The following is a 115,343-nucleotide window of genomic DNA, read 5'->3' as shown; positions in this document are numbered from 1 at the left end:
GTGAGTACTTCACCGACCAGTTCCGGGTCGAGGGCCGAGGTGGGTTCATCGAACAAAATGGCTTGCGGGTTCATGGCCAGCGCGCGGGCAATCGCCACGCGCTGCTGCTGACCACCGGACAAGGCATCCGGGTAGGCGTCCATGCGGTGCGCCAAACCTACTTTTTCCAGCAGGGCTGTGGCCTGTTTGCGCGCCGCTTGCGGGTTTTGCCTGAGGACGTAAATCGGCCCTTCCATCACGTTTTCGAGCGCCGTGCGGTGCGGGAACAGATTGAAACGTTGAAACACCATGGCCACGCGTGTGCGCAACTGATGGATGCTTTTGTCGTTGCGATCCACCCGTTGGCCGCTGACCAGGATCTCGCCTCGGCTGTAGCTTTCCAGGCCGTTGATGCAACGCAGCAACGTCGACTTGCCCGACCCTGAAGGGCCGATCAGGCACACCACTTCGCCCTGCCCGACCTGCAAATCGACACCTTCAAGCACCGGCACGCTGCCGAAATTCTTGTACACACCCTTGAGTTCGATCATGACGTTCTCCGCGTCGCAAAGCGTGCTTCCAGGCGGCGCAAACCGAAGGACAAGGGCAAGCTCATGGACAGGTAAAGCAGGGCCACCAAGGTGTAAACCGTCATGTTTTCGAACGTGGAAGAGGCGATCAACTGACCCTGACGAGTCATCTCGGCCACGGTGATGGTGGACACCAATGAAGAGTCCTTGAGCATCATCACCAGCGTATTGCCGTAGGGTGGCAAGGCAATGCGGAACGCCTGGGGCAACACCACCCGGCGCATGATCATCATGCCGCGCATGCCGATGGATTCGGCGGCTTCGATCTGCCCGTGGTCAATGGCCTGAATGCCAGCCCGGAAGTTTTCAGCCTGATAGGCCGAGTACGCGATACCCAGACCAATCACCCCTGCCTGCATGGCGCTGAGCTGGATGCCAAAGTCGGGCAAGACGAAGTAGATGTAAAACAGCTGAACGATGATGGGCAGACCGCGAATCACGTTAACCACGCCAATGGCGAACAACGCCACCGCGCGGATTTTGGAAACCATCATCAAAGCGAATACAAGACCGATCAGCGAACTCAGCACGAACGATCCCGCAGTGACTTGCACAGTAACAACCGCCCCTTTCAACAACAGCGGGAGGAAGTCCAACGCGTCCTGGAGAAACATAAGTTACCTGCGAAACAACACATGAAACAGCCCGCTACGGTAAGCGGGCCGAGGAATCATCAGTTCAGTTTCCACTGCTCAATGATGCGGTCCAGCGAACCATCAGCCTTGATCGCGGCGATGCCCTTATTCACCTGCGCAAGCTTTTCGGGGTCGTTCTGGCGCATCACGATGCATACATCACCCACCACCGGTTGATAGGTTTGCGAGAGTTTCAACCCCCTGGTCTGCTTGGGGTTGGTTGCCATCTGGTAAGCAACGATGGGACGGTCGCCGAATGCAGCCTTGATACGGCCCAGTCGCAAGTCGCGCATCATGTCGGCTACAGAGTCGTAGCTGCGCACTTCCTTGAAACCGCCATGCTTGTTCAAGGCGTCAATAAAGACCGAGCCTACTTGGGCACCGACGATTTCCCCTTTCAGGTCAGCCATGCTGGTGTAGGTTTTAGGGTCTTTTTCCTGAAGGATCAGCCCTTCACCGTAGCTGTAAATCGGGTCGGAGTACTGCACAACCTTTTCGCGCTCAGGGGTTTTGAGCATCGCGGCCGAGATCAGGTCGATCTTGTTGGACGTCAGTGAAGGAATCAGGGCAGAAAAGACGCTTTGTTGAATATCGGTCTGGAAACCACCCGCCTTGCCGATGGCCTCAATCGCATCAACCATCATTCCGCGGGTATCTCCGCTCTTGATGTCAACGAAGGTAAACGGAATGCCTGTGGCGGTGGCCCCTACTTTGTAGGTCGGTGTAGCCAGTGCGCTGGCAGATCCCATCATGCCGGCGGCGATCGCACACACGAGTGTGAGCGCTTGAAATTTTTTCTGCATTGCGAATCTCCCTGTGGTCGCTTTTATTATCCTGATGGCGCCTTGAAACAGCCTCCGCACCCTCTGGTGTTAAAAGCCGGCTTCGACTATAAACAATTTACCTAAATCGTAAAGAGATTTATAAGTATCGAATATCGATATTTATAACGTACACAAACGCCAAGGAAGCGTCATGAGTGAACACATTAACCCCCTTTTCAATCAGTCGTTGGAGAAGGGTCTCGCGGTATTGCGCGGCTTTGGCGCAGCCCGGAGAACCATGAACCTGGCCGATATTGCTCAGGTAGCAGGCATTAGCAAAAGCTCTGCCCAGCGAATGGTGCACACGCTCGAGGAGCTGGGCTATATCCGCAAGCACCCGCAAAGCCGTCGCTTCCAGTTAACGCCCAAAGTTATGGAAATCGGCTACAACTATTTAGCCGCGGACACACTGGTTGACGTTGCAAATCCCTACTTGGCTGAACTTAATCAACTCACTGGCGAAACCGTCAACCTGACCGAGCCTGACGGCGTGTCCATGGTGTATGTCGCGCGTTTTGTGGCCCCCAAGTTCATTCCCATTCATATGCCGATTGGCAGCCGTATCCCCATGTACCTCAGTGGCGGCGGTCGAGCCTACCTGAGCGGACTGAGTGACGACGTCGTACACGCCGTCCTGCAAGCAAGCGATATCCGCCCGTTCACGCAGCACACGCTGACGGACCCGGACGCCATTTTCGAACGCATTCAAGCAGCACGCAGCAAGGGTTACGCCATCAACAAGGAAGAAATGTTCCTGGGGGACATGACCCTGGCCGCGCCCATCTTCGGCAGCAACGGCCTGCCTGTGGCGGCCGTGCATGTGGTAGCACCCAGCAGTCGCTGGAGCATGGAAGACGCCGAGCAAAAAATGGGCGCCGCCATCATTCAGTGCGCACGGTCGATCAGTAACTCAATCAGAACCCTGTAATCAAACGCCGCAGATCGCGCTCTACGGGCGCGGTCTGACAGACCTCACTGACAATTCAACCTCCGGATTGGCGTATGATGCGCCGCAATTTCCTCATGTCCGGTAACTGTTTATGTCCAGCGTCTCTTCAGTCAAACCTTCACGGGGCTGGTCATTCTGGTGCAAGCCCCTGCTGTTTCTGCTGATTGCAGGCATTGGCCTGTATTACGTCAAGTGGTCGCCTTACTACCTCAAAGCCTTTGTGGCGGCAGACAACCACAGCATTGGCGCCTCGATCCTCAACGACAACCAGGGTGAACCCATCGCTGCAGCGCTGGCTTACGCCCAGGTGTATTTTCTGGCGATCTGGAAAGCCGCCGTTTTGGCTGTGATTCTCGGCTCGCTGATTCAAGTACTGATCCCGCGCGACTGGTTGCTGCGCCTTTTCGGCAAGGCCGGTCTGGGCTCGACCCTGCGCGGCGGGCTGTTCGCCCTGCCGGGGATGATGTGCACCTGTTGCGCAGCCCCGGTCGCGGCTGGCATGCGCCGGCAAAACGTGTCGGTGGGCGCCGCCCTCGCCTTCTGGATTGCCAACCCGGTACTGAACCCGGCGACGCTGGTGTTCATGGGGTTTGTGCTGGGCTGGGGGTTCAGCGCGTTACGCCTGGTGGCCGGGTTGGTGCTGGTAATTGGCGTCTCAATGATTGCCCAACGCATTTCACGCCCGCAGAGCATTCCTGACGCGGCGCTGGACGCTGTTTCCGAGGCCACCCGTCAGGGCGATGAACCGCAATTCTTCGTGCGCTGGGGGCGCACGTTATGGCAATTGTTCTGGAATACCATCCCGGTGTATCTGCTGGCGGTGTTGCTGCTGGGCGCCGCCCGCGTATGGCTGTTCCCGCACGTCGATGGCGCCATGAGCGACAGCCTGCTATGGCTCGTGCCCCTGGCGATTGTCGGTACGCTGTTCGTGATCCCCACCGCCGCTGAAATACCGATTGTGCAAACCATGATGGCACTGGGCATGGGCACCGCGCCTGCTGTGGCCTTGCTGATGACCCTGCCAAGCGTGAGCCTGCCGTCACTGTTGATGCTGCGCAAGGATTTCGACACCCGGGTGCTGGTGACAGTGGCTGTCCTGACCATGCTGGTGGGCATCATCAGTGGATTAGTGGGCATGTGGTTGCTCTAAATCCGGCTTTATCCCTTTTGAACTCATGGGCGACTGCACGCCCATGAGCCTGCTTGCCCCCTTCCAATACTTGCTCATTGCCATTACGAAACCCTTGTTCCAGAGCGGTTAATTCAGTTTCAGTTAAGCTTTGAACGGTACTTTTTCACTCAAGTCGCTCACGACTTATTTCTGAAAATTTCAGAAATTTCTCTGTTACACCAAAAGAGGATGAATGATGAGTACCAAGGATAATCAGTCGCTGGCTGCAGCCCCTGCCACCCCCCAAGCAGCGCTGCAGCACATCGTCGAAGGTTTTTTACATTTTCATCACGACGTCTTTCCGCAACAGAAAGACCTGTTCAAAAAGCTCGCCACCGCCCAACGTCCCCGCGCCATGTTCATTGCCTGTGCCGATTCGCGCATCGTCCCCGAACTCATCACTCAAAGCGCTCCCGGCGATTTGTTTGTCACGCGCAACGTCGGCAATGTCGTCCCGCCCTATGGGCAAATGAACGGCGGTGTGTCCACGGCCATTGAATACGCCAATCTGGTGCTGGGTGTTCAGCACATCATCGTGTGCGGGCATTCCGACTGCGGGGCCATGCGCGGTGTACTCAACCCCGACAGCCTTGCAGCCATGCCCACCGTCAAAGCCTGGCTACGTCATGCCGAAGTGGCCAGAACCATGGTTCAGGAGAACTGCACCTGCGCCAGTGAAACCGACAGCATGCAGCGCCTGACTGAAGAAAACGTGATCGCCCAGTTGCACCACCTGCGCACGCACCCGTCCGTGGCTTCCCGCCTGGCAAATGGCCAATTATTTATCCATGGCTGGATCTACAACATCGAAACCAGCGAAATCAACGCCTACGACGCCGAACTAGCGGCTTTCAGGCCCTTGAACGACGTGCACAACATCCCTTCTGCGACGCCCAAAGCGCGCTTTTAACTGACATTGACGTTGCCATGCCGTGGCTGCCTGCAGCCAGGCCCCGTGGCGTCTTGAACCTGCTTTGGGAGCGTTTCCATGCGTGCTGAACACTTAAAAACAATCGTGCCCCGCGAACTGATGGCCTCAGTGGTGGTGTTTCTGGTCGCCCTGCCTTTGTGCATGGGCATTGCCATCGCCTCCGGCATGCCACCCGCCAAGGGGTTGATCACGGGCATCATCGGCGGGTTGGTGGTGGGCTGGCTGGCTGGCTCGCCGTTACAGGTCAGCGGCCCGGCCGCCGGGCTGGCGGTGCTGGTATTTGAAATCGTGCGCCAACACGGCATGGCCATGTTGGGGCCGATCCTGCTACTGGCGGGCCTGCTGCAATTGCTGGCCGGGCGCTTGCGTCTGGGCTGCTGGTTTCGCGTCACGGCCCCGGCCGTGGTGTACGGCATGCTGGCCGGGATCGGCGTGCTGATCGTGTTGTCCCAACTGCATGTGATGCTCGACGGCACGCCGCAGCCTTCAGGGCTGGCTAACCTCACGGGCTTCCCGCACGCGCTGCTGGCTGCCCTTCCGACGCTGGGCGGCGGGCTCGGCTGGCAAGCAGGGGCATTGGGCCTGGGCACCATCGGGGTGATGGCCTTGTGGGACAAGTGCCGACCGCAGCGCTTGCGGTTCGTCCCCGGTGCCTTGCTGGGTGTCGGCCTGACCACCGGGCTCAGCCTGCTGCTGGACCTGTCGGTCAAACGGGTCGACGTTCCCGACAACCTGGCCGATGCCATCGACTGGCTGCGCCCTGCCGATCTGCTGAATCTGGCCGACCCGGCCCTGTTGCTGGCCGCGTTCACCGTCGCCTTCATCGCCAGTGCCGAGACCTTGTTATCAGCAGCGGCGGTGGACCGCATGCACAACGGCCAGCGCTCGGATTTTGACAAAGAGCTCAGCGCTCAGGGTGTTGGCAATATGCTATGTGGCCTGCTCGGGGCATTACCGATGACCGGGGTGATCGTGCGCAGTTCGGCCAACGTTCAGGCCGGTGCCACCACGCGGCTGTCAGCGATATTGCACGGTGCATGGCTACTGGCGTTCGTGTTGTTGCTGTCCAGCATGCTGCAACAGATTCCGGTGGCGAGCCTCGCGGGTGTACTGGTTTACACCGGGATCAAGCTGGTGGACTTTAAGGCCTTTCGCGGCCTTGCCCGGTATGGACGCATGCCGATGTTTACCTATGCCGCGACGGCGCTGGCGATCATCTTCACCGACTTGCTGACAGGGGTGCTGGTGGGCTTTGCCCTGACACTGGCCAAACTGGCCTGGAAAGCGGCGCGCCTGAAAATCAGCCTCACTCCGCTCGCGGCCGCCCATGAGCTGGAACTGCGGCTGACAGGTGCGGCGACTTTTCTCAAAGTCCCGGCGTTGACCCGCATCCTTGCGCAGGTGCCTGCCGGTTCAACCCTGCACGTGCCCTTGACCAACCTCAGCTACATCGACCATGCCTGCCTCGAACTGCTTGAGGAGTGGGCGCGGGCCAATGCGGCCAGCGGTTCAAGACTGATCATCGAACCACGCGGGTTGAAACGCCGGCTGGAAGGACGAACCCGAACCACTGCCGGTCTCGGCTCGACCGCTACCTGATCGTGCTGCACAGGCCTGCCGCGGCCACCGTGGCAGGCCTGTTCAATTGACGCCCAGAATCAGGGTGCGGTAATGCCCCGGATTGGTCCCTGACCACTTGCGAAACGCTTTGTAGAACGAGCTGGTGTCGGCAAACCCCAGGTTGGATGCGATGTCGGCAAAACTCAATTCAGGCTCGGCCAGCCAACCAATGGCCAGCTCCTTGCGCACCCCGTCCTTGAGCCCCTGATACGTCTGCCCTTCTTCGGCCAGACGTCGGCGTAACGTTGAGGCTGACATGCACAGCGTGTGCGCCAGGCCTTCGGTCTCGGGCCACTGTGCAGCGGGCAACTGCCGCAAATCCTGCTTGATCTGACTGGCCAGGCTTTGCGGGTCACGGTACTTGACCAGAATATTGGCCGGTGCCTGCGCCAGAAACCGCTGTAATTCATCTTCATTGCGCTTGATCGGCGCATCCAGGCAATCGGCCGCGAAAATCATCCGTGTACGCGGGCGCCCGAAACGCAAATTCTCGGAAAACATCACCGCGTAATCATCGCCATGGGCAGGCTGCGCACAACGCAGCTCGATGGCCAGGATCGGAATACGCCGACCGACCAGCCAGCACGCCACCCCGTGCACCATCATCCAGTATGTAAAGTAGGTGAAGGCCCGCGCCGGATCTTCAGCAGGCTCCTGCAAGACGATTTCCGCCAGGCTCTGGCGACGCACCAATGTGGCGGGCAGGCGTTCCAGCATCAGCGACAAAAAGCCCAGCACCACTTCCAGCCCCTGCACCAGCGTGGGCTGTGCCATGGCCGCACGGCACATGAACGCCAGGCTCCCGGAGCGCAGCTTGCGCGGGTCCATGCCAAAAAACTCATCATCCAGACGGTGAGCCAGCAAGCGCCACATACGCGCATAGGTATGGGCAGGCACGCGACCTTCGGCGTCCTCCAGCAGCGCGGGATCCACCCCCACCGCGTGCAACACGTCCTGCATGGTTTGCGGCGAAGCACAGCTTTGCAACAGCGCTTCGCGCACCAAGTGAATGGAGATGGTGTCTTTGTTCAACATTGGCCCTGATCCAAGCCTGATGGTGATGAGCTGTCGGCCATCTTAAGCAGCGTGGATCAAAAAGCCAGTGTTGTTCAGCGATTATCCACCGTGGTGTACTCGCGGCACTCGGCCATGCTGGCGGGGACGCTGGCCTCATCGGTGAAGAACTGCTGATACCACTCGCGCAACTGGTACACCGGGCCGTCGCCTTCGGCCAGCACCGGGTTGTTGACGCGAATCTTGTGGGTCCAGATGTCCACGTCCTGATAGAACGAGTCGCGGTTGCGCTGCACGTAATCGATGGCCAGTGCTTCGTTTTGCGCATCACTCCAGCCCGGCACTTTTTTCACCATGCAACCGAAGCGCAATTCGAAACTGTTGGGGCCGATCGGTACGTGGCAGTTGAGCAGGATGGACTTGATCTCTTGACCGTCGAACATGGCACTCATGCGGGTGAAGTGCGTGGCCGGGCCGTAGTAGGCCGATTCGGCCACCAGGTCGCCGCCCAGGCGCTCGGAATCGCCGTGGAAAATTTGCTGGGCGATGTGGCCCTGAAAGACGTTGTGAAAGTACTTGGTCGGGGTGCCATGGACCGGACCGAAATGCTGCGCATCCACCAAGTTGTCGACCAGCTCGCGCGGTTGGGTGTTGATGATCAGTTTGTCCATGTGCCAACTGTGCAGCCACTCGTCACTGTCCATTTCGGGCAAGTACGGAATGACCACGTCTTCGGCGGGCGGTTTGCCTTCGGGGTTATTCCACACGAACAGCAACTTGTTGACTTCACAGGTTTGCCAGGCGCGGGTTTTGGCTTTGGGCGGGATGCGTTTGCAATAAGGGATTTCGACACACTTGCCGCTGGCGTCGTATTGCCAGTGGTGGAACGGGCACACAACACGGTCGTTCTCAATCGTGCCCTTGGACAAATCTGCGCCCATGTGCGGGCAATGCGCGTCAAGTACGCTGATCTCGCCGGTCGAAGTTGCAAAGGCCAATAGCCGGGAGCCAAAAACATTCAAGGTATGCAGCTTGCCATCACGGTACTCATCCGCTTCGCCCAAACAATGCCAGCCCCGGCCGAAGCGCGGCGACAATGCATTTTCGACGTGGATTTCTGCGAGTTTGGTCATTTTTATTATTCCTCCGGTTAACGGCCTCGAGACGTGCCCGATGATCTTCAACCAGGGTACGGGCGGGTTCATCGTTCAGATGGACTAGGCGCCGTGGGAAATGTACCTACCCTCGGTCAGGCGGCATTGAAAGCAGGACGTACAGCCCCTGGAGCGCCCCCTCCACACCTCACCCTTGAAAGAGGGGTGGAGGGAAGCCGATAAGCGTCTACCACTGCACAATCCCGTGCTCGCGCGCAAAAGGCTGGCAATGAATGGTCTTGCGTTGATGGTCCACCGCTGCTGCATCAGTGGCCAGCCAGAGCATTACGGCCGCTGGCACCTCGGGCGGTGCAGACCCCGCACGCAGGGCTATTACGCCTTTGTCGCCAATGGTGGCGCGCAAAGCGTCGGTGGTGACCACCCCCGGATTGAGCGTAAAAGCGCGAATACCCTGCTCACCCAACTCCACCGATAAAATCCCCGAGAGCCTGGAAACCGCAGCCTTGCCCGCGCCATAGGCATACCCCCAGCCACCTTTACCGGCTGCCACCGGTGGATCGGATTCGCCCGCACCGGACGTCACGTTGATCACCACCCCGCCGCCCTGTTCCAGCATGGCGCTGACCACGGCGCGGGTGAGCAGGAACGGCGTCATGACATACCCTTGAAACACGCGTTCAAGGGTGTCAGGGGCCAGTTCCATAAACGGTGCATTCAGGTCGCTGCCCTGGTAAATGGCGTTATTGACCAGCACATCGACCCGGCCGTATTCAGCCAGTACCGCCGTGCTGGCTGCCAGCACCGACCCGCTGTCGAGCAAGTCCATGGGCACCACCAACGCCTTGCGGCCCAGTGCGCGAATCGCCTGGGCCGTGCCATTCAAACTGCCGGGCAGCGGCGTGCCGTCGGGGTTAGATAAGCCGTGGCGATGGCTTTGGCCTTCTTCCACGCTGCGAGCACTGATGGCCAGGTCAAACCCGGCACGGGCAAACGCCAGTGCGGTCTCACGGCCAATACCACGGCTGGCACCGGTCACAAATGCCACTTTATTCATGGGAATTCCTTGGGCTCAAAATCGTTGGGGACGCGCCATGGCGTCCATCCCGCCGTCGACAAATAGCACACTGCCGGTGATGAAACTGGCCTGCGGCGATTGTAAAAAGGCCACCGCTTGGGCGATTTCAGCCGGTTCTCCGGCACGCCCCAACGGCGCTACAAACTCGCGCACGGCTTTGCCAAACCGGGCGTCGTCTTTGGCGGCTTGATGCAGCGGTGTTTCCACGGCGCCCGGAGCAATCACATTCAAGCGTATGCCCTGTGCGGCCCATCGCACGGCTTTGCGGCGCGCATCGCAGGTGACAGCATATTTGGAGCTGGCATAGGCAATGTGGGGCTGCGCCAAGGTGTTGGCCAGCTCCAGCGCTTGGGCTTCATCCCCAGCAAGCATGGCCGTGACCATGGGTTGCTGATCAGCGCCAGCATGGGTCGAGGCTACTGAGCCGATCACCAGCGCGGCCGGGTGAGCACCTTTGGACAATGCATCGGCCAGTCCCTCCAGCAATTCGCTGACGCCAAAGTAATTCACCGCCAACACCAGGCTGCTGGATGACGCAGTGACCCCCAGGCCGGCGCAACACACCAGCCCGTCCAGCACCCCGCCGCACTGTTCCAGGACCTGCGCTACCGCCTGTTGCCTGCCGGCTTTGCTGGACAAATCGGCAATCACGTCAGCCTGTGCGCGGTCGATCCCGATGATGCGATGCCCCGCTGCACGCAATGCCTCACACACGGCAGCCCCGATCCCGGACGCGGAGCCGCTGACAGCTGTCACTGGCATAAAATCTTCCTCGATAAGTACAGGCCCTTGGTGGCCCGATGGACGATCAACAGACGGCGGTTTCAACCTCTGCGTCTATTGGCTTAAGAAGCGTCAGGCGGTCTGTCGTACAGAACGTGCCAGTTGCGGAGCCGGGACCACCACTTTGTCAGGCGTTCGCAAGGCGCACTTGGGCTTTCCCAACGCGACCACGCTGTTCAGCAAAATCCTCACCAGTTCGGTCTGACGCCGCACGCCGGTTTTGGAGAAGATCGAGCGCAAGTGCGCCCGGGCCGTGTTGCGCCGAATATTGAGGTTTTCCGCGGCTTCTTCCAGCGACAAGCCATTGGCCAGCTCCATCGCCAGGGCGGTTTCGGCCTTGGTCAGGTTGAACAGCTGCTTGGTCACCACTTCGCTGGCCAGCGACTTGCCCACTGCGTCGCGGATGTACACCACGGCAGCGGGCTTGCTTTTACCCTCGGCCCACTCCAGCGACGGAATCGCTTCCACGACCACCCCGAGGCTGACCTGACCCGATGGCCGGGTGACGGACATGGCGTCCGCCGTCACGCCACCGTCGCGCACTTCGGCGCTGAAGGCGTGTTTGACCAGTCGCTGCAGCTCGCGGTTGTCACTGGGGTACGTCGCTTCCAGACGCCCGCCCACCAACTTCAGGCCGTCGGCGCTGCTGAGGATTTCTTCGGCAACCGGGTTCAGGCGCAAAACTTTGCCCGTCTCATCGAGCACGATGGTGGCCACCGACAGGCGACTGATGGCCTGGGAATACAGTTCGCTGATGGACTCACTGCGGTCCAACAGGTTGTGCATGTGCAGCGCGCGGCGTAAATGCGGTAGAAACATGCTGCACAGTGCCCGTTCAGACGCTGAAAACGCCGGTGAGGTTTTGGGTCGGGTAATGCGAAAGCGCAGTTTGCCGCCATCGGGCGTGGAAATATCGGCGCCCATCACGTGGTACACGTTCTGCGGCCCGCAGTAGGCCTTGAAATACGCTGAGGCGACCCAGTCGGCCTCGCTCATGATGTCTTCGACCGTGAACACCTGATCCAGCGCCTGCCCGGTAAACGGGGTATTGGTTTGCGGGTAGGTCTGGTAGGTCAGCTCGCCCTCGCCCTCAATGTCCCCCGCCACGATCATCAGGCCGAGGTCGGGCTGGTCCGGCACTCGTAAAATCAGCGTCGCGTAGTTGGCCTTGAACATCGTCCTGACGGCACACAAGGTGCGCCCCATGATTTTCGGGTCCAGCGCGCCGTCATAAAAGCTGCCGACCATGTGATCGTAATCAGTCAATTCAAGTCCCAGGCTGGCCAGGGTCTGATGGTTCAAGGTCACTGTATCCATGGACGTTTCCTCGCAATGGGCGCAGTTCAAGACCTGCCCTTTTTTATTGTTATTGTTGCCAGCCGACCGACGCCGCAGCGCCTGTCAGTTAATCCGTTACGCCGTGCAAAGCGGGCCCAGTGTGGCGTTAATCCTGAACGGATCGCAATCCCGGGCCGCCCTGTGTTTTACCGGTTTGTGATGTCCTTGGCAGCGACGCTGGGTTTAAGCGGGTAATGCCCGCACGCGCGCTCTTTGGCAGCGTTTTTGACCTTGACCAGCGGCCGTCCGAGATTGAACCAGGCCGCCAGCGCCGGCAGCAGAAAGATCGCGCCCAGCACGTTGACCAGGAACATGAACGACAGCAGCACGCCCATGTCGGCCTGGAATTTCAACGGGGCAAACGCCCAGGTGCAGACCCCGATGGACATGGTAAGCGCGGTAAATACCGCCGCAGTACCTCGCTGGCACATGGCTTCATAAAAAGCGGTGCGCAGGTCCTTGCCATCGGCCATTTCATGCTGGATGCGCTCATACAGGTAAATGCCGTAATCCACCCCGACCCCGACCCCCAATGCCATCACCGGCAACGTTGCGACTTTCAGGCCGATGCCCAGCGTGGCCATCAGCGCATTACACAGAATAGCGACAATCGCCAGCGGCACCAGAATGCACAGCACTGCGCGAAACGAGCCGAACGTCAGCCAGCAAAACAGCGCCACCGAGCCAAACAGGGCCGCCAGCATCACCACTTCGGCCTGCTTGACCGCATCGTTGGAGGCCGCCATGACCCCGACATTGCCCCCCGCCAGCAGGAACTCGACGTGTGGGCCCTGCACGCTGGCGATGATGCGCTTGGTTTCGTCGACCACGTGGCTTACCGTGGCGCCTTCGTGGTCGGTCAGAAACACCAGGATCTGCATGCGCTGGCAGCCTTCAGTCACCAGACCGTCGTCCGGCATGTAAGCGCGCGCGCCTTGGCTCAGACCGCGTTCAGAACCGGGGATCGCTGACCAGCGCGGGTTGCCTTCGTTGTTGCCGGCAATCACGTTTTTACTCATGCCGGCCACGCTCTGCACCGACTGCACACCGGGCACGCTGCGTATCTGGAAGTCAAACGACTCGACAGCGCGCATCACCTCAGGTGCCAGGCAACCTTCTTCAATGCCCTTGACCTGCACGAACACCGACATCACGTCCAGACCGATGGAGTAACTGTTGATGATCTTCTGATTGTCCTGGTTGTAGCGCGAATCCGCCCGCAGTTCCGGCGCGCCAAGGCCAATATCGCCGACCGCCAGATCCCGTGCTTTATAGGCGCCGATGCCGAGCAGCATCAAGCTCACCGCAAACACGGCCATCGCCGGGCGCGGCTCGGCCAGTGCTGAAAGGCGCCACCACAAGGCATGCCTGCCGCGGGCCTGCAAGCCTTGACGCAGGGCACTGCGCTCCAGGGTCAGGTACGACAGGATGATGGGCAGCATCAGTTTGTTGGTGATGATCATCAGCATCACCCCAATACAGGCTGTCACCCCCAACTCATGCACGATGGGAATGTCGATCAGCATGATCACGCCGAAGCCCAAGGCATTCATCAGCAATGCCAGCGAGCCGGGGATGAAAATCTTGCAAAACGCACTGTGCGCCGCCTGAACCGAGGAGCTGCCAGCCAGTACGTCCTGTTTCCAGGCGTTGGTCATCTGCACCGCATGGGACACGCCGATGGAGAAAATCAGGAACGGCACCAGAATCGACATCGGGTCGATGCCCAGACCCAGCAGGGGCAACAGGCCCAACAGCCAGACCACCGGCAGCAAGGCCACCACCAGCGCCACCAGCGTCAGGCGCCACGAGCGCGAATACAACCACAGCAACAGCCCGGTGATAACGAAGGCAATCACGAAGAAGCCGATAACCGTGTTCAGGCCCTCGACCACATCGCCCACCAGCTTGGCGAAACCGACAATATTGATTTCAATCTCGTCGTTGCTGTATTTGCTGCGAATGTCCTCAAGGCGCTGCGCGACCTCGGCATACGACACCGACTGGCCAGTCGTGGGGTCGAGGTCCTGCAAGTCGGCCCGTACCATCGACGACTTCAGGTCATTGGCCACCAGCCTGCCGATTTGCCCGGAACGCGCCACATTACTGCGCACTTGACTCAGGTCGTCGTCCGAGCCGGTAAAGCGAGGGGGCACCACAACATCCCCGAAAAAACCGTCTTCGGTGATTTCGATGTAACGCACGTTGGCCGTGAACAGTGACGTGACACTGGCGCGGCTGACGCCATTGATGAAGAACACGTCATCCGTGACTTTATTCAGGGTTTCGAGAAAGGTGCGGTTGTAAATATCGCCCTCGCCCTTCCAGCGCACGCTGACCAAAAAGCGGTTGGCGCCGGTGAAGTACTGGCTGAAATTGAGGAAGTTGACCATGTACTCGTTGCGCACCGGGATCTGCTTGTTAAAGCCCGGGTCGAGACGGGTGTGCGTGGCGCTGTAGCCCAGTGCCAGCGTCAGCAATACAAACAGCGCCAGCAGCGCCTTGCGCCAGTGGATCAACAGGTCGGCGGTGCGCTCGACCATGCGCGTGACAGTGGATTTAGCAACGTTCATTTAGCGCCTCTCATTGAGCTCGCGCAGCAACGCTGCTGTCCGTGCCCTGGAATACTCCGCGTTCACCGCCCACCAACAGGCGGTTGGCCCCCACCAGCACGGCCGAGGTCAATGTCCCCAGCCCCGACAGGCGCGTGGCACTGACCAGTTGGCCCTGGCCATCCAGGCGCACCATGGAACTGCCTGCGCCGACGATCAGCACACCCTCACCATTGGGCAACAGCGCATGGCCGTACAGCGGCAAGCTGTTGCCCACTGCCACCTGGTGCCAGGAATGACCGAAATCCTGCGTCACAAAAACATGGCCACGCATGCCGTAGGCCACCCAGCGCTGCGGGTTCAAGCGCACCACGCCAAACAGAGAACCGTTGTAGAACGGCGGCAGGGTTTCCCAGTGCTGGCCCGCGTCGTCGGTGCGCATCACCAACCCTTGTTCGCCCACCAGCATGCGCCGGCCGTCCGGCCCGCCGTCCATGCCGTTGAGGTGAGCGCTGTCCACGCTCAAGGCGGCGGTTTGCCAGGTGCGGCCATCATCGTCGGACTGATAGAACTTGCCGAAGCTGCCAAAGGCCAACACGTGCTTGCCGCCTGCGCTCCAGATCCCCAGCAGCGGTTCACCCAGCTCGCTGTCGTGACGCACCTCCTGCCACTGAGCGCCCCGGTCGGCGGAGCGCAGAATCCAGCCGTCATGGCCAACGGCCAATAAGCTGTCATCCGCCAACGCCACCACTGCTGTGAGGGTCAGGTCGCGCTGCGGCTGGACCGTCGCCGGCTGCCAGGACACGCCCTGATCATTGCTGAGCAAAATCGTCCCGCGCTCCCCCACCGCCACCACGCGCTGGTCGAGGTAGAGCATGCCGTTGATTTGCAGGCGATCCGGGCGCAGTGGCTCGGCGGCGACGTCCAGGGTTTTGCGGGGGGCGAAGGTAAAGCCGATGGTGGCCGCGACGATCAGGCACACCAGATAACCGATTATCGAGCGCATGGTCGAGACCTCGTCACACGAGGCAGTTGCAGGGCGAATTGCATGCGGCCAGTCCTCTTCTTTTTATAGTCGTGGGTGCTCTGGCGAACTCAGCGGCGAGGTCGCTGGAACCTGGCCCCGATCATCGGACTGGTCAGTCACAGGCACATCGTCCAAATGGCCTAGCTGTCTGGAAGGAGGGTTTGAATCAGCGCGGGTGGCCGTTACAGTCGGCAACGGCCACCCATCACGCGGCAGATCAGATCAGGCGCTGGATCTGTTTGTGACGCCACACCAGGCGGTAGTAGGCGGTTTGCAAGGCCAGCATGGTGAGGTACGTAATCGGGAAAGCCATCCACACCCCTTGCAGGCCAAACTGCGCGTCCAGCAGGTACGCGACTGGCAACTCCACGCCAAGCACGCAGAAAATCGTGATTCCCATGGGCACCAGCACGACACCGCTGGCGCGCATGATGCCGCCCACCACCGCCTGAAAGCCAAAAAACAAAATGCTCCAGAGCATGATGTGCAACAGGTGTTCTGCCCGCACCCGCGCATCGGTATCGGTAATGAACAAGCCGAGCAGCCAGTGCGACAGCGCATAGCCCACCACTACCAGAGCGCCAGTCAGCCACAGATTGATCAGCAGCCCGGTGCGCAGGATCGGCCCGATGCGCTCCAGACGGCCCGCACCAATGGCCTGTGCGCCGAGGATCGAGGCAGTAATGGCGATCGACAACGCCGGAAATTGCACATAGTTAACGATTTGCGTCACCGCACCGTAGGCGGCCGTGGCCTGCGAACCGTGACTGTTGACCAGCGCCAGAATCACCAGCTCCGACAGCGACAGCACCACCATCTGCACACCGGTCGGCAAACCGATGCGCAACACCTTGCCCAAGATGGCACGATCAAGGCGCAGTGCGGCCCACAGCTCACGGTCCGGCGCCATCACGCTGTTTTTGTAGCGCAAGCGCAGCCCGAGGAAGAGCATCGCCAGCACGTTACCCGCCAAACCGGCGTAGGCAGCACTTTGAATGCCCATGCGCGGCAAACCGGCCCAGCCGAGAATCAGTGCTGGGGTCAACAACAGCCCCACGGCCGTGGACACCATCAGCGCCAACAGCGGCGACACGGTGTCGCTGACACCGCGCAACAATTGAGTAAACAGGATAAACACCAGCAGCAGCGGCATGATCAACATCATGATGCGCGCATAGGCCACGGCATCGTCCAGCACATCGAGCGGCGTGCCCAAGCCTAGCAACGCGGGCCGCGCAAACAGACTGCCCACCACCGCCGCAAGCAAACCGATCACTAATCCCAGGGTCAGCGTGGCGCCGGTGATTTTCTTCACCATCGTCGTCTCGCTCGCGCCCCAGGCCTGCCCGATCAACACCGATGCCCCGGCGCCCAAGCCAATCACCAGGGCAATAAAGAAAAACACAATCGGAAACATGCCCGACACAGCCGCCAGCGCCTGAGTCCCCAGCATCTGCCCGATATAAATGCCATTGAGCGTGCCGGAGAAGCTTTGCAGGAAGTTAGACAGCACCATCGGTGCCAGAAAAATCAGGTAGATCTGCCACAGCGGCCGTTGTGACGGGGATCGCATAACCGGTTGACCTCAAAATAAAGCAATGAGGGGTTATACCGTAAATGGCGTGCTAATGGCGGGTTGTAGGCCATCTCGGCGGGCGCAGGCTGAGCGCCGGGCGGATGATCCTGACACCGCCCGGCCCGCACGTGAGGCTGTTTCAGGTGAGTTCAAACAACCCCGCCGCGCCCATCCCGCCGCCAATGCACATGGCCACTACGGCAAACCGGGCGCCGCGACGACGGCCTTCGAGTAAGGCATGCCCCACCATGCGAGCCCCCGACATGCCAAATGGATGCCCGATGGAAATAGCACCACCGTTGACGTTCAGGCGCTCGTTGGGAATGTGCAGAACGTCCCGGCAATGCACCACCTGACAGGCAAACGCCTCGTTGATTTCCCACAGGTCGATGTCCGAAACCGTCAGCCCGAAGCGCTTGAGCAGTTTGGGAATGGCGTACACCGGGCCGATGCCCATTTCTTCGGGCGCGCAGCCGCTCACGGCCATCCCGCGATACACGCCCAATGCTTCAATCCCGCGTTGCCGGGCTTCAGCGCGGCTCATCAAAAGGACTGCCGAGGCGCCGTCAGAAAATTGCGACGCATTGCCCGCAGTGATGAACGCTCCTTGTTGCACCCAGTTACCGTCTTTCCATACCGGTTTGAGCGCGGCCAAATCGGCCAGCGTGGTGGACGGGCGATTGCATTCGTCGCGGTCCGCCACTACGTCCTGGTGGCCAGCAGGCTTGCCTTCTTTATCAAACAGCAGCTTGCGCGCCGCCAGCGGCACGATTTCATCGGCAAACAGTCCTGCGGCCTGGGCTGCAGCCGTGCGTTGCTGGCTTTGCAGCGAATAGGCATCCTGCACCTCGCGGCTGATGCCGTAACGCGTGGATACAATCTCGGCGGTTTCCAGCATCGGAATATACGCCGTCGGCATGCACTCAAGCACTGCTTCGGACTGCGCCCGGTAGGTGTTTTTGTATTTGTTTTGCGTCAACGACAGCGACTCGACGCCCCCGGCCACGGCAATCGAAAGGTCGCCCGCCAGGATGCCGTTGGCCGCCAGGCCGATGCTCATCAACCCCGACGCGCACATGCGATCAATCGCCATGCCAGGCACCGTGTCGGGCAAGCCGCCGGTGTAGGCACACAAACGCCCGATGTTGTAGCCCTGGGTGCCCTGCTGCGCCGCCGCACCCATGATCACGTCCCCGACAGCGCCCGGTTCAATCCCCGCACGCTCGACCACGGCGCGTACCACATGGCCGCCGAGCACGGGCGCCTCGGTGTCATTGAATGAACCACGAAACGACTTGGTCAACGCCGTACGGGCAGTGGAAACGATCACGACATCATTGGCATTCATGCACAGGCTCACTGTTCAAGAGGGTTGAAGGTGTAACGGCTGATGGTGTCCACCACACAACCGGGGCGATCGCTACCCTCGATTTCGACACTGATGCGCACCACCGCTTGCAGTGTGTCGCCCAGTGTTTCAACACGCAGGATTTCTCCGTGGCCGCGCACCCGCGAGCCCACCTTGACGGGGGCCGGGAAGCGCAAGCGGTCGCTGCCGTAATTCACGCCCATGGCCAGGTTGGCGAACTGCATGAGCTGGGGCATAAACAGGTTGGCCAGCGCCAGGGTCAAGTAACCGTGGGCGATACAGGCCCCGAACGGTCCCGTTGCAGCGCGTTCGGGATCGACGTGAATCCATTGATGATCGCCGGTGGCTTCGGCAAACAGGTTGATGCGCTCCTGGGTCAGTAGCAGCCAGTCAGTGCGGCCCAAATCCTGCCCCTGTGCCGCCAGCAACTGCTGCGCACTGTTAAACAGCGTACTCATGCGCGGCTCCTCAGGCTTGTTGCGAACTGACCGGCAACACTTCACCGACCATGTACGAGGCGTAATCACTGGCCAGAAACACCATGACATTGGCCACTTCCCACACTTCGGCGGCACGGCCAAAGGCTTCGCGACTGGCCAGTTGTTCCAGCAGGTCATTGCTGGAGGCCTTCTTTAGAAAATCATGCAAGGCAATCGACGGCGCCACGGCGTTGATACGCACCCCGCTTTCGGCCGCTTCCAGGGCGCTGCAACGGGTCAGGGCCATGACCCCGGCCTTCGCGGCGGCGTAATGCGCCTGTTCTTTCTGCGCCCGCCAGCCCAGTACTGAAGCGTTGTTGACAATGGCCCCGGCGCCGCGTTTTTCCATGTACGGCAACATGGCGCGGGTCATGCGCATGGTGCCGGTCAAGGTGATATCCAGCACCGATGACCACTGTTGGTCGGTCATGTCCGTCAGGCGCACCTGCCCCCCGAGCCCGGCGTTGTTTATCAGCACATCGACACCACCCAGCGCGTCTTCGGCAGCAGCGACCAGTGCTTGCACCTCGGCTTCTACTGTGACGTTGCACAGTTGCCCGAACACCGCCTGCAACCCGGTTTCGGCCTTAAGGCGTTCAACGGCTTCTTCGAGGCGACGCGGATGAATGTCGGAAATCATCAACGCGCGACAACCTTCTTCAGCGCAACGCTTGGCGGCGGCATAGCCGATCCCTGCGCCTGCGGCGGCAGTAATCAGAATGGACTTGCCGGCCAGCAGTTGGTGGCCGGGAACATAGGGAGGCGCCTGTTTCATGGTTGTGACTCTCTTGTGTAAGGTTTCAACATTTCAGCTTCCCCACACCCGTTGCGGCCTGGGCGCTTCGACAAGGATCTGATCCAGCGCTTGCCCGACCTCTTCTGGCCGCCATTGCGCCCCTTTGTCCCGGGTCACCCCGGTACGCCAACCGTCGCCCAACGACAGGCGCCCGCCCTGACTCTCAATGACCTGCCCGGTGACGTGACCCGACAGCGCGCTGCCCAACCACACCACCAACGGCGCCACGTTTTCCGGCGCCCAGGCATCGAAGCCGCCGTCCTGGGGCTTTTTCACCACGTCCGGCATCGCACTTTCAGTCATGGACGTGCGTGCTGCCGGCGCCAACGCGTTGGCCGTCACACCGTAGCGCGCCAGTTCCGCGGCCTGCACCAGCGTCAACGCGGCAATCCCGCCCTTGGCTGCGCTGTAATTGGATTGCCCCACCGAGCCCTGTAAACCGGCGCCCGAGCTGGTGTTAATGATGCGTGCTGCCACTGGCTGACCGGCTTTAGCCTGATCCCGCCAGCGCTTGCCCAGAATATTGGCGAGGCAAAAGTGCCCCTTCAAATGCACCCGCATCACCGCGTCCCACTCCTCTTCACTGAGGCTGATAAACATGCGGTCGCGCAGGATGCCAGCGTTATTGACCAACACATGGACATCGCCAAACGCTGCCAGCGCGGCATCGACAATGCGCTGCGCAGTCGCAACCGTGGTGATGTCGTCAGCGTTGGCGATGGCCTGGCCGCCGCCCTCACGGATTTCTCCCGCCACCTGCTCGGCGGCTTCCTGACGAATGTCGTTGACCACCACATTCGCGCCTTCTTGCGCGAACGCCAGCGCATAAGCGCGCCCCAAGCCACCGCCCGCCCCCGTGATAATCACGGTACGTCCTTCACAAATCGCCATCTCTCTGCTCCTAAAGACGCTCAATAATCGTCACGTTGGCCTGTCCGCCGCCTTCGCACATGGTTTGCAAGCCATAACGGCCGCCCGTGCATTCCAGTTGATGGAGCAAGCTGGTCATCAGCCGCGCACCGCTGGCACCCAACGGGTGACCGAGGGCAATGGCACCGCCATTGGCATTGGTGCGTGCAGGGTCGTAATCGAGTTCGCGGGCCCACGCCATCACCACCGAGGCGAAGGCTTCGTTGATTTCCACCGCGTCGATCTCATCCATGCGCATGCCCGCTTTTTTCAACGCAGCGCGGGTGGCGGCAATCGGCGCAGTCAGGTGCCAGATCGGGTCATCGCCCATCACTGATAGATGATGAATACGCGCGCGCGGGGTGAGGTTGTAGCGTTTTAGCGCGGCTTCGGAGACCACCAACAGGGCGGCCGACGCATCACAGGTCTGACTGGAAACCGCAGCGGTAATGGAAGGAAACTCCGCAGCCACCGGTTCGAGCTCGGCCATTTTGGCCAGGCTGGTGTGACGTGGCGTTTCGTCGTCCACTAACCCTTCACAAGGCACGATTTGCGCTGCAAAACGGCCGCCGGCAATTGCCTCCAGCGCCCGACGATGACTTTCCAGCGCATAGGCTTCCATGTCCTGGCGGCTGATCTGCCAGTGATCGGCAATGCGCTGCGCAGCGTAAAACTGGTTCACGGGCTGATTGCCAAAACGCGCCTGCCAGCCCTTGCTGCCGGAAAACGGGTCGCTAAACCCCAGCGGCTGACCCGCCAGCATCGCGGAGGAGATCGGAATCTGGGTCATGGTTTGCACGCCGCCGACGGCAATCACGTCCTGCGTGCCGCTCATGACCGCCTGCGCCGCAAAGTGCAGGGCCTGTTGCGATGAACCGCATTGCCGGTCAATGGTGGTGCCCGGCACATTCAACGGCAGACCCGCCGCCAGCCAACTGGTGCGGGCAATGTCACCGGCTTGCGAGCCGATGGTGTCGACGCAGCCGAAGATCACATCATCGTATTCGTCGGCGGGTATCGCGTTGCGCGCTACCAGCGCCTTGAGTACATGGGCGCCGAGGTCGATGGCATGCACATGGGCCAGCGCGCCTTTGCGCTTGCCGGTCGGGCTGCGCAGCGCGTCAACAAGGTAGGCTTGGGGCATTGTTTAATCCTCGAAGGTATGGCCGGGGCCCAAGGGCGCGCCGCTCAGTACATGGGCTGCCACCCGGGCTTTATGCAAGGCGCGATCACCCCATGCGCTGTCGAGCGCCCATGCGCGCTTCATGAACATTTGCAGGTCGACTTCCCAGGTGTAGCCCATGGCGCCATGCACCTGAATGCCGTGACGGGCCGCCAGCCAGCTGGCTTCGCAACAGGCCAGACGCGCCTGAGAGACCCACACGGGTGCCGTGCTCTGGCCATGTGCCAGCGCATAAGCCGCGCGATAGAGCACGGGTTTGGCGAATTCCAGTTGCGTGGCCACATCGGCCAGATGATGTTTGACGGCCTGAAAACTGCCGATGGGTTTGCCGAATTGCTTGCGCTGGGCGGTGTAATCCACCGACAGGTCCAGCATGCGCTGGGCCAGCCCCAACAGTTGCCCCGCCACGGACAATGCGCCGCGGCTGAGTGTTTGCGCCCACAAGGTGCGACCCAATTCACCCTCGGCCACTAACGTGGCGGCACTCGGCTGCCAACTGACCTGCCCCAGACGTCGCGAGGCATCAATGCTGGTGTGGTGCTGCACATCGACCTGCGAGCGCGGTACGGCATGCACTTCGTCGTCATGGGCCAACAGCAACAAGTCAGCATGCCCGGCGTCGGCTACCCACGGGTTGACCGGGTGCCCGACGGCAACCCGCAAACTGCCGTCGGCGATACCCGCCAGCCATTCGCCTCGCTTGAACAAGCTGTCCGGCAACCCGGCAATCAGCGCGCAGGCCACGTAAGCCGTGTCGGCCAGCGAATCAGGAATCGCGTAGTAACCCAATTCCTGGGTCATCAGGGACCACGCCACATCGTCCATGTCCAACCCGCCAAACGCTTGCGGCACCGACAGCGCCGTGAGGCCCTGGTCGGCAATTTTGTTGCGCAGGTCCGGGGAGCGGCCGACGTCGGTCTCCCAGATTTCACGCAGCATTTCCGGCGCGGCTTCCGTCATCAGAAACCGGCTGATGGCTTCGCGGAAGGTGAGTTGGTCGTCGCTAAAGGTAAAGTCCATACCCGCCCTCACTTCGGCAGACCGAGCATGCGCTCGGCAATGATGTTGCGCTGGATCTCATTGGTTCCGGCGTAGATCGGCCCGGCCTGAGCGAACAGGAAGCCTTCAAGCCAGTCATGGCCATCGCTGGCAGGTCCTGTCAGCTCGCCTTGGGCGCCCAGAATGCGCAGGGCCGTTTCGTGCATGCGCAGGTCCAGCTCCGACCAGATGATTTTGTTGGTGCTCGACTCAGCGCCGATCTGTGCACCACGGCTCAGCCGTCCAACCGTGTGATAGGCCGACAAGGCATAGGCTTGCGCGTCCATCCAGGCTTTGCACACGGCCTCGCCGAGGCCCGGATCGCGGTCGGCGCTTTCGCGGTTGGCCTGGTACAGCTCCACCAGTTTTCGGGCGGTGTATTGAAAGCGGGCCGGGGAACGCAGCAACAAGCCCCGTTCGAATCCGGCGGTGGCCATTGCCACATGCCAACCCTGCCCTTCCTCGCCGATGCGGTTTTCCAGGGGGATGCGCACATCATCAAAAAACACTTCCGCGAACGCGTCTTTCCCGTTGAGTGCCTTGATCGGGCGCACCGTCACCCCCGGTGCATTGAGCGGCACCATGACAAATGACAGCCCGTGGTGACGGCTCGAAGTCGGGTCGCTGCGAAACAGTCCGAACAGCCAGTCAGCAAAGATGGCGCGGGTGGACCAGGTTTTTTGACCGTTGAGCACATACCCATCGCCATCGCGTGTGGCTTTGCTGGTAATGGCCGCCATGTCGGAACCGGCATTAGGTTCCGACCAGCCTTGCGCCCACATATCGACACTGGCTGCCATGCGAGGCAGAAACCGTTGCTTTTGCGCCTCGGTGCCGAACTCCATCAACGTCGGGCCCAACAGCAACTGGCCGTTCTGGTTGACGCGCATGGGCGCTCCGGCGCCGTAATACTCTTCTTCAAAAATCAGCCACTCGATCAGGTCACAGCCACGTCCACCCAACGCCGTGGGCCACATGACCATCGAAAGCCGGTTTTCAAACAGGGTGGCTTCCCATTGGCGGTGCTGCTCAAAACCTTCGCGGGTGTCATAGCTGGCCAATGGGGCCTTGGGCGCATTCGCGGCGAGCCAGTCGCGCACTTCCTGGCGAAAGGCGTTTTGTTGCGGGGAGTACGTCAGATCCATCGTCAGCACCTCAAAACGTAGCGTCGCGTTTTTCGACAAACGCACGGCGGGTTTCCGCGGAATCCGCACAGGTGTAGGCCTGCAACGTAAACCCCTGCTCCCAGCGGTATTTATCTTCCAGATTGCCGTCTTCGATGCCGTTGAGCGCCTCTTTGGCGATACGGATCATGGCGGGGCTTTTGCTCGCGATGGCGCGTGCGATCTGCAAGGCGGTTTCGCGCAGTTGTTCGCGAGGCACCACGCGCTCGATAAACCCGTACTGCTGCGCCTCGAGCGCGCCGATTTTGTCGCCCGTAAAAAACAGGTAACGCACTTTTTGCACCGGAAACAGACGCTGCAAATGCGCACCGCCGCCCATGGCGCCGCGGTCGACTTCTGGTAAGGCGAATGTGGCACATTCAGATGCCACCACAATGTCAGCGGCGCCGGTAATCCCGATGCCGCCGCCCAAGACAAAACCATGCACCGCGACGATCACCGGCACCGGGTTGCGGTGTACGGCTTTAAACGTGGCGTAATTGCCCGCGTTGACGTCAACGATCAGTTCCGGGTGCGCGTCCAGTTCCTTGATGTCGACACCCGCGCAAAACCCGCGCCCTTGTGCGCGGATCACGATGACTCGCACGTCGGGGTTTTGCCCAAGGGCATCGAGGGTGTTGGCCAGTTCCCGCCACTCGCGACTGTTGAGCGCGTTGACCGGCGGCCGGTCGATCACCAGTTCAGCGATTCCCGCGTCGATACTGGTGTGAAATGCGGTAGAGATTGCGCTGTTCACATGTGCTCCTGAGGTGGCGAAGGCATGGGAGCAGTATGGGAACGCAGACAGTGAGGATCATCGTCCGTTGAGACTAAACATACCCTCTGTACAGCGGCTTTCTGGCCACTGCCGCAGGCGCTCAGCGCGCGGGCACTCGCGCTGCGGCAGCAAATGATTACTGGCCGTCGACGATGGCTTTCGCCGCGTTGTTGAGCAGGTTATGCACCCTCTGAATCTCCTGAGGGCTCCAGCGACCATGATGGAGTTGCAGGGCATGGCGCACATTGTGAATTGCCTGATGAATCTCGGCTGGCCGGTCCTGGCCGCACAATGACCGGCGGCTGACATCCATACGCATCCTTACCCCATTGAGCGCCACCGTTTGCTGACTCAATGAAAAGCGCCCGGCATCGGTAATGCGGTAACACTTCTTGCCACCATGAACGCTGACATCAACGAGTTGCCCCGCCTCAAGATGGGCCAGTGTGGGGTAAATCACTCCGGGGCTGGGGCTGTAGGCCCCCTCAAACAACCCTTCTATTTGCAGGATCAGGTCATACCCGTGACAGGGCTGTTCAGCAATCATCGCCAGTATCAAAAGTTTTAAATCACCCGGAGCAAATACACGCGGACTTCGAATACCGCGCTCGCGAACCGCGCGCCTTTCAAATCCATCAGGGCTTTTCTCCCCTTGCCGCTCCTTATAATGACCGACCATAACTCCTCTCCCCTTGCGTTAAAAACGCCACATAAAACACACCTTAAAACACAACTCAAGCCACACTTGTAACGCCCATCCAAAAAACAGCTTACTTAACCTCGCCACGATATAACTTCCTTAAAGCTTTAAACTATTACACGGACTTTTCCACGCGATATAACGCAAATCAATCATTAAAAATACGCTCCCCACGCCCCATACAAGCTGAAGGACGCCATCACGAGCAATATCAATCAGAAATCATAAAGCCATCTCATTGATAAATAACAACTTTATTGCGTACAGAATCGAAATATCGTATTCAACCAGAAAGTTCATACAAACATAAAGGGATGCGCACTACGCAACGAAAAGAAAAAAACCACTCAAAGATTTATAGGCAACCTAACTAAGTTAGTTAATACTCTCGCCGCACTTTAAGTTCACCGCCCTTGACTACTTCAAAGTTGAGACTGTTGTTATACCCGCCGCCTACCTTACGGCCAATGGCGTGTGTTTAAACATGCGGTGACTTCGTGCACTTCACTTTTACTCATCACTGGATTTCAAACATGTTGAAGAAAATTGTGGCTGTCTCCCTGTTTGCCCTTACCGTTGGTTCCACCGTTGCCCAGGCTGCTGGTGAAGCCAGCAGCCTGATCAACATCAAGGCAACCATCCCGACTAAAACCTTCTTCGTCCTGCCGCACGACCCTCAGTTCGGTAAAGATGAAACCCTGCACTACAACCCCATCAACGGCACCTTGGGCAGCGTGAGCCAGCCATTCAACGTCAAAAATACCGACGGTTCCATTCACGCTTACATCGAAGGAGGCCCGGCCAACCTGTTCAACGGCAACCCGACCCAGAACATCGCCCTGAAGACAACGTTCAACGGCGTCACCCTGACGGCGTCGCCTCAAGAAGTGGTTGACGATGCGACCTCAACTCCCGGGGCCCGTGCAGACCTCGTCATCACAGCCGAAAAGCCCCAGGACGGCCAGGTCGGTGACTACACGGCGTCGTACACCGTGATCTTCGACAACGTCCCCCGCGTCGTCACGCAGTAACTACCGACTGCCCGTGGCATGACGGCGTTGCTCATGCCCTGCGCCCGGAGTCCATCCGGGCGCTGCGGGGCGCTTAAATTGCCTGCAATCAGAGTAATAAGTGAATGTTACCGATGACTCCCATCGCGGCGGCGCTTGCCTTGATTTTCGGCACGTCTGCGTTTGCTGCTCCTCCGGCAACCGGCACAACCCCACGTAGTCTGCTGGCTCAGGCCAAAGGCTTGCCTGCCGACTTCGAGGAACACTTATTTGATGTTCCGCTGGCCGTTCAAATCGAACGCGATCAACAACAGGTGGGAGAAGCAATGATCGTCCTGACACGCGATGATCGACTTACCCTGCTCGAATTCACCGAGCATGCAAGCAGCCCACTGTCCCTCGACGAACGTGAATTATGGGCCAATTACCTTAAACAGGGAGTGCAACTGGGCAACTGCACGGGCGAATGCCCGGAGCGACTGCTGGCCGTGCATTACGACCTTGAAAATTCACGCGTGTCTCTGCTAACCGAACGCGCAGAACGCGAGAGTCGAATCAGCCATTACTACAAACTGCCTGCCCAGGGAAGCCGGGGGCTGATTATGCGCAACCAGCTCAATCTCAGCGCAGGACAGGATGAACACCTCAACGGGCGGTTGGCAGTGGAAGCCAGCAGCAGCCTGGGCAATTGGTCCCAAGGCTTCAACTTGCAATTGTCCCGTCAAGGCGACCCTGAAGACAGCACGCTTTATCACGCTGTTTATGAAGCGTTTACGCAACGCGAGCTGGAAGGCAACTTTTTACGCCTGGGTTATTTCACCCCGAGCGCCGAAGGCCTGACTCGCCAGATCCGTACATTCGGCGCCACTCCGGACACCGCCCTGGGCGTGATGTATGGCAGCTCAGACAGCCTGGCTATTTCAATGCCCAAACCCAGCATTTATCCGGTCTACGTCACCGCTAACCGTCAGGCGTCAGTAGAGATCTACCGCAACGGCGTGCTGATTAACACCCAGATGGTCAACGCCGGGTTGCAAAGTCTGGACACCCGCCCACTCCCAGGGGGGATATATGAAGTGCAAGTGCGCCTGATCGAGGACGGACGCGTTACCAGCACCACCCCGGAACTCATCTACAAACCCAACAATTGGCGCAACCCCGACCAGCGCTGGCGGTACAACGTTTTCGCCGGGCGCGAGAGTACGCTGCTGAGTAATTGAGAGGAGCAAGCCAGCGGCGACATGACCGCCGGGGCCGCATTCAATTACCTGTTGCACCCTCGGCTTGTGGTCGGAGGGTCAGGGCGTCAGGTGAAACAAAATCTGCAACTGGGCACCTCCTTCGACTGGTCCATCGCGAACAACGCCAATCTGTACGCGAATGTGTACGAGACACAGAACTATGGCACCGGCATTGACCTGAACGGACTCTACAACTATGGCAACGGCAGCCTGGTGTTCAACCATACCCGCAGCTGGCTGGATACCCGCAGAACGTATGAAACCTTGCCCGACGGTACGCGCATTCGACAGCGCTCAGTGTTTGTTGGCCAAACCAGCAACTCATCCCTCGCACTGAACCACCGCTTTACCCCCAAAAGCAGCCTGAGTGCCCGGGTGTCCCACAGCCAGGGTTACACCGAAGGCATGGGCCTGGATGTGGGCTGGACACAAGTGGCTCATTGGTTTGGCAGCGACGGTAACTGGCGGTTTTCTTTATTTGACCGACCCGCCAGTGTGAGCTCCGGTGCAGCCCGCAATCGAGGATTTGACTTGACCTTCAGCCTGGCCCTCGGCGCTCCGGGCGAGCGCTGGTCTGCCAGCGTTGGCAGCCGCTCCGATCGTGACGGGGGACGCGACAACAATGCATCGGTCACCTACAGCAAGGACGTAAACGGCCACGTGCTGCAAAGTGTTTCGGCAACAGCGTCCGCCGATACCTACGGGGTGGGGTTGGCCGGCCGCGCCAGCTTTCAGACCGACACCCTGGATGCAGACGGATTTGTCCAACGCTCGTCCTACAAAGGCAACCTGACAGGTGGACTTAACCTGGACAGCACATTCGCTGCCGGGGGAGGCAAAACGGTCATCACCCGCCAGCATCAGGGTCAGGGCTCCGGCATGATTGTCGACGTGGTAAGCGATGTAGAAGACATCCTGTTGCGCGCGGATGACCTCAGCGGTAGCAGTACAACATTGCGTGCGGGGCGTAACTTCGTACCCCTGACTGCCTATAAAAACAGTTCATTAAGTTTCGACTTCGAAGGCAACCACGCTCCGGCGGCCACGATTGCACCTGCACGCACGCGCTATCACTTGAATAAAGGGGGGGTGGGCTATCAAACAATCAATGTGCTGCAAACCGTCACGGTACTTGGCCGTCTGATTGATCCCTCGGGCCATCCGCTTAAAGGTCATCACATCATTAATCACGCAAGCCGTGGCGTCAGTGAAGTGGATGGGTTCTTTTCCATGGAGTTGAATAAACAGGCCCCCACACTGGAGGTACGCAAGGGTGATCGTGTGCTGTGCATGTTCCGTATCAATACCAATAAACGGTCGTCATTAAATGATGTCGTGGAGATCGGCGACCTGCGCTGCCATCCCGATACGTTGGCGCAGCCTGTCAATAAAGGTGAGGTTACAGGGTGAAACCACAGACACATATAAATCACACAGGCCATACCCCTGGCCTACAGTCGTCCCTGACGCGGCCTATTAAAACCGTGCTCATTCGCTGCTTTATTTCGCTCAGCTGTTTACTGGCACTCATTCCGGCGGCGGCGCTTGAGATGAACATTAGTGCCCAATTCAAACCGGACCCGTCGAACCCTCAGCACAACGTATTTGAGAATTTAACGCCCAACAATGGTGGTTATTGCAAATGGTACCCGGCCGCCTGTGAGGCAAAGGGCATTAAAAGCTTAAAAATTAAAACATTCTTCAGTTCAATTAATCCCATCGCGGCCAATCATACAGACCCCCGACAAGGTGCAATGGTCAGCGCGCCTTCAGAGTGGCGTTCATTAACGGTTACCCATAACCAGACGGGGGAAGTAGAAACCGTCAAGGTCCGAATTAATGGCTTGGGTTCTTCGGTTCGAACTGCTGCTGTCATGTCACTGGTCGAGGGCAGCGCCGGGTCTCCCTGGCAGGCACACAATGTGCTTTGGAATGGCGGCAACTGGGGAAATGCGCCAGCGCCGTGTGCCCGCCTGATGAATGGCAGTTTATATACCGTTGACTCGTTTGATTTCTTTTGGCAGATGCCCAGTCAGGGTGGCAGCTGTGGCAAGTCGCCCAAATACCCTATTCCGTGGATGCGATTTAACTACATTGACTTCTCTTATGAACTGGTCACCCCGAATCCACTGAGTATGTCATCCGGCGACTACACCGGCAGCATTACCTATACCCTGGGGCCCCGTCAGGATTTTGATATGGGCGATAACTTCCTGCCCGACGACCCGATACTGACATTGAATTTTTCACTCAGTGTCAAACACGTCATGAAGATTGAACTTCCTCCCGGTGGCAACCAGATCGTTCTTGAACCCAAAGGAGGCTGGCAACTTTGGCGTGCGGGGCGCAGGCCCGAAACATTATTTCGCGATCAAACCTTCCTAGTGTACGCCAGTTCACGTTTCAAAATGCAATTGGCCTGCGAGCGTGTTATCGGCGATACCTGCGGCCTGAGTAACGGCTCGCAACATGCAGTGCCCGTCAATTTATTTGTGTCACTGCCCAACGGATTACGACACGCCAATGGCGCGTCTGTTAATCGCCAGCCGTTATTGTTGAGCGGTGTAGGCACCGAGATGTTTGAACCCACTCAATACGTGGATCGAAAACCGGGAACATTGCACTTCGAAATAGACAACGCCTACGTCGCCGAGATGTTATTTCAAGAAGGCACCTATAAAGGAAGCGTCACGGTCATTTGGGATTCTGAAGTTTAAAAACTCACGCCACACACTTTTTGAGAACAAGAGCATGATCAGAGCACTCACGGGCCTATTGAGTATTTGGCTCATTTCACTGAACACGTTGGCCGGTCCCAATATTAATGTGGGCATGGTGTATGACTATATGGACGGGGACAAAAGCACGTACTTGAAACGCGTATTCAATGGGGGTGATAGTACCGCCTTTATCCGGGTGTCAATCAAGGAGATCGTTTACAAAGCGGACGGTTCCCGCGAAGAAGTCGAGGTCAAGAGCCACACAGACAGACGTGCACGCAATGGTTTGATGTCCAGCCCTTCGCGTTTGATCGTGCCCCCCAACGGCACACAAGGCGCACGACTTTTGTTCATGGGGCCACGGGATCAGGAGCGCTACTTTCGCGTGCGCTTCATACCTGTTGTACCCGAAAAAGAAGACGAGTTCGCATTGTCTGCCGACCAGGCCAATGACTATAAAAAAAACCTGTCGGCAGGCGTGAATGTATTGGCCGGTTACGGCACCGTGTTTTTTGTCAGGCCTGAAAACACCCACTTTGATACGTACATTGAAAACACAGCGAAACACTACCTGCTGCGCAACCAAGGCAACAGCGTGATTGTGGTCGACGAATTCAAGGACTGCGCTGCGAACGACATGCTGCAATGCAACCCCACCACTAAGACCCACATTCTGCCGGGACGTACGCTGCGCTTCGACAAACAGTCAGGGCGGCATTACCGATTCACGCTGGTGGAAGGCCATGCGCAAAAAAATATCGAGGTCAAACGCTGATGCGCCAGCTCCGCTTACCGGCGGCGCTGCTCACCGCGGCAGCCCTGTCTATGTGCACATCCTTTGCTTATGCAGCCCGGGATGAACACCGGTTTGATATCAGCGTCACTATCCCGACCTTTGATTTCTATGCCATCCCGGCGGACCCCGAGTTTCTTCAGCATGAACAACGCATGCCCTGGAATCTCGCCACAGCGACGCTGGATCCCTTGCGGACACAGTTCGACATGATCAATTCATCAGACCCCATGACAGCCCGTTTGGGGTATGAACCCGTACTGTCTAATGGCCGTAGTACGTTTGGGCTAAAGGTCACGTTCAATAAGCAAGTCCTGACGTTATCCGACACCCTTGTCGTTTCTGCGGCGGATGCCTACCACGGCATACGCGTGCCGGTGCGCATTGACGCCCTGCCCCCTGCCGCGGGTTTTGAGCCGGGGGACTATTACGGCAGCGTGCAATTGATCTTTGACACAACGCCACCTTGATTGTGCTGGTTTGTCGGGTTCAAACGGACTAGTCCGGGTCAGGGTTTACGCGTGGATCACGCAACTTCATGCTGGCCGCCTCAATGCAATAATTAGGATAAGGAGCCGGTATGCAGCTTGCCCTGACAGATGAGCAGCGGATGATCCAACAGTCTGCGGAGCGCTTTCTGGCGCAGGTCGCCAGCTCCGATGCCGTACGCAGCGCCATGGCCAGTGAACGCGGTCAAGACCCACACACCTGGACGCAGATTGCGCAGGAACTCTATTGGCCAGCCCTGGCGATTCCAGAACTCTACGGTGGATTGGGATTAGGGTTTGCTGAGGTCTGTTTGTTGCAGGAACAACTGGGGCGCTGCCTGCTGCCCTCTGCGTTCTATGCCACTTGCTGCCTCGCGCTCCCCGCCTTGTTGCTGAGCCGTAACGAGGCACTCAAATCTCACTGGCTGCCGTTGATGGCAGCCGGCGAGATCACCGCCAGCCTGAGCTACACCAACACTCAACGCTGGGACGACAGCAGCATCGTGGTGTATGCCACGCCTCATAAAGGCGGCTACCAGCTCAGCGGCGAGTACCTGAATGTCATCGACGGCGCCGATTGCGACTTGTTGATCATTGCGGCCCGCACGCCGGGCAGCGTCGGGGAAGCCGGCATTCGCGTATTCGCCTTGCCTGCCGATACACCGGGGCTCATCAGAGAAACCTTGCCGACCCTGGATCAGACCCGTCGCCTGGCCCGCATCACCCTTGAAAACGTCGTATTAAGCGATGAGCAGCTACTCAGCGAACCCGGCCAGGGCTGGGCGCTGCTGCGCGACACCTTGCATTTTGCCTGCGTGGGCTTGGCGGCCGAACAAACCGGCGGCGCCCAACAGTCGCTCGACATGACGCTGGCGTACATCGCCGAACGTCAGCAATTCGGGCGAAGCATTGCCAGTTTTCAGGCCATCAAACACCGCTGCGCCGACCTGATGCTGGCCGTTGAATGCGCACGCTCGGCCAGTTACTACGCCGCGTGCATCGCTGATGCGTGCCTGAACATCGATGCAGACCCTCACGTGCGCGAGCAACTGGCTGAGGCCGCCGCCACGGCCAAAATTCACGCCAGCGAAGGTTTCTTTCAATGCGCGGGCGAGTCGATTCAATTGCATGGGGGGGTGGGATTCACATGGGAATACGACCCGCATTTGTACTTCAAGCGCGCGCGGGCCAGTGAACAATTGTGGGGATCACCCGCCTTCCATCGCGAGCAATTGGCCAGACAGATCTTCGGGGAGCAGGCATGAATATTGGCTTCAGCGCGAAAGACGAACAGTTTCGTCAACACGTGGCGCAGTGGATGCAACAGCACCTGAGCGGTGAATTCAGCATTCTGCGTTTTCGCGGCGGACCGGGCGATGAGGATTTTGCCCCGCAGTTGCGCAAACGCTGGGAGCAAGAGCTGGCCAAAGGCAGCTGGATTGGCGCCGGGTGGGCTACTGAACACGGCGGCCAGGGTTTGAGCATCAATCAGCAAGTGATCTTTTACGAAGAATATGCACGCGCTGGCGGCCCTGGGCGCATGGGGCATATCGGCGAAGGCCTGGTAGGGCCGACGCTGGCGGCCTTCGGCACAGCGGAGCAACAGCAGCGATTTTTACCACCGATTTTGGCCGGTCAACAGTTTTGGTGTCAGGGATACTCCGAGCCCGGCGCGGGCTCCGATCTGGCCAACATCAAGACCCGCGCCAGCTTCGACGCGCAGCGCAATGAATGGTTGATCAACGGGCAAAAAGTCTGGACATCGCTGGCCCATGAAGCCGACTGGTGTTTTGTGCTAGCGCGCACCGAGCCCGCCAGCCAGGGTCATCACGGTCTGTCGTTTTTGTTGGTGCCCATGGCCCAGACAGGCATCACGGTGCAACCCATCAAACAATTGACCGGCACCAGTGAATTCAACGAAGTGTTTTTTGATCAGGCGCACACGGGGGCAGACAACCTGATCGGTCAGCCCGGCGAAGGCTGGAAAATCGCCATGGCGCTATTGGGGTTCGAGCGCGGCGTCTCAACGCTGGGCCAGCAGATGCAGTTTCAAAATGAGTTGGACGAGGTGGTGCGCATTGCCAAGGCCAATGGTGCGGCGCAAGATCCGGTTCTGCGCCAGCGCATTGCGCAAGCCTGGAGCGGTTTGCGCGTGTTGCGCTACAACTCGTTGCGCATGTTGTCCGGCCCGCAGGACGGGAGCCTGCGCCCCGAAGCGACCATCTACAAATTGGCGTGGTCCACCTGGCACCTTGAACTGGGCAAGCTGGCCATGGACGTACTGGGGCCACAAGCCGAGCTGCTGGCTGGCGCGCCCTATGCGCTGACACGCCTGCAGTCGCTGTTTTTATTCACCCGCGCCGACACCATCTACGGCGGCAGCAACGAAATTCAGCGCAATATCATTGCCGAACGCGCCCTCGGGATGCCCAGGGAGCGACGCTGAACCTGCCAGTCAGGGTGCGTCCTGCAGCCGTGCCAGCTCGCGACGCACCATGCTTGCGTATTCTGCCGGGCGCAGCGTGTACAACTGCCCGGCGACCCACGTAAGCCAACCATTGCCCATCTCGGGCTGCCGGGCCAACAGTTCAACAGCCTTGGCCGTTGCCTGTTCTTGATGCTGGCGATGAAATTCGCCGCGTGGCACTGTCACTCTTTGCTGGCCTTGAAAGTCAATTCATCTTTGCGCCACTTCGCCACTTTGCCTATGACCAGCTTCAGGGGTTTGCTCAGGCCGGTGGCCGGTTTTTCATTGGCGGCGAACACCAGCATCACCCGCTGACCTTCCTTGAACACAATGCCTTCGCCTTGCGGCGAGCTGACATAGGCATAGTCGCCAATGCCATAAATGGTCATTTTGACATCGCGGAACTTGATCTCGAACTTCCCGCCTTCACGGCTGGCAAGTACCGCCGCAGTGAAATGATCGCCTACCTTCAACTTCAGGCCCGGTTTGTCATCGACGACCAATGCGGTTTCGGTATCGATTTCGGCCATGTAAAAAGTTTCAGCCGACTTCTCGGCGACATACACGAAACGGGATTGAAACAGTTTGACCAGACGCGCTCGCAGGTCACCCAACACAAACAACGCATGCATCTCTAGATTGCTGACTGCCAACGAAAAACCCTCGAAATATGAAGTTGTACTGCCAAAAAAGACAGGCAGCGAATAGCAAGCCTTAACTTGCCGATTTTGAAATCTGCGTTCAGCAAAACCTCCTGGACCACGGGTTCAGAAGTGACTGCAAGCCATCAGAGTGAAGGATTCCCGCCCCGACGCCACGCGCAATATGTACGGGCGTTTGTAGTACGTAGCCGCAGATTTAAACGACGAAACGGACTAGCGCAGTTAGGGGAGAAACCTGCTTTTAAAGACGTAATGTCTGACGCAGCGTTTTAAAAAAAAACCTTACAAATAGACGAACGCCGAAGGCCGACGTTTCAGTGCGTCCCAGCCTCGATACGAAAAACCTGTTGCTATGACAATTTAAACAAAGGAAGTCGTTCCATGGACAGATCAGATTTTCGTGCCTCACCCGTCAATGACGCTCATCGCACAGGCGACCCCGTTGACGGTGGGCCATTCTACCGGCTCCACACCGATTTTGGGTATACACAATCCCACCACTATCAAGTGATACCGATCAGTCACGGCTTTTTTCATGTGCGAGAAGCCCATACCGGCCAGATCAGGGGCTTTCGTTGCTCTCACCACGAAGCCTGCGCACTGGCAAGCCAGCTTGAAAGAACACAGCCCGGTTTACCGGGTTCAGCCCCTCTTTGAAAACATCGCTTTCGTCAGTTCAATGACTTAACTGCGCCACTGCCTGTCAACAACTGCCATACTCGCGCAACAATCGACCCGGCCCATGCCGCCGGGTCGACCTGGCTCCATTACCTCCAAGGGAAAGTGACACGTGACGGAATTTGATATTGGCGAATTTTTTATCCGCGGTGAAGCCAGAGAAGTTGATGGCGAGTTTCAGGCAGTGATTGTGATGCGTGCCAAACCCCCTCTCAAGACCATCACCTACCACCAGGTCGAGAAAGACCGCTGGTTCAAAACTGCCGATGTTGCTGAAGTCGCAGGCAAAGAAGCTGCAAAAGCCCTGAAGGAAGCCGTGGATGCGGGCGCCTTGAACGCCTGAGCCCCGCCCTTTCGCTCAAGAAGCGCAGCAGCAGGCCGATAGCCTGGGTGAGTAGTGTTTAAGGGCATCACTGATGATTAACTTGAATTCAGCCCCTCGCCTTGCTGACTATCGTGCGGTTCTGACGGAAGACTCCGTGGCACCTGCCGCAGCGCCCAGTCTGGTGCAGCACATGCTGCGTGCTGATACACAACGCCCGGATTCGTCCGGCGACAGCCCGATAGAAGCCTTGCAAAAGCGCATCAAACTGCTGAAGAAACGCCTTGAACAGCTTCAGCAGCAACTGCGCCAGGCCAATGCGCGGATGGCCGCTGTCAAAGCCGGGCGCTATCGCAATGATGAGGCACGCATGGCCGCCATCATGAAGGCGAAAAGCCAGGTAGTCTCGCTCAACAGTGCGGCCTCTGTTGCACTCAGCTCACTCTTCGAAGCCGAAAAAGCATTGATCGGCAGCGTTAATCTCGCCATTTGAAGCCATGGTCTACAGTGCTACACGCACATCGGGTCGAACTCTCAGGGTTCAACGGCCTCAGATACCGTGTACTCACTTAGTTGCCTCAGGAGATGAACATGGACGAGACACCCATCACGCTGGAAAACCTGTTCAACCAGCTCGGCCTGGATGCAGATAGAGCTTCCATCGAGCAATTCGTTGCAGACCATTTTTTGGCTGAAGACGTGAAGCTGGTCGAGGCGCCCTTCTGGTCAACGGCGCAAGCGAGTTTTCTGAAAGAGAAGCTGGATGAAGACGGTCCGTGGGCGCTAGCGGTCGACGAACTGAATGTACGCCTGCACGAATCGGTTCACGCCTGAAGGCGTATTCCCACAGGGTTGGCGCTTAACTGCGCCAACCAGGCTGACTGACACTCTTCGGCTTCAGCGCGCGTTGAAAACGCGGTCCCGCGTTGCTCTCCATTAACCAACACCACCCAGCAGGCTTTCTGTCCGGCGTCGCGCATGCCCTTGGGCACCCCGCTCCCAATCATTACGGCGATATCGACTTGATTACGCATGATGGCTACTCCACCTGATTAGTTAGTCTCCTAACGATGTCGGCCATCTTAGTGACTAAATGCCGCAGGAAAAAGCTATGCCACGCATAGCTGAATTGCATGAGCGGTAACAATACCGTCACACGCTCAGGCTAAAAGTGGATCGTGTTGATCGTAAACCAGACGCCCGCCGTCTTGAGGCAGGTTGAAAAATGCTTGATCGACTGCGCCAATCCCGTCACCAATTGCTGCATTCCAGTTCGCAGACTGGTGAATGTAGCGCTGGCGAAGCAACCGCTCGTCTTCATGGCTCAACGCTATGCGCCCGGTCATTACGTGCATCAGAAGCTTGTCTGCAATGGGCAGCAACGCTTCAGGCAATCGCGTATCGGACGTGTCTGACAGTGCCTTGAAAGGCACCCCTTGCTCACGGGCCAACGTGTGCATGACCCGTAAATACACCCGTGACAGATGCCCATACACACGCCGTCGCATATAAATCGCTGCCTGCACGCGCTGGAGCGGATCTTTGCGGGTGCCTAGCTGATGCGAGGCTGTGCGAATTTCCAGCAGGGCCTGAGGGTCCGTATCGTCCAGTAAATCCCGCGCCTGCCACAACGGCAACTCAGCTGCAGTGGCCTTCCAGGCCTGGGTGAGCATTGGCGAAGTGCCCGGGCTCACCAGGTTGGTTTTCCACCGCGTGAGTAAGACGTCTTCCAGCATCTCCAGGGGATAGCCTCCACCGACGTCCGCATGTACGCCCGGAACGGCGACGTCCATCGGCCACTGCGGGGCAATTCGACTGAGAGCAAAATTGCGCCGCACCTCATCCCGCGCACTGAGCTGCACCACGTGGCGAGCACTGTCCGGGCCCAGATACAGATTGAGCCCGGGGTTCACGTCATCACTGATATTGCCCACGTCTACCAGACCGCCCATGGCCGCCACTGTGTCAAATAGCCCGATGAAATTAATCTCGCAGGTGAATCCCGGGGCCAGTTCGAACAGCGTATCGAATCGGGTGGCATTCACCTCATTGGCAAAATGCCGCGCTGCCGCCGCCCCCCGGCTGAAGCCGAACAGATCCAGCTGCACACGCTGCAAGGCACGAGGCGGCAATACCTCAACAGCCTCCATCAGGCACTGCAACAGCCGTGCGTGCGCCTCTTTCGCCTTGCCCACTACACCGGTACTTCCACGGCCGTAGGTCTGCGCCGGAAAGCGTGTATCCGCCTTGCCGGTGGTGGTCCCGATACCGCTGATATAGAGCGACGTCATCCTGATGCCATCAGCCTCAAAGGCCGACTGCACGGGGTAGTGCCGGTAAAGAAGGGCAATATTGGTGGGGACGCTGGCATAGCTGCTAGTGGGGTCTACCGTCAGGCCTTGTGCCCGACGCGCCTGCCCCAACTCGCTGTTGTACTGGTTATTGGCCGTTCCATCAAAAAAGACACCGACCCGCAACACCCTTCCTGTGTTGCTGGAATGACTCATCACACCTGTGCCCCTCTAGTAAGTGGTCCTCGTGCACACTGCGCGAGCCAATATAAGGGTGCAAAAATGCGCCAGCCAGCTCAATGTTGGACGGATGTGTACGCAGGTGTCACAAGAAAATGCCGAGTGCCAGCCAGGACGGCTGCTTGGCCAATAGCGCTACCGGGGCCGCTTGGCGCGGCCCGGCGAGGTCAGGCTCAGGCCTGACGCTGATGCTTGTCGATTTGCTCGTGACGCTCTTGAGCTTCGATGCAGTACTTGGTGGTCGGGCTGATCAACAGGCGTTTGAGGCCAATGGCGTCACCGCTGTCGTCACACCAGCCAAAGCTGTCGTCCTTGATGCGCTCCAGCGCTTGTTCCAGCTGAGGCAGCATGCGCTGGTCACGGTCAATCGCGTTGACCAGCCAGGTACGCTCTTCTTCAACCGAAGCGGCGTCTGCAGGGTCGGCCGGGGTGTCCAGGCTCTCGATCGCGATGCGATTCTGCTCAATCCGCTCGTGGGTTTCGACCTTCATGTTTTGCAACAGCTCAGTGAAAAAAGCATGTTGCTCGGCATTCATGTAGTCATCCGCCGGCATGGCCAGCAACTTATCCTTTGTCATTGATTTCTCTATAAAAAATACGTGCATTAAGGCGAATTAGGGAGCGTCCTGACCGATCTTCATCCCAACCAGTTAGGTGCTATCTATTTCAAGCGCCACCCGGCACTCAATTTACGAGGGGCGGCAGTCTACGGCCGAGTTATCGACTCAGCAACTGAAATGACAGCAATTTGTCCAGCAAAACCTGGAAAAAGACGAAAAACATGTCACGCAGAGGCTAATGGAGTGCATTGACGGCAAGAAATTCAATGCACTCACTGAAATCGCCCCCTTTTAAAGCACAAAAACCTGACCCTCGCGTGCGTTATCGCCAACGAGGGTCAGGTTTAAGAGACGGCGATTGCCGGGGACGCTACACAGCCCTGTCAGCGCTTAAGTTTGCGCTTGTTGCGGTACTGGTCGATCACCACCGCCACGACGATGATTAAGCCCTTGATGATGTCCTGAATATAGGCATCGACCCCCACAAAGGTGAAGCCGCTGGCCATGACGCCCAAGATCAGCGCGCCAATCACGGTGCCGGTAATTCGCCCTACCCCGCCTGCCAGACTGGTGCCGCCAATCACGGCCGCCGCAATGGCGTCCAGCTCATAGGACATGCCCATGCCCGCCTGGCCCGTGGCCGCGCGTGCCGAGGCGACCACGCCCGCCAACCCCGCCAGCAACCCGGCAATGCTGTAGACGATGATCAAGTGACGCTTGACGTTGATACCCGAGGTGCGCGCCGCCTGCATGTTGCCGCCGATGGCATAGGTGTATTTGCCGTATTTGGTGTAACGCAGGGCAATGTGGAAGATCAGCGCCACCACCAGAAAGATGATCACCGGCATCGCGCCATGGCCGATGGCCGTGTAGGAATCAGACAGCATGCTGACCGGTTGGCCTTCGGTGTAATAGCGCGCCAGACCGCGGGCGGACACCATCATGCCCAAGGTTGCGATAAAGGGCGGTATGCCGGTAATGGCGATGATGCTGCCGTTAATGGCACCGGCCAGCAGCCCGACCCCGAGCCCGGCGACCACCGGGATCCACACAGGCAAGTCGGTCAGCGAAGGAAACACGGCCCGGCTGAAGTCCGAGGTTTGCGCCAGACTTGCGGCCACCATGGCCGACAAGGCCAGCACCGACCCCGAAGACAGGTCAATCCCGGTCGTGATGATGACTTGGGTCACGCCAATCGCCAGCAAACCAATCACTGACACTTGCAGGATCATCAGCACCAGGCGCTGGGAGTTCATCAAAAAGCTCTGGTCACGCACGATCCAGCCGAACAATTCGAATACCAGACCGATGCCGATCAGCACCAGGAAGATGCTCAGTTCAGTCGGAAAGCGGCGACGGGATTTACTGGGTGCCATGGCAGGTTTGTTATCAGTTATTGCGTTCATGGACATGTGCCCTCTCACTCTGCGGTACGACCGGCCCAGACGCGGCCGGCGTGCTGAAACGGTTAATGAATCGCCGTGATGCCGGAGGCCAGTTGCATGACACGCTCTTGAGTGGCGTCGGCCCGATCCAGCGTGCCCATTTGCTCACCTTCATGCATGACCATGACCCGGTCACTCATGCCCAGCACTTCAGGCAGCTCCGAAGAAATCATGATCACAGCCATGCCTTCACTGGCGAGCAATGAAATCAGCCGGTAAATCTCGACCTTGGCGCCTACGTCAATGCCACGGGTCGGTTCATCCAGAATCAACAGCCGCGGGTTGGTCATCAACCAGCGCGCCAGCAAGGCTTTTTGCTGGTTGCCTCCGGACAGGGTGTCGATGCACTGCTCAAGCGACGGGGTTTTGACCCGCAGCTTCTTGCACATGTCCTCGCACAACGCGCGCAGAGCTTTTTGCTGGATGAAACCGTTGCCGGCGTAATGCGGCAGGATCGCCATTTCCATGTTTTCCAACACGGAAAGGCAAGGAAACAGGCCCGTCAACTTACGGTCTTCGGTCAACAGCGCGAAGCCCTTTTCAATCGCCAGGTTGGGGCTGGTGATGCGCAGTGCCTGACCGTCAAGCTGAACCTCACCGCCATCACTCGGGGTGATACCAAACAGGGTTTCGGCGATGTTGGTGCGGCCCGAGCCCATCAGCCCGGCGATCCCCAGGATCTCCCCGGCATGCAGATCGAACGACACACCGTCAAACACCCCGTCCAGACGCAAGTCACGCACTGACAACAGCAACTCCCCCAGCGGGTTTTCCCGCACCGGGAACAATTGCGTCAGCTCGCGGCCTACCATCATTGAAATCAGGCTGTCGCTGTCCATGCTGTCGGCACGTTGCAGGCCGATGTAGGCGCCGTCACGGAACACCGCCACTTCATCGGCGATGGCGAACACTTCGTTCATTTTGTGGGTGATGTAAATGATGCCTTTGCCCTGCGCCTTGAGGTCGGCAATGATCGAAAACAGGTGGTCGACTTCTTTATCGGTAATGGCCGAGGTCGGTTCATCCATGATCAGAATGTCCGAGTCATAGGACACCGCCTTGGCGATTTCAACCATCTGGCGCTCGGCAATGCTCAGGTGGCCGACCAGCTCCTGCGGATCAAGGTTAATGCGCAAGCGCTCCAGCAGTTGCGCAGTGCAACGGTACATTTGGCGGTGATCGATCATGCGCAGACTGTTCAGCTGTTCGCGGCCGATCCAGATGTTTTCAGCGATGCTCATGTGCGGCATCAGGTTGAGCTCCTGATGAATCATGGCAATCCCGGCCTGCAAGGCCGCCAGCGGCCCATTGAAGGAGACGGGTTGGCCACGCAAGCGCAACTCCCCTGCGTCGGGCTGGTAGATACCGGCGATGATTTTCATTAGGGTGGACTTGCCGGCGCCGTTCTCGCCCATCAGCGCCAACACTGAGCCGGGGCGCACGCGCAGCTGCACGTCATCCAGGGCAATCACACCAGGGAAGCCCTTGCTGACACTCACCACTTCCAACAGGTAGGGCGCATCCTGCGCGGTGGCGTCAGGGGCAGACGCCACGGGCGGGGTCCTTGAAACAGTCGCTGACGCGAGCATAGCCAGTACTCCTCAGGCGCCCCGGTCTGTGCCGGGACAGCGGGCGAGGCCTGAGCCTCACCGCTTATTGTTGTTGTGGGGTTGAGTTGACGACTACTTTTTATACTGGTTGACGTTGTCTAGGGTGATCCGTTGGAACGGCACCCAGACCGCTTGCTCGTAGGGCTCCTTTTTGATCATTTTCAGCGCCGTCTCGACTGAGCCGTTGGCCTGCCCGGTGGCGTCCTGGAATACCGAGAGGGTTAAATTGCCCTTCTCGACCGCCCGCACACCGTCTTCAGTACCGTCGACGCCCGCAATCAAGACCTTGCCTTGCGCAACGCCTGCCTGCTTGAGCGCCATCGCGGCACCGATGGCCATTTCGTCATTGTTGGAGACTACGGCATCGAACGCCTGGCCCTGGGTGATCCAGTCATTGGTCAGGGTCATGGCTTTGTCCCGTAACCAGGCGCCGGTCTGCTCCTGAGCGATTTTGATATCGGGGTACTTGGTCAGTACCTCTTTCACACCCTTGGTGCGGTTAGTGGTGGAGTTGTTGGCCAGATCGCCGAGCAGAATCACAATATTGCCCTTGCCGCCCATCTTCTCGGCCAGGTACTGCATCTGCATGCGCCCGGCTTCAAGGTCATCGGAAGCCACTGTGGCTACGCCCTGCGGCAGGTCGGGGTTGTCGGGACGGCGGTTGACGTACACCAGCGGGATCCCTGCCGCGACGGCGGCGTTGGTAATACGGTTGGTAGTCGCCGTGTCCACCGGGTTGACGATGATCGCGTCGACCTTTTGGCTGATAAAGTTTTCGACCTGACTCAGTTGCTTGACCACGTCTGCACGGGCGTCTTCAAACTGCAACTTGACCCCTTCGGGGTAGGTTTTGGCTTTGTCGTTCATCGACTCGCGCAGGTACGTCAGGTAAGTGTCATCGAACTGCGACATGCTCACGCCAATGTTGACATCGGCCAGGGCCGCGCCGCTGGCGAAGAGGATCGAGAGGGCAAGGGATGCGATACGTAAGCTGGGTTTCATTTGGGGCAGTCTCCACATTCTTGTTGATTTTATAGATGCGGTACTTGGTGGCGCTAAGCTGAAATTGACTCTATTGGAAAATAATTTCTACATCAACTGATTTTAGAATTTATAGCGTTCTATTTTCTATTTTAACCCTCAGCCAACGTCACAACTTCGCCCAGCTGCGCACCGCGTCGCGCAGCATCCAGCACCTGCAACGCTTGCACGGCTTCCAGCGGTAACACCGGTACAGGCCCTTGCCCTTGTACGGCCGCGATCATTTGCCGATAGAACTGATCCCAGCCCCCATGCTCGGACGGCACCCTTTCCCGCTCCTCGCCCTGTTCAAACCACCCCCAGCGTCGATGTTCTTCAGCCCCCCAGTGATCCCCTTCGCTTTTGGGGGTGCGACCTGCGAGCAACGCCGCTTCTTGCCCGTCCAGTCCTTCAACGCTGTAACAACCCGAAGTACCGCTCACCCGAAAACGCGGGCGCGGGCTGTTTTGCAGGACGCTGGCGCCGAGGTGGGAAACCACGCCATTGCGATGGGTCAATGCCATAAAGAAGCTGTGGTCAACGTCCGGGGCTTGAGGGCTGCTCGCCATCTCGGCGTACACCGACCTCACCGGGCCAAACAGTTGCAGCGCTTGATCCACGAGATGACTGCCCAAATCGCGCAGCACACCGCCGCCGCTGGTAGTGCCTGCCGACGCAGGCGCATACCGCTCGATGAATGACTCCAGGCGCGTGACCGTCCCCAATGCCCCGGCATCAATCAGCTTGCGCACGGTCAGAAAGTCCGAATCCCAGCGCCGGTTTTGATACACACTCAGCAACACGTTTTGACGCTCTGCAGCGTCCATCAGCTGTTGCCCTTGCACAGTGTCGGCAGCGAATGGTTTGTCACTCACGACCGCAATGCCCAGCTCGATGGCTTGCATCACCACCTCGGCTCGCCCGTGCAGCGACGTGCTGATCACCAACAGGTCAACCCCGGCCTCTGCCAGTTGCGCCAGGCTGTCAAAGGGCCTGACTGCGGGGTAATCGTTGGCCAGTAATTGACGGCGCTCTGCTGAGCGCGTGACCACACCCGCGAAGGTCACGCCGGGCAGACTGGCGATCAACGGCGCATGAAAAAAGCGGCCACCCTGGCCAAATCCGACCAGTCCAATGCGCATGGCAATACTCCTTGATAGATCTGTGATCGGATTTGAGCAGCGCAAGGATGAGGGAAAGCTAGCAGCCTCACGCTACTCGGCAGCGACTACGCAGGGGGGGACAATAAAGAGGCGTCAGCCGTAAAAGCGCGGACGTTGCGGCAGTTCAACCTTTACGATTGCCCCGCTCTGCTGCGCTTCGATGCAGGCATCGGCTGCCACGGCGGCGGCAAAACCGTCCCATGCCGAAGGGCCACCAACGTGCCCGGCACGCACGCCGTCAATAAAGGCTTGCAGCTCGACGTCATAGGCCGCGATGAAGCGATCTTTCCAATCCATCAGAATCGCATTCGACAGTTTGGCCTCACTGCGCAGCTGCACTTGCGACGGCTCCGGGAGTTTGGCAATACCGGTTTCACCCACCACTTCGCATTGAATGTCATAGCCGTATTGGCAGTTCACGAATACTTCCACATCGATGCGCGTGCCTTTGGCGGTTTCCAGTAGCACCACTTGCGGGTCCCGCAGGTGCGCCAACGCTTTGCTGGTTTTGCGCGGGAAGACCACTTGTACCGACACATAATCGTCGTCGAGCAACCAGCGCAACACGTCCAGCTCATGGATCAAAGTATCCGTGATGGCCATGTCAGTTTTGTAGTTCTCACCCACTCGCGGGTTGCGGTGAGCACAATGGAGCATCAGCGGCTCGCCGATCTGGCCGCTGTCGATGACGGCCTTGAGCGCCTGATAACCCGCGTCGTACGGGCGCATGAAACCGACTTGCACCAACCGTGTGCCATGGGCGATTTCCGCGTCGACGATGTTGCGACAACCGGCCGCCGTTACTGCCAGCGGCTTTTCGCAAAACACCGGTTTGCCGGCCTGGATAGCCGCCAGCACATATTCTTCATGGCTCGGCCCCCAAGACGTGACCAGCACGGCCTGGACCTCAGCCGCCTGAATCAGCGCGTGCGCGTCCGGGTACACCTCGGCGCTTATGCCCAGCTCGGCAACCACCTGCGCCGCCTGTTGCAGGTTGATGTCCGTGACCGCCACCACCTGACTGCCGAGCAAGGTCTGGCTGCAACGACGAATATGATCACGGCCAATCGCGCCGGTCCCGATTACGCCCAACTTCAAGGCTTGAGTGTTCAACGACATGTGCAGACTCCTGTTGGATTTATAAGAGAGCGTTGCAATCAGTACTGCCGCACGTGGGCGAGCTGACGGTTTAGGTGCTTCGCGGCTTCGGCCGTGCGTGCGCTGGTGGACACTTGCGCCACGCCCACACGCCACCACGACAGGTAGCCGTGGATCATGGTTTTGGGAAGCACTTTGATATCAATGAGGGTGGACACCGTCTGCTGCCGGGCATCGGCCAGCGCCGCATGAAGTTGCTCAAGGGTGCTGACTTTATAGGTTTTGCAGCCGTAAGCCGCTGCACTCATGGCAAAGTCCACCGGTACCAGGCCGCCGTCCAGCTTGCCGGTCTCAGGGTTACGGAAACGGAACTCAGTGCCGAAGCTGTCCATGCCGTTGCCCATCTGCAAGTTGTTGATGCAGCCGAATGCCATGTTGTCGAGCAGCACCACGTTGATTTTCTGGCGCTCCTGAATCGAAGTGGCTAACTCGGAGTGCAGCATCATGTAGGAACCATCACCCACCAACGCATAGACCTCGCGCGCAGGCTCGGCCAGCTTGACCCCCAATGCGGCGTTGACTTCATAGCCCATGCACGAGTAGCCGTACTCCACGTGGTAAGTGTTCACGCCCTTGCTGCGCCAGGCCCGTTGTAGATCCCCGGGCAGGCTGCCTGCGGCCGCGACGATCACAGCGCTGTCGTCGAGGCTGTGATTGAGTACGCCCAACACCTGGCTTTGGGTCAGGCACGAACCGGTCAGCTCGATAAACTCACGCAGCACGGCGGGGTCCATGTGGTCACTGATTTCGGGCGTGAAGTCCGGCTGTTGGTAGTCGACCTGAAATACACGGTCCACTTCAGCCTCCAGTTGTGCCCTGGCCTGATGCGGTGCGTCACCCCATTGCGCGTGGTAGCCGCTGGCCGCCAAGCATTCACTCAGCCCTTGCAGCCCCGCCAGGGCATCGGCAACCAGTTGCACGCCATCAAGCTTGAGCGCGTCACAGGGGCTGACGTTGAGGTTCAGAAATTCGACTTCCGGGTGCTTGAACAACGATTTGGACGACGTGGTGAAATCGGTATAGCGGGTGCCGATGCCGATAATCAGGTCCGCCTGCGGCGCCAGTAGGTTGGCCGCCAAGCACCCGGTTTCACCGATACCGCCCATGTTCAGCGGGTGCGCTGACACGATGGCACTTTTACCAGCCTGCGTTTCTGCGAACGGAATCCCGAAGCGTTCGGCAAACGCCTGCAACGCGGCATTGGCGCCTGCGTATTTAACGCCGCCGCCACAGATGATCAGCGGCGTGCGCTTGCGCTGCACAATCGCCTGCGCATCGGCCAGCATCGCTACCGTCGGCACGCGTCGATCAATACGGTGCACGCGTTTTTGCAGAAAGTAATCCGGGTAATCGTAGGCTTCAGCCTGAACGTCCTGCGGCAGGGCCAGGGTCACGGCACCCGTCTCGGCGGGATCGGTCAGCACACGCATCGCATGGAGAGCGGCGCTCATCAACTGTTCCGGGCGGTTGATGCGGTCCCAGTATTTGCTCACGGCTTTAAAGGCATCGTTGGTGCTGATGCTCAAGTCATGGAACTGCTCGATCTGTTGTAAAACCGGGTCGGGCTGGCGACTGGCGTACACATCCCCCGGCAACAGCAACAGCGGGATACGGTTGGCAGTGGCCGTGGCGGCGGCCGTCAGCATGTTGGCCGCGCCGGGGCCGACCGACGCGGTGCAGGCGTAGATTTTGCGCCGCAGGTGTTGCTTGGCAAACCCGATGGCCGCGTGGGCCATGCCCTGTTCGTTACGGCCTTGATGCACCACCAGGCTGCCGCTGTCTTGTTCCAGCGCCTGCCCGAGGCCCAGCACGTTGCCGTGGCCAAAAATCGTAAACACCCCGGCCACAAATTTGCTCTCGACCCCGTCCACTTCGACGTACTGGTTATCGAGAAACTTGACCAGCGCCTGGGCCATGGTCAGTCGTGTTGTCGTCATGTCTGCACCCTTGAAATTGCACAGCAGCTGCGGCAACCGGCGGTCCGGTTGCGCAGCGTTGTGAGCGATGATTATTTGGCCGTTGGCATGCTGAATTCAGGGCCTTTGGCGATGCTGTCAGGCCAGCGTTGCATCACGCTTTTGTAACGGCTGTAGAAACGAATGCCTTCTTCGCCATACGCATGATGATCGCCAAACAGCGAGCGCTTCCAGCCGCCGAACGAGTGCCAGGCCATGGGCACCGGAATGGGCACGTTAATCCCCACCATGCCGACCTTGATCGTGCGTGCAAACGCCCGCGCCACGCCGCCATCGCTGGTAAAGCAGGACACACCGTTGCCAAACTCATGAGCATTGATCAACGCCACCGCACTCGCGAAGTCCGGTACGCGAACGATGCCGAGCACCGGGCCGAAAATTTCCTGCTGATAAATGCTCATGTCGGGCGTCACCTGGTCGAACAGCGTGGCGCCGACGAAAAAGCCCTGCTCGGCACCCGGCACCTTGAGCTCACGACCATCGACGATGAGCTGTGCGCCTTGGGCCACGCCCTGATCGATAAAGCCGATCACCTTGGCCCGGTGCTCCGCCGTCACCAGCGGGCCCATTTCGCTGTCGGGCTGAAGGCCGTTGCCGACTTTGAGCCGGTCGATGCGCGGCAACAGTTTCTCGATCAACTGATCGGCCACATCACCGACTGCGACGGCAATCGAGATCGCCATGCAGCGCTCCCCGGCCGAGCCATAGGCAGCTCCCATTAATGCGTCTGCCGCTTGATCGAGGTCGGCATCGGGCATCACGATCATGTGGTTTTTGGCCCCGCCCAGCGCTTGAACCCGCTTGCCGCGCGCTGTCCCTTGCTGATAGATGTACTCGGCAATGGGGGTTGAGCCGACAAAAGAAATGGCTTCAACGTCCGGGTGTTGCAACAGTGCATCGACTGCGGCTTTGTCCCCTTGCACAACGTTGAACACGCCGTCCGGCAGGCCGGCTTCGGTCAGCAGACGTGCCATCAACAGACTGGCGGACGGGTCGCGCTCCGAGGGCTTGAGGATAAAACAGTTGCCGGTCACCAATGCCAGCGGAATCATCCACAACGGCACCATCACCGGGAAGTTGAACGGCGTTACACCTGCACAGACGCCCAGTGGCTGGCGCAGGTTCCAGTTGTCGATACCGCCGCCGATGTTGTCGCTGAAATCGGTTTTGAGCAGTGTCGGCGCGCCACAGGCGTACTCGACGATTTCGATCCCGCGGGTGACTTCACCCTTGGCGTCGGAGAAGACTTTGCCGTGTTCACGGCAGATGATTTGCGCCAGTTCGTCGTGATGCTCGTCCAGCAGTTGCTTGAACTTGAACATCACCCGGGCGCGGCGCAGTGATGACTGTTCCGACCACGCCGGGAACGCCTTGAGGGCGGACGCGACAGCGTCATCGACGGTGCGCTGGGTGGCAAGGGCCACACGCGCCTGCACGCTGCCCGTCGCCGGGTTGAAGACATCACTGAAGCGTTCGCTGCCAGCATCCTGAACGTGGCCGTCAAGGTAGTGGCCAATCACCGGGGTCGTGCTCATGCGTAGTGTTCTCCTAAAAGTTAAAGGTCCATCAGCCAGCTGTGTTGCGGGTCATTGTGGAATTGCCAGACCCGCTTGGGCCCTGCCATCACGTTCAAGTAATACGACTCATAGCCATAAGGCACGCTGACCGGGTGATAGCCCTTGGGCACCACCACCAGGTCGCTGTTCTCTACGGCCATTGCCTGATCGAGGCTGCGGTCATCGGTGTAGACCCGTTGAAACACAAAGCCCTGCGGTGGATTGATCTGGTGGTAATAGGTTTCTTCGAGAAAGCTCTGGTGCGGCAAGTCGTCGGTGTCGTGCTTGTGCGGCGGGTAGCTGGAGGAGTGTCCGGACGGCGTGCGCACCTCCACCACCAGCAGCGAATGGGCAGGCTCGGTGTCGGGCAGGATGTCGCACACATAGCGGGTATTGGCGCCCTTGCCGCGCACACTGCGTTTCATGCTCTGCGGGGTAATCAGCCGAGGCCCAAGCCCGGCCGTGCTGGCACCGGGGGCGGCGCAGACGGCGATATGGACCTCGTTAAGCGCGTGCACCTGCGCCTGACTGCCGGGTGGTAGATAAACAGCAAAGGGCGATTTGTCCTCAAACACCGACTCACGATCGCCAATACCCTCCCACTGAAACACGCCCTGCCCGGGCGCTTCACCGGAAACGTTCGCCCGCCCGCTGAGCAACACCAGGCACAGCTCTTGCTGCCCGGCCGTCACCGGCAAGGTCTCGCCCGCGTGCAGCCGATAAGCACTGAACCCCACATACTCCAGCGCACCGGAGGGCAGCTGCACCAGGGGCTGGCCCGTTTTCTGGCGTTTAATCAGTAAATTCATGCCAGCACCCTCTCGTCCAGCAGCGCGCGCAAGGTTTGAAACCCTTTTTGCGCGTAGGCAAAACTGGGCGCCACGGCCGGGTCCTGTTCGGCTTCTACCACCAGCCAGCCGTGGTAGTCGGCGGCCAGCAGGACGTCCAACAACTCGCCAAAATCAATGTCGCCGTCCCCCGGCACCGTGAACGTGCCGTTGATGATGCAATCGGGGAAGCTCCACAGGTTGTTGCGCGCCAGTTGCACCACAGGCTTGCGCACGTCCTTGAAATGCACGTGGCAGACACGGTCAATGTGCGTGCGCAACACCTCGACCGGCTCACCGCCGCCCATGTAGCAGTGGCCGGCGTCGAACAGCAGGCCGACTTCAGGCCCGGTCAGGCGCATCAGGGTATCGATGTCCGCAGGGGACTCGACGTAAGCGCCCATATGATGGTGATACGCCAGGCGGATGCCGTGCGACAGGGTGTAGCGCGCCAGTTCATTGAGCTTGTCGGCATAGTCCTGCCAGGCCCGTTCGGTATAAAAACGCGGGCGTTCAACCAAGGGAATGCGCTGGCCCTGAATCGAGTCGGCCACTTCGCCGTACACCAGCACCTTGGCGCCGTTTTGCGCCAACAGCTGCACGTGGCTGGCAATGGCGTCGATTTCTTCGGCGGCCGAACGTTGTGCCAGACGGCTGGAGTACCAGCCCGACACCAGGGCCAGGTCGTAAGGGCGCAGGACATCAGCGACGCCCTGAGCACTCTTGGGGAACTTGCCGTTGAGTTCAAACCCTTCATAGCCGATCTGCTTGCCTTCACTCAGCGCGGTGCTGAGGGGTGTCTCACCGCCCAGCGAGGGCAGGTCATCGTTGCTCCATGAAATCGGGTTGATGCCAATACGGATAGCGGGCATGGCTGCACCTATTATTGTTTTGGAAGGTTTGCGGGGCGTCGCGGCCGGATCAGCTGCGGGCCGTTCGCCACGCGTCGATCAGTTGCACAAAAGTGCCCTGTACCTGCTCGATCAGCGTCGCGTCGTCGATTTCACCGGCCAGCCATGCGCGGCCCGGTTCCTGGAAAATCGTGCGCCCCACCGCGAAACCACGGCACGTGGTGCTCCGGGATGCCTGGCGAAAGCCTTCGGCCAGCGCACTGGCAGGCGCGTTCAGGCCCAGAAGCACAACACCGCGGCAATACGGATCACGCGCTTGGATCAAAGCATCCAGTTGCTGCCAGACCTCGGCCGGTTGGGCTTCGATTTTCCACCACGCCGGGTAAATGCCCAGGTTGTACAAGCGCTTGATGGCGCGGTAGAGCACATCCGGGTGGGTAGAAGGGTGATCCTTGGGCGGGATGATTTCCAGCAGCAGCTCATGGCCGCTGGCCAGCGAAGCCTGATACAACCCCTTGATTTGCGCTTCCTGTTCCAGCCGCAGCAAAGGCTCATCGTCCGGATGGAACTGCACCAGGCATTTGATGATTTGTTCGTGCGGCCAGGCGATGAGGTTGCTGCCAATGGAGCGCCCGTGTTCAAAAGCCAGCGGTCGCGAACCCTGCACCTCCACCGGACGGGCAATCCACCAGCCACGGCCGCTGGCGGCATTCAACGCGTCCTGGCCAAACCGTTGATCGGCCAGCAGGCCCACATCGGCTTCGATGCCCTGGCGCCGCAAATCGGTTTCAACACGCTCGACCGCCTGGATGAACAGCTGCTTCAAGGCGCATATGCTGTTCGGGTCACGGCCGTACTGCTGCGCTATTTCCAGCAGTTGCCAGCGATGATCGAAGGCAAACACAAACAGCTGTTTCCATTGCTTGCGAGGGACGCTGACTTGATGCAGACGTTGCAGCGCAGTGTCCTGATCCGGCCGGGTGATGGGCACCGGGCTGTTAAACAGGTAGTCGAGTTCAGCCCGGGTGGGCATGGCGGGCGCGCAAGCATGCCGTGACACCACCAGGCCTCCGCAGGCATTGGCTAACTGGCAGCAACGCTCGTCACTGGCGTCTTCCAGCCAACCACTGAGAAAGCCCGACATGAAGGCATCCCCTGCCCCGAGTACGTTGAGGACTTCAACGCGCACACCGGGGTAAATGGCGCCGTCTTCCAGGCGGGCCGGGATCTGGCCATGAATCACCGTGCAACCTTGCGGCCCCAGCTTGACCACCAACGTGGCGTCGGTCAGCGAACGCACCTTACGCAAGGCCGCCAGCAAATCCGTGCCGCCCCCCGCGATCAAAAATTCTTCTTCGGTGCCGACGATCAGGTCGAAACGCGGCAGGATCGATTGCACGTGGGCGCTGACTTTCTCGTCAGCGACAAAGCGCGTTTCCCCGTCAGCCTTGCCGGCCAGCCCCCACAACACCGGGCGATAGTCGATGTCCAGCACCCGTTTGACGTTGTGCTGCGCGGCGTAATCCAGGGCCTGAATGCTGGCCTGATACACGCCCTCGGTAGAAAAATGGGTCCCGGTAATCAGCAGCGCTTTGCTTGAGGCAATAAAGGCCGGGTCGATGTCGTCGGCGCGCAGTGCCATGTCGGCGCAGTTTTCGCGGTAGAACACCAGGGGAAAGGTTTCGCGGTCTTTCAGGCCCAGCAATACCAGCGCCGTCAGACGCTGCGGGTCAACCGTGATGCCGCTGACGTCACAGCCTTCACGGGCCAGCGACTCCAGCAGGAAACGCCCCATATGATCGTCCCCGACGCGGCTCAGCATGGCCGAACGCAAGCCCAGCCGTGCCGTACCGAACGCAATGTTGGCCGAAGAGCCGCCGAGGTATTTGGCAAAGCTGCTGACATCTTCCAGCCGCGCCCCGACTTGTTGCGAGTAAAGGTCGACGCCCAAACGGCCCAGGCAGATCACATCCAAATCACGGCCTGCGGCAAAACGAGTCTGTCCCATGGTGGCTCCTGTTATTTTTATCAGCCTGCACGTGGCACCCGTCAGGGCCCAAGCGCTGTAAGTGGGATGAAGACTAAAACGTCACAGCGCAATAAACAATATTTATTCCATAATTTTTTAATGTAGAATTTTTGTTCCATATTGCATGCGCCGCGATGATTTTCCCGCGTGCATCGATTCAGCCCACGCTGGATTGATCGGCTGGTCAGGATTTTATTTGCACCTACCCTGTAGACTGCGCAGCTAAAAAACCTGCCCCCGTGACCACCCAGCGCCATTGATAAGGACACCTCTATGTCATCCACCGATCAGCCGGCATCCGTCGAGCCAACGCCAGAGCGCGCATTGACCAGCCCGCCGGTGAGTGCCGAGCGCCTGTTGCAACTCATTACCGAGGAATACGAAAGCCTGCCGCGCCAGCTCAAGCGGATCGCCAGCTACATGAGCCAGCAAAGTGACCGCATCATGGTGGATCGCATCAGCGATATCGCCCGCGAGTGCGACGTGCACCCGTCGGCCATCGTGCGGTTTTCCCAACGCTTCGGGTTCAGTGGTTTCAGCGAAATGCAGGCCCTGTTCCGCGAGGCGTACACCCACAAAACCACCCCGGTGCAGAATTACCAGCAACGCATTCGCAACATGATTGCCAACAAGTCGCAGAAAGCCAGCGGCGGCGATCTGGCGCGCGAGTGCATCAATGCCACGCTGTCCGGCATCGAACGCCTGGGGCTGGAACTGGATGATCTGGCCTTCGACAAAGCCGTGGACCTTGTCGTTAATGCCGACAATATTTACGTGGTCGGCGTACGACGTTCCTTCGCAGTCGCTGACTACCTGGTCTACAACCTGCAACACACCAACAAGCGCATTCATCTGGTCTCAGGCCTGGGTGGCAGTTACCGCGAGCAAATGCGCAGCGTGCGCGCCAACGACCTGGTAATTGCCATCAGCTTCACTCCCTATGGCAAAGAGACCCAGCATTGCCTGCGCATTGCCCAGCTGCATCAGGCCAAGACCCTGATCATCACCGACAGCAACCTGTCACCGCTGGCCAAGCGCGCCAACAGTGTGTTGCTGGTCAATGAAGGCAGTTCCTTTGCGTTCCGTTCGCTCAGCGCGACGTTGTGCTTGTGTCAGGCATTGTTCATTGCAGTGGCGTATCGCCTTGAACTGAAGGTTGACGAGATCCATGAGCAGGTCGGGTTTGATGATTAATGCGATCCCGATGCAAAAGCCTGTAACCCAATAGGGCTGAGGGCGGTCGACTAGTGTTGTAAGGCTTTTGCATCAACAGGTGTCCAACCTTGGATCGAATAGCGTCAGTAAAGGGCAACCGAAAACCCTTTCTTCGATATTTGAAAGATCCTACGACTTTCTCCGTAAATCTTATCGTCAGCTACTCACTGCCTGACAACATGTCCCTCGCAAGCGGCCTTACAATCGCCCCTTTGGATCTAAGATCTCGGGCCGTGTAAACGCCGTTTGTGTCACCCGTTGTATCGCTGCCAGATCTGCCGCTGGCTGCTGCCACGCGATGTGTTCCCACCCTTAAACCGATTCGCTGAGCCCACCACCCCAGACCTGTTGTTTCAAGGGATTGCACACCTGTGTGCGGCCCTTGAATTGTCATCAAGGAAGCGCGCCCAAAGTCCCTGGATAAATGGAGTACAACATGACGAGTGAAGTTTTTTTGGCCAACGACCGTGACCTGCCCGAGCAATCCGCCCATGCACTCTGCCCCCCCGTGAAATCGTCCGGCCATTGGCCGACAGGCGAGAAATGATGCACACACCTGAACTAAGCAGGTTGGTTAAACTTCGCGATGCTTTGCTTGTACTCAAAGGTTCAATGAGCCCCAGCGTCGACCTGCATGAATTTCTGGAACATCAATTGTTGAGCAATGACGTTCATGACCGGGTGCTTGGCAAACTGGCAGAGACACGACCGGGCCTGGCCAGCTAAACCAAACATCAAAACTATTGCACTCAACCCTCATTATTATGAATTTGCGGATTGTATCGGCGCAGGTCAGACTACGCCGGTCCCTTCCCCCATGAAGGAACAGTTCAAGGGCTTGCCGGGTCCCCCGCCAAGCCCTTTTTTGACCTGCTGCCTGACTCTCCCGGACGTTCTCCACCATGCCAATCCGCTGGATCAGCCGCCTTTTGCCTGCGGCTACAAATACCCGCCCCATCGAATGGAGCCGCGCCGCCATTGGCGTCTCCCTGGGTACCCTGTTCAGTGTTTGGCTGTGCAGCCGTTTCTTCGGCCTGCCGGTCGCCCTGCACCTGATCGGACCGCTGGGTGCCTCCGCCATCCTGTTGTTTGCCGTCTCTTCCGGCGCCCTGGCACAGCCCTGGTCCATACTCGGCGGCTACCTGTGCGCCACAGTTGTGTCCTTGCTCGTTGCACATTATTTGGGCCGCGACCTGACCAGCGCTTGCCTGGCAGTCGGCCTCGCGCTGGTGGTGATGTGCCTGTTGCGCTGCCTGCATCCGCCCGCCGGTGCGCTGGCCTTGCTGGTGGTACTGGCCGACCCGGACAGCGCCCGCCTGGGCTGGGAGCTGCTGGCCCCGGTCATGCTCAGTGCCGTGTGCATGCTGCTGGCGGCGCTGGCCTACAACAACCTGACCCGGGTGCGCTACCCGAAAAAAACTGCCGAACCGGCGCCCAACGTGATCGCCCCTCCTGTCGACGGTGATCCGGGCATTACCGCCAAGGACCTGCAACAGGCATTGGCCGAGATGGACGCGTTTATCGACGTCACCCCGCAAGACCTCGAAACCCTGATCCGTACCAGTGAACACTATGCCCGCCGTCGCAGCGTGGGCGAGGTGCTTGCGCACGTCGATTGAGCACGCGCCTTTCTTTGGCCTGCCCCTGAACGATCCGCACGGCTAACCCTCCAACTCCTGCTAGGGTTATCGGTGCGTGGTCCGGGAGGCGTTGTCTTGGCCCCCTTGATGACTCGGACCCACGACCGCTGAACGCTCCCTTCAACGACCGTGATCAAGGCTTGCAATGCTCAAGACCCTGGAAAATGAAATCTCAAAGCACGCCGCGCCGCCCGCCTTGCAAGCTGAATTCGCTCAACACGACTTTGAAAAACTACGCACCTTTTGCCGTCTTACCTACATCTCCAGCATTGTCATCTGGCTGCTGTTTGATCTGATCGTCAGCTTTAAGGGGCTTCAGGGCTTTACCGCGCTCTCTATGCTTTTTTTCGGCACCATGGTGGTCTTGACCATCGTGCTCGGGTTTATCCGCAAGGCCCGTCACTTCGACGTTCTTAACCTGATTTATGTGCTGGTAATCACCACGGGCATCCGCCTGATCGTGTTTGGCTTGCCCAGTGACGCGCAGCCCATCTGGCTGATCCTCGCCACCTCCAGCCTGCTCTACAACGCTGCGGTGTTGCCGCTTAGCCGTTGGGGATTTTTCTCGGTCGTGGGCGTGACCTGGGTCGTACTCAACCCTTTTTGGATGACCGACGTCGAGTTCTTTGACCTGCGCGGCACGTTGATCCTGAGCTACTACGTGTTTCTCAGCGGCCTGACCATCTACAGTTTTTTCAAGCTGCGACGTATCAAACTCTACAACTACACGATGTCCAAACTGTTGCTGACCCAGGCCTACATCGACACCCTGACCGAGATTCCCAACCGACGCTCCTTCATGACCCGCGCCACTGAATTACTGACCCACACGCCGCGCGAACAGGATCATTATCTGGCGATGATCGACATCGACAATTTCAAAAAAGTGAATGACCTGTACGGGCATGACATCGGCGATGAGGTGCTCAAGCGCACCGCCGCCAGTATCAAGACCGTCATGCAGGGCTATGAATATGCGCGGTTGGGCGGCGAAGAGTTCGCGGTGTACTTGTCCGGTGTGCGGCGTGATGATGTCGAAATGTTGATGGCGGCGCTGTGCAGCCGGGTGCGTAACGACCCGGCAGCACATCCTGTGACCGTCAGCATCGGCCTGGTCAGGGTTGGGGACCTGGACACCCTTAATCAGGCGTTGGCCAAGGCCGACAAGGCGCTGTATGAATCAAAAAACGCGGGCAAGGACCGGTTTACGTTTCACCGTTAGCAGCCAATGGCGTTACGGCCTGTCAGCTTTTTCACGGGCGCTCAGATCGGTATTGCCGTCCCAGCCACCGCCCAGCGCGGCAATCAGTTTCACACTGGCGAGCAACCGATTCTGCTCCAGCGTGAGCATGGTGCGCTCCGCATTCAGGGCCGTGGCCTGAACCACCACCACATCCAGATAGGCAATCAGTCCGGCCTTGTACTGATTGCGGGTCAAACGCAACGACTCGCGGGCCGACTCCAGTGCCTGACGTTGCACCACCGCCTCGTCCTCCAGCACTTTTAGTTGCACCAGATAGTTTTCCACTTCGCGAAAACCATCGAGTACGGTCTGGCGGTATTTGGCGACCGTCTGGTCGTACACCGCTTCATTGCGATCCACCTCGGCGGATCGCTGGCCGCCATCGAATAACGGCAACGAAATTTTCGGCCCCACCGACCAGAAGCGGTTGGGCACGCTGATCCAGTCTTCGTAGGTGCTGCTGCTGTACCCACCTTGCAGGCTCAGGCTGAAATCCGGGTAATACGCAGCCTTGGCTACTCCGATATTGGCGTTGGCGGCGATGATCGCCCGCTCGGCCGACGCGATGTCAGGGCGTCGCTCCAGTAATTGCGAAGGCAGACTCAGCGGAATGCGCGGCAAGTCCGGCACGTTCTGTATTTCAGCCAGTTTGAAACCGGCTGGCGGTTGGCCGGTCAGCACAGCGATTGCGTTTTCAAACTGCGCCCGTTGCCAGATCAGGTCGATCAGGTTGGCCTGGGTATTGCGCAACTGGGTTTGCGCCTGCGCCACCGCATCTTTCCCGGAGATCCCGGCCCGGTATTGGTTTTCGCTCATTTTCAGTGAGCGCTCATAGGCCTGCACCGTGGCTTCAAGCAGACGCTTTTGCTCGTCGATTACCCGCAATTGCAGGTAGTTCTGCACCAGTTCCGACTGTTGGCTCAGGCGCATGGCGGCCAGGTCGGCCAGGCTGGCTTCGGCGCTGGCCTGGTTGGCCTCCAGCCCGCGGCGCAGTTTGCCCCACACGTCAGCCTCCCAGCTCACGCCGACTTGCGCGTTGAGGGTGTCGCGGATGCCGCTGCTGGAACTGGTCAGGCTGGAATTGGAACTGCCGGTTCCCTGGCTCGAACGGGTCTTGCCCACACTCAGGTCGGCGCTGGGAAAGAACGCACCACGCGCGCTGCGCACCAGGGCTTGAGCCTGACGGAACTGCGCTTCGGACTGCGCCACGCTCTGGTTGGAACGGTTCAGGGTTTCCACCAGCGCGTTAAGCTGCGGATCGCCGTATAACTCCCACCAAGCGCCCCTCTCCAATGCGTCACTGGGATTGGCCTGGCGCCAGCCCGCGGCTTCCTTAAAGGTCACGGGTGTGGCCGCTTCGGGTCGCTGATAGTCCGGGCCTATGGCACAGGCACTGAGCAACAGCCCGGACAACACCAGCCCCAGCAGGCGCGAGCCACGGGCCAGCGCCCAACGTTGTGGCGACAGGGCCGGAGCGAGGGTAAGCAAACGAGACGTCATAGCGGAGTTTCCAGGGCTGCATCAGTGCGCACGCCGCGCCATTGATTGAAGCGACGGCGTGCACGGTCGAGATAGAGGTAAACCACCGGAGTGGTGTAAAGGGTCAAAATCTGGCTGAAAATCAGGCCGCCGATAATGGTCAGGCCCAGCGGCTGCCGCATTTCAGCGCCTTCTGCATGGCTGAGCATCAGCGGCAAGGCGCCCAGCAACGCGGCAAGCGTGGTCATCAAAATCGGCCGCAAGCGTTGCAGGCACGCACTGCGGATCGACTCCTGCGGGTTCATGCCCGAATGGCGCTCCAGTTGTAACGCCAGGTCGATCATCAGGATGGCGTTTTTCTTGACCACGCCGATCAACAAGAACAGCCCCAACAGCGATATCAGGCTGAATTCCCCGCCGGTGATGTAGATGCTCAACAGCGCACCCACCCCGGCCGAGGGCAACGTCGACAGAATGGTCAGCGGGTGAATGTAGCTTTCGTACAAAATCCCCAGCACCAGATACACCGCCACCAACGCGCCGAGAATCATGAAGGGCTGACTCTTCTGCGTGGCGGCGAAGGCATCGCCGGTGCCGGCCATTTTGGCAATCACGTCTTCGGGTAAACCGAGTTTGGCAATGGCCCGCTCGATGGCCGCCGTGCCCTGTTCCAGCGACACGCCGTTGGCCAGATCGAAGGCTATGGTTTCAGAGGCAAACTGCCCTTCGTGTTCCACCCGGTCGTCTTGCAGGCTGTTTTCATAATGAGCGATGGTGGACAGCGGAATGCGCTGCCCGTCCGCCGTGATGACCTGCACCTGATTCAGGGTTTGCGGGTCCCGGGCGTATTTGGGATTGACCTCCATGACCACCCGGTATTGGTTCAGGCTGTCATAGATGGTCGATATTTGACGCTGGCTGTAGGCGTTATTGAGCACGGCCGTGACCATGTTCATGTCCACCCCGAGGCGCTTGGCCTGATCGCGGTCGACGACCAGGGTAACTTGCTGCGCACCGCGACCTTCGCGGGCATCAATCGCAGTCAGTTCGGGCAGCGCCTTGAGGGCTTCAACCACTTTCGGGTACCAGGTGCGCAGCTCACTGAGGTCGCCACTTTGCAAGATGTACGAATACTGCGAACTGGTTTGCTCGCGACCGCCACCAAACTGCAAATCCTGATCCGCCATTAACATCAGGCGCCCACCCGGGACTTTAGGCAGGGTTTCGCGCAGACGCTCAATGACCTTTTGCGCCGAAATCTTGCGCTCCGAAATCGGCTTGAGGCGCACGATCATGATTGCGTTGTTGGTGCCGCCGTTGCCGCCGATAAAGCCCGCGACGCTTTCAACCGCCGGGTCAGCCAGCACGGCTTTGCGGAAGGTCTCCATTTTTGGCTGCATCACGCTGAACGACAGACCGTCATCCCCGCGTACGAATCCGATCAACTGCCCGGTGTCCTGCTGCGGCATGAAGGTTTTGGGCACGACCACGTACAGCGCCACGTTCACCCCAATGGTGACCAGCAAACTGAACAGCGTCAGCCGCTTGTGCCGCAGCACCCAGTCCAGACTGCGGGCATAGCCGCTGACCATGCGCTCGTTGAGCCTGTTGCTCCAGCGCTGCATGGCATTTTCAGTGCCCGGCACATGGGGCTTGAGCCAGCGGGCACAGAGCATCGGGGTCAGGGTGAGCGACACCACCAGCGACACCACGATCGAGGCCGCCAGGGTGATGGAAAACTCGCGAAACAGGCTTTCAATGATGCCGCCCATGAACAGGATCGACAGGAACACCGCCACCAGCGACACGTTCATCGACAACAATGTGAACCCGACTTCCTTCGCTCCCAGGTACGCAGCCTTCATGGGCGCGATCCCGGCATCGATGTGGCGCGAGATGTTCTCCAGCACCACAATCGCATCGTCCACCACCAACCCGGTGGCCAGAATCAGCGCCATCAGCGACAGGTTGTTCAGCGAAAACCCGTAGAGGTACATGATGGCAAAGGTGCCAACCAGCGAAACCGGTACAGCCAGTGTAGGAATCAGTGACGCGCGGAAATTGCCGAGAAACAGAAACACCACCACAATCACCAGCGCCACGGCGATCAGCAAGGTCATTTCCGCCTCATGCAAGGTGGCCTTGATCACCGGGGAGCGGTCCATGGCCAGGTTCAGCTTCACGCTGGCCGGCAACACCGCTTGCAGCGCAGGCAACTGGGCCTTGATCGCGTTTACGGTCTCGATGATGTTGGCGCCCGCTTGCCGATTGACCACCAGCAACACGGCCGCGTCATTGTTGAAGAAACCACTGTTGTAGCGGTCTTCCACACTGTCCTGAACCTTGGCCACATGGCTCAGGCGCAGCGCTGCGCCATCCTGATAGCGGATGATCAGCGGCTCGTAATCCTTGGCCTTTTCCAGTTGATCGTTGGCCTGAATCTGCCAATTGCGTTCACCATCGGACACCGCGCCCTTGGGGCGTCGCACGTTAGCGTTGGCAATGGTGTTGCGCACCTCGTCCAGCGACACGCCGTACTGGTTGAGCAACTGCGGCTCCAGCTCGATACGCACGGCGGGCAGCGAACTGCCGCCGATCTGCACTTCGCCCACCCCCGGAACTTGCGACAAGCTTTGCGACAAGATGGTTGAGGCCAGGTCGTACAGCTCGCCCTTGGACAGCACATCCGAGGTCAGCGAGAGCACCATGATCGGGGCTTGCGACGGGTTGACCTTTTTGTAGGTCGGCATACTGCGCATGCCGCTGGGTAACAAGTTGCGTGACGCGTTGATCGCTGCTTGCACTTCACGGGCGGCGCCATTGATATCGCGGTCCTGATCAAATTGCAGAATCACCCGTGTCGAGCCCTGACTCGAACGGCTGCTCATGGTGTTAACCCCGGCAATCGCGCCGAAAGAACGCTCCAGCGGCGTGGCCACCGTGGATGCCATGACCTCGGGGCTTGCACCCGGCAAGCTGGCCGACACCACAATCACCGGGAAGTCTATCTGTGGCAGTGGCGAAACCGGCAACAACCCGAAACTCACCCCGCCCAGCAACATGATGGCGAGACTCAGCAGCATGGTGGCGACGGGCCGCCGGATGAAAGGGCCGGACAAATTCATAGCGGCGCCTGCTCAGGTTCGGCCGCGTCACCGCGCCAGCGGCGGCCCAGACGGTCGAAGTACAGGTAAATCACCGGCGTGGTGAACAGTGTCAATACCTGACTCACCAACAAACCGCCGACCATCACCAGGCCCAATGGCTGGCGCAATTCCGCACCCGAGCCAGTGGCCAGCATCAACGGCACAGCACCGAAAAGGGCCGCCAGCGTGGTCATCAGGATCGGCCTGAAACGCAGCAAGGCCGCCTGATAAATCGCCTGCTCCGGGGCCATGCCCTGATTACGCTCTGCGTCGAGGGCAAAGTCGATCATCATGATCGCGTTTTTCTTCACAATGCCGATCAGCAAGATGATGCCGATGATGGCGATCATTCCCAAGTCATTGCCACTGAGGATCAACGCTAGCAAAGCGCCGACCGCCGCCGACGGCAAGGTCGACAGAATGGTAATCGGGTGAATGTAACTCTCGTAGAGCACACCCAGCACGATGTACATGGTCACCACCGCCGCCAAAATCAGCAGCAAGGTGCTCGACAACGAGGCCTGAAACGCTTGCGCTGCGCCCTGGAACTGGGTCTGGACGCCCACCGGCATGCCGATGTCTTTCTGCACCTGATCAATCAGCTCAACCGCCTCCCCCAGTGCCACGCCGGGAGCAAGGTTGAAGGAGACCATAACGGACGGAAACTGGCCGATATGCGAGACCGCGAGTTGCGCCTGACGCTCTTCGACTTTAGCCAGGCTCGACAGGCGAACTTGCCCGCCGTCAGTGGTTTTGACATGGATCTGGTCCAACGCCTGCGGGCCGATTTTCTCGCCGTCCTGCGCTTGCAAGACCACACGGTATTGGCTGGCCTGGGTGTAGATGGTGGAAATCTGCCGCTGGCCAAATGCGTCATACAGCGCATCAGTAATGTTGGCCACCGTCACCCCGAGCCGCGAGGCGGCATCACGGTCAATCACCAGGTACACCTGCAAACCTTTGTCTTGCAGGTCGCTGGCAACGTCGGTCAATTGGGGCTGGTTGGACAGCGCGGTAACCAGCTTTTGGCTCCAGGTGCTCAGCAACTCGGCATCCGGGGATGACAGGCTGAATTGATACTGGGTACGGCTTACCCGGTCTTCAATGGTCAAGTCCTGCACCGGTTGCATGAACAACCGGATGCCCGCCAGTTTGTCGATCTGCGGCTGCAAGCGCGCAATCACGTCCGAGGCGCTGTCGCTGCGTTCGCTGTGGGGCTTGAGGTTGATCAGCATGCGGCCGCTGTTCAGCGTGGCGTTATCGCCGTCAACACCGATGTACGACGACAGGCTTTCTACGTCCGGGTCCTGCAGGATGATGGCGCCCAACGCCTGCTGACGCTGGCTCATGGCGCTGAACGAAATGGACTGCGGCGCTTCGGAAATACCCTGAATCACCCCGGTGTCCTGCACCGGGAAGAAGCCCTTGGGCACGATCAGGTACAGGAACACGGTCAGGGCCAGCGTGCCGATGGCCACCAGTAACGTCAGCGGCTGGTGTTTGAGCACCCACTGCAACATGCGGCCGTATTGCGCAATCATCCAGTCAATCGTGGCGCCGCTGGCCCGGTAGAAACGGCCCTGCTCTTCTTCCTTGGGTTCAGGTTTGAGCAAACGGGCGCACATCATCGGCGTGAGGGTCAACGACACCACCAGCGAGATCAGGATCGCCACCGCCAGGGTAATGGCGAACTCGCGAAACAGACGCCCGACCACGTCCGCCATGAACAGCAACGGAATCAACACGGCAATCAGCGACAGCGTCAGGGAAATCAGGGTAAAGCCAATCTGTTTGGCGCCCTTGAGCGCCGCCTGCATCGGGCTGTCGCCTTCCTCGATGTAACGCGAGATGTTTTCCAGCATGACGATGGCATCGTCCACCACGAACCCGGTGGCAATGGTGAGTGCCATCAAGGTCAGGTTGTTGATGGAAAACCCCGCCAGGTACATCACCCCAAAGGTGCCGATCAATGACAGCGGCACGGCAATCGACGGAATGAGGGTGGCGCTGGCACGCCGCAGAAACAGGAACGTCACCATCACCACCAGGGCAATGGCGATCAGCAGTTCGTGCTGCACGTCGCGCACCGAAGCGCGAATGGTTTGCGTGCGGTCGGTCAACACCGTGACATCAATACCCGCAGGCAAGTTGTCGGTAATGCTGGGCAGTAAGGCCTTGATGCGATCGACCACTTCAATGACGTTGGCGCCCGGCTGACGCTGGATATTGAGCAGGACCGCCTGGTTCTCGTTGGCCCAGGCCGCAAGGCGCTCGTTTTCGGCACCATCGACAATCTCGGCCACGTCCTTGAGTCGCAAAGGCGCGCCATTGTTGTAGGCGAGGATCAGCTCGGCATACTCCTGCGGTGTTTTGAGCTGGTCGTTGGCATCCAGCATCGATACACGGGTCGGGCCGTCAAAGTTGCCTTTGGGTTGGTTGACGTTGGAGGCACCGATCAGCGAACGCACGTCCGCCAGATTCAGGCCATTGGCCGCCAGCGCCTCGGGGTTGACCTTGATCCGTACTGCCTGACGCTGACCGCCCGCAATGCTGACCATGCCCACACCGCTGATCTGGGCGATCTTTTGCGCCATGCGCGTATCGACCAGGTCATTGAGCTTGGGCAAGAGCATGGTTTTGGATGTAATGGCCAAGGTCAGTACCGGCGTGTCGGCCGGGTTGACCTTGTTGTACACCGGCGGTGCTGGCAAATCGCTCGGCAACAGGTTGCTCGCGGCATTGATCGCGGCCTGCACCTGCTGCTCGGCCACGTCCATGTTGATGTCGAGGTTGAACCGCAACGTCAGCACCGAGGCGCCGCCAGAACTGGTGGACGCCATTTGCGTCAGCCCCGGCATCTGCCCGAACTGACGCTCCAGGGGTGCCGTCACCGCACTGGTCATCACATCCGGGCTGGCGCCGGGGTACAGCGTCATGACGCGGATGGTCGGGTAATCCACCTGGGGCAAGGCCGATACCGGCAACAGGCGGTAGGCGATGATCCCGGACAACACGATGGCCAGCATGCACAGCGTGGTTGCGACCGGGCGCAGGATAAACAGCCGCGACAGATTCATTCGTGGGCCTTGGTCTTGGCAGCGTCGGCAGCAGGCGTTGCCGCGTCACCCGCCGCCGCACCGCCTTGCAGGTGCGAAGCCGGGGTGGCGGGTACGTCGGCGCTGTCATTGACCACCTCTACCGCCCCGCCATCGCGCAGGCGGTCAGTGCCCTCAAGCACCACGCGATCGCCGGGCTCAAGCCCCTCCTCGATCACCGTCACATCACCGTCAGTGGCGCCCACTTTCACGCTACGAATCTTGACCTTATTGTCGCCGTCCATCGCATACACGAACGAGCCGTTGGTGCCGAACTGGATAGCCGCCGACGGGGCAAGGATCACATCTTTCAAGGTGTCTGCCAGCAAGCGCACGTTCACGAACTGATTGGGGAACAGCGTCTGGTCGCGGTTTTCGAACAGCGCCTTGAATTTCAAGGTGCCGGTGGTGATATCAATCTGGTTATCGATGCTGCTCAACACGCCCACTGCCAGCTCTTTGCGATCCCCGCGGTCCCACGCCTGAACCGGCAGCTTGGCACCCGAGCGATAGCGCGCAATCACCAGCGCCAGATCGTTCTCGGGCAAGGTGAAACTGATCACGATGGGCTCGGTCTGGGTGATGACCACCAGGGCCGTGGTGTCATTGGCCGCGACCAGGTTGCCGACGTCCAGTTGACGCAAGCCTACGCGGCCGCTGATGGGGGCACGGATCTTGGTGAATTCGAGGTTGAGCTTGGCATCGTTGACCGCTGCCTGATTGGTTTTCACCGTGCCCTGATATTGGCTGACCAGCGCTTCGGCCGTGTCCAGCGTCTGCTTGGCGATACTGTCTTCGGCATACAGGCCGCGATAGCGCTGCACATCGACCTGAGCATTCTTGAGTTGGGCCTGGTTCTGCAACAGCGTGCCTTCAGCCTGAAGCAAGGCGTTTTGATAGCTGCGCGGATCGATTTCAGCCAGTAACTCGCCGGCTTTAACCATCTGGCCTTCCTTGAAGTAAACCTTGACCAGTTCCCCCGCCACGCGGCTGCGCACATTGATGGTATTGAGTGCTGTCACGGTGCCCAGCGCCTTGTAGAACACCGGAAAATCCCCGCGCTTCACGTCAGACACCCGCACCGGCACAGGTTGGGTCGAACCGCCAAACCCCGGACGCATCATCCCCGACTTACTGGTACGGCCCTCAGGCTGGGCAGCCTGTTCTTTTTTCGACGAAGTCGGCCACAGCCACCAGCACAGACCGATGACGATTAACACGAGCAAAAGGCCAACCAGCCAACGACGGGATTTGTGTGAAACAGTGGATTGCATGGAATGATCAACCATTGGGCGCGAGGGCTTCTATTCAGGAAGGCTGAACGATAAGCAGTGTGGACCGTTAAGAAAAGGTTCTTTACCGGGTATTTACGTAAGCGGGACGTCTGGACGGGTTAACTGCTGCGTATTGAACGGCTTGCAGGGAGTGACGGCACCTGGCGGGACGCAAAAAAAACGGCCTGGCAGCGAGTGCCAGGCCGTTTTTTGCCGTGCAGGTTTGAACTTACTTCAGAACAGCCAGGGCTGCTTCGTAGTTCGGCTCATCAGCGATTTCTTTAACCAGCTCGCTGTGCAGCACGTTGTCGTTTTCGTCCAGCACGACAACGGCACGCGCCGTCAGGCCTTTGAGCGGGCCGTCAGCGATGGCCACGCCGTAGTTCTGGATGAACTCTGCGCCACGCAGGGTCGACAGGTTTTGAACGTTTTCCAGACCTTCCGCGCCGCAGAAACGCGCCTGCGCGAAGGGCAGGTCGGCAGAGATGCACAGCACGACCGTGTTAGCGATGTCATTGGCCTTGGCGTTGAACGTGCGCACCGAGGTCGCGCAGGTCGGGGTATCAACGCTTGGGAAGATGTTCAGCACTTTGCGCTTGCCGGCAAAGCTTGCCAGCGTTACATCGGACAAATTACCCGCTACCAGCGAAAACGCCGGTGCCTTGGAGCCTACTGCTGGCTGCTCGCCGTTAACCTGAACAGGATTGCCTTTAAGCGTCACTTGAGCCATGAACGATGTCCTTCTTGACGGTTTTTGGAGAGGCCGAAGTTAAACACGAAACCTACTCTCGACCTATGCCCTGCATGCAAATTGTCATGCAGCACTTCACAAAAAGACGAATCTTAATAGTCTGCGCATAATTGCCTACAAAACAGCCCGGCCAGGTTCAGGTGCATCGTTCAGCACCAGCCTGGCCGCACGTTCTGGACAAGGTACGTTACTTTTTAAGCTTCAAATACGATTGGTGCAGGTCGTCTGCCCAACCATCAATGACGTTTTTCACGTCGTCGGCCTTCATCACCTGGCTGTCGTTTTCCAGCGGCTTGCCGGTGCCTTTGCGCACCACCTGTGCAACCACAGCTTGCGATCCGCCGTCGATAAAGACCGCCTCGGTGGCCAGATCCGTTTCTTGATCGCGAATACCCGAGGCCGTGCTCACCGCTGCCGCGACAAACGCGACCGGGATGTACTCGTAAGGCTTAAGGCTTTGGGTCTGGCTGCTGACCGCGGTAATCGCCGGACGTACCACAATCACACCCGGGCCTGGGGCGCTGGCCAGCGGCAACGACTTGCCCAGCTCACGCTTGAGTGCCTGATCGTAATACTGGGTAATGGCCGTGAGGGTGCTTTGAGGGATCTTCGCACTGGGCTTGGGGGCCGGGTAGAACTGGCTTGGCTCGATATACACGCTGCGGTACTGACCCGCCTTCAAATGAGGATCAACCCAACGCATCACGTCCGCACCCGACGGCGATTTGGCTTGCTTGAGGCGACTGTAGTCCTTCAAAAAACCGGAGTACTCATCCGGTTGGGTCACATTGCTTGAACAACCGAGCAGCCCGATTGAGGCAAGGCACAACGTACCGATCATTAAGCCGAACTTCATGGTGAAACTCCTGTAGAAATCGCCACCGCATGCGCACGGTGTTTTAGGTATAGCCAACCCGCGCAAAACCGTCATTCATTCGTACGTATTTGCATGACAGCGGTCATCAGGCCTCCAAAAACCTGACCACGGCCTTGCCTGCGTCAATACAGCGCAGACGCAGGATAAAAACCGCCAAGTGCAAAAAAACAGATCAGATGCGCACTCAAGCCCAATAAAACGCCTTTTAATCTGATCCGTAATATTTAACTTTTTCTGGATCTGTTTTGTTCTGCGTCGGGTTCCTACAGTTCACCCTGCGCCAGACCACGGGGTCTGGCAGGACTTTGAACCGTGGAAGACTTGAGCATGAGCACAGCACTAAACGGGCAGGCCTATAACTATAAGGTCGTGCGCCAGTTCACCATCATGACCGTGGTGTGGGGCGTCATCGGCATGGCCATGGGCGTGTGGATCGCGTCGCAACTGGCCTGGCCCGCCATGAACCTCGACCTGCCCTGGACCACTTTCGGCCGCTTGCGACCGCTGCACACCAGCCTGGTGATTTTCGGCTTTGCCGGCAGCGCGCAGTTTGCCGCCAGTTACTACGCCGTGCAGCGCACCTGTCAGGTACGGCTGTTCTCCGACAAACTCGCGGCCTTCACGTTTTGGGGCTGGCAGTCGGTGATCGTGATCATGCTGGTCACCCTGCCGCTGGGTTACACCACGACCAAGGAGTATGCCGAGATCGAGTTCACCGGCGCGGTGTGGATGACGGTGGTGTGGGTGGCTTACGCCATCGTGTTTTTCACCACGGTAGTGCAGCGCAAAACCAAACATATTTATGTCGGCAACTGGTTCTTTGGCGCCTTCATCCTGGTGATCGCCATGCTGCACGTGGTCAACCACCTGGCCATCCCCGTGGACTGGTTCAAGTCTTACCCCGTGTATGCCGGTGCCACAGACGCCATGGTGCAGTGGTGGTATGGACATAACGCCGTAGGCTTCTTCCTGACAACCGGGTTCCTCGGGATGATGTACTACTTCGTTCCGAAACAGGTCGGGCGCCCTATCTACTCTTATCGCCTGTCTATCGTGCATTTCTGGGCACTGATTACGCTTTATATCTGGGCGGGCCCACACCACTTGCACTACACCGCCCTGCCGGACTGGGCTCAATCGCTGGGCATGGCGATGTCGATTATTCTGCTGGCTCCGAGCTGGGGCGGCATGATCAACGGCATGATGACCTTGTCGGGTGCCTGGCATAAATTGCGCACCGACCCGATCCTGCGTTTTCTGGTGCTGTCACTGGCGTTCTACGGCATGTCGACATTTGAGGGGCCGATGATGGCGATCAAGACCGTCAACGCCCTCTCTCACTACACTGACTGGACCATCGGCCACGTGCACGCCGGGGCCTTGGGCTGGGTGGCAATGATCACCTTTGGCGCGGTCTACCACATGATCCCCAAACTCTACGGCCGCGAGCAGATGCACAGCGTGGCGCTGATCAACCTGCACTTCTGGCTGGCCACCATCGGCACCGTGCTGTACATCGCCTCGATGTGGGTCAACGGCATTACCCAGGGGCTGATGTGGCGGGCAATCAACGATGACGGCACCTTGACCTACTCGTTTGTGGAGTCGCTGCAAGCCAGCCACCCGGGCTTCGTGGTGCGGCTGGTGGGCGGAATATTCTTCCTTACTGGGATGTTGCTGATGGCTTACAACGTGTGGCGCACCGTTCGTGTCCCTGACTTCAAAAAAGCCGAGCTCTCGGCACAAATCGCCTGACCTACGCAGCGCACACCTGCGGGTGTGCGCTGCACCAAGCACGGAGCGGTGACGATGATAGAAATAGCCCTGAACATGCTGGTGGTAACCGGCCTTTACTTCGCCATCAGCGGATGCCTGAAGCATCAGACTGAGCGTGATATCGACGACGCCAGCTTGATCCCGTTCGCCGACGACCCGGAGGTCGCGCGCCGGGTCGAACAGGCCACAGGCAAAACCATTCAGACGGTACAGGTCAGCGACGAATCAGCACGCCCACCAGGCTGGGGCACAATGAAGCTCTAAAACGGGGGGTTGCGAACACCTGTAAAGGCGCTTGAGCGCAGACATCGGTTGCATAACCCGGGTCATCGGCGGCATTCTGCCAGACCTGATGTTTTGCGAACTTTTGATCGACGACGCACTCAATCTGTACAGCCATTACACTTTTTCGGACAGAGCACGCTCATGACTTCCAAGCTGGAACAACTCAAGCAGTTCACCACCGTGGTCGCAGACACCGGCGACCTCGACGCGATTACCCGCCTTAAACCCGTAGACGCCACCACCAACCCGTCCCTGCTGCTCAAAGCAGCCGCGATGCCGGGCTATGCCGAACTCTTGCAAAACGCCGTCAGCTACGCCAAGGGTGATGTCGGCCTGGCCTGCGACCAGTTTTCGGTGTCTGTGGGTAGCGGTATCTTGAAAGTGATTCCGGGCCGTATTTCGACTGAAGTCGATGCCCGCCTGTCATTCGATGAACCTGCACTGCTGCAAAAAGCCAACCAGTTGATCGAGCTGTATGACAAGGCCGGTGTGAGCCGCGACCGCGTACTGATCAAGCTGGCATCGACATGGGAAGGCATCCGCGCCGCTGAAAAACTGGAGAAAGCCGGGATCCAAACCAACCTGACCCTGCTGTTCTCGTTCGCCCAGGCGGCAGCGTGTGCCGACGCGGGGGTGTTTCTGATCTCACCATTCGTGGGCCGGATCTATGACTGGTACAAAAAATCCACCGGCATCGACTACACCGGCGCCGAAGATCCGGGCGTTCAGTCCGTGACCCGCATCTACAACTACTACAAAGCCAATGATTACGACACCGTGGTCATGGGTGCCAGCTTCCGCAACCTGAACCAGATCGAACAATTGGCCGGTTGCGACCGTTTGACCATCAGCCCTGAGCTGATTGAAAAGCTTGCTCAGGAACACGGCACGCTGGAGCGCAAACTGAGCCCTGGTAACCCCGGCGAGCCGCGCCAGATCCTCAACGAAGCGCAATTCCGCTGGGCATCTAACGAAGACGCCATGGCCACCGAGAAACTGGCCGAGGGCATCCGTCAGTTCGCCCGCGATCAGGAAAAACTGGAAGCCCTGTTGTCGGGTAAATAACCCGCGGCTGCTCCCGCTCCCGCTCCCGGCGTGCGGCAGCGACGACTGACCCTGCACCTTAGGTGCACGCGCATGCAGTCGCTGTTCCGCAGCCCGGGGCAACCGGACGCTAGGGTGTCAGCAATGCCTGAACATAGCGGCCCACGCCCTCCTCCAGTCCCAGCATTGGCTCGCGGTATCCCGCCTCACGCAGTTGAATCAGGTCGGCGCAGGTGTACACCTGGTATTTGCCCTTCAAGCTGTCCGGGAATTCACAGTAATGAATCACCCCTTCCAGTAACGCCGCCTCCAACGTCAGCGGTGGACGGTCTTGTGCCGCCCGTACGCCATTAATGGTTGCTAGCGCCAACGCATTAAATGCCCTGGCCTGCCCTGTGCCCACATTGAAAATACCGCTGACATGCGGGTTATCCAGCCAGTGAAGATTGACCTTGACCACATCGTCCACAGACACAAAGTCACGCAAATGGCCGCCTGCCGGGTAGTCACCATACTCGCCGAACAACTCGACGTAGCCCCGCTCGCGGTACTGATTGAAGCAATGCCAGACCATCGACGCCATGCGGCCTTTATGCTGCTCGCGGGGGCCGTAGACATTGAAGTACCGCAACCCCACCACCTGACTGCGGACTTTGGGCAGTAACTGCCGCACGTTCTGGTCAAACAGGCTTTTGGACCACCCATAGACATTCAGTGGCCGCTCGCAGTCGCGCACTTCGCGAAAATCCCGATGGGCGCCATAGACTGCCGCCGATGACGCGTAGATCAACGGGATCGACTGGTCCTGACAGGCCTGCAATAACGCGCAGCTGTAGCGGTAATTGTTTTCAATCATGAAACGACCGTCATTTTCCACGGTGCTGGAGCACGCGCCCTGATGCAAAACGGCACGGATCTCGCCCAACTGGCGGTCCGCAAATCGTTGCACGAAATCACGTTTGTCGAAGTAGTCCGCAATATCACAGTCGGCCAGATTGCGGCACTTGTCGCCGTCAGTCAGGTCGTCTACCGCAATAATGTCGCGCTCGCCGCGATCATTGAGTGCCTTTACCAGGTTGCTGCCGATAAAACCCGCAGCCCCGGTCACGATAATGCTCATCCAGGACCTCCTGCCGATGCATGAAAGGTTTCAGCCTAGGCGTGTTTGCAGGTCAGATATTGATGCGGGTCAAGGCTCTTTCAAGCATTGAGACCCCGAGGGGATCGACGGCGCACTGAAGGCGCCGTCGCGGTGCACGAGGGGGTGTCACTGCACACCGGCGCAGTGACAACAGCGCCCGTCAGGCGAGGAAGGTTTGCGCCAGGGAATAGACCAGCGAGGAGATGGCCACCAGACCGATAACGGTCACAAATACGTTGGAGATCTTGCCCGAGTACTGACGCATGGCTGGCACGCGGCGGATGGCATACATCGGCATCAGGAACAGGATGGCCGCGATCACCGGGCCGCCCATGGTTTCGATCATGCCCAGGATGCTCGGGTTAAGGGTCGCCACCGCCCAGCACACGATCAGCATGAACGCTGCGGTCATGCGGTCCAGGGTTTTGGCCGCGGGACGCTTGCCGGTTTTCAGCACCAGGCCTTTCAAGCCTTCACTGGCACCGATGTAGTGCCCGAGGAACGACTTGGCAATGGCCACAAACGCAATCAACGGCGCAGCGAACGCAATGGTCGGGTTGCTGAAGTGATTGGCCAGGTACGACAGGATCGACAAGTTTTGCGCCTTGGCTTCGGCCAGTTGCGCCGGGGACAGGGTCAGCACGCAACTAAAGACAAAGAACAGCACCATGACCACCATCAGCAGGTGCGCACGGGACAGAATCTGCGAGCTGCGCGCATCGGCGTTGTCGCCGTAGCGGCGCTTCTGGTCGACGGCAAACGCCGAGATGATCGGTGAATGGTTAAACGAAAACACCATCACCGGAATCGCCAGCCACAGCGTGTGCAGGAACGCCGAAGGCTGCGGCACAGTGCTCGCCGTGGCGAGAATGCCTCCGTTCCAGTGCGGGATCAGGAACACCGCCAAAAACAGCAGCGCCACGATGAAGGGGTAGACCATCATGCTCATGGCCTTGACGATCACTTGCTCGCCGCAACGGACCACTACCAGCAGCCCGAGGATCAGCACCAGCGACAGAATCGCCCGTGGAGGCGGCGTGATAGACAGTTGATTGAGCATGAAACTGCCGACCGTGTTGGTCAGCGCCACGCTGTAGATGAGCAAAATGGGGAAGATGGCCAGAAAGTACAGCAGCGTAATCACTGCACCGGCCTTGAGACCGAAATGTTCCTCGACCACGTCAGTGATGTCAGAACCTTCGCGCCCGGAGAGGACGAAGCGGGTCAAGCCCCGGTGGGCGTAAAAGGTCATCGGGAATGCCAGCAACGCCAGAATCAACAACGGCCAGAAACCGCCCAGCCCGGCGTTGATCGGTAAAAACAGTGTTCCTGCGCCAATCGCTGTGCCGAACAGGCCCAGCATCCAGGTGGTGTCTTGGCGGTTCCAGCGAGTGAGCGTCGCGGGTGTCTCGTCGAAACGTACGTCGACGCTATTAGCCTGGTCATTCATCCGGTCGAATCTCCGCTAGCCGGTCGTTACCACGCGGCCGGGGCGGACAAAACACACCTTACAGACAACGCCCCAGCCATAAGAAGGGCGCGATTGTCCGGGATTAGACATAAGAAGCAAAGGTTTAGCTGAGCAAAGGTAAAAAACATTTGCTATGCCAACGCACTGTCCAGACACCTGTTGATACACTCTGGCGACCCAACATACGCCCATAAGGTGTGTCCATCATGACTGTCTCGCACCGCTGCACAGCACTGCTCGGACTCTTCTGCGCCCTCGCCCTGCCCGTAGCCCTGGCCGACGCAACGCTCATCACCTGGCCCGCCGGCTGGGAGATTCAAGACGTGCCGCCTGCCCCGGACGACAACGGCCAGCGCCAGCGCGCCGTGAAGAACGACGCCAACGGCGACCCGCTGATGGTGATGGAACTGACCCAGACCACATTGGCGCCCGAGCATCAGGTCAATATGGAGGCCGTTCTGCTGCAAATGCGCAAAACCTTGCAGCAAAATTTCGCTAAGGGCGGCTATCAAAGCGCTTGCAACAAGATCCACCCCAGCACGCTGGGGGGCCTGAACGCGCTCGAAACCACCTGCAAAATCACCCAGAACGGCAACCATGTCATCACCCAAACCCTGGTGGCCGCTACCCGGGAAGCGCACGCCTACGCGCTGTCTTACGCTGGGCCCGCCGAGGGCTATAAAGCCACCGAGCCAGAAGTGCGGGGGATTCGCGGCAGCTTGCGTTTCACTCAATAAACGCCCCACTGCACCTTGAATCCTTGGCAACCCTCCCCAACCTGACAAAACTGTCATCCAGCCATCAGTTGACTGACAGCAGGTGTCGGTCAGGCTGACATTTTCTCAAGGTTGCATGTGCGCCTTAATAAGCGAAGAGGACCCCAATGAAAACCCCACTGCGCGTTGCCGCACTCTCGGCCCTGTTACTGAGCGGCATGGCCCACGCCGCCGACCCTTTGACCATTGACGTTCACCGCGATGCCAATTGCGGCTGCTGCAAAACCTGGATTTCTCATTTGCAAGAACACGGGTTCAAGGTCAATGACCATGTCGAAGCAGACATGAGCAGCGTCAAGCAGCGCCTCGGCGTTCAGCCCCGCCTGGCTTCCTGCCACACCGGCGTGATTGATGGAAAATTCGTGGAAGGCCATGTGCCCGCAGACCAAGTGATTGCACTGACCAAACGCGACGATCTCAAAGGCATTGCCGTCCCGGGCATGCCCATAGGCTCTCCCGGTATGGAAATGGGTGATCGCAAAGACGCGTATCAGGTGATCGGCGTGAACCATCAAGGCCAGGATGTGATCGTGGCCGATTACCCGGCCAACTGACCTTCCTCACGCTAACCCGCTCCTGCCCGGGCATCTGAACCCGGCGGAGCGGTTAGCGCACCGGCTTAAACCGTCTGGTTATGAGCAATACCCAATCGTTCTAACCCGCGCTTGGCGTCGACCGACGATCCTTGCTAGAACGGCATCTATCGACAGTCGATAGGCGCATGGCTGTTACACGCTGCATGCATCGGCAGCGATCAGCCGCCATCGACCGGCATATACACGCTTAAACACCCCTTGAATGTCCGTTGGCCTGCACCTGCTTGCCTGAGGATTAGGGCTCGCCCTGTGCGCCAATAGTCGCGAGCCCGATTTTTGAGAGAAGTTTCGCACGCTGCATAAGGCAGTCATCCGCCCTATTTTCAGCTTCTCTCCTACACTCTGAGGTCGGTAATCCGTACAGGAGTGTCGCTTTTAAAAAAAACGAACCTTCTGCGATGCCGCTGGGTCAGCTTAAAAGTAGGGTCTTTGATTTCTGGATCATTCCTTGCAACGCCCTCCTCACCCTTTGCGCATTAACCCGCGATCAACAAAGCAGTGTTGTGCCTGCCCACAGGACGTGAGTAAGAGCCCGACAATGGGTCGGGCAGATCAATAAATACAACGGGAGAACACCATGATCAGTGCTGCTGCGACAAACCCACAGAATTGCCTGAATACGCTGGTCAATGAGGTCATAACCGGTGCTGGCCGGACACCGGCTGGCAATCTAGCAGTACCGATCGCACAAGCGCTCCCGAGTAATCCGAACAAAAAGAAAGTCTTGTTTGTGACCTCCGAGCTGGCCGACTTGGTCAAGACTGGAGGTCTGGGCGATGTTTCAGCGGCGCTCCCCCGCGCCATGCGCCACCTGCACGATGTACGGGTGTTGATTCCGGGCTACCCACAGGTGATGAACAGTGACAACCCGATCCACGTGATTGGCGAGCTGGGCGGCCATGCAGCCTTACCGCCCTGCAAGATCGGGCGCATGGACCTCAAGGACGGGCTGGTGATTTATGTCCTGATCTGCCCCGAACTCTATGAGCGCGAAGGCACCCCGTACGGCGCAAACAATGGCCGTGACTGGCCGGACAATCACATCCGATTTGCGCGCCTGGGACTGGCCGCTGCCGACATCGCTGCCAACCTGGCGCAGATCCACTGGCAACCCGACCTGGTGCATGCCCACGACTGGCCCGCCGGTCTGGCCCCGGCGTACATGCACTGGCGCGGCCAGCGTACCCCGACGCTGTTCACCATTCACAACCTCGCCTATCAGGGCGTGGTCAGCCTCGCTTGCGGCCCGGAACTGGGCATCCCGTCCCACGCCTTGCAACAGGAAGGCATGGAGTTCTATGGCAAGTTGTCGTTTCTCAAGGCCGGGATGGCCTATGCAAGCCACATCACCACGGTCAGCGCCACCTACGCCCAGGAAATCACCACCCCGGCCTTTGGCTGCGGGCTGGATGGCTTTCTGGACAGCAAAACCCAGCAAGGCCTGCTCAGCGGCATTCCCAATGGCATTGATGAAAGCTGGGAGTCGTCGACCGACCCGCACCTGATGGCGCCTTTCGCCATTGGCGAATGGCAAGGCAAAGCGACCAACGCCGATCACGTGCGCACACTCTTCGGCCTGAACCCTTCCAAAGGCCCTTTATTTGCCGTGGTCTCGCGACTGGTGTACCAAAAAGGCCTGGACCTCACCGAAGGCGTGGCGGCCTACATCGTGGCCAACGGTGGGCAAATCGCAATCATTGGCCGTGGCGAACCCGAAGAAGAGCAAGCCATGCGTGATCTGGCCCTGCGCTTCCCCGGCCAGATCGGCGTGCGCATCGGTTTCAATGAAACCGATGCGCGGCGCATGTTTGCCGGCAGTGACTTCCTGCTGATGCCTTCGCGCTACGAACCCTGCGGCCTGAGCCAAATGTATGCACAACGCTATGGCTCCTTGCCCGTGGCACGCAACACCGGCGGGTTGGCCGACACCATTGAAGATGGCATCACCGGCTTTCTGTTCAACGAATCCACTGTGCACAGCTACGAGCAGGCATTGAGCCGCGCGTTCAAAGTGTTCGCCTTCCCCGATCTGCTCAACGCCATGCGCTGCCGCGCCATGTCAGCGCCTTTCAACTGGTGCCAGGCCGTGGAACCCTATGCCCATCTTTATGAACAACTGGTGGTGAAATCCCTGAACAGAGCCGGCAGACCCTGAACCGAGGCTTGTACCGATGCCTTTAAAAACCGTGGAACACGGCTCCCATGGTGCTCAGCGACTGGACGCGCACCACACGCGCTTCACCCTGTGGGCGCCCGATGCTTTTTACGTCAGCCTGGAGCTGCGCGACGGACGCTCTTTGCCGTTGATTCCTCAGGCCGATGGTTGGTTCGCGCTGGAGGTTGCGTGCCCGGCTGGCACCCGCTACCGCTTCAACATAGATGGTGATATTGAGGTCCCCGACCCGGCCTCACGCGCCCAGGACGGCGGTTTGACGGGCTGGAGCGTGGTGGTCGATCCGCAGGCCTATCACTGGCGCCACCCTCACTGGAAAGGGCGCCCATGGCAGGAAGCCGTCATCTACGAGCTGCATGTCGGCGCCCTGGGCGGTTATGCCCACGTCGCCCGGCAACTGCCGCGACTGGCTGAAATGGGAATTACCGCCATTGAGTTAATGCCGCTCGCGCAATGCCAGGGCGAACGCAATTGGGGGTATGACGGCGCGCTGCTGTATGCGCCGCACGACACCTATGGCTCGCCGCAGGCGCTCAAGCAGCTAATTGACGAGGCACATGGCTTGGGGTTGATGGTGATTCTGGACGTGGTCTACAACCACTTCGGCCCTGAAGGCAATTTCCTGTCGCACTATGCCAGCTCTTTTTTTCGCAAGGACAGCCACACCCCGTGGGGCGCCAGCATTGATTATGAGCGCCCGGCCGTGCGCGAGTTCTTTATCGACAATGCGTTGATGTGGCTGCTCGAATACCGCGTTGATGGCTTGCGTCTGGATGCCGTACACGCCATTGGCGACCCGGACTTTCTGCATGAACTCGCGTATCAGGTGCGGCGCCACACAGCCCCCGATCGCCATGTATGGCTGACCCTTGAGAACGAATTCAACCAGGCCAGCCTGCTGGAAAAATCCTTTGACGCGCAGTGGAATGATGATGCCCATAACGCCTTGCACGTATTGTTGACTGGCGAAACCGACGCGTATTACGCCGAATTCGCTGACAACCCGACGCACAAGCTGGCGCGCTGCCTGAGTGAGGGTTTTGCGTTTCAGGGCGAGGCCAATCGACATGGCGCGGCGCGGGGCGAACCCAGCGCACATCTGCCGCCCAGCGCCTTTGTGCTGTTCCTGCAAAACCACGATCAGATCGGTAACCGTGCACACGGCGAACGCTTGCACCATTTATGTGCACCGCAAGCCCTGCGGGCCGCCACCGTTTTGCTGCTCTTGTCGCCGATGATCCCCTTGTTGTTCATGGGGGATGAAAGTGCCGCGCCCGAGCCGTTTCTGTTTTTCACCGATTACCGCGGCGAATTGGCCGATGCCGTGCGTGAAGGCAGGCGCAAGGAATTTGCCGAATTCAGCACCTTCAACGCGCAAGACGCGGACTCGCTGATTGCCGACCCAAATGACCCCGAGACCTTTGCCCGCTCGCGCCCGGACTTGCGTGTGCCCGAACGTGGCCCGCGCCGCGAGATGCTCACGCTGTACCAACACCTGCTCGCGGTGCGTCGCCAACAGATCATTGCGCGCCTGGAAGGTTCCCAGGCGTTGGGCTGCAAAGTGCTGGCCGACGGCGCCGTCACCGCCAGCTGGCGGCTGGGCGATGCCAGTGTCCTGCACATCACCCTGAACCTGAGCGGGCAGTACGTGCCCTTCGCGCCAGCCCCTGACCAACCTGTCCTGTTCCAGACCCCACCCGATATGACCCTCGACGTGCAGCAGCATCAGCGGCTGGCGCCTTACAGCGCGCTGGTCAGTCTGGTGCCGCCACCGACCCTTTCGCCCTTGATGGAGAGCGCTTATGAGTGACGCGCAACTGGAAATACTGGCGAGCCGTGCCGGACTGGCCGTGGACTGGGTGGATGCCAACGGCAACCCGCAGCGCGTGTCACCCCACGTGTTACAAGCCGTGCTCGCTGGGTTGGGCTTGCCCGCCGACAGCGACGAGGCCATCGAGACCAGCCTGCTGAACCTGCAACTGGAGCAACAAAACAAACGCCTGCCGCCCCTGCTGACCGCCGACGTGGGCAGAAGCCTGGACCTGACTCGCTATTTCTCCCCCCACAGTCAATGCATGGTTCACCTCGAAACCGGGGGTTCACTGGACATTGAACTGGATGCCGATGCTTACCTGCCCGGCATGATCCCGGTGGGCTATCACCGCGCCCACGTCGGCGAACAGCATTTCACACTGGCGGTCGCGCCTGCACGCTGCTTCAGCATGGCCGATGCGCTGGACAACGACACGCCGCGCACCTGGGGCTTAAGCGCGCAGCTGTACAGCCTGTTCCGCCCGGGCGACGGCGGGCTGGGAGACACGCAAGCGCTGGAAACTTTCGCCAAGGCCGCCGGGGAACGCGGGGCCGACGCTCTGGCCATCAGCCCGATGCACGCCATGTTCAGTTGCGACCCAGACCGCTACAGCCCGTATTCACCCTCCAGCCGTTTGTTCCTCAACTATTTATATGCCGCCCCGGCCAGCGTGCTGGGCGACAGCGTGGTGCAGCAGGCCATTGATGACAGCGGCCTGCGCGAGGAATGGCAGCGTCTGGAACAGTTGCCCCTGATCGACTGGCCCGCTGCCACCCGCGTGCGGCACACCTTGCTGCGCAACCTCTACGAAGATTTCGTGGTCGGCGAACAGCCGTTGCGAGAGGATTTCAACGAATTTTGCGACAACGGCGGCGAATCACTGGAAAACCATTGCCGGTTTGAAGCCTTGCAGGTTCAACGCCGCAACGAGCACTTAAGCCAGGACTGGCGTGACTGGCCTGAGCAGTGGCGTGACCCCAACAGTCCGGCACTGCTGCTGTTTGCTGAAGAACACCGCCACGACATCGGCTTTTACGCATTTTGCCAATGGTTGATCGCCCGCTGCCTGGCCAAGGCCCAAAAAGCTGCACGGGATGCAGGCATGGCCATTGGCCTGATCGCGGACCTGGCAGTCGGTGCCGACGGCGCGGGGAGCCAGGCCTGGTGCCGACAGGATGAGTTGCTGTCGCAGCTTACCGTCGGCGCGCCGCCCGACCTGCTCAACCGCAAAGGTCAAGGTTGGGGCATTTCGGCATTTTCACCGGATGGCCTCAAGCGCAATGGCTTTCGCGCATTCATCGAAATGCTACGCGCCAACTTTGCCCATGCGGGTGGCCTGCGCATCGACCACGTGATGGGCCTGCAACGGCTGTGGGTGATTCCGCGGGGTGCGTCACCCAGCGAAGGCGCCTATTTGTATTACCCGGTCGATGACCTGCTGCGCTTGCTGGCGCTCGAATCCCTGCGCCATCGCGCCATCGTCCTGGGTGAGGACTTGGGCACAGTGCCTGACGGGCTGCGCGACAAACTCAGCGAACGCGCCATCCTCGGTATGCGCATTCTGTTGTTCGAACAAGATTATGGCGCCCGCTTCAGGCCGGTGCTGGAGTGGCCCGACACGGCGCTGGCCACCACCAGTACCCACGACCTGCCCACCCTCAATGGCTGGTGGCAGGAACGCGATATCGACTGGAATGCACAGCTGGGGCTGGTGGACGCCGAAACCGAAGACCATTGGCGGGATAACCGCGCCCACGAGCGCAACGGCCTGCACCAGGCGCTGAGCCTGGATCCGCAAAATTTTCAGGAGGAAGCCACGGGCGCCGATCAAGTGCTCAACGCCAGTGCGCGCTTCCTCGGCCATACCCGCTCGCCCTTGGTGTTGCTGCCCGTGGAAGATGCGCTGGGGGTGGTCGAGCAGGCCAATCTGCCGGGCACCGTGAGCACCCACCCCAACTGGCGGCGACGTTTGCACATACCCTGCTCGACCCTGCTCGACCGTCCTGAAGTTGCCCGCCGCCTTGAGCTGCTGGCCTGTGCGCGCCTGCAAGCGCAGGAGCGTGATGAATGCAGACGTTGAGTTCCCCGGTTTTGCGCGCCACTCAGCGCCTGCAATTTCATGCGGGCTTCACCCTGGACGATGCGCGCGCGCAAGTACCTTACTTTGCCCGAATGGGCATCAGCCACCTGTACGCGTCGCCGCTGCTCACGGCCCGCGAAGGTTCGATGCACGGCTATGATGTGGTGGACCCCACACAAGTCAGCCCGGCGCTCGGCGGCGAGGCGGCCTTGCGGCGTCTGGTGGCCGACTTGCGCACCCATGGCATGGGCCTGATTCTGGATGTGGTGTCCAATCACATGGCCGTGGGCGGCGCTGATAACCCGTGGTGGCTCGACCTGCTGGCCTGGGGCCGCGCCAGCCCGTATGCCGAGTTTTTCGACATCCAGTGGCACTCGCCCGACCCGTTGCTCGAAGGGCAATTGCTGCTGCCCTTTTTAGGTAACGACTACGGCGCCACGTTAAAAGCCGGCGAGCTGCCCCTGCGCTTCGACGCGCAACAGGGTCGCTTCTACGCCGAGCACGGCCATCACCACTTCCCGATTTGCCCGCTGGATTACGGCTTTTTGTTGCAGATCAGCGGCCAGCCCGACCTGCAGTTTCTCGGTGAACGGTTCACAGCACTGCAACCCTTGGCCAACCCCCGGGAGCGGGCGGCGCCGCTGCATGCCGAGCTGGCCGTGCTCAGTGCCCAACCTGAAGTGCGGGCCGCCATCGAGCAGCAACTGGCGTGTTTCGACGCCCGCCAATCCAGCGGCCTAGAACGCCTGCATGCGCTGCTCGAACGTCAGTCCTATCGACTGGCCAGTTGGCGCACGGCAGCCGACGACATCAACTGGCGGCGGTTTTTCGATGTCAACGAATTGGCCGGGCTGCGTGTCGAGCGGGCCACCGTTTTTGAAGCCACCCATGAAAAAATCTTCGCGCTGATCCGCGACGGGCTGGTGGACGGGCTGCGCATCGACCACGTAGACGGTCTGGCCGATCCCAGGGGCTATTGCCGCAAGTTAAGACGCCGCGTGGACGCGCTCTCACCGGATCGCCACCTGCCGATTTATGTCGAAAAAATCCTTGGCCCGCACGAATCCCTGCCCGATGACTGGCGCGTAGACGGCACCACCGGCTACGAGTTCATGGATCAGGTGTCGCTGTTGCAACACGACCCCGCTGGCGCCGTGCCGCTGGCCAGCCTTTGGGCCGAGCACAGCGAACGGCCCGGTGACTTCCGCGAGCAAGCGCTGCTGGCCCGGCAACAAATTCTCAAGGGTTCGCTGGCGGGCGATTGCGACCGCGTCGCCCTGGCCCTGCGTGACGTGGCCCGTGATGACCTGATGACCCGCGACCTGACGCTGGGTGCCATTACCCGAGCGTTGCACGCGCTGGTGGTGCATTTCAGTGTGTACCGCACCTACATCAACGCCGCCGGGCGCAGTGCCGCAGATGACGAGGTGTTTCGCCGCGCCATGGAGGGCGCACGCAATGACCTGAGCGAAGCCGACTGGCCGGTGCTCGACTCCCTGCAACGCTGGTTGGGTGGCGATAACTGGCGCACCCGGCCCTACGGTCGCTCGCGCAAATTACTCAAGCGCGCCTGCATACGGTTTCAACAGCTCACCTCGCCTACGGCTGCCAAGGCGGTGGAAGACACAGCCTTCTACCGCTACGGGGCCCTGCTGTCGCGTAATGATGTGGGTTTCCACGCCGAACGCTTCAGCGCCCCGCCGCAGGTTTTTCATCAAGCCTGCGCAGATCGCTTGCAGCATTTCCCGGACAATCTGCTGGCCACGGCGACCCACGACCATAAGCGCGGCGAAGACTGCCGCGCACGATTGGCCGTCCTCAGCGAGCGCAGCGACGACTACGCGCAGTGCATTGCCCGCTGGCGCCCGCTGGCCCGTCAACTGCGCGGCCAACGCGAAGGGCCTTCAGCAGGCGATGAGCTGCTGCTGTATCAGATTGTGCTCTCCACCTGGCCGCTGGCGCTCACGCTCGACGATCAACCCGGGTTGGCGCGTTACAACGAACGCCTGTGGCAATGGCAGCTCAAGGCCCTGCGTGAGGCCAAACTCGACAGCCAGTGGGCCGCACCCAATGAAGCATACGAGCACGCAGTGCAGCATTTTATTGAGCAACTGCTGTTAGACCCCGCCGGTGCTGCCCTGCGGGCCGACATTCATGCAGCCAGTGAACGTCTGGCCCCGGCGGGCGCGTTGAACAGCCTGGCGCAATGCCTGCTCAAGCTCACCACACCGGGAGTGCCGGACATCTACCAGGGCACCGAGTTCTGGGACTTCAGCCTGGTGGACCCGGATAACCGACGCGCCGTGGACTTCGCCCTGCGTCAGCATTGCCTGGACGTCAACGCACAGGCACCTGCCCAGCTCAACGACTGGCGCAGCGGCTCGATCAAGCAGGCCCTCATCGCCAAAGCCCTGGCCCGGCGTGCCGAGCATCCCCTGCTGTTTGCACGCGGCAGCTATGAGCCGTTGAACGTGACGGGCGAGCTTGCCGGTCACGTGCTGGCCTTCGCACGCCGTTGGCAAGACCAATGGGCCGTGGTGGTGGTGCCCCGCTTAAGCGCAAAACTCACTCAAAAAAGTGGGCAGCCATTTATAGATCCACTCATATGGGCAGATACCCGCATCGAATTACCGTTCGACGGAACTCAGCGCAAATTAAATGGATTTTTTGCGCAGCCCGTAGTCATTACCAATAAGACGATAAGGGTCAGCGACGCTCTCGGCTCCTTCCCCGTCAACCTCATGATCACCACTTGATTCCAGGAGCTTTGCGATGAATAACGACGACAAACGCATTCGTGAATTTGCCTACCAGATCTGGGAATCCGAAGGCAAACCTGATGGCCAGGATGCCCGGCACTGGGAAATGGCCCACAAGCTGGCCCAGGCCGAAGCACTGGCGCCCCAAAAAGCCGCCGCGAGTAAAGCCAAACCCAAGGCAGCCGCAGCTGCAAGCGGTAAACCGGCTAGCAAAGAGCCCGCGGCGAAAAAACCCCGGGCACCCCGCAAACCCGCTTCTTGACACCCGGGTGCGTCACGCCCTGACGCACCGCACCGTAAACCGTTTTTAACAGGACAGTAATGCCTGACGGCCGCGCTTTGCCTGCCGTTTGTGAAGGCCTTCGATACAGCCAGGAGTCACCATGACCAAGCGCAAGTCAGCCCCACCCGTTACACCGGACGTTGAACCCTCGCGCCTGAGGGAGGGCCTGCCCTTCCCGCTCGGCGCCACTTGGGACGGGCTAGGTGTTAACTTCGCGATTTTTTCGGCCAACGCCACCAAAGTTGAGCTGTGCCTGTTTGATGAAACAGGTGACGTGGAGCTCGAACGCATCGAATTGCCCGAGTACACCGACGAGACGTACCACGGCTATTTGCCCGACGCGCACCCGGGGCAGATTTATGGCTATCGGGTTTATGGCCCGTATGACCCGCAAAACGGCCACCGTTTTAACCACAACAAATTGCTCATCGACCCGTACGCCAAACAATTGGTCGGTGAACTGAAGTGGTCCGAAGCCCTGTTCGGTTACACCATCGGCCACCCGGACGGCGATTTGAGCTTCGATGAACGCGACAGCGCCCCGTTCGTGCCCAAATGCAAGGTCATCGACCCTGCCCATACGTGGGGCCACGATCACCGCCTGATCGTGCCGTGGGACAAAACCATCTTTTATGAAACCCACGTACGCGGCATCAGCATGCGCCACCCCGACGTGCCGGAGGCCGTGCGCGGCACGTTTGCCGGGCTGATGGTGGACGAGGTCATCGAGCACATTCGCAAACTCGGGGTGACCAGTGTCGAGCTGCTGCCAGTGCATGCGTTCGTCAACGACCAGCACCTGCTGCAAAAAGGCATGACCAACTACTGGGGCTACAACAGCATTGCGTTCTTCGCCCCGGACCCGCGCTACCTGGCCAGCGGCAAGATCGCGGAGTTCAAGGAAATGGTCGCCCACCTGCACGAAGCCGGGCTGGAAGTGATTCTGGACGTGGTCTACAACCACACCGCCGAAGGCAATGAGCAAGGCCCGACGCTGTCCATGCGTGGCATCGACAACGCCTCCTACTACCGCCTGATGCCTGACGACAAGCGCTACTACATCAACGATTCAGGCACCGGCAACACGCTGGACCTGAGCCACCCCTGCGTGCTGCAAATGGTCACCGACTCGCTGCGCTATTGGGCCCACGAGATGCATGTCGACGGCTTCCGTTTCGACTTGGCCACCATTCTGGGCCGTTACCACGAAGGGTTTAACGAGCGCCACAGCTTCCTCGTGGCCTGCCGTCAGGACCCTCTGCTGCGCCAAGTGAAAATGATTGCCGAACCCTGGGACTGCGGCCCCGGCGGCTATCAGGTGGGGGGCTTCCCGCCGGGCTGGGCCGAGTGGAACGACCGGTTTCGCGACACCGTACGCGCTTTCTGGAAAGGCGATGACGGGCAACTGGCCGACTTTGCGGCGCGCATGACCGGCTCGGGCGAGCTGTACAACCAGCGCGGGCGGCGGCCTTATTCCTCAGTCAATTTCATTACCGCCCACGATGGCTTCACGTTGCACGACCTGGTGTCCTACAACGACAAGCACAATGAAGCCAACGACGAGAACAATCAGGACGGCAGCAACAACAACCTGTCGTGGAACCACGGCGTCGAAGGCCCGACCGACGACCCTCAAATCAATGCCCTGCGCTTGCGCCAGATGCGCAACTTCTTTGCCACCCTGCTGCTGGCTCAAGGCACGCCGATGATCGTCGCCGGGGATGAATTCGCCCGCACCCAGCACGGCAATAACAACGCCTACTGCCAGGACAGCGAAATCGGCTGGATCAACTGGGACCTGGACGAGGATGGCAAATCGCTGCTCAAGTTCGTCAAGCGCCTGATCAAACTGCGCAACAACTACCCGATCCTTCGGCGCGGGCGCTTCCTGGTGGGGCATTACAACGAGGAGCTGGGGGTCAAGGACGTGACCTGGCTGGCGCCTGATGGCAGCGAAATGTCCATCGAACAGTGGGAAGACCCGCAAAGCCGCAGTTTCGGCATGCTGCTTGACGGCCGGGCGCAGGTCTCCGGCGTGCAGCGTTCGGGCGCCGATGCCACCTTGCTGATTGCCTTCAACGCGCAGCATGACGGTGTGGACTTCATCCTGCCGCAAGTGCCCGAAGGCACTGGCTGGATCTGCAAGTTCGACACCTTCGATCCGGACTTCAAAAGCCCGCACACCTTGGCGTTTGGCAGCACCTACGGGGTGAATGGCCGCTCGGTGGCGCTGTTCGAACTGGAGCATCACAAGGACGCGGGCTAACCATGACTCTGCATGATTTTCTTGAAGACTGCGCATCGCCGGTGAACACGCCGCAGGCGCTGGGCCAGTGCTTGCAGCGCATGGTCGAAGCCGGGCTGGATCAATTGCCGTTGCCCGGCAGCGGGATGACCCTGCAACGGTGGCAACAATTGGCACTGGTGGCCGGGCATGACTTGGGGCTGTGCAAGGTGTACGAAGGCCACACCGATGCGCTGGCCACGATGCGCGAGCTGGGCGCCAAACCGGTCCCGCCGGGCAGTACTTGGGGCCTGTGGGCCGCCGAGCCGCCCAACGCCCGGGTTCTCCTGCGCGTTGTTGACGGCCGCTCGCTCATTAGCGGGCGCAAAGCCTGGTGTTCGGGTGCGGGCGTGGTCAGCCACGGGTTGCTCACGGCTTGGGATGAACAAGGCGGCCAGCAACTGGTGGCGGTCGACATGCAGCAGCCAGGGGTCAGCGTATCCCGTGAAGGCTGGGAAGCGGTGGGCATGGCCGCAACGGCCAGCGTCGACATTCTGTTTGAGCACGTACCATGCACCCGCGTGGGCCAACTCGGCGACTATTTGCGTCGCCCCGGTTTTTGGCAAGGCGCGATTGGCATTGCCGCGTGCTGGTATGGCGCTGCGTACCGGCTGGCCGAGTTCCTGCGACAGCAATGCGCAAAGCGCGCCGAACCCCATGCACTGGCGCATTTGGGGGCGGCGCAGGCTGCGCTGTTCGGGGCCCGCAATACCCTGATCGTCTGCGCAGGGCTGCTGGATGAAGCGCCCACTGCCGACCGCCAGGCACTGGCCCGACAAACCCGGGCCCAGATCGAAGAGTGCGCCGAACAGGTGCTTCGCCACGTAGGCCGCGCACTGGGCGCCGGGCCTTTTTGCAAAGACCCGCACTTTGCCCGCCTGAGCGCCGACCTGCCGGTTTATTTGCGCCAAAGTCATGCTGAACGCGACCTCGAAGCCTTGGGCGAATGGGCCGCGCAAACACCCGGGAGGCACTGGCCCCTATGAAAGAAAACCTGATTGTGGGCAGCGGCACCCCGCTGCAACACTGGCGCGACTCTCAACGGCTGGCAAACTTGCCGGCCGTGGACGTCACTGAGCTGCTGCCAGAAGGCTCACGTGCGGTCATCGTCGCCCCCCATCCGGACGACGAAGTCCTGGGTACCGGCGGCTTGCTGCAACTGATCAATACCCTTAATCGCCCGCTGTTGTTGATCTCTGTCACTGACGGCACCGCCAGCCACCCCGGCTCCAGCTTATGGCCAGCGTGCGATTTGGCGTATCAACGCGCCCTCGAATCTGAAGAGGCCCTGAGCCGACTCGGCCTGCCGGTGCCTGAGCTGCACTGGGTCAGGGGCGGTTTCCTCGACAGCCAGGTGGCTGCCGATGAAGCGCTACTCACGGCCTTCATCGAACAGCACCTCAAGCCCGGCGACGTGGTGTTCAGTACTTGGTGCCGCGATGGTCACTGCGATCACGACGCCGTCGGCCGCGCCAGCGTCAAGGCGGCTGCGAACGTGGGCGCCCGCATGCACGAACTGCCGATCTGGACGTGGCACTGGGCCCACGATGACGACCCGCGCGTGCCGTGGGCGCGCGCCCGGCGCATCGACCTCAGCGCCCAGGCGGTGGCACGCAAACGCTATGCAGCCAAGGCCTTCACCAGTCAGATCCATAACGACCCAAGCACGGGTGCCGAACCGGTGCTCAGCGAACACGCGCTGGAACGGTTGCTACAACCCTATGAAGTTGTTTTTGTACAGGGATGAATCATGAGTGTCTCGACTGCTTTTTTTGATCAGCTCTACGCCCACAACAACGATCCGTGGGCCTTTCGCGAACGCTGGTACGAACAGCGCAAACGGGCCATTACCCTGGCCAGCCTGCCGCGCCAGCATTACCCGGCGATTTTTGAAGTGGGCTGCGCCAATGGCGAATTAAGCGCCGGGCTCGCCCAGCGAACCGATTGGCTACTGGCCTGTGACACCTCAGCCAAGGCCGTGCAACTGGCACGCCAGCGGCTGAGCAACTGCGCCAACGTGGAGGTGCGGCAAAACCGCGTGCCGGAACAATGGCCCGAGCGTAGCTTCGACCTGATTGTCATCAGCGAGGTGGCTTATTACATGGACCCCAAAGCGCTGGAAGAAATGCTCGAACTGGCGCTGCTTAGCCTGGCCCCTGATGGCCAGTTGCTCGCGTGCCACTGGCGACCGGCTATCGAAGGCTGTGCCCTGACCGGCGACGAGGTGCACGCGCGGGTGCACGACACCTTGGGCTGGCCGCGTCTGGTACAGCACCTGGAAGACGATTTCATCCTTGAAGTGTGGGGCCGCGACCCTATTTCTGTAGCCAGCCTGGAGGGATTGCGATGATCGGCGTGCTGATTCCCGCACATAACGAAGAGGCGCTGATTGCCCACTGCCTGCATGCCGTGCTCAGCGCCAGCCGTCATCCGCAGCTTAAGGCAGAGCCGGTGCGCGTGCTGGTGGTGCTCGACAGTTGCGACGACCTGTCAGCCGACATTGCTGCGCAATACGACGTCGACGTGCTGGCGATCAATGCCCGCAACGTGGGCGCTGCCCGTGGCGCCGGGGCGCAATGGTTGCTGGAACGCGGGGCGCGCTGGATCTCGTGCACCGATGCCGACAGCCGCGTGGCCGAAGATTGGCTGGTGGCGCAATTGGCGTTGGGCAAAGACGCCGTGTGCGGCACGGTGACCGTCGATGACTGGGGCAACGGCATTGATGAAGCCGCCCGCTCCCGTTACCAGGCGGCCTACGAAGCACGGGACGGCCACCGGCATATCCACGGTGCCAACCTTGGCTTCAGCGCCAAAGCCTACCGCCGTGCCGGGGGCTTTCAGCCGCTGGCTTGCCACGAAGACGTGCACTTGGTGAAGCAACTGGAGGCCTGCGGCGCGTCTATCGCCTGGAGCCACCGCCCACAGGTCATCACCAGCGCCCGGCTCGACTGCCGCGCCTCTGGTGGCTTTGGTGATTACTTAAGGTCACTGCTTAGCGTGGCCGAACATGACCAACATCAAGGGGGATCACGCCCCGACGCGCTATAAAAAAGGCAGTGCCGATACTGAACGCGCTGTCTCGGCATGCGTCGAACCCACGTGACCCCACGCACAGGAGAGACCATGAGCCTCGATATAGCCGGTAACAATCTTAAGCCCCCTGCCCCGGTCGCCGCGCCCGCCGTGCACCGGATGAAGGTGCTGACTGTCAACACGCACAAGGGGTTCACCGCCTTCAATCGACGTTTCATTCTGCCGGAACTGCGCGAAGCGGTGCGCAGCACCGGGGCCGATCTGGTGTTTTTGCAGGAAGTGCTCGGTGAGCATGAAAAACACGCTTCGCGCTACGACAAGTGGCCGGCCATGTCGCAGTACGAGTTTTTGGCCGACAGCATGTGGAATGATTTTGCCTACGGCCGTAATGCGGTCTACCCGGACGGCCACCACGGCAATGCCGTGTTGTCCAAATACCCGATCAAATCGTGGCGCAACCTCGACGTTTCCATCACCGGCCCCGAGCGGCGCGGGCTGCTGCATTGTGTGCTGGACGTACCCGGTCATGAACAGGTGCATGCGATCTGCGTGCATTTGAGCCTGCTGGAAAGTCATCGCCAGCTACAGATCGTGTTGCTCAACCAATTGCTCAAATCCTTGCCGCCACAAGACCCGGTGATCATCGCCGGGGACTTCAACGACTGGAAACTGCAAGGCAACGCCGCCCTCAGGCAGCGCGATGACCTGCATGAGGCCTTCGAGCGCCATCACGGCAAGCTGGCGAAAACCTACCCGGCGCGCTGGCCATTGCTGAGGCTGGACCGGATCTATTTGCGCAATGCGAGCAGTCGCAACCCGAAAATCCTCGACGGCAAGCCCTGGACCCACCTCTCGGACCATTTGCCCTTAGCCGTCGATGTGCATTTGTAGTCACTGCCCAGGCGCACCCCGGCAGTGGCAGGTCAGTTCGGTTTAAGGATCAAAACCCCCAACGGCGGCAGGTTCAGCGCCAGTGAATGGGTTTGCCCGTGGCTGGGCAGCGGGTCGGTGTCCACGCCTCCGCCGTTGCCGTAATTGGAGCCCGCGTAGGTGTCGGCATCGCTGTTGAGCACCTCCTGCCAAGTGCCCGCAGACGGCACGCCAATCCGGTATCCCTCACGCGGAACGGGTGTAAAGTTGGCGACCACCAGCAGCGGTTGGCCGTCCTTGCTCCAGCGCAACCACGCGAACACGCTGTTGGTGGCGTCATCGCCGATCAGCCATTGAAAGCCTTGGGGTACATCATCCTGATCGTGCAAAGCCGGGTAATCGCGGTACAGGCGGTTCAGGTCGCCCACCAGCTTCTGCACGCCCTTGTGTTCCGGGTATTGGAGCAAGTACCAGTCCAACTGCTGATCGTGGTTCCACTCGCGCCATTGGCCAAACTCACAGCCCATGAACAGCAGCTTTTTGCCTGGATGGGTCCACATGAAGCTCAGGTAGGCCCGCAAGTTGGCAAATTTCTGCCAGCGATCGCCGGGCATTTTGTCGATCAGCGAGTGTTTGCCGTGCACCACTTCGTCGTGGGAAATCGGCAGGACAAAGCGCTCGGTCCATGCATAGACCAGCCCGAAACTCAGTTCGTTATGGTGGTGCGCCCGGTACACCGGGTCTTGCTGAATGTAATGCAGCGAATCATGCATCCAGCCCATGTTCCATTTGTAGGCAAAGCCCAACCCGCCTTCATCGGTGCGCTGGCTGACGCCTGGCCAGGCGGTGGACTCTTCGGCAATCATCAGCGCGCCAGGGGCTTGCAGTGCAACCACATCGTTGAGGTGGCGCAAAAAGTCGATGGCTTCGAGGTTCTCCCGCCCACCATGCCGGTTCGGAATCCACTCACCGGGTTGGCGCGAGTAATCGCGGTACAACATGGACGCCACCGCATCGACCCGCAGCCCGTCGATGTGGAAATCTTTGAGCCAGTGCAAGGCTGACGCCAGCATGAAACCGTGGACTTCTGTGCGGCCCAGGTTGTAGATCAGGGTATTCCAGTCTTTGTGGAAGCCTTCCAGCGGGTTGGCGTATTCATACAGCGCCGTGCCATCAAACTGGGCCAGACCGTGCTCGTCATTGGGGAAATGCGCAGGCACCCAGTCCAGAATGACGCCGATGTGCGCGACGTGACAGGCGTTAACAAACGCGGCGAAATCATCCGGCGAGCCATAGCGCGCACTCGGGGCGAATTGCGACAGCGGCTGATAGCCCCACGACCCCCCGAACGGGTGCTCCATGATCGGCATCAGTTCGATGTGGGTGAAGCCCATTTCTTTTACATAGGGGATGAGCCGTTGCGCCAGTTCCTGCCACGTGTATTGACGGGCCACTTCGCCCACCTCGTCCACTTCGCACTGCCACGACCCCACGTGCAACTCGTAGATCGACAGCGGCGCATCAGGGCGTTGCACGTGGCCGCGTTCCTGCATCCACTGCTGGTCCTGCCAGTCCACCGCCAGCGGCGAGGCCACTTTGGACGCGGTCAGCGGCGGCAGCTGCGTGGCCAGCGCCATGGGGTCGGCCTTAAGCGGCAAAATCCCGTGTTCACCGAGAATCTCGTACTTGTAGGCTTCACCCGCCTGTAGACGCGGAATGAAGATTTCCCACACCCCGCTCGGGTGGCGCAGGCGCATCGGGTGGCGGCGACCGTCCCAGATATTGAAATCGCCGACCACCGACACGCGTCGGGCATTGGGGGCCCACACGGCAAAGCGCACGCCGGGCACGCCGTCCACGCTCATCACCTGTGCGCCCAGGCAATGGCTGAGGTCTCGGTGATTGCCTTCGGCAAACAGGTACAGGTCCATTTCACCCAGTAGCGGACCAAAGCTATAGGGGTCTTCGCTGGTTTGCTCACCCCCGGCCCACTGGATGCGCAGTGCGTAGGCACGCGGCTCGGTAAAATGGCCGACGAACAACCCCGGTACGTCGGGACACGACAACGGCCCCAGCACATCGCCGGTGTCGCGTGCGATTACGCTGACGCTCAACGCCTGTGGCAGAAACGCCCGAATGTATTGCCCGCCCTGGCCGTCCGCATGGGGGCCCAACACCGAAAAGGGATCGCGGTGCTCGGCGTTAATCAACGCTTCAATGTCTTGCCGAGTGGGCAATAAACCACCACGTCCTTCACCCAGATCCTTGCCAGCACTCATTGTTTCTCTCCGTTCAAAGGCTTGGACATGCCCGGCACCTGACTGAGCAAGGTGCTCAGCCCGCGCAGTGGAACCTGTAACCAGGCAGGTCGGTTGGCCGCTTCATAGATCACTTCATAGGCCGCCTTTTCCAGACTGAAGAGGGTCAGTGCAGCCTGCGGGCCACTCTCCACTTCCCAGCCTGAAGCCAGCGTAGCCGTTGCATGGGAATACGCCTGCGTCAAGGCACCGCGGGCTTCCTCTAGGTAACGCTCCACCACACGTTGACGGGCCACATCGGCCTCGGGCGAATGGTCCGCCTGTTGCACCTGCGCCACCGCCATGGCTGCGGCGTAATCAAAGGAACGCAGCAGCCCGCTGAGGTCTTTGTAAGGGCTGTGGCGGCTGCGTCTCTCTTGCAAGGGCCGCGCCGGTTCTCCTTCGAAGTCGATGAAATAGGCATCGCCCTGTACCACCAGCACCTGCCCCAGGTGGAGGTCGCCATGCACGCGGATCCGTGGGCCGCCGAGGGTGCGGTCGGCCAGCGCCTTGATGTAAGCGCTGATGTCACGCCCGTGCTTGAGCCAGTGTTTGACCTGCGCCTGATCTTCAACCGACAACAGCGACAGGTGCCCGTGGAGTTGCTGCAACGCCGCGTTGACCTGCTGACTGATGACCGTCGACCAATGGCGCACGTCTTTCGCGCTGGTGATCTGCGGGGTGAAATCCGGGTTGTCGGTCTCGCTGGCCAGCACCTGATGCAGCTCACCCAGGCGGCGGCCCAGCACAGCGGCAAAGTCAGCCAGCTCACCCAGTGCGTTGTAGTGCTGATCGTGTTCGGACATGGCATCTGCCAGTTCGTCGCGAATGGCACGTTCCAGGTTGTTTTGAGTCCAGGTCCAGGCATCGCCCTGATTGCTCAGATAGCCTTGGGCAATCATCAGCAACGTGCTTTCGCCGTCGCTGCCATGACGCTCCACGGCGCCCAGCAAGGGGGAAATATTGGGGTAGCCCGCGGCCGTCAGGTAAGCGCCCATTTCCAGCTCGGGGTGGATGCCGCTGCTGAGCTGACGAATGAGTTTGAGCACCAAGGTGCCGCCGACCACCACCGAGCTGTTGGATTGCTCGGCCGACAGGTAACGAATCTCGCTGTTTTCATCCAGCCCCAGTTCGGCCAATTGCGCGGTCGGGGTGAAACGAATGGGCCCTGCGCTGCTGTCCAGCGCCGTGCCCGCGTGTAAGTGACCCAGCACAGCGCGCACAAAGGGTTCAAGGCTGAAGGCATCCGTGATAAAGCCCACCTGACGCACCCGTCGCGCCCGGCACAGTACCAATTGCTGAGCCAACGCGCTGACGGGCTGGTCTTCACCCACAACCCCGAGCGGTAGTTGGTAGCGGTACTGCTGGCCGCCTGCGGTGACCAGCACCTCCGTCAGCAACATCGGCGTATCGGCGTGCCCCAAGCGTGTGCCATACAGCCACTCCACCTGTTCGATCGGCGCGCCTTTTTGCCCGAACCAGCGCTGCTTGGGCAGCCAGGCCGGCAAGGTCACGCGCTCCAGTGTGGTGCGTGCGGGTCCGTGCAGCACATCTTCGAGGCTTTTTTTGATCACCAGCGTGACCAGCTCGGGCAAGCTTTGTACGGGCTCGGCGTGCCAACCCGGCATTTGGCTTTCAGGTGCCAGCAGGAACCAGTAGAAGCCATATGGCGCCAGCGTCAGCATGAACGGCAACTGGCCAACCGGCGGGAAGGCATTGCCGCCCAGCATTTCCACAGGCACCCGCCCACCGTACTCGGACAGGTCCAGCTCCACGGCCTGTGCGCTGCGCGACACGTTGGCCACGCAAAGAATGGTTTCGTTCTTACCTTCGCTGTCGGTGTAGTCGCGAATATAGGCCAGCACCCTGCGGTTGCTCGGTGACAGCATTTTCAGGCTACCGCGGCCGAACGCTTGTTGTTGCTTGCGCACGGCCAACAACCGGCGGGTCCAGTTGAGCAACGAATGCGGGTCACCGGACTGAGCCTCCACGTTGACGGACGGGTAGCCGTAGAGCGGGTCCATGATCGGCGGCAGCACCAGGCTGGCCGGGTTGGCACGTGAAAAACCGCCGTTGCGGTCAATCGACCACTGCATGGGGGTGCGCACGCCGTCGCGATCGCCCAGGTAGATGTTGTCACCCATGCCGATTTCGTCGCCGTAATACAACGTGGGCGTACCGGGCATCGACAGCAACAAACTGTTGAGCAGTTCAATGCGCCGACGGTCGCGTTCCATCAAGGGCGCCAGACGCCGACGAATGCCCAGGTTGATGCGCGCGCGGCGGTCCGCAGCGTAGTAATTCCACAGGTAATCACGCTCTTTGTCGGTGACCATTTCCAGGGTCAGCTCATCGTGGTTGCGCAAAAAAATCGCCCACTGGCAATTGGCCGGAATTTCTGGGGTCTGGCGAAGAATGTCGGTGATCGGGAAACGATCTTCCTGTGCCAACGCCATGTACATGCGCGGCATCAGGGGGAAATGAAACGCCATATGGCATTCGTCGCCATTGATGCCGTCGCTGTCACCGAAATACTGTTGGGTGTCTTCCGGCCATTGGTTGGCTTCGGCCAGCAGCATGCGGTCCGGGTAATGGGCGTCAATTTCGGCACGAATCTGTTTCAGTATCTGATGGGTTTCGGGCAGGTTTTCGTTGTTGGTGCCGTCGCGTTCGATCAAATACGGAATGGCATCCAGGCGCAGGCCGTCGATGCCCATGTCCAGCCAGTAGCGCATCACCGACAACACTTCTTTCATCACCTGCGGATTGTCGAAGTTGAGGTCGGGTTGATGGGAATAGAAACGGTGCCAGTAGTACTGACCAGCAACCGGGTCCCACGTCCAGTTGGAGCTTTCGGTGTCGAGAAAGATGATGCGCGTGCCATCGTACTTCTGATCGGTATCAGACCACACGTAATAATCCCGGGCCTTGGAGCCGGGTTTGGCGTGCCGCGCTTTTTGAAACCAGGGGTGTTGGTCGGACGTGTGGTTGATGACCAGCTCGGTGATGACCCGCAGGCCGCGTTTGTGGGCTTCGGCGATGAAGCGCTTCACATCGGCCAGGGTGCCGTAATCCGGGTGTACGCCGCGATAATCAGCGATGTCGTAGCCATCGTCGCGGCGGGGTGACGGGTAGAACGGCAAAAGCCACAGGGTATTGACCCCCAGCTCCGCGATGTAATCGAGCTTGCTGATCAGGCCCGGAAAATCCCCGATACCGTCATTGTTGGAGTCGAAAAACGATTTCACGTGGACCTGATAAATCACCGCGTCTTTGTACCAGAGCGGGTCGTTGATAAAACTTGCGGTTGCGGCGTTCTTTGCCATGGGTAATACCTGCTGATTCGCACGCGCGAGGCCGCCTGAGCAGCGGCTCAAGGCTCGGTTAAAGAGGTTTGATGCGCCAGATGCCGAAGGGCTGAACCTGAGGGTCGAGGCGGGTCCACTGGGTTTTCCCGTGCCAGGTCCAGCGGTGGCCACTCATCAGGTCTTCACCTGCGGTCGCGGCATCGTCGGGCAAGCCCAGTTCCCACAAGGGCAATTCAAAGTGGGCTTCCTGCACGTGGTGCGGGTCGAGATTGATCGCCACCAGCACAAAGTTGCTGCCATCGGCGCTGCGCTTGCCGAAATACAGAATGTTGTCGTTCCAGGCGTTGTAGAACGTCAGGCCCAAATGCGTGTGCAAGGCCGGGTTTTGGCGGCGGATGCGATTGAGTTGCGCGATCTCGGGCACGATGTTGTCGGGCGCCGTGAAATCCCGTGGTCGAATCTGATATTTCTCGGAGTCGAGATATTCCTCGCGCCCCGGCAAGGCCGCGGATTCGCACAATTCAAACCCCGAATACATGCCCCACAAACCCGAGCCCATGGTTGCCAGCGCGGCACGGATGAGGAACCCGGCGCGCCCTGACTCTTGTAAAAAGCGTGGGTTGATGTCCGGGGTGTTAACGAAAAAATTCGGGCGAAAGCACTCGCGCAACGGGCTCTGGTTGAGCTCGGTAAAGTACTGGGTCAGTTCGGCCTTGGTGTTGCGCCAGGTGAAATAGGTGTAGCTCTGGGAATAACCCACCTTGCCCAGCCGCGCCATCATCGCCGGGGTGGTAAAGGCTTCAGCCAGAAAAATCACGTCGGGGTGGGTGCTTCTGATGTCGGCAATCAGCCATTGCCAGAATGGCAGCGGCTTGGTGTGCGGGTTGTCCACACGGAACAGCTTGACCCCCTCTTCAACCCAGCCCAGCACGATGTCACGCAATGCCAGCCACAGTGACGGGATCGCATCCGGGGCATAAAAATCGACGTTGACGATGTCCTGGTATTTCTTCGGCGGGTTCTGCGCGTAGCGAATCGTGCCGTCGGGGCGCCAATTAAACCAGCCGGGATGCTGGGTAAGCCACGGATGGTCCTGCGAACACTGGATGGCGAAATCCAGCGCAATCTCCAGCCCGTGTGAAGCGGCGGCCTGCACCAGACGGCGAAAATCCTCACGCGTGCCCAATTGAGGGTGAATCGCATCGTGCCCGCCCTCTTCGCTGCCGATGGCATACGGACTGCCAGGGTCGTCGGGGCCGGCTTGCAGGGCATTGTTCGGCCCCTTGCGATGACGGCGGCCGATGGGGTGGATCGGCGGAAAATACAGCACGTCAAAGCCCATGTCGTGGATCATCGGCAGCCGATCAATCACGTCATTAAACGTTCCGTGCCGGGCGGGATCGTTGGTCATCGAACGCGGGAACAGTTCGTACCAGCTGGCAAACTCGGCCAACGGGCGCTCCACGTCCACCGGGTACTCAGGGCTGAGGCTGACGTAGGCATGGTATTGCGCCTGCGCCATGAGATGGGCGCTGCTTTCATGGAGGAACAGCGCCACTTGTTCGGTTTCAAGCAAGCCGGCGAGTTGAACCAATAAAGCCTGCAACTGCGCCTTAAGCGCATCCTGCGTGCGCTCGATCGCTTGTTGGACCAGCACCCGTCCTTCTTGCAGCTCAAGGCTGACGGGGACCCCGGCCTGATGCTTTTTCTCCAGTTCATGGCAAAAGCTGGCAAAGCGATCAATCCAGGCTTCAATGCAGAACACATAGCGCCCTTGCAATGGCACGCCGAACTGACCCCGCCAGCTATCATTGCCAAGAAATGTCATGGGCGTGGTTGACCACACGTCCTCTTCGACCCGACGCCAATGCAGCCTCACGGCCAGTTGATCGTGTCCATCGGTAAAGACGTTGGTGGTGACCTCAACCGTCCGCCCTTGGGTCGCCTTGACGGCGAACTGGCCGTTATCCAGCACCGGGGAGGTGCTTTCAATGACGATGCGCGGCAGCAACAACGCATGGGACAGAGGCAATACAGCGGTTGAATCTGAATCCGGGAAATCAGCAGTCATCGAGCATCACTCCTCACGCCCATGGACGCTAACGTGTGTCGTTTTGAAGCACTTTCCGGCATTGGCACCGGGCACTTAGCTTGGGAGGCAGCATCCGGTTTAAAAGTTCAGACTGTTTTGCGACGACCCGCTGGTCGTAATGCGGGAGTTTTTTACCGGGGTACGGGGTCAACCGTCTTGAAGACCTGCCGTTAAGCCGCGGCGCTAGCCAATCGAGAGGCCCACTGATGACGATTCCGATCCCTGCACACACACCGGACCCGAACATTGATGATCCGGTGATCCCACCCACTGATACACCGCCCATCCCCGAGCAGGATCCTTTGCCCGAGGCCCCAGAGCCAATGGGCGATCCACCCACTAAAGTCCCGCCAATTAAAGCGTCAGCCATCCTTTGACCTGCTGATTCAGGAGATTGACCCCATGAGCTTAGTTATTGACCGAACCCATAGCACCTGTGTCTTTACCTTGCCCGCCGGCACGCTGCAGGTAGACCTGCCCAAGGTCGTCATTATTAACAGTGACCCTTCTGGCCTGTCACAGGCGTTGGTGGGGGAAGAGAAAATTGCAGTTACCGAGGAACAAGCGGAGGAGTTGGTCAGCGCTGGCGCGATCGATCAACGAGAGATGCTGCATGCCACCACCGACGGCTCACCCATATAAGCCATGCGCACGGTGAGCGACGTTAAGGCGACGCTCACCGCAGCTGTCAACGGACTACGTACAGCGGGTATTCCGGGCTCAGGGTCAGGCAAGTGCGCAATTGGGTGTCACGCATCAGCGCTTTGGTGGTTTCACTCATTAACAACGTGATTTGCGCTGGCGGCGGCAAAAGGCTCAGTCGCTGGTGAAGTTCGATCAATGGTTGTTGCCGCGACGCGTCACAGTGTTCATACGCCCGAAAAATGTGAGCCAGCCCCAGGTCGATCAGCTCGGCGGGCGATGTGTCTGCCTGCATCGCTTTCTCCAGCGTCAGGCAATACCCGGCGTAACTGTCAATCCATGCGTCAATACAAAACACATGTGGCCCGGGTTGTGCGAACAGAATCTGCCCGTACCACACACGGTTACCCAGCGTATGCATGTACTGACTCTCGCCATCGCAGCTGTCAACGTGCCGCCATCGGACAATGACGGCCAATGGCCCGGAGGTGAGGCAATAGACGTTGCTCGTGACCTTGAACAATTGGCCGACAATCGCTTTGGCCGGCTTATGGCCGTAACTGACTACTGGCATAACCTTTTCAATCACGATTCGCGGTGTTTCCATGCCGAATGCGGATCTTTCAGCACCTGAATCTGGCTCAAACCTTGCCCCAGCGGCCATCTAAAGTAACCCCACTTCAATCATGTGTTTGCGCAAATGTCCGGTTGCAATCCGGACTCACTCATCAGGTGAGTCGCTGTTTCATTGATCCTTGTCAGCATCTGCCAAGACACAATGAGTTACAAGTCGCGACCCAATAAATACAACGGCGTTACCCGGTGCAGCAGGTTGTCGCAGGTGTTCGAAATATGGCATCTGATACGCTTTTAAAACAGATAGCTGAGCCTGTTATGCAAACAGTTCGCTGGTCATAGTGCACGGGCCTGATGGAGGCTGATGAGCGATAGACCATGAGCGAACATATTCCCGTCCAGATAATTGAATCCTTTGAGGCTTCTCGACCCAAAGCCGCAACAGTCAAATCCACACACCGTGATAACGCAATCCATACCCGCAGCTTTACCGGGCTGTTTCGAACCCTGCGATTAGTCGGCGCCGGTTTTCTGTTTCTACTGTTCTTCGGCACTGTCTGGCTCAGTTGGGACGGACGCCAAGCAGTGCTGTGGGACCTGTCTGAAAGCAAGTTTCACATTTTCGGCGCGACCTTTTGGCCTCAAGACTTCATTTTGCTGTCAGGGCTATTGATTATCGCCGCGTTCGGTTTGTTCACTATCACTGTGTTTGCCGGACGTGTGTGGTGCGGCTACACCTGCCCGCAAAGCACCTGGACGTGGCTTTTCATGTGGTGCGAAAAGGTCACCGAAGGCGACCGCAACCAGCGCATCAAGCTCAAAGCCGCGCCCTGGGGCATCAACAAAGTCGCGCGCCGCACCGCCAAACATGCGCTGTGGCTGGCTATCAGCGTGATGACAGCCTTGACCTTTGTCGGTTATTTCACGCCGATTCGTCCGCTGGCCACTGAACTGCTGACCCTCGAGATGGCTGGCGTCAGTTTGTTCTGGGTGCTGTTTTTCACCGGTGCCACTTACCTCAACGCCGGGTGGTTGCGTGAAGCCGTGTGCATGCACATGTGTCCGTATGCGCGGTTCCAGAGCGTGATGTTCGACAAGGACACACTGGCTATTTCCTATGACGTGGCCCGTGGCGAAGCCCGTGGACCGCGCAAACGCGGCGCCGATCCCAAACAGGCCGGGCTGGGCGATTGCATCGATTGCCACATGTGCGTGCAGGTGTGCCCGACGGGCATCGACATTCGCGACGGCTTGCAGATGGAATGTATTGGCTGTGCAGCCTGTATCGACGCCTGTGATTCGGTCATGGACAAAATGGGCTATGACCGCGGGCTGGTGCGCTATACCTCCGAACACGAGTTGCAGGGTGGCAAGACCCACCTGCTGCGCCCGCGCCTGATTGGCTATGCCGTGGTGCTGTTGGCGATGATCGGCGCGCTGGTGGTGGCGTTGAACCAACGCAGCATGGTGTCACTGGATGTGATCAAGGACCGGGGCCTGTTCCGTGAGAACAGTCAGGGCCAGATCGAAAACATCTACAGCCTGAAAATCATCAACAAAACCCAGGAGACCCAGCACTATCGGGTGTCGCTCAAGGACGGCGAGGGTTACCAGTTGCAAGGCAAAACCGAGTTGACGCTTGCTCCCGGGGAAATCACCGACCTGCCGGTGTCGGTGGCCCTGCTGGCCGATCGCCCGACCAGCAGCTCGCAAACCATAACGTTCGTGGTCACTGACACCGATCAGCCCAGCGTGCGTGGCGTCGCTGATAGCCGTTTCGTGGCGCCGCTCAATCGCTGAGTGCACACCGGCCCTGTTTGCGCTGCGATAACCGGCGGCGACAGGTAGAGTGTCGGCGCTGAAACTTTTTGAATAATGCCGGACCGAGCCTTGCCTAGATGAAACGTTACGAAAAATTTGCCGACGATATTGCCGAACTGATCCGCTCCGGGGTGCTCGGCCCCGGCCAACGGGTGCCTTCGGTGCGCTACGCCAGCCAGACGTACGGCGTGAGCCCGTCCACCGTGTTTCAAGCGTATTACCTGCTGGAGCGCCGCGGTTTGATTCGTGCCAAGCCGCGCTCCGGGTACTTTGTAAACGCCCATACACCCAGCCCGTTTTGTGAACCGGCGTTCAGCAGCCACGTCACCGAATCCACGGAAGTGGACGTCAGCGCACTGGTGTTTTCGGTGCTCGACTCGATCAAAGACCCGCACACCGTGCCCTTTGGCTCGGCGTTCCCGAGCCCGACGTTATTCCCCCTGCAGCGCCTGGCCCGTTCCATGGCCACTGCCAGCCGCGAAATGGACCCGCGCATGGTGGTAACCGACATGTCCCCCGGCAACCCGCAACTCAGGCGGCAAATTGCGCTGCGTTACATGGTGGGCGGGCTGATGCTGCCCATGGAGGAGTTGCTGATTACCAACGGTGCGCTGGAAGCCTTGAACCTGTGCCTGCAAGCGGTGACCGAACCCGGCGATCTGGTGGCCATTGAAGCGCCTGCGTTTTACGCCTGCCTGCAAGTGCTTGAGCGGCTCAAGCTCAAGGCCGTGGAAATCCCCGTGCACCCGCGCGAAGGCATTGACCTGGGCGTGCTGGCACAAACCCTGGAACGCCATCCGATCAAAGCAGTCTGGTGCATGACCACCTTCCAGAACCCGATTGGCGCGAGCATGCCGGATGCCAAGAAACAGGCACTGGTCGACCTGTTGCGCACCCATCAGGTGCCGTTAATCGAAGATGACGTGTATGCCGAACTGTATTACGGCCAACACGCCCCTAAACCGGCCAAAGCCTTCGATACCGAGGGGTTGGTGATGCACTGCGGCTCGTTTGCCAAAAGCCTGGCGCCCGGCTACCGGATCGGCTGGGTGGCAGCGGGCCGCTACGCGCAAAAAGTCGAACGCCTGAAACTGATGACCTCGTTGTGCGCTTCCATGCCAGCCCAGGCCGCCATCGCTGACTACCTGCAGCATGGCGGTTACGATCGCCACCTGCGCAAATTGCGTTACGCGCTGGAGGAACAGCAAAGCGCCATGCTGGCCGCGATTGGCCGTTACTTCCCGGCTCAAACCCGTGTCAGCCAGCCAACGGGCGGTTACTTCCTGTGGCTGGAACTGCCCGAACAAATGGACTCGCTCAAACTGTTCCAGATGGCGCTGGCGCAAGGCATCAGCATCGCACCGGGCCCGATCTTCTCAGCGACCCAGCGGTTCCGCAATTGCATCCGCCTCAACTATGGTAGCCCGTGGGATGAAGCGAGTGAAAAGGCCATGGAAACCTTGGGGAAAATCGTGCGCTCGTTTTAGCGCTCCCGCCAACCGAGGCGTCACGCTATCCCGGCATGCAAGTGAAGTCCGCCGTGTGTGCCACTTCCTTGCCCTGCCCATCCACCAGCCGGGCCTTGATGTGCGAGCCCAGGCTCGACTCGATCAGTTGGTAACGGGCGCCAGCCTCGAAGCCCTGGTAGCTGACGTCACCTTGGCAATCAATCTGATTTTGATCACCGCTTGCCCCTTCAAACAACGTGACGTCCAGCCGGTGCGCGCCCGGTGTCACCTCAAAAAAACGCCCATCACGGGTGTTCTTGCCATCCACACGTTCGGCCATCAGGTCGTTGCTGCCCTCTTCCTTGAGGCCAATCCATGCCTCGCTCGGGTCTTGTCTGGGCATTGGCCCGGCACAGGCCGACAGGAACAGGGCAAGGCTCAGGCCAGGAATCAACAGCAAGGGTTTGAAAATCATCGCAACGTGCCTCGCAAAACAGACCATCGAAATGACGGGGCTGACCTTCTCCCGTCGAACAGGCCTTCAGCTTGGCCGCCTTCGAACACAGCGCCAAATGAAGGTCAATGAAGGGATTTTCAGCCGTTACTTAAAGGATCCTTCATGTGCCTGAAAGCGCCGCGTTAGGTGCCAGCGGCAACACTGCCGGGGTTTGCAATTCCACTCCCCGGAGGTTCAGGCATGCTCGGGCTGGTAAAGACCGCACTGCACAAGCCCTACACGTTTATCGTGTTGGCGATTTTCATCTGCATCATTGGCCCTCTGGCTGCTGTGCGAACGCCCACGGATGTGTTCCCGGACATCGGTATTCCGGTGGTCGCCGTGGTGTGGCAATACACCGGGCTGGCACCCGCCGACATGGCGGGACGGGTGATTTACACCTATGAGCGCTCACTCAGCACGACCGTGAATGACATCGAACACATCGAGTCGCAGTCACTGCCGGGCATGGGCATTGTGAAAATTTTCTTCCAGCCCGGCGTCGATATTCGTACGGCCAATGCGCAAGTCACCGCAGTATCCCAGACCGTGCTCAAACAAATGCCGCCCGGCATTACGCCGCCGCTGATCCTTAACTACAGCGCCTCCACCGTGCCGATTTTGCAGTTGGCATTCTCCAGCCCCACGCTGTCCGAAGCGCACATTCGCGACCTGGTGCAGAACAGCATCCGCTTGCCCCTCAGCGCCCTGCCCGGTCTGGCCATGCCGACCCCCATGGGCGGCAAACAGCGCCAGATAACCCTCGACCTTGATCCGCAAGCGCTGGCCGCCAAAGGCCTGTCGGCACAGGACGTGGGCAATGCGCTGGCGGCACAAAATCAGATCATCCCCGTGGGCACGGCAAAGCTCGGCAGCTATGAATACACGGTGATGCTCAACAACAGCCCCAAGGCTATCGACGCACTCAACGACTTGCCGATCAAGACCGTGAACGGCGCGCTAATCACCATTGGCCAAGTGGCCCACGTGCGTGACGGATCGCCGCCGCAAACCAATATCGTGCGGGTCGATGGCCACCGTGCGGTGCTGATGCCAGCGCTGAAAAACGGCAACATTTCGACCCTTTCGATTGTCGACGGCATTCGCGCGATGTTGCCGCGCATCAATGAAACCCTGCCGCCGTCACTCAAAACCTCGTTGCTGGGCGACGCCTCGGTGTTCGTCAAACAGTCGGTGGGCAGCGTGGCGCAGGAAGGTGTGATTGCAGCCTTGCTGACCAGCGCCATGATTCTGCTGTTTCTCGGCAGTTGGCGTTCGACGCTGATCATTGCGGTATCCATCCCGCTGGCGGTGCTGTCGGCCATTGCCTTGCTGGCCCTGAGCGGGCAAACCCTGAACGTGATGACACTGGGTGGGCTGGCCCTTGCGGTGGGGATTCTGGTAGACGACGCCACGGTCACCATCGAGAACATCAACTGGCACCTTGAACAGGGCAAATCGGTGCGCGATGCGATTCTGGACGGTGCGAAACAGATCGTCGGCCCTGCGTTTGTTTCGCTGCTGTGCATCTGCATCGTGTTTGTGCCGATGTTCATGCTGCAAGGCATTGCCGGTTACCTGTTCCGCCCGATGGCGCTGGCGGTGATGTTCGCCATGGGCAGCTCCTTTCTTCTGTCGCGCACGCTGGTGCCGACGCTGGCGATGTTTCTGCTTAAACCCCACGTGCCTGAGCAAGGCCTCGGCCATCATCCCGAAGACCGCTACATCAATCATCACGAAGGCCAACAGCACGCGCAGCCACATTCGCCGCCCGTGCGGGCGTTGCTGCGTTTTCAGCAAGGGTTTGAGCGCCGCTTTTCTGCTGTGCGCGACGGCTACTACGGGTTGCTGACGCTGGCGCTGACGTGGCGCAAGCGATTCCTGCTGGTGTTTATGGGGGGTGTATTGGTCTCGTTCGCGTTGCTGCCCAGCCTTGGGCAAGACTTTTTCCCCGCTACCGATGCGGGCGCGCTGGCCTTGCACGTGCGCTTGCCGCTGGGCACACGCATTGAGGAAAGTGCTGCAGCGTTCGACCGCATCGAGTCGCGCATCCGCGAGGTGATCCCGGCAGATCAAGTCGACAGCATCATCGACAACATCGGCATTGCGCTGAGCGGGATCGACATGGCCTACAGCAGCAGCGGCACCATCGGGCCGCAGGACGGCGATATTCAGATCACCCTCAATGCCCGTCATGGGCCAACGGCGGGGTACGTGAAAACATTGCGCGAAACCCTGCCCGACAGTTTCCCCGGCAGCCAATTTGCGTTTATGCCCGCCGACATCAGCAGCCAGATCCTTAACTTTGGCGCCCCCGCGCCGCTGGACGTGAAGATTTCCGGGCGTGATGACACGGCCAATCGCGCCTATGCCCAGGTATTGATGCGCCGTTTGCAGCATGTGCCGGGCATCGCTGACCTGCGCATTCAGCAGTCGCAGGGGTATCCCTCTTTGCAAGTGAATGTGGACCGTCAACGCGCCAACGGGTTGGGAATTACCGAGCGCGATGTGACCAATAGCATGGTGGCATCCCTTGCGGGCAGTTCGCAGGTGGCGCCAACGTTCTGGCTTAACCCGCAGAACGGCGTCTCCTACGGGGTGGTCGCGGCCACGCCACAATACCGCCTGGACAGCCTGCCGGCTCTGCAAGCGCTGCCAGTAACAGGGAGTAACGGCCAGTCACACGTCCTTGGTGGCCTGGCGACTATCCGCCGCGTGCAAAGCCCGGCGGTGGTGACGCACTACAACATTCAGCCGACCCTGGACCTGTACGCCAACCTTCAGGGGCGCGATTTGGGCGCCGTGGCCAGCGACGTGCAAAAGGTTATTGATGGCGCCGCCGACCTGCGGCCCAAAGGCGCGGTTATCCGCCTGCACGGGCAGATCGACGCCTTGCATGAAGCCTTTAGCGGTTTGAGCTATGGATTGCTGGGCGCGGTGGTGCTGATTTACCTGCTGATCGTCGTCAACTTCCAGTCCTGGCTGGACCCGTTCGTCATCATCACCGCCCTGCCCGCGGCGCTGGCCGGGATCGTGTGGATGCTCTTCCTGAGCGGCACCTCATTGTCTGTACCCGCCCTGACCGGCGCCATCTTGTGCATGGGGGTGGCGACCGCCAACTCGATTCTGGTGGTGAGCTTCTGTCGCGAACGCCTGGCTGAGCATGGCGACGCGTTGAAGGCTGCGCTGGAAGCAGGCTACAGCCGATTCCGTCCTGTCTGCATGACGGCGCTGGCCATGATGTTCGGGATGCTGCCGCTGGCGCTCTCGGAAGAACAAAACGCGCCGCTGGGCCGCGCCGTGATTGGCGGCCTGATGTTGGCCACCGTTGCCACCCTGTTATTCGTGCCCGTGGTGTTTAGCCTGGTACACGGTCGTAACAACACTCGCGCTGCTGGAGAAACGCCCCATGTCGTCTGATCAAAACCCTTCGCGCAAGCGCTTGATGTACCTGGGCATCGGCGGCCTTGCGCTAGTCGCCCTGCTGGTAGCCAACGGGCTGGCGGCCCGCAGCCGGCATGAGCGCGCGGTCAGCCAGTGGACAGAAGCGGCTGCCCTGCCGGTAGTGAGCGTGTTGCAGCCCCAGCAAAACGCCCGGGGCGACACCCTGCGCTTGCCCGCCCACCTTGAGGCCTGGAGCAAGGCGCCCATTCATGCCCGCGTGAACGGCTACTTGAACAGTTGGCAAACCGATATCGGCAGCAAAGTGCAAGCCGGTCAGGTGCTGGCGCTGATCGACAGCCCCGACCTGGACCAGCAATTGGCCCAAACCCGCGCCCATATGCTGCAAGCGCACGCCAATGCCAGGCTGGCGGCGACTACCGCCGCGCGCTGGCAACACTTGCTGGCGTCGCATTCGGTCTCGCGTCAGGAAGCCGATGAAAAGCAATCGAATGCGGCCGCCGCCCAGGCCAATGCGCAAGCGGCCGAAGCTGATTTCGCACGGCTTTGCTCACTGGAGGCCTACAAGACCATTCGCGCGCCTTTCGCCGGGACCATCACTGCGCGCCATACGGACATTGGCCAGTTGATCAAGGCCGATACGGACAGCGACACCGAACTGTTTGACATCGCTGACACCCACCAACTACGCCTGTACGTACCGGTGCCGCAGAATTACGCCAGCGTGATCCGCCCCGGCATGCAAGCTCAACTTTCGGTGCCGGAACACCCGGGGCACACTTTCAGCGCGCGTCTGATTGGCAACTCAACCTCGGTTGACCCGCGCTCGGGCACGCTGCTGGCGCAATTTGTTGTACCCAATCTCAACGGCGCGCTGATGCCCGGCGACTATGCCGAAGCCGTTCTGGCAGTTGCGCCTGACACCCAGGGCGTCAGCATTCCCGCCAGCGCGCTGATTTTTCGCGCTCAAGGTACGCAAGTGGCGCTGCTGGATGCCACGCAGCACGTGCACTTGCGCACCATCCACATCGGCCTGGACCTGGGTGATAGGTTGGTGGTCGATCAAGGGTTGAAACGTACCGACGCTGTCATCGACAACCCACCGGACGCCTTGCGCGAGGGTGATGCCGTAAGGCTCGCGAACCAGGGGGCGTCCCATGCTGCCAAGGCTTAAGTTCGCGCTATTACTGGGGGTCCTGGTGTTGCAGGGCTGTTCGTTGGCACCCACCTACAGCGTGCCGACGATCGCACTGCCCGCACACTATCGAGAACAAAGCCGTGTTGGCCCCTGGCATCCTGCGCGCCCTGCAGATCAACGCCCGCGGCAGTGGTGGTGGGTGTATCAGGACGCACGCCTGAACGCCCTGCAACAACAATTATTGAACGCCAATCCCGATCTGGCAGCGGCGCTGGCGCATTTTGATGCGGCCCAGGCGTATGCCAGCCAACTGCACGCCGGACTGTTCCCACAACTCACGGCCAGCGCCCAACCGTTGCGTGAACGTCAATCAGAGAGCCGCCCGTTGCGGGGTGCGACTCAACCGTCGGTGTACAACAGCAATACGGCTGGCTTCGCGCTGAATGTCGACCTCGATTTGTGGGGCAAAATCCGCAATCAGGTGGCGGCCGGTGGTGCACAAGCGCAGGCGGCGGCCGATGATCTGGCGGTCGCGCGCTTGAGTTTGCAACGGCAGTTGACCGATTTGTATGTGCAGCTCGACGGTCTGGATGCACAACAGCGCATTTTGTCCCGCTCGCTGCAAGATTACAGCCAGGCCCTGCAACTGACCCGTGCCCGTTATCAGGGCCAGATTGCCTCAGAAGTTGACCTCACCCGCGCTCAGACCCAACTGGCCGAGGCACAGGCGCAACTGGATGAGGTGCGCGGGCAACGCAACCTGACTGAGCACGCCATTGGCGAACTGGTGGGCGAACCCGCCAGCACGTTTGAACTGGCCGCCCGCGAGCCGACCCTGTGCCTGCCGGAGCAACCCGACACCTTACCTGGCGCATTGCTGCAACGTCGCCCCGACATCGCCGCGGCGGAGCGCCGGGTATTTGCCGCCAATGCACAGATCGGCGTAGCGAAAGCGGCGTGGTACCCCGACTTCAGCTTGAGCGGATTGATCGGCGGGCAAACCCAGGGCGCTGGCAACCTGTTGGCGGCCAGCAACCGATTTTGGGCGCTAGGGCCGTTGGTCAACTTGCCCATTTTTGACGGCGGCCGTCTGGATGCTCAGGCGCGTCAGGCCAGGGCAGAATTCGAAGAAGCCAGCGCGTTGTACCGCAGCACGGTATTGCACGCTGTACGGGAGGTTGAAGACAACCTGGCTCAGTTGCGCGACCTGCGCCAGCAACAATTGGACGAACAGGCCGCTGCCAATGCGGCACAGAACACCCAGGCGCTGGCCGTGCACAGCTATGAAGCGGGGGCGGTCAGTTATCTGGATGTCGTCACCGCGCAAACCGCTGCGTTGCAAGCGCAACGTCAGGTACAGGCGCTGCGCACCCGCCAATTGCAGGCCAGCGTGGCGCTGTTGACATCATTGGGTGGAGGCTGGGGCAGGCGTTGACACAAGGCAAAACGCATAACGGCGCCGCTGCAAAAAAAATAATTGCACGGTGCCGTCCAAGTCCGCTGGTTGACGCTACGCTTAGGCAGCAAAGCAGCGCACTGATTCGTTAATGGGTGAGTTGATCGGCTGGCAACTCGATAACCTTGGCTTGCAGGTTGTCGAGTTTAGTGGTCAATCGGGTCAACATCGCCTGCGCCTCATCCCGGGTGTTGAAAGGTCCGAGCAGGACGCGCTGAACGCCATCAATGACCGCAATATAAGAGCTATAACCATGTTCCAACAGCCTGGCTGTCAGATCACTGAGCGCTTGAGTCTCGCCCAATTTGACCTCAACCGCCCATTGAGCCATCGGCGCCTGGACAGTCGATGTTTCAGAAGCTGCTTTAGCCCGTTGAATTTTATCGTTAGACTCCTGACCGCAAGCCGTCAGGGCCAATATTGCTGTCATTACGATGACTTTACGCACTGCGTATCCCCTATCTTTTTGAGTGGGTCGATTTTATCACTGGGACAGCGGCCTTTGCTCTCCTTGAACAAATCCAATCTGCCCTTATCTAAGACACATAGGCGAGAGCTTTCCTCGTACAGGGAATTGCCCCTCTGGCTATGACGTCTGTAATGAGCGGCGCATTTATATGCAGTTAGCAGTATTCTGTAGCCATGAACGAAGCCGCACCGTCTCAGAGACGTGCCATACAAAGCCATCAAGGAGAAAAAAATGCTGATACTCACCCGTAAAGTTGGTGAAAGCATAAACATCGGTGACGATATTACGATCACTATTTTAGGTGTCAGCGGCCAACAGGTCAGAATTGGCATCAATGCACCCAAAGACGTAGCCGTTCACCGTGAAGAAATTTACCAGCGTATCCAGGCAGGCCTGACAGCTTCGGACAAGAACGATCAGCAATAAATCTCCGAGGTATCAGCCCTTGGAGTAAGTGTCAGGGCTGCTCAGCCAGCCCTCCTCTTTCCTTTCTCACACACCTTGTTCACCCCTTCGTTAATCCCCTGCTGCGCCCTCCTGCGACAACCTGAACGGTGTATCGACTTGACGGTTTCGAGGTCTGCGACCACGCTCATTGCTCGCAGCTGCTGATGAACTGCTGCATCGCTGCGTAACAAGGTGTTAACCGTGTAGCCACGCCTTGAGGCATACCTCTTGATTCAGCCCCCTCCGGGTTGGAACTGTACAGTCAAGGAATGAAAGACATGTCTGATTTAATCGTAGTGGGATTTGACGATACTGAAAAAGCTGACCGCGCCTTGACCAAAATGGTGTCGTTGAGCAAAGAGCATCTGGTGGAACTGGAAGATGCGGTCATTGTTGTGCGCAACAACGAGGGCAAGGTACACATCAAGCAGAGCGTCAATCTCACCGCCCTTGGCGCGACTTCCGGTCTGGTCACAGGCGGTTTGTGGGGCGCTCTGGTTGGGCTGTTGTTTCTCAACCCGCTGGCAGGCTTTGCCATCGGCGGCGCGCTCGGTGCGGGCACAGGCGCGCTATCGGGATCGTTGAGTGATTACGGTATTGATGACGACTTCATCAAGTCGCTGAGCGAAACCATTCCCAATAACTCTTCAGCCTTGTTCGTGCTGTTGCGTAAGTTCCAGCCAGAGAAAGTGTTGAAGGAACTTGAAGATTCAAACTTCAAGGGCAAAGTATTACGCACTTCTCTTTCGCCCGAACAAGAAGAAAAGCTTCAGGCTGCACTCTCTCAAACCAGCCTGACGAAGTCGTAAAGCCAGCCAGCCGCTCAATCGACCGCCTCACAGGGCGGTCGATCGGTTTGGGCCCATCTCAATCGGTGGGGTTGTTGTCCGCAAACGATTTATTGAGCAGCTTTTTAATCGTTTCATCCGGCATGCCCAGAAACTGCTGATCAAACTCTTCAGCGTTTTCGGCGCGAACTGAGAGCAAACCCCACGCCTGTTTACCATCGGGACTAAACACCACATTCAACTGATTGGCTGCACAATCGTGGGGTTTACACATCTGGCCGACGGTGTAGGTTTTGCCGTCCATGACCACCTTCTCTACGGGGGCCGCTGTGCCCTGACCGATTGTCACCCACTGCGGGTAAGCCAGCATGGCCTGATATGCCTTTTTATAAGGCGCTTGTGTTGTCAGCTCAGGCAGACGGCTTTCAGCGCAGACGCCCGTTGCAATACCCGCCGCAACTAAGCCCAACAACACACGGTTTAAAAATCCAGTCATCCGGTAGCTCCTTCTTATTCCCAAAACCTTACGGCGTGATAAGTGCCACAGGTTTAGCGCAGTTTCAGTTCAAGCGCACGGCAGTACCGGTAGCAAATACCACCAGCATCCCCCCGCGACCTGACGGCATACTGATTTCAAAATTCAATCCCACAATCGCATCGGCCCGCAGCACGCCCGCACGCTCACGAATTTCGTCCGTGACTTCTGCCCGGGCTTCTTTCAATGCACGTTCCAGGGTCTGCGAATGCCCGCCGAAAAAATCCCGCATACCGGTAAAAAAATCCCGCACCACGTTGATACCGTGTACGGACTCCGCACTGACTACACCCAGATACTCCGTAATTTGACGGCCTTCAATTCGGTGAGTGGTGGTAATGATCATTAAAACTTCCTTAGGGCATGTGAGGTCGTACAGCAGGCCTCATCGAAGGACAGGTTACCTCAGACCATGAGGACACAACCGGGTTCATCATCACTCCCCTGCAGCTCTGGTCTTATGAGCAAGCAGTGTTACTGTAGAGGCCGACTGAAAAACAGCCGGCATGAAAAAGGACATGCACCCCGCGCTGGTAGGTTTGAAGGTAAAAACTGCGTCAGGTAATTTTTTGACCCGCTCAAGGAAGTTCTCAATGGTCCAAAGACACGTCATCAATGCTTCGGTCAGCCCCAAAGGCAGCCTGGAGACGTTATCGCAACGTGAAGTGCAGCAACTGAGCGAAGTGGGCTCAGGCACCAGTTACACCCTGTTCCGCCAATGTGTGTTGGCCATTCTCAACACCGGCGCTCATGTCGACAATGCCAAAACCATCCTTGAAGCTTATAAAGACTTCGAAGTCCGTATTCATCAGCAAGACCGTGGTGTTCGCCTTGAGCTGTTGAACGCTCCGGCAGATGCGTTCGTGGATGGCGAAATGATCGCCAGCACGCGTGAAATGCTGTTCAGCGCCCTGCGTGACATCGTGTACACCCAAAGTGGTCTCGACAGCCCGCGCATGGACCTGAGCACCTCCGCAGGCATTACCGACTATGTGTTCCACCTGCTGCGCAATGCGCGCACTTTGCGCCCCGGCGTAGAGCCCAAAATCGTGGTGTGCTGGGGCGGCCACTCGATCAATACCGAAGAGTACAAATACACCAAGAAAGTCGGTCACGAATTGGGTTTGCGGCTGCTGGACATCTGCACCGGTTGCGGTCCTGGCGTCATGAAAGGCCCAATGAAAGGGGCCACGATTTCCCACGCCAAACAACGCCTTACGGGCGGCCGGTATCTCGGGCTGACCGAGCCCGGGATCATTGCTGCCGAAGCACCCAACCCGATCGTTAACGAACTGGTGATCTTGCCGGACATCGAAAAACGCCTTGAAGCCTTTGTGCGCGTAGGCCACGGCATCATCATCTTCCCGGGTGGCGCAGGCACGGCAGAAGAATTCCTTTATTTGCTCGGCATTCTGATGCATCCGGACAACAGCGACGTACCGTTCCCGGTGATTTTGACCGGTCCTAAAGAAGCCGAACCTTACCTGCAACAACTCCACGAGTTTGTGGGCGCCACACTGGGCGAAGCGGCGCAAAAGCACTACCAGATCATCATCGATAACCCGGCCGAAGTGGCTCGCCAGATGACGGCCGGTCTCAAAGAGGTCAAACAGTTCCGTCGCGAACGCAACGACGCGTTCCACTTCAACTGGCTACTGAAGATTGATGAGGGTTTTCAGCGCCCGTTTGATCCGACCCATGCCAACATGGCCAGCCTGCAATTGCGCAAGGACCTGCCACCCCACGAATTGGCCATCAACCTGCGGCAGGCTTTTTCAGGCATTGTGGCCGGTAACGTGAAAGAAAAAGGCATTCATCTGATTGAGCAACATGGCCCTTACGAGATTCATGGCGATGCGGCCGTGATGAAGCCGCTGGACAAATTGTTGCAGGCTTTCGTAGAGCAACACCGCATGAAACTCCCCGGTGGCGCAGCGTATGTGCCGTGTTATCGCGTGGTGAGCTAACCCACGGCGTCATGGCTGGCCGGGCTAAAGGTGCACACGGCGGCACCCATGGCCTGGCTGGCCTTACTGTCTTATTTCAACGGCGTGAACGTTTTAACCTGCTCGATCCACGCAGGGTCCAATCGCGTTTGCTCAGTGTCGATGCTCAACGCTTCAAGCCGCGCCTTATGCAGGTCAATCTCCCGCACCATCTGGCTCAACGCACTGGAATTAGCATCCAGCTGATACATCTGGGTGATCCCCAAGTGATAGAAGCGCAACAGTTTGAGCGCGCTGACATCCCCGGCCATGACACCCGCCGTCACGTGATGCATGGCGTTTGTGACCCGCATGAGGCTGCGTTTGAGTTGCCACCCGTATACCGCAGCCGCCATCCAGGGTTGTGACCAGAACACGTAACGTACCAGCATGAAGGTGACGATCAGTGCGGCGATTACCCCGGCCAGATTCAACCTGAAGTTATCCCCGCCCGGTACGCCTGCCAGCATCACCGCCAGGCCAGAAATCACCAGCGCCAACAGAGCAAACAGTAATGCGATATAAAGCGTGCTGCGCCGGGTTTGCTGACGATAAGCCTCGGGACTCATCGGCTTGATTTCAAACATCACGGTTTAAATACCCCTGCATGGCTGGAAAACAGGCGCGCATTATGGCACCTAACCCGGCCGAGCTGAGCGTTCGCCCCTTTTATAACTCACGTGAACGTCCGGGGGCCTGACTCATCAGGTCCAGGGCTTGTTCATATAACGCTACGCGCTGAGCGTGCCCGTTAAGTCCCCCATTAATAGCGCGTGTCACACGCTCAAAATCATCGCCATCTGCCAGCTCATTGAGGTGTCGAGAACTCCAATACCAACCTGCCGACTCTACTGCCCAGCGCCATTGTTCTAGCAATTGTGGCGTGGTCAGTAAACGTTCATCCCCAAACAGGCCCAAGCTGCATCGTTGATAGTTACTCTTGCCGGTCATTTGAATCAGCCCCCTGCCGCGGTAAAGCCAACCCTCTCCTGACGCCTCATCCCCATTACCCAGACGATTGCTGTATACCCGGTTTGCAATGGCTTCAGGCTTGCGATGCAACGTCTGCGCCTCACTATTGGGAACACGTCGTAAACGACCACCCTCCATGACCGTTACGTACGCGCCCTCGGCATTTTTCTCGGCAAAACGTGAACCCCACGTTGCGGCCAAACCACCCGCACTGTAATTAAGGTTCTCAACCAACACCGTAAAACCTCCACTCTCATGACCCACCTGGGACAAAAAAGCCGCCATACGGCGCGGGGTGTTGATCTCACGCTGCTCCGCCACCCGTAGTAAAAATGGCAGGTAGTCATTCAGGAAGGGGACGCTTTTGGGGAATAACGTCGTCATTAATGCTGGCGTCAACATAGTAAACTCTTTTAGCTATTAAAAATAAAAGCTAAGCATCCGCCTGATACTCACGCACACGACCACCTTATAAATAGATACGCCTTACCATACACAGTACATTTACCGACAATATTCAACCAAACCTAACGAACCAGCTCGTGACCCCTTATGTAATGTACCTGCTTAAGCGGAGTGAACACCGGTGTGTTACACCATATAAACTTCAGCCCACACGTCTGAAAAACTCACCATACTCCAACTAACAAACACCTCATCACTGCCTAACCCACAACAACAGGAGTTCACTCTATGAACAGGCACCCTGACGATACGATGTCTATACACATGCGCTTCATAAACAAAACGGGCTACCGACTGGACTTGGTGTCAGCTCACCACACGGCCCTAGAAGGTGCCTTTCCTCCCGAGTTATCTGACAGCAACCTTGCTGTGCGCGTGGATGCCATTCAATTCATAACCCTACCCAAACTGAGGGGGGATATTCTGATTGACTATGACGTCAAAAAATCTATATTCGAGTCGCGTGCGTCTTATGCCTTCGACAATAAAACCGTTATTTTCGAAAGCAGTTTTTTATATGCTTATGAGAAAAGGCTTAATCATCGCGCGCCCAAAATCCAGTTTTACTGGACGCATCGCATTACTTGCCCCGACCACCCCGACGTGGCCTGCCAATCGCAACTCGTCAAATGCAACACCTCTAGACCCTTTAGCTACAGCGTTGACTTCTATCTCGGGTAACAACCTTATTAAAGTGCCAAGGGCATCTTGCGCAGCGGCTTTACTGACTTGAAAGAGAAACTTGAATAGATTTCCTTTACCGCCGGTAAAGTTTGGAGTACTTCACGCGCAAACTCACCAAACGACTCAAGGTCTTTAGCCACCACTTCGAGCAAAAAATCATAACGGCCCGAGATGTTATGGCATGCCACGATCTCAGGAATATCCAGTAGGCATTGCTCGAACTTTCTGGCAGTTTCCTGAGAATGGGAAGCCATCATGACACTCACAAACGCCGTAACGCCGTAGCCCAAATGCTTGGGCGACAGGATGGCTTGATAGCCGGTAATCAGCCCTTGCTCTTCGAGGATTTTGACCCGTCTCCAACAGGGTGAGGTGGTCAGCGATACCTTTTCCGCCAGTTCGGCAACTGTTAATCGCGCATTGTTTTGCAAGGCTGCTAAGGATGCTCCGATCAACTTGCTGCGCGGCGGCGGCAAGTCGTAATTTGCACGGCACGCAGCGCTATTTGCTCAAAACG

98 protein-coding genes and 1 pseudogene (1 of these 99 running past the window's edge) are annotated in these 115,343 nt (G+C 59.3%); 44 read left to right on the top strand and 55 right to left on the bottom strand.

The genetic code is table 11. The features are described from left to right. The 3 genes in view from CJF39_RS10715 to CJF39_RS10705 are tightly spaced (at most 59 nt apart) and all read right to left on the bottom strand, a layout consistent with a single transcriptional unit that may run on beyond the window. On the bottom strand, positions 1–530 hold the 5' portion of the coding sequence (locus CJF39_RS10715; RefSeq protein WP_094993398.1) for an amino acid ABC transporter ATP-binding protein. 217 nt of this gene lie to the left of the window's left edge; the window shows 530 of its 747 coding nt (coding positions 1–530); it begins with the start codon at positions 528–530; the stop codon falls past the left edge of the window. Next, complete coding sequence (locus CJF39_RS10710; RefSeq protein ID WP_047274771.1) at positions 527–1,183, bottom strand: amino acid ABC transporter permease; 657 nt, start codon at positions 1,181–1,183, stop codon at positions 527–529. The genes CJF39_RS10715 and CJF39_RS10710 overlap by 4 nt, the downstream gene beginning before the upstream one ends. Before the next feature lie 59 nt (positions 1,184–1,242). Continuing rightward, on the bottom strand, positions 1,243–2,007 hold the full coding sequence (locus CJF39_RS10705) for an ABC transporter substrate-binding protein (RefSeq protein WP_094993397.1): 765 nt from the start codon (positions 2,005–2,007) through the stop codon (positions 1,243–1,245). Positions 2,008–2,179: 172 nt separating this feature from the next. On the opposite strand from CJF39_RS10705, the gene CJF39_RS10700 reads away from it, so the two are divergent. The 4 genes from CJF39_RS10700 (at position 2,180) to CJF39_RS10685 (ending at position 6,678) form a co-directional block, all read left to right on the top strand. Next, positions 2,180–2,956, top strand: coding sequence for an IclR family transcriptional regulator (locus CJF39_RS10700; RefSeq protein WP_094993396.1), 777 nt, complete (start codon positions 2,180–2,182; stop codon positions 2,954–2,956). Between the two features lie 112 nt (positions 2,957–3,068). Next, the gene (locus CJF39_RS10695) at positions 3,069–4,127 is read left to right on the top strand and encodes a permease (protein ID WP_094993395.1); all 1,059 of its coding nucleotides are present in this window, start codon (positions 3,069–3,071) and stop codon (positions 4,125–4,127) included. Between the two features lie 217 nt (positions 4,128–4,344). Then, a complete protein-coding gene (locus CJF39_RS10690) occupies positions 4,345–5,058 on the top strand; it encodes a carbonic anhydrase (RefSeq protein ID WP_094993407.1) in 714 nt (237 codons plus the stop codon). A gap of 78 nt (positions 5,059–5,136) precedes the next feature. Continuing rightward, positions 5,137–6,678: a SulP family inorganic anion transporter gene (locus CJF39_RS10685; protein WP_094993394.1), complete on the top strand. Its 1,542-nt coding sequence runs from the start codon at positions 5,137–5,139 to the stop codon at positions 6,676–6,678. A gap of 42 nt (positions 6,679–6,720) precedes the next feature. On the opposite strand, the gene CJF39_RS10680 is transcribed toward CJF39_RS10685, so the two are convergent. The 17 genes from CJF39_RS10680 to CJF39_RS10600 form a co-directional block, all read right to left on the bottom strand. After that, a complete protein-coding gene (locus CJF39_RS10680) occupies positions 6,721–7,734 on the bottom strand; it encodes an AraC family transcriptional regulator (RefSeq protein WP_094993393.1) in 1,014 nt (337 codons plus the stop codon). A 74-nt stretch (positions 7,735–7,808) separates the two neighbouring features. Then, positions 7,809–8,846, bottom strand: coding sequence for a Rieske 2Fe-2S domain-containing protein (locus CJF39_RS10675; RefSeq protein ID WP_094993392.1), 1,038 nt, complete (start codon positions 8,844–8,846; stop codon positions 7,809–7,811). Positions 8,847–9,054: 208 nt separating this feature from the next. Continuing rightward, positions 9,055–9,882, bottom strand: a complete 828-nt coding sequence (locus CJF39_RS10670) for an SDR family NAD(P)-dependent oxidoreductase (RefSeq protein WP_094993391.1) — start codon at positions 9,880–9,882, stop codon at positions 9,055–9,057. A gap of 15 nt (positions 9,883–9,897) precedes the next feature. Further along, positions 9,898–10,665: an SDR family oxidoreductase gene (locus CJF39_RS10665; protein ID WP_094993390.1), complete on the bottom strand. Its 768-nt coding sequence runs from the start codon at positions 10,663–10,665 to the stop codon at positions 9,898–9,900. 93 nt (positions 10,666–10,758) lie between these two features. Continuing rightward, positions 10,759–12,003: a helix-turn-helix transcriptional regulator gene (locus tag CJF39_RS10660; protein WP_094993389.1), complete on the bottom strand. Its 1,245-nt coding sequence runs from the start codon at positions 12,001–12,003 to the stop codon at positions 10,759–10,761. A 167-nt stretch (positions 12,004–12,170) separates the two neighbouring features. After that, positions 12,171–14,597: an efflux RND transporter permease subunit gene (locus tag CJF39_RS10655; protein ID WP_094993388.1), complete on the bottom strand. Its 2,427-nt coding sequence runs from the start codon at positions 14,595–14,597 to the stop codon at positions 12,171–12,173. A 10-nt stretch (positions 14,598–14,607) separates the two neighbouring features. Then, positions 14,608–15,582 (bottom strand): WD40/YVTN/BNR-like repeat-containing protein, encoded by a 975-nt coding sequence (locus tag CJF39_RS10650; RefSeq protein WP_094993387.1) that lies wholly within the window; start codon positions 15,580–15,582, stop codon positions 14,608–14,610. 238 nt (positions 15,583–15,820) lie between these two features. Further along, positions 15,821–17,176, bottom strand: a complete 1,356-nt coding sequence (locus tag CJF39_RS10645; RefSeq protein ID WP_094993386.1) for an MATE family efflux transporter — start codon at positions 17,174–17,176, stop codon at positions 15,821–15,823. Positions 17,177–17,318: 142 nt separating this feature from the next. Then, the gene (locus CJF39_RS10640; protein WP_094993385.1) at positions 17,319–18,527 is read right to left on the bottom strand and encodes an acetyl-CoA C-acyltransferase; all 1,209 of its coding nucleotides are present in this window, start codon (positions 18,525–18,527) and stop codon (positions 17,319–17,321) included. An 8-nt stretch (positions 18,528–18,535) separates the two neighbouring features. After that, a complete protein-coding gene (locus CJF39_RS10635) occupies positions 18,536–19,006 on the bottom strand; it encodes a MaoC family dehydratase (protein ID WP_094993384.1) in 471 nt (156 codons plus the stop codon). Positions 19,007–19,016: 10 nt separating this feature from the next. Continuing rightward, the gene (locus CJF39_RS10630) at positions 19,017–19,802 is read right to left on the bottom strand and encodes an SDR family oxidoreductase (protein WP_094993383.1); all 786 of its coding nucleotides are present in this window, start codon (positions 19,800–19,802) and stop codon (positions 19,017–19,019) included. A gap of 33 nt (positions 19,803–19,835) precedes the next feature. Next, positions 19,836–20,714, bottom strand: coding sequence for an SDR family oxidoreductase (locus CJF39_RS10625; RefSeq protein ID WP_094993382.1), 879 nt, complete (start codon positions 20,712–20,714; stop codon positions 19,836–19,838). Between the two features lie 10 nt (positions 20,715–20,724). Next, the gene (locus tag CJF39_RS10620) at positions 20,725–21,876 is read right to left on the bottom strand and encodes an acetyl-CoA C-acetyltransferase (protein ID WP_094993381.1); all 1,152 of its coding nucleotides are present in this window, start codon (positions 21,874–21,876) and stop codon (positions 20,725–20,727) included. Between the two features lie 3 nt (positions 21,877–21,879). Further along, positions 21,880–22,935: an acyl-CoA dehydrogenase family protein gene (locus CJF39_RS10615; protein WP_094993380.1), complete on the bottom strand. Its 1,056-nt coding sequence runs from the start codon at positions 22,933–22,935 to the stop codon at positions 21,880–21,882. 8 nt (positions 22,936–22,943) lie between these two features. Beyond that, positions 22,944–24,098, bottom strand: a complete 1,155-nt coding sequence (locus tag CJF39_RS10610) for an acyl-CoA dehydrogenase family protein (protein WP_094993379.1) — start codon at positions 24,096–24,098, stop codon at positions 22,944–22,946. A 10-nt stretch (positions 24,099–24,108) separates the two neighbouring features. Then, positions 24,109–24,861, bottom strand: coding sequence for an enoyl-CoA hydratase family protein (locus CJF39_RS10605; RefSeq protein ID WP_094993406.1), 753 nt, complete (start codon positions 24,859–24,861; stop codon positions 24,109–24,111). Between the two features lie 169 nt (positions 24,862–25,030). Further along, positions 25,031–25,573 (bottom strand): PadR family transcriptional regulator, encoded by a 543-nt coding sequence (locus tag CJF39_RS10600; RefSeq protein ID WP_094993378.1) that lies wholly within the window; start codon positions 25,571–25,573, stop codon positions 25,031–25,033. Positions 25,574–26,127: 554 nt separating this feature from the next. Here CJF39_RS10600 and CJF39_RS10595 point away from each other — a divergent pair. The 7 genes and pseudogenes from CJF39_RS10595 (at position 26,128) to CJF39_RS10565 (ending at position 34,292) form a co-directional block, all read left to right on the top strand. Beyond that, the gene (locus tag CJF39_RS10595) at positions 26,128–26,625 is read left to right on the top strand and encodes a CS1 type fimbrial major subunit (protein ID WP_094993377.1); all 498 of its coding nucleotides are present in this window, start codon (positions 26,128–26,130) and stop codon (positions 26,623–26,625) included. A 104-nt stretch (positions 26,626–26,729) separates the two neighbouring features. Then, positions 26,730–29,255, top strand: a pseudogene (locus tag CJF39_RS10590) (TcfC E-set like domain-containing protein). A gap of 140 nt (positions 29,256–29,395) precedes the next feature. Next, on the top strand, positions 29,396–30,562 hold the full coding sequence (locus CJF39_RS10585; RefSeq protein WP_249275347.1) for a hypothetical protein: 1,167 nt from the start codon (positions 29,396–29,398) through the stop codon (positions 30,560–30,562). Between the two features lie 37 nt (positions 30,563–30,599). Then, positions 30,600–31,340 (top strand): molecular chaperone, encoded by a 741-nt coding sequence (locus CJF39_RS10580; protein ID WP_432760239.1) that lies wholly within the window; start codon positions 30,600–30,602, stop codon positions 31,338–31,340. Continuing rightward, entirely contained in the window at positions 31,340–31,828 is a 489-nt protein-coding gene (locus CJF39_RS10575) for a hypothetical protein (protein WP_094993374.1), read from the top strand. The genes CJF39_RS10580 and CJF39_RS10575 overlap by 1 nt, the downstream gene beginning before the upstream one ends. Before the next feature lie 110 nt (positions 31,829–31,938). Continuing rightward, complete coding sequence (locus CJF39_RS10570; RefSeq protein ID WP_094993373.1) at positions 31,939–33,111, top strand: acyl-CoA dehydrogenase family protein; 1,173 nt, start codon at positions 31,939–31,941, stop codon at positions 33,109–33,111. Continuing rightward, positions 33,108–34,292 (top strand): acyl-CoA dehydrogenase family protein, encoded by a 1,185-nt coding sequence (locus CJF39_RS10565; RefSeq protein WP_094993372.1) that lies wholly within the window; start codon positions 33,108–33,110, stop codon positions 34,290–34,292. The genes CJF39_RS10570 and CJF39_RS10565 overlap by 4 nt, the downstream gene beginning before the upstream one ends. 9 nt (positions 34,293–34,301) lie before the next feature. Here the strand turns inward: CJF39_RS10565 and CJF39_RS10560 are convergent, their stop codons facing one another. The 3 genes from CJF39_RS10560 to CJF39_RS22825 form a co-directional block, all read right to left on the bottom strand. Continuing rightward, on the bottom strand, positions 34,302–34,499 hold the full coding sequence (locus tag CJF39_RS10560; protein WP_094993371.1) for a hypothetical protein: 198 nt from the start codon (positions 34,497–34,499) through the stop codon (positions 34,302–34,304). Beyond that, entirely contained in the window at positions 34,496–34,966 is a 471-nt protein-coding gene (locus tag CJF39_RS10555; protein ID WP_170942670.1) for a hypothetical protein, read from the bottom strand. Before CJF39_RS10555 ends, CJF39_RS10560 begins: the two co-directional genes overlap by 4 nt. A gap of 414 nt (positions 34,967–35,380) precedes the next feature. Beyond that, positions 35,381–35,560, bottom strand: a complete 180-nt coding sequence (locus tag CJF39_RS22825; protein ID WP_141232180.1) for a hypothetical protein — start codon at positions 35,558–35,560, stop codon at positions 35,381–35,383. Between the two features lie 205 nt (positions 35,561–35,765). On the opposite strand from CJF39_RS22825, the gene CJF39_RS10550 reads away from it, so the two are divergent. The 3 genes from CJF39_RS10550 to CJF39_RS10540 all read left to right on the top strand — a co-directional run bounded on the left by CJF39_RS10550 (position 35,766) and on the right by CJF39_RS10540 (position 36,809). Beyond that, positions 35,766–35,996, top strand: a complete 231-nt coding sequence (locus CJF39_RS10550; protein ID WP_047274826.1) for a hypothetical protein — start codon at positions 35,766–35,768, stop codon at positions 35,994–35,996. Between the two features lie 73 nt (positions 35,997–36,069). Beyond that, positions 36,070–36,468 (top strand): hypothetical protein, encoded by a 399-nt coding sequence (locus tag CJF39_RS10545; RefSeq protein ID WP_094993369.1) that lies wholly within the window; start codon positions 36,070–36,072, stop codon positions 36,466–36,468. 98 nt (positions 36,469–36,566) lie between these two features. Continuing rightward, positions 36,567–36,809: a DUF2789 domain-containing protein gene (locus CJF39_RS10540; protein WP_094993368.1), complete on the top strand. Its 243-nt coding sequence runs from the start codon at positions 36,567–36,569 to the stop codon at positions 36,807–36,809. Here the strand turns inward: CJF39_RS10540 and CJF39_RS10535 are convergent. The 13 genes from CJF39_RS10535 to CJF39_RS10475 all read right to left on the bottom strand — a co-directional run bounded on the left by CJF39_RS10535 (position 36,800) and on the right by CJF39_RS10475 (position 52,680). Next, positions 36,800–37,009, bottom strand: coding sequence for a hypothetical protein (locus tag CJF39_RS10535; RefSeq protein WP_094993367.1), 210 nt, complete (start codon positions 37,007–37,009; stop codon positions 36,800–36,802). The two genes, CJF39_RS10540 and CJF39_RS10535, sit on opposite strands and share 10 nt — an antisense overlap. 126 nt (positions 37,010–37,135) lie before the next feature. Next, positions 37,136–38,482, bottom strand: a complete 1,347-nt coding sequence (locus CJF39_RS10530) for a phospholipase effector Tle1 domain-containing protein (protein WP_094993366.1) — start codon at positions 38,480–38,482, stop codon at positions 37,136–37,138. Between the two features lie 197 nt (positions 38,483–38,679). Further along, entirely contained in the window at positions 38,680–39,084 is a 405-nt protein-coding gene (locus tag CJF39_RS10525) for a TraR/DksA family transcriptional regulator (protein ID WP_047274833.1), read from the bottom strand. Positions 39,085–39,449: 365 nt separating this feature from the next. Next, a complete protein-coding gene (locus CJF39_RS10520) occupies positions 39,450–40,472 on the bottom strand; it encodes an ABC transporter permease (RefSeq protein WP_047274971.1) in 1,023 nt (340 codons plus the stop codon). A gap of 62 nt (positions 40,473–40,534) precedes the next feature. Continuing rightward, positions 40,535–42,100: a sugar ABC transporter ATP-binding protein gene (locus CJF39_RS10515; protein ID WP_094993365.1), complete on the bottom strand. Its 1,566-nt coding sequence runs from the start codon at positions 42,098–42,100 to the stop codon at positions 40,535–40,537. Positions 42,101–42,193: 93 nt separating this feature from the next. Beyond that, a complete protein-coding gene (locus CJF39_RS10510) occupies positions 42,194–43,123 on the bottom strand; it encodes a sugar ABC transporter substrate-binding protein (RefSeq protein WP_094993364.1) in 930 nt (309 codons plus the stop codon). Positions 43,124–43,254: 131 nt separating this feature from the next. Beyond that, on the bottom strand, positions 43,255–44,283 hold the full coding sequence (locus tag CJF39_RS10505) for a Gfo/Idh/MocA family protein (RefSeq protein ID WP_094993363.1): 1,029 nt from the start codon (positions 44,281–44,283) through the stop codon (positions 43,255–43,257). Positions 44,284–44,397: 114 nt separating this feature from the next. Next, a complete protein-coding gene (locus CJF39_RS10500) occupies positions 44,398–45,423 on the bottom strand; it encodes a Gfo/Idh/MocA family oxidoreductase (protein ID WP_094993362.1) in 1,026 nt (341 codons plus the stop codon). A 38-nt stretch (positions 45,424–45,461) separates the two neighbouring features. After that, the gene (iolD, locus tag CJF39_RS10495; protein ID WP_094993405.1) at positions 45,462–47,399 is read right to left on the bottom strand and encodes a 3D-(3,5/4)-trihydroxycyclohexane-1,2-dione acylhydrolase (decyclizing); all 1,938 of its coding nucleotides are present in this window, start codon (positions 47,397–47,399) and stop codon (positions 45,462–45,464) included. Between the two features lie 71 nt (positions 47,400–47,470). Next, a complete protein-coding gene (locus tag CJF39_RS10490) occupies positions 47,471–48,973 on the bottom strand; it encodes a CoA-acylating methylmalonate-semialdehyde dehydrogenase (RefSeq protein ID WP_094993361.1) in 1,503 nt (500 codons plus the stop codon). A gap of 20 nt (positions 48,974–48,993) precedes the next feature. Next, complete coding sequence (iolB, locus tag CJF39_RS10485) at positions 48,994–49,803, bottom strand: 5-deoxy-glucuronate isomerase (RefSeq protein ID WP_094993360.1); 810 nt, start codon at positions 49,801–49,803, stop codon at positions 48,994–48,996. After that, positions 49,800–50,693, bottom strand: a complete 894-nt coding sequence (iolE, locus tag CJF39_RS10480) for a myo-inosose-2 dehydratase (RefSeq protein WP_094993359.1) — start codon at positions 50,691–50,693, stop codon at positions 49,800–49,802. Before iolE ends, iolB begins: the two co-directional genes overlap by 4 nt. A gap of 49 nt (positions 50,694–50,742) precedes the next feature. Beyond that, complete coding sequence (locus CJF39_RS10475) at positions 50,743–52,680, bottom strand: bifunctional 5-dehydro-2-deoxygluconokinase/5-dehydro-2-deoxyphosphogluconate aldolase (RefSeq protein WP_094993358.1); 1,938 nt, start codon at positions 52,678–52,680, stop codon at positions 50,743–50,745. Positions 52,681–52,974: 294 nt separating this feature from the next. On the opposite strand from CJF39_RS10475, the gene CJF39_RS10470 reads away from it, so the two are divergent. The 3 genes from CJF39_RS10470 to CJF39_RS10455 all read left to right on the top strand — a co-directional run bounded on the left by CJF39_RS10470 (position 52,975) and on the right by CJF39_RS10455 (position 56,778). Then, positions 52,975–53,895, top strand: coding sequence for a MurR/RpiR family transcriptional regulator (locus CJF39_RS10470; RefSeq protein ID WP_094993357.1), 921 nt, complete (start codon positions 52,975–52,977; stop codon positions 53,893–53,895). Positions 53,896–54,818: 923 nt separating this feature from the next. Next, complete coding sequence (locus CJF39_RS10460; protein ID WP_094993355.1) at positions 54,819–55,535, top strand: HPP family protein; 717 nt, start codon at positions 54,819–54,821, stop codon at positions 55,533–55,535. A 166-nt stretch (positions 55,536–55,701) separates the two neighbouring features. Beyond that, a complete protein-coding gene (locus tag CJF39_RS10455; protein WP_094993354.1) occupies positions 55,702–56,778 on the top strand; it encodes a GGDEF domain-containing protein in 1,077 nt (358 codons plus the stop codon). Between the two features lie 12 nt (positions 56,779–56,790). Here the strand turns inward: CJF39_RS10455 and CJF39_RS10450 are convergent, their stop codons facing one another. The 6 genes from CJF39_RS10450 to CJF39_RS10425 all read right to left on the bottom strand — a co-directional run bounded on the left by CJF39_RS10450 (position 56,791) and on the right by CJF39_RS10425 (position 67,400). After that, complete coding sequence (locus CJF39_RS10450) at positions 56,791–58,299, bottom strand: efflux transporter outer membrane subunit (protein WP_170942669.1); 1,509 nt, start codon at positions 58,297–58,299, stop codon at positions 56,791–56,793. Continuing rightward, positions 58,296–61,403 (bottom strand): efflux RND transporter permease subunit, encoded by a 3,108-nt coding sequence (locus CJF39_RS10445; RefSeq protein ID WP_094993353.1) that lies wholly within the window; start codon positions 61,401–61,403, stop codon positions 58,296–58,298. Before CJF39_RS10445 ends, CJF39_RS10450 begins: the two co-directional genes overlap by 4 nt. Next, positions 61,400–64,501 (bottom strand): MdtB/MuxB family multidrug efflux RND transporter permease subunit, encoded by a 3,102-nt coding sequence (locus CJF39_RS10440; protein ID WP_094993352.1) that lies wholly within the window; start codon positions 64,499–64,501, stop codon positions 61,400–61,402. The genes CJF39_RS10445 and CJF39_RS10440 overlap by 4 nt, the downstream gene beginning before the upstream one ends. Next, positions 64,498–65,808, bottom strand: a complete 1,311-nt coding sequence (locus CJF39_RS10435) for an MdtA/MuxA family multidrug efflux RND transporter periplasmic adaptor subunit (RefSeq protein WP_094993351.1) — start codon at positions 65,806–65,808, stop codon at positions 64,498–64,500. Before CJF39_RS10435 ends, CJF39_RS10440 begins: the two co-directional genes overlap by 4 nt. 214 nt (positions 65,809–66,022) lie before the next feature. Continuing rightward, positions 66,023–66,523, bottom strand: a complete 501-nt coding sequence (tpx, locus tag CJF39_RS10430; RefSeq protein WP_094993350.1) for a thiol peroxidase — start codon at positions 66,521–66,523, stop codon at positions 66,023–66,025. Between the two features lie 208 nt (positions 66,524–66,731). After that, positions 66,732–67,400 (bottom strand): DUF3313 domain-containing protein, encoded by a 669-nt coding sequence (locus tag CJF39_RS10425; protein ID WP_094993349.1) that lies wholly within the window; start codon positions 67,398–67,400, stop codon positions 66,732–66,734. Positions 67,401–67,748: 348 nt separating this feature from the next. Between CJF39_RS10425 and ccoN the strand changes: the two genes are divergently transcribed. The 3 genes from ccoN to tal all read left to right on the top strand — a co-directional run bounded on the left by ccoN (position 67,749) and on the right by tal (position 70,547). After that, the gene (gene ccoN / locus CJF39_RS10420; protein WP_048376191.1) at positions 67,749–69,176 is read left to right on the top strand and encodes a cytochrome-c oxidase, cbb3-type subunit I; all 1,428 of its coding nucleotides are present in this window, start codon (positions 67,749–67,751) and stop codon (positions 69,174–69,176) included. Positions 69,177–69,230: 54 nt separating this feature from the next. Further along, a complete protein-coding gene (locus tag CJF39_RS10415; protein WP_094993348.1) occupies positions 69,231–69,461 on the top strand; it encodes a hypothetical protein in 231 nt (76 codons plus the stop codon). Positions 69,462–69,623: 162 nt separating this feature from the next. Further along, positions 69,624–70,547 (top strand): transaldolase, encoded by a 924-nt coding sequence (tal, locus tag CJF39_RS10410; RefSeq protein WP_094993347.1) that lies wholly within the window; start codon positions 69,624–69,626, stop codon positions 70,545–70,547. Between the two features lie 109 nt (positions 70,548–70,656). Here the strand turns inward: tal and rfaD are convergent, their stop codons facing one another. Together rfaD and CJF39_RS10400 are read right to left on the bottom strand one after the other, a co-directional pair. Beyond that, on the bottom strand, positions 70,657–71,646 hold the full coding sequence (rfaD, locus tag CJF39_RS10405; RefSeq protein ID WP_094993346.1) for an ADP-glyceromanno-heptose 6-epimerase: 990 nt from the start codon (positions 71,644–71,646) through the stop codon (positions 70,657–70,659). Positions 71,647–71,827: 181 nt separating this feature from the next. Beyond that, positions 71,828–73,117, bottom strand: coding sequence for a serine/threonine transporter (locus CJF39_RS10400; protein ID WP_094993345.1), 1,290 nt, complete (start codon positions 73,115–73,117; stop codon positions 71,828–71,830). 227 nt (positions 73,118–73,344) lie between these two features. Here CJF39_RS10400 and CJF39_RS10395 point away from each other — a divergent pair, with 227 nt between their 5' ends. The 13 genes from CJF39_RS10395 to CJF39_RS10335 all read left to right on the top strand — a co-directional run bounded on the left by CJF39_RS10395 (position 73,345) and on the right by CJF39_RS10335 (position 89,826). Next, entirely contained in the window at positions 73,345–73,875 is a 531-nt protein-coding gene (locus CJF39_RS10395; protein ID WP_094993344.1) for a DUF4946 domain-containing protein, read from the top strand. A 146-nt stretch (positions 73,876–74,021) separates the two neighbouring features. Next, positions 74,022–74,468, top strand: a complete 447-nt coding sequence (locus CJF39_RS10390) for a DUF411 domain-containing protein (RefSeq protein WP_094993343.1) — start codon at positions 74,022–74,024, stop codon at positions 74,466–74,468. A gap of 619 nt (positions 74,469–75,087) precedes the next feature. Further along, on the top strand, positions 75,088–76,665 hold the full coding sequence (gene glgA / locus CJF39_RS10385) for a glycogen synthase GlgA (protein WP_094993342.1): 1,578 nt from the start codon (positions 75,088–75,090) through the stop codon (positions 76,663–76,665). Between the two features lie 16 nt (positions 76,666–76,681). After that, entirely contained in the window at positions 76,682–78,493 is a 1,812-nt protein-coding gene (gene treZ, locus CJF39_RS10380; RefSeq protein WP_094993341.1) for a malto-oligosyltrehalose trehalohydrolase, read from the top strand. Further along, positions 78,486–80,576, top strand: a complete 2,091-nt coding sequence (malQ, locus tag CJF39_RS10375; RefSeq protein ID WP_094993340.1) for a 4-alpha-glucanotransferase — start codon at positions 78,486–78,488, stop codon at positions 80,574–80,576. The genes treZ and malQ overlap by 8 nt, the downstream gene beginning before the upstream one ends. After that, entirely contained in the window at positions 80,564–83,332 is a 2,769-nt protein-coding gene (locus tag CJF39_RS10370) for a malto-oligosyltrehalose synthase (RefSeq protein ID WP_094993339.1), read from the top strand. Before malQ ends, CJF39_RS10370 begins: the two co-directional genes overlap by 13 nt. Before the next feature lie 16 nt (positions 83,333–83,348). Next, entirely contained in the window at positions 83,349–83,597 is a 249-nt protein-coding gene (locus CJF39_RS10365; protein WP_094993338.1) for a DUF2934 domain-containing protein, read from the top strand. Between the two features lie 121 nt (positions 83,598–83,718). After that, positions 83,719–85,884 carry a glycogen debranching protein GlgX gene (gene glgX, locus CJF39_RS10360; RefSeq protein WP_094993337.1) on the top strand — a complete coding sequence of 722 codons (2,166 nt, stop codon included), beginning with the start codon at positions 83,719–83,721 and terminating at the stop codon, positions 85,882–85,884. A 2-nt stretch (positions 85,885–85,886) separates the two neighbouring features. Then, the gene (locus CJF39_RS10355; RefSeq protein ID WP_094993336.1) at positions 85,887–86,888 is read left to right on the top strand and encodes an acyl-CoA dehydrogenase family protein; all 1,002 of its coding nucleotides are present in this window, start codon (positions 85,887–85,889) and stop codon (positions 86,886–86,888) included. Then, positions 86,885–87,649, top strand: a complete 765-nt coding sequence (locus tag CJF39_RS10350; protein WP_094993335.1) for a PIG-L deacetylase family protein — start codon at positions 86,885–86,887, stop codon at positions 87,647–87,649. The genes CJF39_RS10355 and CJF39_RS10350 overlap by 4 nt, the downstream gene beginning before the upstream one ends. A gap of 3 nt (positions 87,650–87,652) precedes the next feature. Beyond that, on the top strand, positions 87,653–88,252 hold the full coding sequence (locus CJF39_RS10345; protein ID WP_094993334.1) for a class I SAM-dependent methyltransferase: 600 nt from the start codon (positions 87,653–87,655) through the stop codon (positions 88,250–88,252). Continuing rightward, positions 88,249–88,950, top strand: coding sequence for a glycosyltransferase (locus CJF39_RS10340; RefSeq protein ID WP_094993333.1), 702 nt, complete (start codon positions 88,249–88,251; stop codon positions 88,948–88,950). The genes CJF39_RS10345 and CJF39_RS10340 overlap by 4 nt, the downstream gene beginning before the upstream one ends. Before the next feature lie 75 nt (positions 88,951–89,025). Next, complete coding sequence (locus CJF39_RS10335) at positions 89,026–89,826, top strand: endonuclease/exonuclease/phosphatase family protein (protein WP_094993332.1); 801 nt, start codon at positions 89,026–89,028, stop codon at positions 89,824–89,826. Positions 89,827–89,858: 32 nt separating this feature from the next. Here CJF39_RS10335 and glgB read toward each other — a convergent pair whose 3' ends face one another. Genes glgB through CJF39_RS10320 form a run of 3 tightly spaced genes read right to left on the bottom strand, consistent with a single transcriptional unit; the run spans position 89,859 to position 97,481 of the window. Then, entirely contained in the window at positions 89,859–92,084 is a 2,226-nt protein-coding gene (gene glgB, locus CJF39_RS10330) for a 1,4-alpha-glucan branching protein GlgB (RefSeq protein ID WP_094993331.1), read from the bottom strand. After that, positions 92,081–95,428 carry a maltose alpha-D-glucosyltransferase gene (treS, locus tag CJF39_RS10325; RefSeq protein ID WP_094993330.1) on the bottom strand — a complete coding sequence of 1,116 codons (3,348 nt, stop codon included), beginning with the start codon at positions 95,426–95,428 and terminating at the stop codon, positions 92,081–92,083. The genes glgB and treS overlap by 4 nt, the downstream gene beginning before the upstream one ends. Positions 95,429–95,486: 58 nt before the next feature. After that, positions 95,487–97,481 carry an alpha-1,4-glucan--maltose-1-phosphate maltosyltransferase gene (locus tag CJF39_RS10320; RefSeq protein WP_094993329.1) on the bottom strand — a complete coding sequence of 665 codons (1,995 nt, stop codon included), beginning with the start codon at positions 97,479–97,481 and terminating at the stop codon, positions 95,487–95,489. A gap of 227 nt (positions 97,482–97,708) precedes the next feature. Between CJF39_RS10320 and CJF39_RS23030 the strand changes: the two genes are divergently transcribed. Together CJF39_RS23030 and CJF39_RS10315 are read left to right on the top strand one after the other, a co-directional pair. Next, positions 97,709–97,879, top strand: coding sequence for a hypothetical protein (locus CJF39_RS23030; RefSeq protein ID WP_170942668.1), 171 nt, complete (start codon positions 97,709–97,711; stop codon positions 97,877–97,879). Positions 97,880–97,904: 25 nt separating this feature from the next. Further along, positions 97,905–98,144: a DUF3203 family protein gene (locus CJF39_RS10315; RefSeq protein ID WP_094993328.1), complete on the top strand. Its 240-nt coding sequence runs from the start codon at positions 97,905–97,907 to the stop codon at positions 98,142–98,144. A 46-nt stretch (positions 98,145–98,190) separates the two neighbouring features. On the opposite strand, the gene CJF39_RS10310 is transcribed toward CJF39_RS10315, so the two are convergent. Next, positions 98,191–98,751, bottom strand: a complete 561-nt coding sequence (locus CJF39_RS10310; RefSeq protein WP_262373572.1) for a maltotransferase domain-containing protein — start codon at positions 98,749–98,751, stop codon at positions 98,191–98,193. 347 nt (positions 98,752–99,098) lie between these two features. On the opposite strand from CJF39_RS10310, the gene ccoG reads away from it, so the two are divergent. Both ccoG and mapR read left to right on the top strand, forming a co-directional pair. Next, entirely contained in the window at positions 99,099–100,520 is a 1,422-nt protein-coding gene (ccoG, locus tag CJF39_RS10305; protein WP_094993326.1) for a cytochrome c oxidase accessory protein CcoG, read from the top strand. Positions 100,521–100,618: 98 nt separating this feature from the next. Then, complete coding sequence (mapR, locus tag CJF39_RS10300) at positions 100,619–102,028, top strand: GntR family transcriptional regulator MpaR (protein WP_094993325.1); 1,410 nt, start codon at positions 100,619–100,621, stop codon at positions 102,026–102,028. 25 nt (positions 102,029–102,053) lie between these two features. On the opposite strand, the gene CJF39_RS10295 is transcribed toward mapR, so the two are convergent. Continuing rightward, positions 102,054–102,464 carry a hypothetical protein gene (locus CJF39_RS10295; protein ID WP_094993324.1) on the bottom strand — a complete coding sequence of 137 codons (411 nt, stop codon included), beginning with the start codon at positions 102,462–102,464 and terminating at the stop codon, positions 102,054–102,056. 222 nt (positions 102,465–102,686) lie between these two features. Here CJF39_RS10295 and CJF39_RS10290 point away from each other — a divergent pair, with 222 nt between their 5' ends. From CJF39_RS10290 to CJF39_RS10280, 3 genes are read left to right on the top strand one after another with little or no spacing between them, the layout of a single operon-like run. Further along, positions 102,687–105,905, top strand: coding sequence for an efflux RND transporter permease subunit (locus tag CJF39_RS10290; RefSeq protein WP_094993323.1), 3,219 nt, complete (start codon positions 102,687–102,689; stop codon positions 105,903–105,905). Beyond that, positions 105,895–107,061 carry an efflux RND transporter periplasmic adaptor subunit gene (locus CJF39_RS10285; RefSeq protein WP_094993322.1) on the top strand — a complete coding sequence of 389 codons (1,167 nt, stop codon included), beginning with the start codon at positions 105,895–105,897 and terminating at the stop codon, positions 107,059–107,061. The genes CJF39_RS10290 and CJF39_RS10285 overlap by 11 nt, the downstream gene beginning before the upstream one ends. Beyond that, positions 107,045–108,460 carry an efflux transporter outer membrane subunit gene (locus CJF39_RS10280; protein WP_094993321.1) on the top strand — a complete coding sequence of 472 codons (1,416 nt, stop codon included), beginning with the start codon at positions 107,045–107,047 and terminating at the stop codon, positions 108,458–108,460. Before CJF39_RS10285 ends, CJF39_RS10280 begins: the two co-directional genes overlap by 17 nt. Before the next feature lie 109 nt (positions 108,461–108,569). On the opposite strand, the gene CJF39_RS10275 is transcribed toward CJF39_RS10280, so the two are convergent. Then, a complete protein-coding gene (locus CJF39_RS10275) occupies positions 108,570–108,929 on the bottom strand; it encodes an SPOR domain-containing protein (RefSeq protein WP_094993320.1) in 360 nt (119 codons plus the stop codon). Between the two features lie 252 nt (positions 108,930–109,181). Between CJF39_RS10275 and csrA the strand changes: the two genes are divergently transcribed. Both csrA and CJF39_RS10265 read left to right on the top strand, forming a co-directional pair. Then, positions 109,182–109,376 (top strand): carbon storage regulator CsrA, encoded by a 195-nt coding sequence (gene csrA / locus CJF39_RS10270; protein ID WP_047274922.1) that lies wholly within the window; start codon positions 109,182–109,184, stop codon positions 109,374–109,376. Between the two features lie 299 nt (positions 109,377–109,675). Next, the gene (locus CJF39_RS10265; RefSeq protein ID WP_094993319.1) at positions 109,676–110,206 is read left to right on the top strand and encodes a DUF1269 domain-containing protein; all 531 of its coding nucleotides are present in this window, start codon (positions 109,676–109,678) and stop codon (positions 110,204–110,206) included. A 58-nt stretch (positions 110,207–110,264) separates the two neighbouring features. Here CJF39_RS10265 and CJF39_RS10260 read toward each other — a convergent pair whose 3' ends face one another. Together CJF39_RS10260 and CJF39_RS10255 are read right to left on the bottom strand one after the other, a co-directional pair. Continuing rightward, a complete protein-coding gene (locus tag CJF39_RS10260; RefSeq protein ID WP_094993318.1) occupies positions 110,265–110,681 on the bottom strand; it encodes an Ivy family c-type lysozyme inhibitor in 417 nt (138 codons plus the stop codon). 64 nt (positions 110,682–110,745) lie between these two features. Beyond that, positions 110,746–111,066 carry a YbjQ family protein gene (locus tag CJF39_RS10255; protein WP_094993317.1) on the bottom strand — a complete coding sequence of 107 codons (321 nt, stop codon included), beginning with the start codon at positions 111,064–111,066 and terminating at the stop codon, positions 110,746–110,748. 247 nt (positions 111,067–111,313) lie between these two features. Here CJF39_RS10255 and ppnN point away from each other — a divergent pair, with 247 nt between their 5' ends. Next, positions 111,314–112,687: a nucleotide 5'-monophosphate nucleosidase PpnN gene (ppnN, locus tag CJF39_RS10250; RefSeq protein WP_094993316.1), complete on the top strand. Its 1,374-nt coding sequence runs from the start codon at positions 111,314–111,316 to the stop codon at positions 112,685–112,687. A gap of 71 nt (positions 112,688–112,758) precedes the next feature. Here the strand turns inward: ppnN and CJF39_RS10245 are convergent, their stop codons facing one another. Together CJF39_RS10245 and CJF39_RS10240 are read right to left on the bottom strand one after the other, a co-directional pair. Then, on the bottom strand, positions 112,759–113,292 hold the full coding sequence (locus CJF39_RS10245) for a DUF3087 family protein (RefSeq protein WP_094993315.1): 534 nt from the start codon (positions 113,290–113,292) through the stop codon (positions 112,759–112,761). 82 nt (positions 113,293–113,374) lie between these two features. Further along, complete coding sequence (locus tag CJF39_RS10240) at positions 113,375–114,079, bottom strand: glycoside hydrolase family 19 protein (RefSeq protein WP_094993314.1); 705 nt, start codon at positions 114,077–114,079, stop codon at positions 113,375–113,377. Between the two features lie 291 nt (positions 114,080–114,370). On the opposite strand from CJF39_RS10240, the gene CJF39_RS10235 reads away from it, so the two are divergent. Next, positions 114,371–114,823 (top strand): hypothetical protein, encoded by a 453-nt coding sequence (locus tag CJF39_RS10235; RefSeq protein WP_094993313.1) that lies wholly within the window; start codon positions 114,371–114,373, stop codon positions 114,821–114,823. Positions 114,824–114,831: 8 nt separating this feature from the next. On the opposite strand, the gene CJF39_RS10230 is transcribed toward CJF39_RS10235, so the two are convergent. After that, the gene (locus CJF39_RS10230) at positions 114,832–115,302 is read right to left on the bottom strand and encodes an Lrp/AsnC family transcriptional regulator (protein ID WP_094993312.1); all 471 of its coding nucleotides are present in this window, start codon (positions 115,300–115,302) and stop codon (positions 114,832–114,834) included. Between the last annotated feature and the right edge of the window lie 41 nt (positions 115,303–115,343).

Origin of the sequence: Pseudomonas lundensis, assembly GCF_002269125.1 — a bacterium.
Taxonomy (GTDB): Bacteria; Pseudomonadota; Gammaproteobacteria; order Pseudomonadales; family Pseudomonadaceae; genus Aquipseudomonas; species Aquipseudomonas lundensis_A.
This window is presented reverse-complemented; position numbering and strand designations above follow the sequence as displayed.

Excerpts from the sequence above, each read along its gene's own strand:
- CJF39_RS10285 (WP_094993322.1), top strand. The coding sequence starts at position 105,895 with ATGTCGTCTGATCAAAACCCTTCGCGCAAGCGCTTGATGTACCTGGGC.
- CJF39_RS10530 (WP_094993366.1), bottom strand. The coding sequence starts at position 38,482 with ATGAGTCATTCCAGCAACACAGGAAGGGTGTTGCGGGTCGGTGTCTTT.
- CJF39_RS10585 (WP_249275347.1), top strand. The coding sequence starts at position 29,396 with ATGAACATTAGTGCCCAATTCAAACCGGACCCGTCGAACCCTCAGCAC.
- CJF39_RS10510 (WP_094993364.1), bottom strand. The coding sequence starts at position 43,123 with ATGAAACCCAGCTTACGTATCGCATCCCTTGCCCTCTCGATCCTCTTC.
- CJF39_RS10660 (WP_094993389.1), bottom strand. The coding sequence starts at position 12,003 with ATGGATACAGTGACCTTGAACCATCAGACCCTGGCCAGCCTGGGACTT.
- CJF39_RS10690 (WP_094993407.1), top strand. The coding sequence starts at position 4,345 with ATGAGTACCAAGGATAATCAGTCGCTGGCTGCAGCCCCTGCCACCCCC.
- CJF39_RS10665 (WP_094993390.1), bottom strand. The coding sequence starts at position 10,665 with ATGCCAGTGACAGCTGTCAGCGGCTCCGCGTCCGGGATCGGGGCTGCC.
- CJF39_RS10290 (WP_094993323.1), top strand. The coding sequence starts at position 102,687 with ATGCTCGGGCTGGTAAAGACCGCACTGCACAAGCCCTACACGTTTATC.
- CJF39_RS10355 (WP_094993336.1), top strand. The coding sequence starts at position 85,887 with ATGACTCTGCATGATTTTCTTGAAGACTGCGCATCGCCGGTGAACACG.
- CJF39_RS10310 (WP_262373572.1), bottom strand. The coding sequence starts at position 98,751 with ATGGAAACACCGCGAATCGTGATTGAAAAGGTTATGCCAGTAGTCAGT.
- treS (WP_094993330.1), bottom strand. The coding sequence starts at position 95,428 with ATGGCAAAGAACGCCGCAACCGCAAGTTTTATCAACGACCCGCTCTGG.
- CJF39_RS10540 (WP_094993368.1), top strand. The coding sequence starts at position 36,567 with ATGGACGAGACACCCATCACGCTGGAAAACCTGTTCAACCAGCTCGGC.
- CJF39_RS10265 (WP_094993319.1), top strand. The coding sequence starts at position 109,676 with ATGTCTGATTTAATCGTAGTGGGATTTGACGATACTGAAAAAGCTGAC.
- CJF39_RS10515 (WP_094993365.1), bottom strand. The coding sequence starts at position 42,100 with ATGCTCGCGTCAGCGACTGTTTCAAGGACCCCGCCCGTGGCGTCTGCC.
- iolE (WP_094993359.1), bottom strand. The coding sequence starts at position 50,693 with ATGCCCGCTATCCGTATTGGCATCAACCCGATTTCATGGAGCAACGAT.
- CJF39_RS10390 (WP_094993343.1), top strand. The coding sequence starts at position 74,022 with ATGAAAACCCCACTGCGCGTTGCCGCACTCTCGGCCCTGTTACTGAGC.
- CJF39_RS10610 (WP_094993379.1), bottom strand. The coding sequence starts at position 24,098 with ATGGATCTGACGTACTCCCCGCAACAAAACGCCTTTCGCCAGGAAGTG.
- CJF39_RS10440 (WP_094993352.1), bottom strand. The coding sequence starts at position 64,501 with ATGAATCTGTCGCGGCTGTTTATCCTGCGCCCGGTCGCAACCACGCTG.
- CJF39_RS10705 (WP_094993397.1), bottom strand. The coding sequence starts at position 2,007 with ATGCAGAAAAAATTTCAAGCGCTCACACTCGTGTGTGCGATCGCCGCC.
- mapR (WP_094993325.1), top strand. The coding sequence starts at position 100,619 with ATGAAACGTTACGAAAAATTTGCCGACGATATTGCCGAACTGATCCGC.
- CJF39_RS10400 (WP_094993345.1), bottom strand. The coding sequence starts at position 73,117 with ATGAATGACCAGGCTAATAGCGTCGACGTACGTTTCGACGAGACACCC.
- CJF39_RS10675 (WP_094993392.1), bottom strand. The coding sequence starts at position 8,846 with ATGACCAAACTCGCAGAAATCCACGTCGAAAATGCATTGTCGCCGCGC.
- CJF39_RS10475 (WP_094993358.1), bottom strand. The coding sequence starts at position 52,680 with ATGGGACAGACTCGTTTTGCCGCAGGCCGTGATTTGGATGTGATCTGC.
- ccoG (WP_094993326.1), top strand. The coding sequence starts at position 99,099 with ATGAGCGAACATATTCCCGTCCAGATAATTGAATCCTTTGAGGCTTCT.
- malQ (WP_094993340.1), top strand. The coding sequence starts at position 78,486 with ATGAGTGACGCGCAACTGGAAATACTGGCGAGCCGTGCCGGACTGGCC.
- CJF39_RS10620 (WP_094993381.1), bottom strand. The coding sequence starts at position 21,876 with ATGCCCCAAGCCTACCTTGTTGACGCGCTGCGCAGCCCGACCGGCAAG.
- CJF39_RS10425 (WP_094993349.1), bottom strand. The coding sequence starts at position 67,400 with ATGAAGTTCGGCTTAATGATCGGTACGTTGTGCCTTGCCTCAATCGGG.
- CJF39_RS10670 (WP_094993391.1), bottom strand. The coding sequence starts at position 9,882 with ATGAATAAAGTGGCATTTGTGACCGGTGCCAGCCGTGGTATTGGCCGT.
- CJF39_RS10335 (WP_094993332.1), top strand. The coding sequence starts at position 89,026 with ATGAGCCTCGATATAGCCGGTAACAATCTTAAGCCCCCTGCCCCGGTC.
- CJF39_RS10615 (WP_094993380.1), bottom strand. The coding sequence starts at position 22,935 with ATGGACTTTACCTTTAGCGACGACCAACTCACCTTCCGCGAAGCCATC.
- CJF39_RS10455 (WP_094993354.1), top strand. The coding sequence starts at position 55,702 with ATGCTCAAGACCCTGGAAAATGAAATCTCAAAGCACGCCGCGCCGCCC.
- CJF39_RS10255 (WP_094993317.1), bottom strand. The coding sequence starts at position 111,066 with ATGATCATTACCACCACTCACCGAATTGAAGGCCGTCAAATTACGGAG.
- CJF39_RS10395 (WP_094993344.1), top strand. The coding sequence starts at position 73,345 with ATGACTGTCTCGCACCGCTGCACAGCACTGCTCGGACTCTTCTGCGCC.
- iolB (WP_094993360.1), bottom strand. The coding sequence starts at position 49,803 with ATGAATTTACTGATTAAACGCCAGAAAACGGGCCAGCCCCTGGTGCAG.
- CJF39_RS10700 (WP_094993396.1), top strand. The coding sequence starts at position 2,180 with ATGAGTGAACACATTAACCCCCTTTTCAATCAGTCGTTGGAGAAGGGT.
- CJF39_RS10545 (WP_094993369.1), top strand. The coding sequence starts at position 36,070 with ATGATTAACTTGAATTCAGCCCCTCGCCTTGCTGACTATCGTGCGGTT.
- CJF39_RS10595 (WP_094993377.1), top strand. The coding sequence starts at position 26,128 with ATGTTGAAGAAAATTGTGGCTGTCTCCCTGTTTGCCCTTACCGTTGGT.
- CJF39_RS10520 (WP_047274971.1), bottom strand. The coding sequence starts at position 40,472 with ATGAACGCAATAACTGATAACAAACCTGCCATGGCACCCAGTAAATCC.
- CJF39_RS10235 (WP_094993313.1), top strand. The coding sequence starts at position 114,371 with ATGAACAGGCACCCTGACGATACGATGTCTATACACATGCGCTTCATA.
- CJF39_RS10575 (WP_094993374.1), top strand. The coding sequence starts at position 31,340 with ATGCGCCAGCTCCGCTTACCGGCGGCGCTGCTCACCGCGGCAGCCCTG.
- CJF39_RS10260 (WP_094993318.1), bottom strand. The coding sequence starts at position 110,681 with ATGACTGGATTTTTAAACCGTGTGTTGTTGGGCTTAGTTGCGGCGGGT.
- CJF39_RS10635 (WP_094993384.1), bottom strand. The coding sequence starts at position 19,006 with ATGAGTACGCTGTTTAACAGTGCGCAGCAGTTGCTGGCGGCACAGGGG.
- CJF39_RS10570 (WP_094993373.1), top strand. The coding sequence starts at position 31,939 with ATGCAGCTTGCCCTGACAGATGAGCAGCGGATGATCCAACAGTCTGCG.
- CJF39_RS10240 (WP_094993314.1), bottom strand. The coding sequence starts at position 114,079 with ATGTTGACGCCAGCATTAATGACGACGTTATTCCCCAAAAGCGTCCCC.
- CJF39_RS10370 (WP_094993339.1), top strand. The coding sequence starts at position 80,564 with ATGCAGACGTTGAGTTCCCCGGTTTTGCGCGCCACTCAGCGCCTGCAA.
- CJF39_RS10295 (WP_094993324.1), bottom strand. The coding sequence starts at position 102,464 with ATGATTTTCAAACCCTTGCTGTTGATTCCTGGCCTGAGCCTTGCCCTG.
- CJF39_RS10710 (WP_047274771.1), bottom strand. The coding sequence starts at position 1,183 with ATGTTTCTCCAGGACGCGTTGGACTTCCTCCCGCTGTTGTTGAAAGGG.
- CJF39_RS10450 (WP_170942669.1), bottom strand. The coding sequence starts at position 58,299 with ATGACGTCTCGTTTGCTTACCCTCGCTCCGGCCCTGTCGCCACAACGT.
- CJF39_RS10470 (WP_094993357.1), top strand. The coding sequence starts at position 52,975 with ATGTCATCCACCGATCAGCCGGCATCCGTCGAGCCAACGCCAGAGCGC.
- ccoN (WP_048376191.1), top strand. The coding sequence starts at position 67,749 with ATGAGCACAGCACTAAACGGGCAGGCCTATAACTATAAGGTCGTGCGC.
- CJF39_RS10460 (WP_094993355.1), top strand. The coding sequence starts at position 54,819 with ATGCCAATCCGCTGGATCAGCCGCCTTTTGCCTGCGGCTACAAATACC.
- glgB (WP_094993331.1), bottom strand. The coding sequence starts at position 92,084 with ATGAGTGCTGGCAAGGATCTGGGTGAAGGACGTGGTGGTTTATTGCCC.
- CJF39_RS10315 (WP_094993328.1), top strand. The coding sequence starts at position 97,905 with ATGAGCTTAGTTATTGACCGAACCCATAGCACCTGTGTCTTTACCTTG.
- CJF39_RS10680 (WP_094993393.1), bottom strand. The coding sequence starts at position 7,734 with ATGTTGAACAAAGACACCATCTCCATTCACTTGGTGCGCGAAGCGCTG.
- CJF39_RS10320 (WP_094993329.1), bottom strand. The coding sequence starts at position 97,481 with ATGACTGCTGATTTCCCGGATTCAGATTCAACCGCTGTATTGCCTCTG.
- CJF39_RS10645 (WP_094993386.1), bottom strand. The coding sequence starts at position 17,176 with ATGCGATCCCCGTCACAACGGCCGCTGTGGCAGATCTACCTGATTTTT.
- CJF39_RS10630 (WP_094993383.1), bottom strand. The coding sequence starts at position 19,802 with ATGAAACAGGCGCCTCCCTATGTTCCCGGCCACCAACTGCTGGCCGGC.
- tpx (WP_094993350.1), bottom strand. The coding sequence starts at position 66,523 with ATGGCTCAAGTGACGCTTAAAGGCAATCCTGTTCAGGTTAACGGCGAG.
- CJF39_RS10280 (WP_094993321.1), top strand. The coding sequence starts at position 107,045 with ATGCTGCCAAGGCTTAAGTTCGCGCTATTACTGGGGGTCCTGGTGTTG.
- iolD (WP_094993405.1), bottom strand. The coding sequence starts at position 47,399 with ATGACGACAACACGACTGACCATGGCCCAGGCGCTGGTCAAGTTTCTC.
- CJF39_RS10565 (WP_094993372.1), top strand. The coding sequence starts at position 33,108 with ATGAATATTGGCTTCAGCGCGAAAGACGAACAGTTTCGTCAACACGTG.
- CJF39_RS10535 (WP_094993367.1), bottom strand. The coding sequence starts at position 37,009 with ATGCGTAATCAAGTCGATATCGCCGTAATGATTGGGAGCGGGGTGCCC.
- CJF39_RS10695 (WP_094993395.1), top strand. The coding sequence starts at position 3,069 with ATGTCCAGCGTCTCTTCAGTCAAACCTTCACGGGGCTGGTCATTCTGG.
- CJF39_RS10340 (WP_094993333.1), top strand. The coding sequence starts at position 88,249 with ATGATCGGCGTGCTGATTCCCGCACATAACGAAGAGGCGCTGATTGCC.
- CJF39_RS10525 (WP_047274833.1), bottom strand. The coding sequence starts at position 39,084 with ATGACAAAGGATAAGTTGCTGGCCATGCCGGCGGATGACTACATGAAT.
- CJF39_RS10655 (WP_094993388.1), bottom strand. The coding sequence starts at position 14,597 with ATGAACGTTGCTAAATCCACTGTCACGCGCATGGTCGAGCGCACCGCC.
- CJF39_RS10245 (WP_094993315.1), bottom strand. The coding sequence starts at position 113,292 with ATGTTTGAAATCAAGCCGATGAGTCCCGAGGCTTATCGTCAGCAAACC.
- CJF39_RS10365 (WP_094993338.1), top strand. The coding sequence starts at position 83,349 with ATGAATAACGACGACAAACGCATTCGTGAATTTGCCTACCAGATCTGG.
- CJF39_RS10625 (WP_094993382.1), bottom strand. The coding sequence starts at position 20,714 with ATGGCGATTTGTGAAGGACGTACCGTGATTATCACGGGGGCGGGCGGT.
- ppnN (WP_094993316.1), top strand. The coding sequence starts at position 111,314 with ATGGTCCAAAGACACGTCATCAATGCTTCGGTCAGCCCCAAAGGCAGC.
- CJF39_RS23030 (WP_170942668.1), top strand. The coding sequence starts at position 97,709 with ATGACGATTCCGATCCCTGCACACACACCGGACCCGAACATTGATGAT.
- glgX (WP_094993337.1), top strand. The coding sequence starts at position 83,719 with ATGACCAAGCGCAAGTCAGCCCCACCCGTTACACCGGACGTTGAACCC.
- CJF39_RS10435 (WP_094993351.1), bottom strand. The coding sequence starts at position 65,808 with ATGGTTGATCATTCCATGCAATCCACTGTTTCACACAAATCCCGTCGT.
- treZ (WP_094993341.1), top strand. The coding sequence starts at position 76,682 with ATGCCTTTAAAAACCGTGGAACACGGCTCCCATGGTGCTCAGCGACTG.
- CJF39_RS10500 (WP_094993362.1), bottom strand. The coding sequence starts at position 45,423 with ATGTCGTTGAACACTCAAGCCTTGAAGTTGGGCGTAATCGGGACCGGC.
- CJF39_RS10640 (WP_094993385.1), bottom strand. The coding sequence starts at position 18,527 with ATGAATGCCAATGATGTCGTGATCGTTTCCACTGCCCGTACGGCGTTG.
- tal (WP_094993347.1), top strand. The coding sequence starts at position 69,624 with ATGACTTCCAAGCTGGAACAACTCAAGCAGTTCACCACCGTGGTCGCA.
- CJF39_RS10650 (WP_094993387.1), bottom strand. The coding sequence starts at position 15,582 with ATGCGCTCGATAATCGGTTATCTGGTGTGCCTGATCGTCGCGGCCACC.
- CJF39_RS10415 (WP_094993348.1), top strand. The coding sequence starts at position 69,231 with ATGATAGAAATAGCCCTGAACATGCTGGTGGTAACCGGCCTTTACTTC.
- CJF39_RS10600 (WP_094993378.1), bottom strand. The coding sequence starts at position 25,573 with ATGGTCGGTCATTATAAGGAGCGGCAAGGGGAGAAAAGCCCTGATGGA.
- CJF39_RS10345 (WP_094993334.1), top strand. The coding sequence starts at position 87,653 with ATGAGTGTCTCGACTGCTTTTTTTGATCAGCTCTACGCCCACAACAAC.
- CJF39_RS10505 (WP_094993363.1), bottom strand. The coding sequence starts at position 44,283 with ATGCGCATTGGACTGGTCGGATTTGGCCAGGGTGGCCGCTTTTTTCAT.
- CJF39_RS10490 (WP_094993361.1), bottom strand. The coding sequence starts at position 48,973 with ATGAGCACGACCCCGGTGATTGGCCACTACCTTGACGGCCACGTTCAG.
- glgA (WP_094993342.1), top strand. The coding sequence starts at position 75,088 with ATGATCAGTGCTGCTGCGACAAACCCACAGAATTGCCTGAATACGCTG.
- CJF39_RS10350 (WP_094993335.1), top strand. The coding sequence starts at position 86,885 with ATGAAAGAAAACCTGATTGTGGGCAGCGGCACCCCGCTGCAACACTGG.
- CJF39_RS10445 (WP_094993353.1), bottom strand. The coding sequence starts at position 61,403 with ATGAATTTGTCCGGCCCTTTCATCCGGCGGCCCGTCGCCACCATGCTG.
- rfaD (WP_094993346.1), bottom strand. The coding sequence starts at position 71,646 with ATGAGCATTATCGTGACCGGGGCTGCGGGTTTTATCGGCAGCAACCTG.
- csrA (WP_047274922.1), top strand. The coding sequence starts at position 109,182 with ATGCTGATACTCACCCGTAAAGTTGGTGAAAGCATAAACATCGGTGAC.
- CJF39_RS10685 (WP_094993394.1), top strand. The coding sequence starts at position 5,137 with ATGCGTGCTGAACACTTAAAAACAATCGTGCCCCGCGAACTGATGGCC.